The 115,343-nt window shown below is 68.3% G+C and carries 90 protein-coding genes, 1 tRNA gene and 8 pseudogenes (2 of these 99 running past the window's edge); 43 read left to right on the top strand and 56 right to left on the bottom strand.

The genetic code is table 11. The annotated features are described in order from the left end of the window. Both NC4_RS18045 and NC4_RS18040 read left to right on the top strand, forming a co-directional pair. On the top strand, window positions 1–226 hold the final stretch of the coding sequence (locus tag NC4_RS18045; RefSeq protein WP_067539503.1) for a saccharopine dehydrogenase NADP-binding domain-containing protein. The gene continues 776 nt to the left of window position 1, outside the view; only the last 226 of its 1,002 coding nucleotides appear in the window; the start codon falls outside the window, past its left edge; it ends in the stop codon at window positions 224–226. A gap of 11 nt (window positions 227–237) precedes the next feature. Next, entirely contained in the window at window positions 238–1,089 is an 852-nt protein-coding gene (locus NC4_RS18040) for an NAD(P)H-binding protein (RefSeq protein ID WP_067539500.1), read from the top strand. 36 nt (window positions 1,090–1,125) lie between these two features. Here the strand turns inward: NC4_RS18040 and rplL are convergent, their stop codons facing one another. From rplL to NC4_RS18020, 5 genes are all read right to left on the bottom strand, one after another. Continuing rightward, window positions 1,126–1,512 (bottom strand): 50S ribosomal protein L7/L12, encoded by a 387-nt coding sequence (rplL, locus tag NC4_RS18035; protein ID WP_067539497.1) that lies wholly within the window; start codon window positions 1,510–1,512, stop codon window positions 1,126–1,128. 39 nt (window positions 1,513–1,551) lie between these two features. Beyond that, on the bottom strand, window positions 1,552–1,719 hold the full coding sequence (locus tag NC4_RS40290; RefSeq protein WP_157554848.1) for a hypothetical protein: 168 nt from the start codon (window positions 1,717–1,719) through the stop codon (window positions 1,552–1,554). Between the two features lie 105 nt (window positions 1,720–1,824). After that, window positions 1,825–3,228 carry a lipase family protein gene (locus tag NC4_RS18030; RefSeq protein ID WP_245721752.1) on the bottom strand — a complete coding sequence of 468 codons (1,404 nt, stop codon included), beginning with the start codon at window positions 3,226–3,228 and terminating at the stop codon, window positions 1,825–1,827. A 275-nt stretch (window positions 3,229–3,503) separates the two neighbouring features. Then, window positions 3,504–4,241 (bottom strand): IclR family transcriptional regulator, encoded by a 738-nt coding sequence (locus NC4_RS18025; protein ID WP_439957522.1) that lies wholly within the window; start codon window positions 4,239–4,241, stop codon window positions 3,504–3,506. After that, the gene (locus NC4_RS18020; protein ID WP_067539491.1) at window positions 4,238–5,746 is read right to left on the bottom strand and encodes an APC family permease; all 1,509 of its coding nucleotides are present in this window, start codon (window positions 5,744–5,746) and stop codon (window positions 4,238–4,240) included. Before NC4_RS18020 ends, NC4_RS18025 begins: the two co-directional genes overlap by 4 nt. 249 nt (window positions 5,747–5,995) lie before the next feature. Between NC4_RS18020 and NC4_RS18015 the strand changes: the two genes are divergently transcribed. The 4 genes from NC4_RS18015 to NC4_RS18000 all read left to right on the top strand — a co-directional run bounded on the left by NC4_RS18015 (window position 5,996) and on the right by NC4_RS18000 (window position 9,893). Further along, window positions 5,996–7,567: a flavin monoamine oxidase family protein gene (locus NC4_RS18015; protein WP_067539488.1), complete on the top strand. Its 1,572-nt coding sequence runs from the start codon at window positions 5,996–5,998 to the stop codon at window positions 7,565–7,567. A gap of 23 nt (window positions 7,568–7,590) precedes the next feature. After that, a complete protein-coding gene (locus tag NC4_RS18010; RefSeq protein WP_067539486.1) occupies window positions 7,591–8,247 on the top strand; it encodes a Rid family hydrolase in 657 nt (218 codons plus the stop codon). A 69-nt stretch (window positions 8,248–8,316) separates the two neighbouring features. Then, window positions 8,317–8,850 carry a copper resistance CopC family protein gene (locus NC4_RS18005; RefSeq protein ID WP_067539483.1) on the top strand — a complete coding sequence of 178 codons (534 nt, stop codon included), beginning with the start codon at window positions 8,317–8,319 and terminating at the stop codon, window positions 8,848–8,850. Window positions 8,851–8,966: 116 nt separating this feature from the next. Beyond that, a complete protein-coding gene (locus NC4_RS18000) occupies window positions 8,967–9,893 on the top strand; it encodes an NADP-dependent oxidoreductase (RefSeq protein WP_067539481.1) in 927 nt (308 codons plus the stop codon). A 47-nt stretch (window positions 9,894–9,940) separates the two neighbouring features. Here the strand turns inward: NC4_RS18000 and NC4_RS17995 are convergent. From NC4_RS17995 to NC4_RS17980, 4 genes and pseudogenes are all read right to left on the bottom strand, one after another. Beyond that, window positions 9,941–11,260 (bottom strand): annotated as a pseudogene (locus NC4_RS17995) (MFS transporter). A gap of 123 nt (window positions 11,261–11,383) precedes the next feature. Beyond that, window positions 11,384–13,000 (bottom strand): AMP-binding protein, encoded by a 1,617-nt coding sequence (locus NC4_RS17990; protein WP_067539478.1) that lies wholly within the window; start codon window positions 12,998–13,000, stop codon window positions 11,384–11,386. A 94-nt stretch (window positions 13,001–13,094) separates the two neighbouring features. Beyond that, window positions 13,095–13,715 carry a hypothetical protein gene (locus tag NC4_RS17985; protein WP_067539475.1) on the bottom strand — a complete coding sequence of 207 codons (621 nt, stop codon included), beginning with the start codon at window positions 13,713–13,715 and terminating at the stop codon, window positions 13,095–13,097. Window positions 13,716–13,778: 63 nt separating this feature from the next. Further along, window positions 13,779–14,351: a hypothetical protein gene (locus tag NC4_RS17980; protein ID WP_067539472.1), complete on the bottom strand. Its 573-nt coding sequence runs from the start codon at window positions 14,349–14,351 to the stop codon at window positions 13,779–13,781. 9 nt (window positions 14,352–14,360) lie between these two features. Between NC4_RS17980 and NC4_RS17975 the strand changes: the two genes are divergently transcribed. Next, complete coding sequence (locus NC4_RS17975) at window positions 14,361–14,768, top strand: TIGR03668 family PPOX class F420-dependent oxidoreductase (protein WP_067539469.1); 408 nt, start codon at window positions 14,361–14,363, stop codon at window positions 14,766–14,768. A gap of 1 nt (window position 14,769) precedes the next feature. On the opposite strand, the gene NC4_RS17970 is transcribed toward NC4_RS17975, so the two are convergent. Together NC4_RS17970 and NC4_RS17965 are read right to left on the bottom strand one after the other, a co-directional pair. Continuing rightward, window positions 14,770–15,504: a DJ-1/PfpI family protein gene (locus NC4_RS17970; protein ID WP_067539466.1), complete on the bottom strand. Its 735-nt coding sequence runs from the start codon at window positions 15,502–15,504 to the stop codon at window positions 14,770–14,772. Then, window positions 15,501–16,475 (bottom strand): GlxA family transcriptional regulator, encoded by a 975-nt coding sequence (locus tag NC4_RS17965; RefSeq protein ID WP_067539464.1) that lies wholly within the window; start codon window positions 16,473–16,475, stop codon window positions 15,501–15,503. The genes NC4_RS17970 and NC4_RS17965 overlap by 4 nt, the downstream gene beginning before the upstream one ends. A 153-nt stretch (window positions 16,476–16,628) precedes the next feature. Here NC4_RS17965 and NC4_RS17960 point away from each other — a divergent pair, with 153 nt between their 5' ends. From NC4_RS17960 to rpoB, 3 genes are all read left to right on the top strand, one after another. Continuing rightward, window positions 16,629–18,236 carry an FAD-dependent oxidoreductase gene (locus NC4_RS17960; RefSeq protein ID WP_067539461.1) on the top strand — a complete coding sequence of 536 codons (1,608 nt, stop codon included), beginning with the start codon at window positions 16,629–16,631 and terminating at the stop codon, window positions 18,234–18,236. Next, window positions 18,233–18,973: an enoyl-CoA hydratase-related protein gene (locus NC4_RS17955; RefSeq protein ID WP_067539458.1), complete on the top strand. Its 741-nt coding sequence runs from the start codon at window positions 18,233–18,235 to the stop codon at window positions 18,971–18,973. The genes NC4_RS17960 and NC4_RS17955 overlap by 4 nt, the downstream gene beginning before the upstream one ends. A gap of 213 nt (window positions 18,974–19,186) precedes the next feature. Further along, complete coding sequence (gene rpoB / locus NC4_RS17950; RefSeq protein WP_067539455.1) at window positions 19,187–22,525, top strand: DNA-directed RNA polymerase subunit beta; 3,339 nt, start codon at window positions 19,187–19,189, stop codon at window positions 22,523–22,525. A gap of 10 nt (window positions 22,526–22,535) precedes the next feature. Here rpoB and NC4_RS17945 read toward each other — a convergent pair whose 3' ends face one another. Both NC4_RS17945 and NC4_RS17940 read right to left on the bottom strand, forming a co-directional pair. Then, window positions 22,536–23,204 carry an L-2-amino-thiazoline-4-carboxylic acid hydrolase gene (locus tag NC4_RS17945; RefSeq protein WP_067539921.1) on the bottom strand — a complete coding sequence of 223 codons (669 nt, stop codon included), beginning with the start codon at window positions 23,202–23,204 and terminating at the stop codon, window positions 22,536–22,538. 171 nt (window positions 23,205–23,375) lie between these two features. Continuing rightward, on the bottom strand, window positions 23,376–24,650 hold the full coding sequence (locus NC4_RS17940; RefSeq protein WP_067539450.1) for an RNA-guided endonuclease InsQ/TnpB family protein: 1,275 nt from the start codon (window positions 24,648–24,650) through the stop codon (window positions 23,376–23,378). 741 nt (window positions 24,651–25,391) lie between these two features. Between NC4_RS17940 and NC4_RS40285 the strand changes: the two genes are divergently transcribed. Both NC4_RS40285 and NC4_RS44695 read left to right on the top strand, forming a co-directional pair. Next, window positions 25,392–25,694 carry a hypothetical protein gene (locus NC4_RS40285; RefSeq protein ID WP_157554842.1) on the top strand — a complete coding sequence of 101 codons (303 nt, stop codon included), beginning with the start codon at window positions 25,392–25,394 and terminating at the stop codon, window positions 25,692–25,694. Window positions 25,695–25,698: 4 nt separating this feature from the next. Continuing rightward, window positions 25,699–26,112 carry a CocE/NonD family hydrolase C-terminal non-catalytic domain-containing protein gene (locus NC4_RS44695; protein WP_169814823.1) on the top strand — a complete coding sequence of 138 codons (414 nt, stop codon included), beginning with the start codon at window positions 25,699–25,701 and terminating at the stop codon, window positions 26,110–26,112. On the opposite strand, the gene NC4_RS17930 is transcribed toward NC4_RS44695, so the two are convergent. The 4 genes from NC4_RS17930 to NC4_RS17915 form a co-directional block, all read right to left on the bottom strand. Then, a complete protein-coding gene (locus NC4_RS17930; protein ID WP_067539444.1) occupies window positions 26,094–27,071 on the bottom strand; it encodes an ABC transporter substrate-binding protein in 978 nt (325 codons plus the stop codon). The two genes, NC4_RS44695 and NC4_RS17930, sit on opposite strands and share 19 nt — an antisense overlap. Window positions 27,072–27,182: 111 nt before the next feature. Beyond that, window positions 27,183–28,130, bottom strand: a complete 948-nt coding sequence (locus tag NC4_RS17925; RefSeq protein WP_218021208.1) for an ABC transporter permease — start codon at window positions 28,128–28,130, stop codon at window positions 27,183–27,185. 109 nt (window positions 28,131–28,239) lie between these two features. Continuing rightward, the gene (locus tag NC4_RS17920) at window positions 28,240–29,001 is read right to left on the bottom strand and encodes an ATP-binding cassette domain-containing protein (protein WP_067539441.1); all 762 of its coding nucleotides are present in this window, start codon (window positions 28,999–29,001) and stop codon (window positions 28,240–28,242) included. 129 nt (window positions 29,002–29,130) lie between these two features. Then, window positions 29,131–30,312 carry an acetyl-CoA C-acyltransferase gene (locus NC4_RS17915; protein ID WP_067539437.1) on the bottom strand — a complete coding sequence of 394 codons (1,182 nt, stop codon included), beginning with the start codon at window positions 30,310–30,312 and terminating at the stop codon, window positions 29,131–29,133. A gap of 491 nt (window positions 30,313–30,803) precedes the next feature. Between NC4_RS17915 and NC4_RS17910 the strand changes: the two genes are divergently transcribed. The 7 genes and pseudogenes from NC4_RS17910 to NC4_RS17885 all read left to right on the top strand — a co-directional run bounded on the left by NC4_RS17910 (window position 30,804) and on the right by NC4_RS17885 (window position 47,483). After that, the gene (locus NC4_RS17910) at window positions 30,804–32,111 is read left to right on the top strand and encodes an MFS transporter (RefSeq protein WP_169814822.1); all 1,308 of its coding nucleotides are present in this window, start codon (window positions 30,804–30,806) and stop codon (window positions 32,109–32,111) included. Window positions 32,112–32,153: 42 nt separating this feature from the next. After that, on the top strand, window positions 32,154–34,268 hold the full coding sequence (locus NC4_RS41675; protein WP_218021207.1) for an AMP-binding protein: 2,115 nt from the start codon (window positions 32,154–32,156) through the stop codon (window positions 34,266–34,268). A gap of 12 nt (window positions 34,269–34,280) precedes the next feature. Then, window positions 34,281–34,871: pseudogene (locus NC4_RS44310) on the top strand (AMP-binding protein); the annotation flags it as partial. A gap of 69 nt (window positions 34,872–34,940) precedes the next feature. Beyond that, window positions 34,941–44,180, top strand: a complete 9,240-nt coding sequence (locus NC4_RS17900; protein ID WP_369690767.1) for a beta-ketoacyl synthase N-terminal-like domain-containing protein — start codon at window positions 34,941–34,943, stop codon at window positions 44,178–44,180. After that, window positions 44,177–45,496 (top strand): hypothetical protein, encoded by a 1,320-nt coding sequence (locus NC4_RS17895; RefSeq protein ID WP_067539428.1) that lies wholly within the window; start codon window positions 44,177–44,179, stop codon window positions 45,494–45,496. The genes NC4_RS17900 and NC4_RS17895 overlap by 4 nt, the downstream gene beginning before the upstream one ends. 30 nt (window positions 45,497–45,526) lie before the next feature. Next, on the top strand, window positions 45,527–46,303 hold the full coding sequence (locus tag NC4_RS17890; protein ID WP_067539425.1) for an alpha/beta fold hydrolase: 777 nt from the start codon (window positions 45,527–45,529) through the stop codon (window positions 46,301–46,303). Window positions 46,304–46,328: 25 nt separating this feature from the next. Then, the gene (locus tag NC4_RS17885; RefSeq protein WP_169814821.1) at window positions 46,329–47,483 is read left to right on the top strand and encodes a cation:proton antiporter; all 1,155 of its coding nucleotides are present in this window, start codon (window positions 46,329–46,331) and stop codon (window positions 47,481–47,483) included. Between the two features lie 78 nt (window positions 47,484–47,561). Here the strand turns inward: NC4_RS17885 and NC4_RS17880 are convergent, their stop codons facing one another. Together NC4_RS17880 and NC4_RS17875 are read right to left on the bottom strand one after the other, a co-directional pair. Continuing rightward, a complete protein-coding gene (locus NC4_RS17880) occupies window positions 47,562–48,908 on the bottom strand; it encodes a TerD family protein (protein ID WP_067539422.1) in 1,347 nt (448 codons plus the stop codon). Window positions 48,909–48,966: 58 nt separating this feature from the next. Then, window positions 48,967–49,668, bottom strand: a pseudogene (locus NC4_RS17875) (demethylmenaquinone methyltransferase). Between the two features lie 568 nt (window positions 49,669–50,236). Here NC4_RS17875 and NC4_RS17870 point away from each other — a divergent pair. Together NC4_RS17870 and NC4_RS41350 are read left to right on the top strand one after the other, a co-directional pair. Then, window positions 50,237–51,613, top strand: a complete 1,377-nt coding sequence (locus NC4_RS17870) for an RNA-guided endonuclease InsQ/TnpB family protein (RefSeq protein WP_245721778.1) — start codon at window positions 50,237–50,239, stop codon at window positions 51,611–51,613. 70 nt (window positions 51,614–51,683) lie between these two features. After that, window positions 51,684–53,060, top strand: coding sequence for a hypothetical protein (locus tag NC4_RS41350; protein ID WP_157554838.1), 1,377 nt, complete (start codon window positions 51,684–51,686; stop codon window positions 53,058–53,060). A 2-nt stretch (window positions 53,061–53,062) separates the two neighbouring features. On the opposite strand, the gene NC4_RS17860 is transcribed toward NC4_RS41350, so the two are convergent. Beyond that, window positions 53,063–54,436 (bottom strand): MFS transporter, encoded by a 1,374-nt coding sequence (locus NC4_RS17860; RefSeq protein WP_067539416.1) that lies wholly within the window; start codon window positions 54,434–54,436, stop codon window positions 53,063–53,065. 74 nt (window positions 54,437–54,510) lie between these two features. After that, the gene (locus tag NC4_RS42785; RefSeq protein WP_281186308.1) at window positions 54,511–54,696 is read right to left on the bottom strand and encodes a heavy-metal-associated domain-containing protein; all 186 of its coding nucleotides are present in this window, start codon (window positions 54,694–54,696) and stop codon (window positions 54,511–54,513) included. A 253-nt stretch (window positions 54,697–54,949) separates the two neighbouring features. On the opposite strand from NC4_RS42785, the pseudogene NC4_RS17850 reads away from it, so the two are divergent. Further along, window positions 54,950–56,116, top strand: a pseudogene (locus NC4_RS17850) (glycosyltransferase family 4 protein). Window positions 56,117–56,128: 12 nt separating this feature from the next. On the opposite strand, the gene NC4_RS41345 reads toward NC4_RS17850, so the two are convergent. Together NC4_RS41345 and NC4_RS39125 are read right to left on the bottom strand one after the other, a co-directional pair. Next, a complete protein-coding gene (locus NC4_RS41345) occupies window positions 56,129–57,247 on the bottom strand; it encodes a cytochrome P450 (protein ID WP_067539413.1) in 1,119 nt (372 codons plus the stop codon). Between the two features lie 97 nt (window positions 57,248–57,344). Then, window positions 57,345–58,460: pseudogene (locus tag NC4_RS39125) on the bottom strand (cytochrome P450); the annotation flags it as partial. 117 nt (window positions 58,461–58,577) lie between these two features. Between NC4_RS39125 and NC4_RS17830 the strand changes: the two are divergent. Further along, a complete protein-coding gene (locus NC4_RS17830) occupies window positions 58,578–58,850 on the top strand; it encodes a hypothetical protein (RefSeq protein WP_067539404.1) in 273 nt (90 codons plus the stop codon). A gap of 443 nt (window positions 58,851–59,293) precedes the next feature. On the opposite strand, the pseudogene NC4_RS17825 reads toward NC4_RS17830, so the two are convergent. The 3 genes and pseudogenes from NC4_RS17825 to NC4_RS17815 all read right to left on the bottom strand — a co-directional run bounded on the left by NC4_RS17825 (window position 59,294) and on the right by NC4_RS17815 (window position 62,450). Then, a pseudogene (locus NC4_RS17825) lies at window positions 59,294–60,813 on the bottom strand (tripartite tricarboxylate transporter permease). Window position 60,814: 1 nt separating this feature from the next. Next, window positions 60,815–61,390, bottom strand: coding sequence for a tripartite tricarboxylate transporter TctB family protein (locus NC4_RS17820; RefSeq protein ID WP_067539401.1), 576 nt, complete (start codon window positions 61,388–61,390; stop codon window positions 60,815–60,817). Between the two features lie 79 nt (window positions 61,391–61,469). After that, window positions 61,470–62,450: pseudogene (locus NC4_RS17815) on the bottom strand (Bug family tripartite tricarboxylate transporter substrate binding protein). A gap of 170 nt (window positions 62,451–62,620) precedes the next feature. On the opposite strand from NC4_RS17815, the gene NC4_RS17810 reads away from it, so the two are divergent. The 3 genes and pseudogenes from NC4_RS17810 to NC4_RS17800 all read left to right on the top strand — a co-directional run bounded on the left by NC4_RS17810 (window position 62,621) and on the right by NC4_RS17800 (window position 66,177). Beyond that, window positions 62,621–64,198: a sensor histidine kinase gene (locus tag NC4_RS17810; protein ID WP_218021206.1), complete on the top strand. Its 1,578-nt coding sequence runs from the start codon at window positions 62,621–62,623 to the stop codon at window positions 64,196–64,198. After that, window positions 64,195–64,866: a response regulator gene (locus NC4_RS17805; protein ID WP_067539395.1), complete on the top strand. Its 672-nt coding sequence runs from the start codon at window positions 64,195–64,197 to the stop codon at window positions 64,864–64,866. Before NC4_RS17810 ends, NC4_RS17805 begins: the two co-directional genes overlap by 4 nt. A gap of 48 nt (window positions 64,867–64,914) precedes the next feature. Next, window positions 64,915–66,177: pseudogene (locus NC4_RS17800) on the top strand (glycosyltransferase 87 family protein). On the opposite strand, the gene NC4_RS17795 reads toward NC4_RS17800, so the two are convergent. Together NC4_RS17795 and NC4_RS17790 are read right to left on the bottom strand one after the other, a co-directional pair. Then, window positions 66,122–66,925 carry a transglutaminase-like domain-containing protein gene (locus tag NC4_RS17795; RefSeq protein WP_084529293.1) on the bottom strand — a complete coding sequence of 268 codons (804 nt, stop codon included), beginning with the start codon at window positions 66,923–66,925 and terminating at the stop codon, window positions 66,122–66,124. The pseudogene NC4_RS17800 and the gene NC4_RS17795 overlap by 56 nt on opposite strands. A gap of 62 nt (window positions 66,926–66,987) precedes the next feature. Further along, on the bottom strand, window positions 66,988–69,159 hold the full coding sequence (locus NC4_RS17790; RefSeq protein WP_067539912.1) for a hypothetical protein: 2,172 nt from the start codon (window positions 69,157–69,159) through the stop codon (window positions 66,988–66,990). A gap of 203 nt (window positions 69,160–69,362) precedes the next feature. On the opposite strand from NC4_RS17790, the gene NC4_RS17785 reads away from it, so the two are divergent. Then, on the top strand, window positions 69,363–69,986 hold the full coding sequence (locus tag NC4_RS17785) for a class I SAM-dependent methyltransferase (RefSeq protein ID WP_067539393.1): 624 nt from the start codon (window positions 69,363–69,365) through the stop codon (window positions 69,984–69,986). On the opposite strand, the gene NC4_RS17780 is transcribed toward NC4_RS17785, so the two are convergent. Both NC4_RS17780 and NC4_RS17775 read right to left on the bottom strand, forming a co-directional pair. Further along, window positions 69,983–70,582 (bottom strand): phosphoribosylanthranilate isomerase, encoded by a 600-nt coding sequence (locus tag NC4_RS17780; protein WP_067539391.1) that lies wholly within the window; start codon window positions 70,580–70,582, stop codon window positions 69,983–69,985. The two genes, NC4_RS17785 and NC4_RS17780, sit on opposite strands and share 4 nt — an antisense overlap. A 49-nt stretch (window positions 70,583–70,631) precedes the next feature. Beyond that, window positions 70,632–71,684 (bottom strand): LLM class flavin-dependent oxidoreductase, encoded by a 1,053-nt coding sequence (locus NC4_RS17775; protein ID WP_084529291.1) that lies wholly within the window; start codon window positions 71,682–71,684, stop codon window positions 70,632–70,634. Between the two features lie 52 nt (window positions 71,685–71,736). On the opposite strand from NC4_RS17775, the gene NC4_RS17770 reads away from it, so the two are divergent. Beyond that, window positions 71,737–72,240 carry an SRPBCC family protein gene (locus NC4_RS17770; protein ID WP_067539388.1) on the top strand — a complete coding sequence of 168 codons (504 nt, stop codon included), beginning with the start codon at window positions 71,737–71,739 and terminating at the stop codon, window positions 72,238–72,240. Continuing rightward, window positions 72,240–72,821: a TetR/AcrR family transcriptional regulator gene (locus tag NC4_RS17765; protein WP_067539385.1), complete on the top strand. Its 582-nt coding sequence runs from the start codon at window positions 72,240–72,242 to the stop codon at window positions 72,819–72,821. The genes NC4_RS17770 and NC4_RS17765 overlap by 1 nt, the downstream gene beginning before the upstream one ends. Here the strand turns inward: NC4_RS17765 and NC4_RS17760 are convergent. The 3 genes from NC4_RS17760 to NC4_RS42770 all read right to left on the bottom strand — a co-directional run bounded on the left by NC4_RS17760 (window position 72,805) and on the right by NC4_RS42770 (window position 74,538). Continuing rightward, window positions 72,805–73,389, bottom strand: a complete 585-nt coding sequence (locus tag NC4_RS17760; protein WP_067539382.1) for a TetR/AcrR family transcriptional regulator — start codon at window positions 73,387–73,389, stop codon at window positions 72,805–72,807. The genes NC4_RS17765 and NC4_RS17760 overlap by 17 nt on opposite strands. A gap of 108 nt (window positions 73,390–73,497) precedes the next feature. After that, window positions 73,498–73,980 (bottom strand): helix-turn-helix transcriptional regulator, encoded by a 483-nt coding sequence (locus tag NC4_RS42775; protein ID WP_245721750.1) that lies wholly within the window; start codon window positions 73,978–73,980, stop codon window positions 73,498–73,500. 96 nt (window positions 73,981–74,076) lie between these two features. Further along, window positions 74,077–74,538 (bottom strand): AraC family transcriptional regulator ligand-binding domain-containing protein, encoded by a 462-nt coding sequence (locus NC4_RS42770; protein ID WP_245721749.1) that lies wholly within the window; start codon window positions 74,536–74,538, stop codon window positions 74,077–74,079. 204 nt (window positions 74,539–74,742) lie between these two features. Between NC4_RS42770 and NC4_RS17750 the strand changes: the two genes are divergently transcribed. Both NC4_RS17750 and NC4_RS17745 read left to right on the top strand, forming a co-directional pair. Next, on the top strand, window positions 74,743–75,651 hold the full coding sequence (locus NC4_RS17750) for a cutinase family protein (protein WP_067539379.1): 909 nt from the start codon (window positions 74,743–74,745) through the stop codon (window positions 75,649–75,651). A 352-nt stretch (window positions 75,652–76,003) separates the two neighbouring features. Then, the gene (locus tag NC4_RS17745; protein ID WP_245721748.1) at window positions 76,004–78,094 is read left to right on the top strand and encodes a CocE/NonD family hydrolase; all 2,091 of its coding nucleotides are present in this window, start codon (window positions 76,004–76,006) and stop codon (window positions 78,092–78,094) included. 68 nt (window positions 78,095–78,162) lie between these two features. On the opposite strand, the gene NC4_RS17740 is transcribed toward NC4_RS17745, so the two are convergent. Then, the gene (locus NC4_RS17740; protein WP_245721747.1) at window positions 78,163–78,891 is read right to left on the bottom strand and encodes a carbonic anhydrase; all 729 of its coding nucleotides are present in this window, start codon (window positions 78,889–78,891) and stop codon (window positions 78,163–78,165) included. Window positions 78,892–79,166: 275 nt separating this feature from the next. Here NC4_RS17740 and NC4_RS17735 point away from each other — a divergent pair, with 275 nt between their 5' ends. Continuing rightward, window positions 79,167–79,730: an RNA polymerase sigma factor gene (locus NC4_RS17735; RefSeq protein WP_067539373.1), complete on the top strand. Its 564-nt coding sequence runs from the start codon at window positions 79,167–79,169 to the stop codon at window positions 79,728–79,730. Between the two features lie 53 nt (window positions 79,731–79,783). After that, window positions 79,784–80,245 (top strand): peroxiredoxin family protein, encoded by a 462-nt coding sequence (locus tag NC4_RS17730; protein WP_067539370.1) that lies wholly within the window; start codon window positions 79,784–79,786, stop codon window positions 80,243–80,245. Window positions 80,246–80,250: 5 nt separating this feature from the next. Here the strand turns inward: NC4_RS17730 and NC4_RS17725 are convergent, their stop codons facing one another. Then, window positions 80,251–80,823, bottom strand: coding sequence for an AMIN-like domain-containing (lipo)protein (locus NC4_RS17725; protein ID WP_067539367.1), 573 nt, complete (start codon window positions 80,821–80,823; stop codon window positions 80,251–80,253). 134 nt (window positions 80,824–80,957) lie between these two features. On the opposite strand from NC4_RS17725, the gene NC4_RS17720 reads away from it, so the two are divergent. Together NC4_RS17720 and NC4_RS17715 are read left to right on the top strand one after the other, a co-directional pair. Continuing rightward, window positions 80,958–81,626 carry a response regulator transcription factor gene (locus NC4_RS17720; protein WP_067539364.1) on the top strand — a complete coding sequence of 223 codons (669 nt, stop codon included), beginning with the start codon at window positions 80,958–80,960 and terminating at the stop codon, window positions 81,624–81,626. Continuing rightward, the gene (locus NC4_RS17715; protein ID WP_218021205.1) at window positions 81,623–83,023 is read left to right on the top strand and encodes a sensor histidine kinase; all 1,401 of its coding nucleotides are present in this window, start codon (window positions 81,623–81,625) and stop codon (window positions 83,021–83,023) included. Before NC4_RS17720 ends, NC4_RS17715 begins: the two co-directional genes overlap by 4 nt. Here NC4_RS17715 and NC4_RS41670 read toward each other — a convergent pair. From NC4_RS41670 to NC4_RS17675, 10 genes are all read right to left on the bottom strand, one after another. Further along, window positions 82,997–83,260, bottom strand: coding sequence for a hypothetical protein (locus tag NC4_RS41670; protein WP_218021204.1), 264 nt, complete (start codon window positions 83,258–83,260; stop codon window positions 82,997–82,999). The two genes, NC4_RS17715 and NC4_RS41670, sit on opposite strands and share 27 nt — an antisense overlap. 33 nt (window positions 83,261–83,293) lie before the next feature. Continuing rightward, window positions 83,294–84,298: a cation:proton antiporter gene (locus NC4_RS17710; RefSeq protein WP_218021203.1), complete on the bottom strand. Its 1,005-nt coding sequence runs from the start codon at window positions 84,296–84,298 to the stop codon at window positions 83,294–83,296. Then, on the bottom strand, window positions 84,295–84,624 hold the full coding sequence (locus tag NC4_RS41665) for a hypothetical protein (protein WP_218021202.1): 330 nt from the start codon (window positions 84,622–84,624) through the stop codon (window positions 84,295–84,297). Before NC4_RS41665 ends, NC4_RS17710 begins: the two co-directional genes overlap by 4 nt. Before the next feature lie 192 nt (window positions 84,625–84,816). Beyond that, window positions 84,817–85,659 (bottom strand): cytochrome P450 family protein, encoded by an 843-nt coding sequence (locus NC4_RS41660; RefSeq protein ID WP_218021201.1) that lies wholly within the window; start codon window positions 85,657–85,659, stop codon window positions 84,817–84,819. Beyond that, window positions 85,659–86,744: an alpha-hydroxy acid oxidase gene (locus tag NC4_RS17700; protein ID WP_067539901.1), complete on the bottom strand. Its 1,086-nt coding sequence runs from the start codon at window positions 86,742–86,744 to the stop codon at window positions 85,659–85,661. The genes NC4_RS41660 and NC4_RS17700 overlap by 1 nt, the downstream gene beginning before the upstream one ends. Window positions 86,745–86,752: 8 nt before the next feature. Next, on the bottom strand, window positions 86,753–88,333 hold the full coding sequence (locus NC4_RS17695; RefSeq protein WP_067539899.1) for an NAD(P)-binding domain-containing protein: 1,581 nt from the start codon (window positions 88,331–88,333) through the stop codon (window positions 86,753–86,755). A gap of 130 nt (window positions 88,334–88,463) precedes the next feature. Beyond that, on the bottom strand, window positions 88,464–89,924 hold the full coding sequence (locus NC4_RS17690) for an AMP nucleosidase (protein WP_067539361.1): 1,461 nt from the start codon (window positions 89,922–89,924) through the stop codon (window positions 88,464–88,466). Window positions 89,925–89,966: 42 nt separating this feature from the next. Next, window positions 89,967–91,679, bottom strand: coding sequence for an alpha/beta fold hydrolase (locus NC4_RS17685; RefSeq protein WP_067539358.1), 1,713 nt, complete (start codon window positions 91,677–91,679; stop codon window positions 89,967–89,969). A gap of 98 nt (window positions 91,680–91,777) precedes the next feature. Then, window positions 91,778–92,335 carry a TetR/AcrR family transcriptional regulator gene (locus NC4_RS17680; RefSeq protein ID WP_067539355.1) on the bottom strand — a complete coding sequence of 186 codons (558 nt, stop codon included), beginning with the start codon at window positions 92,333–92,335 and terminating at the stop codon, window positions 91,778–91,780. A 56-nt stretch (window positions 92,336–92,391) separates the two neighbouring features. Further along, entirely contained in the window at window positions 92,392–92,955 is a 564-nt protein-coding gene (locus NC4_RS17675; RefSeq protein ID WP_067539352.1) for a TetR/AcrR family transcriptional regulator, read from the bottom strand. Between the two features lie 53 nt (window positions 92,956–93,008). Between NC4_RS17675 and NC4_RS17670 the strand changes: the two genes are divergently transcribed. Beyond that, entirely contained in the window at window positions 93,009–94,811 is a 1,803-nt protein-coding gene (locus tag NC4_RS17670) for an ABC transporter ATP-binding protein (RefSeq protein WP_067539350.1), read from the top strand. Window positions 94,812–94,954: 143 nt separating this feature from the next. On the opposite strand, the gene NC4_RS17665 is transcribed toward NC4_RS17670, so the two are convergent. Next, window positions 94,955–95,036, bottom strand: a tRNA-Leu gene (locus NC4_RS17665). 389 nt (window positions 95,037–95,425) lie between these two features. On the opposite strand from NC4_RS17665, the gene NC4_RS17660 reads away from it, so the two are divergent. Both NC4_RS17660 and acpS read left to right on the top strand, forming a co-directional pair. Next, window positions 95,426–104,833, top strand: a complete 9,408-nt coding sequence (locus NC4_RS17660) for a type I polyketide synthase (RefSeq protein ID WP_067539347.1) — start codon at window positions 95,426–95,428, stop codon at window positions 104,831–104,833. 103 nt (window positions 104,834–104,936) lie between these two features. Then, complete coding sequence (gene acpS / locus NC4_RS17655) at window positions 104,937–105,359, top strand: holo-ACP synthase AcpS (RefSeq protein ID WP_067539344.1); 423 nt, start codon at window positions 104,937–104,939, stop codon at window positions 105,357–105,359. Window positions 105,360–105,371: 12 nt separating this feature from the next. Here the strand turns inward: acpS and NC4_RS17650 are convergent, their stop codons facing one another. Next, window positions 105,372–106,007 (bottom strand): TetR/AcrR family transcriptional regulator, encoded by a 636-nt coding sequence (locus NC4_RS17650; RefSeq protein ID WP_245721776.1) that lies wholly within the window; start codon window positions 106,005–106,007, stop codon window positions 105,372–105,374. A 292-nt stretch (window positions 106,008–106,299) separates the two neighbouring features. On the opposite strand from NC4_RS17650, the gene NC4_RS17645 reads away from it, so the two are divergent. Then, window positions 106,300–107,583 carry a DUF7159 family protein gene (locus NC4_RS17645; protein ID WP_067539341.1) on the top strand — a complete coding sequence of 428 codons (1,284 nt, stop codon included), beginning with the start codon at window positions 106,300–106,302 and terminating at the stop codon, window positions 107,581–107,583. Window positions 107,584–107,653: 70 nt separating this feature from the next. On the opposite strand, the gene bcp is transcribed toward NC4_RS17645, so the two are convergent. Then, entirely contained in the window at window positions 107,654–108,127 is a 474-nt protein-coding gene (bcp, locus tag NC4_RS17640; RefSeq protein WP_067539338.1) for a thioredoxin-dependent thiol peroxidase, read from the bottom strand. Window positions 108,128–108,260: 133 nt separating this feature from the next. On the opposite strand from bcp, the gene NC4_RS17635 reads away from it, so the two are divergent. Continuing rightward, a complete protein-coding gene (locus NC4_RS17635) occupies window positions 108,261–108,485 on the top strand; it encodes a DUF3618 domain-containing protein (protein WP_067539893.1) in 225 nt (74 codons plus the stop codon). A gap of 130 nt (window positions 108,486–108,615) precedes the next feature. Here the strand turns inward: NC4_RS17635 and NC4_RS17630 are convergent, their stop codons facing one another. Together NC4_RS17630 and NC4_RS17625 are read right to left on the bottom strand one after the other, a co-directional pair. Continuing rightward, on the bottom strand, window positions 108,616–108,918 hold the full coding sequence (locus tag NC4_RS17630) for an excalibur calcium-binding domain-containing protein (RefSeq protein WP_067539335.1): 303 nt from the start codon (window positions 108,916–108,918) through the stop codon (window positions 108,616–108,618). A gap of 161 nt (window positions 108,919–109,079) precedes the next feature. Continuing rightward, window positions 109,080–110,048 (bottom strand): pirin family protein, encoded by a 969-nt coding sequence (locus NC4_RS17625; RefSeq protein WP_067539332.1) that lies wholly within the window; start codon window positions 110,046–110,048, stop codon window positions 109,080–109,082. Between the two features lie 78 nt (window positions 110,049–110,126). Between NC4_RS17625 and NC4_RS17620 the strand changes: the two genes are divergently transcribed. After that, window positions 110,127–110,591, top strand: coding sequence for a MarR family winged helix-turn-helix transcriptional regulator (locus tag NC4_RS17620; RefSeq protein WP_067539885.1), 465 nt, complete (start codon window positions 110,127–110,129; stop codon window positions 110,589–110,591). A gap of 10 nt (window positions 110,592–110,601) precedes the next feature. On the opposite strand, the gene NC4_RS17615 is transcribed toward NC4_RS17620, so the two are convergent. The 3 genes from NC4_RS17615 to NC4_RS41065 form a co-directional block, all read right to left on the bottom strand. After that, window positions 110,602–111,663, bottom strand: coding sequence for a crotonase/enoyl-CoA hydratase family protein (locus NC4_RS17615; RefSeq protein WP_067539329.1), 1,062 nt, complete (start codon window positions 111,661–111,663; stop codon window positions 110,602–110,604). A 60-nt stretch (window positions 111,664–111,723) separates the two neighbouring features. Beyond that, window positions 111,724–112,038: a hypothetical protein gene (locus tag NC4_RS17610; protein WP_067539326.1), complete on the bottom strand. Its 315-nt coding sequence runs from the start codon at window positions 112,036–112,038 to the stop codon at window positions 111,724–111,726. A 76-nt stretch (window positions 112,039–112,114) separates the two neighbouring features. Next, the gene (locus NC4_RS41065; RefSeq protein WP_067539323.1) at window positions 112,115–112,675 is read right to left on the bottom strand and encodes a TetR/AcrR family transcriptional regulator; all 561 of its coding nucleotides are present in this window, start codon (window positions 112,673–112,675) and stop codon (window positions 112,115–112,117) included. 66 nt (window positions 112,676–112,741) lie between these two features. Between NC4_RS41065 and NC4_RS17600 the strand changes: the two genes are divergently transcribed. Both NC4_RS17600 and NC4_RS17595 read left to right on the top strand, forming a co-directional pair. Further along, window positions 112,742–113,215 carry a DUF3995 domain-containing protein gene (locus tag NC4_RS17600; protein ID WP_067539320.1) on the top strand — a complete coding sequence of 158 codons (474 nt, stop codon included), beginning with the start codon at window positions 112,742–112,744 and terminating at the stop codon, window positions 113,213–113,215. A gap of 60 nt (window positions 113,216–113,275) precedes the next feature. Then, complete coding sequence (locus NC4_RS17595) at window positions 113,276–114,127, top strand: GNAT family N-acetyltransferase (RefSeq protein ID WP_067539317.1); 852 nt, start codon at window positions 113,276–113,278, stop codon at window positions 114,125–114,127. 32 nt (window positions 114,128–114,159) lie between these two features. On the opposite strand, the gene NC4_RS17590 is transcribed toward NC4_RS17595, so the two are convergent. The 3 genes from NC4_RS17590 to NC4_RS43990 all read right to left on the bottom strand — a co-directional run. Next, complete coding sequence (locus NC4_RS17590; RefSeq protein ID WP_157554834.1) at window positions 114,160–114,654, bottom strand: hypothetical protein; 495 nt, start codon at window positions 114,652–114,654, stop codon at window positions 114,160–114,162. A 71-nt stretch (window positions 114,655–114,725) separates the two neighbouring features. Beyond that, window positions 114,726–115,073 carry a diguanylate cyclase domain-containing protein gene (locus NC4_RS43995; RefSeq protein ID WP_281186305.1) on the bottom strand — a complete coding sequence of 116 codons (348 nt, stop codon included), beginning with the start codon at window positions 115,071–115,073 and terminating at the stop codon, window positions 114,726–114,728. Continuing rightward, window positions 115,006–115,343 carry the 3' end of a diguanylate cyclase domain-containing protein gene (locus tag NC4_RS43990; RefSeq protein WP_281186304.1) on the bottom strand. It continues 478 nt past the right edge of the window, so the window shows 338 of its 816 coding nt (coding positions 479–816); the start codon falls outside the window, past its right edge; it ends in the stop codon at window positions 115,006–115,008. Before NC4_RS43990 ends, NC4_RS43995 begins: the two co-directional genes overlap by 68 nt.

Here is a 115,343-nt window from a genome sequence, read left to right as displayed (position 1 = left end):
CATTGCGGCACAGATTATCGGCGCGCGTCCGGCGGCCGGGCACCTGCGCGGCCGGGATCTGTGGCGGGCCGCCGCGCTGGCCTCGGTGGAGGCCTCGGTCCGGCTCACCGAGGGCGCCGCCAAGAGCGGGGTCGCGAGTCCCGCCGAGACCTTCGACGTGACCGAGTCCCTGACCGCCTTGGCCGGTCAGGGCGTATTCGAGCTCGACCTCCCGAAACGACAGTGAGGAGAACGGCCATGGAACCGATCCTCGTCACGGGCGCGGGCGGCGGCGGCCAAGGCGCCACCGGGCGCGGCGTCGCGGAAACGCTGGTGCGCGACGGGCTTCCGGTGCGCGCGTTCGTCCATCACGACGATGGGCGCGCCGCCGAATTGAAGGATCTCGGCGCCGAGGTCGTGGTGGGTGATCTGCGCGAGATCAGTGCGGTGCGGCCCGCCGTGCGGGGTGTGCGGCGCGCGTACTTCACCTATCCGGTGACAGCCGGAATGCTGGACGCGGCGGCCGTTTTCGCCGCCGCGGCCCGGGAGGCCGGTCTCGAGAGGGTGGTCGCGACCTCGCAGCTGGGTTCGGATCCGGCGGCGGGCACACCGCATATGCGCAGGCACTGGGTCGCCGAACAGGCGCTCGATCGCGCCGGAATCGGCGCGGTGCATCTGCGTGCGGCCGTGTTCTTCGAGAATCTGCGCGTCGCCATCGGTGACAGCGGCGAATTGGCCTTGCCGCTGGGCTCCCCGGATACGGTGCTGCCCTTGATCGCGGGCGCGGATGTCGCCGGGGTGGGGGCCGGGGTGCTGCGCGCCGAGGGCCCGGTCGATCCGGTGCTCTGGCTCGCGGGGGAGGTCATGACGGTCGGGCAGGCGGCCGAAATCCTCGGTGTCCCTTATGTCGATCTCCATCCGGAGGAGTACTCCCGCATGGCCATGCCGAGCTATCGCGACGAGGTCACCGTCGAGCACCTCACCCATCTGTGGACCATGTTCGCCGCCATCGGATCCGGGCACGAACTGTTCCGCGTCACCGAAACCATCGAGCAGTTCACCGGCCGCCCGCCGCGTACCCTGCGCGAGTTCGCCGCGGGGACCGCCTAGTTCGCGCGGTCCCCGGGATCACCGCGGTGCCTGAGATCACCGCAGCGCCGCGCGAGCCCCGGCGGCCTCGAGTTTGGCCTTGGCGTTCTCGGCGGCGCTGCGGTCCACCCGTTCCAGGACGGCCTTCGGCGCGGATTCCACGAGATCCTTGGCCTCCTTGAGGCCCAGGCCGGGAATGACCTCGCGCATGGCCTTGATGACCTGAATCTTCTTGTCCCCGAAGGATTCCAAGATCAGGTCGAATTCGCTCTGCTCCTCGGCCGCGTCCACCGCGGGCGCGGTATCGGTCGCGGCCACGGTGGCCACCGGCGCGGCGGCGCTCACCCCGAATTCGTCCTCGAACGCCCTGAGGAACTCCGAGAGCTCCAGCAGCGTCATCCCTTTGAAAACATCGAGCAACTCGTCGATGGACATCTTGGCCATAACATTCCCCTGCAACCGCGACCAGGCACTACGTCCAGATTACGCGGCTTCCTCGGTGCTCTCGGGACCCTTGCGCAGATCCTCGAGATGGCGGCGGTGCATGGCGCAGCGATGCACCGGGCCCGGGGTGATGTAGGCCGGGTCCAGCCGTTGTACGAAGGTGAGGTGGTCGCGACGCCAGCAGTCGATGCAGACCGGCTCGTCCATGTCATCCTCCTGGGAAAGCCGACGAAATGCTTGTGCCCCTAGGATTCCCGTTCACCGGTCGTCCAATGCCGCCGTATTCATCTGCTCATCTGATTGTTACAGAGCTCAGCAGTTTCCGGTCGCGGGCGCCCCGCGCAATCGCTGGTCCAGCCAGTCCATGGTGGCGGTGTAGGAGTTGAGGTAGGCGAGCAGATGCTCGCCGCCGACAATGTTTTTGGTCGCCGCGACGCCGAGCGCGCATTGTTCCCGATGCAGCCGTTCCGCGCCCGCCACCGGAATCCAGGGATCGTGCAGTCCGTGGTATACGAACAGCGGTATCGCGGATTTCCGGCCGCTGAGGCTCAGCCGATCGAAAATATCCGCGGCGATCGTCCTGTCGAGCGGTTTGTCGATATTGGCCACGGTCTCGAACGTAACGGGAACCATGCCCAGCCCGCCGAAACTGCCACTGCATATTTCCTTGACCGGCGAGGTCGCCGCCCACTCCGCCAGATGATTCATCAGGCCGAGTATTTCCGGATGTTCCCGGGCGATCGCGAGGGCGATGGTGAGCAGGAAACCGGAGGCGTACGAGCCGTCGAAAGCCCGCGCGAAAGCCTGGTAATCCGTGGTCAATCCACCGAGACTCGCGCCCGCCAGATAGGGCGTCAGCTCGGGCGCGTATTCCTCGGCGAGCACGGCCCCGGCATAGGAGGCAATGGCGCCCCCGGAATATCCGGTCGAGGCGAACCGGCTCTCCCCGAACCGCTCCGGCGCGAAATTCCGCACGGCCCGGATGGAATCCAGCATGGTGTGCCCGGCGACGGTCGGCTCCGCATAGGACATCAGCGGCCCCTCGTGATCGGGAATGACCACCGCATAGCCTTGCTCGGCCGCCCACAGCGTCGGCGACGGCAGGAAATCCTGTCCGGTCGGCACCTCCAGCCCGTGCGCCAGCACATATCCGGTCGTGCACTTCCGGCTCAGCGCATTGATGGCCGTGGCGTTCAGCAGCACCGGCTGACCGCCCGCACCTGTCCAGGGCTTGGCGGGCAGCAGCAGCGTCGCGGTCCCGATGGACGGTGCGCCGGAGGAATTGGTCGTGCGGAATTTCAGCAATGTGGCCCGCTGAATTACCGTTCCCGTCGTCACCAGCAGCATGGGCAGCGCCGTCGCGGTCACATCGCGCGTTTCCAGAATGTCGCCCGGCGCATATCGATCGAGATCGGCGGGCCACACGTCGAACAATGGATCACCGGTGGGCGCCGACTGCACCGCATGCCACAGCGGCATCAAATCCGCCGGTACGTTCTCCGGCGCCGGGAGCGCCACCCGCGGCAGCGTCTGCGTCGGTTTCGGAATTGTCGCGTCGATCCACTGCTGCAGCGGATTGGGTCCCTGCGGCAACCCGGCGGGCGGCGCGAGAGAAATGGGCGGAACCGGCGGCGGCTCGGCCAGCGCGGTCGTCTGCCCCATTGTCAGCGAAAAACCGACCACCACCGTGGTCGCAGCAGTCGTCAGATATTTCACGAAACGGAAGCTACAACCACAAACCGGGCAAACCGGGGATTTGGGACGATATTCATCCATGAACTTGCGGTGAACCCCCGTCCGCGCCGAAAGAGTTCCCGGCGGCACGGATTGTCAGCTTCGCAGGCTTCGATCGTCATGGTGTCCAGGTATTTGCTCACCTAGTGTTTCTGGCTGTCGGCCCGGACTCGCCCCCCGGAGGTCGGCAAGGTGGATGCCCCCGTCCGATCGTCCGCCCCGACTCGGACGGGGTGCACCGCCGCCCGCCGCCGCGATCACACCCGCAGCCGGGCGGCGAAGGATTGCAGCAGGTCGATCAGGTCGCGGTCGTGGATCGTAATGTGCCCGGTGCGGCCGATGGCGGCCAAAGCGCCGGTGATCGCGCCGTTCTCGCCGCGTACCGCCACCGCGACCGCGCTGCGGCCGATCCGGCATTCATCGATTTCGGTTGCGATGTTTGTGGAGCCGACGCGGCGCAGTTCGGCGGCCAGCCGGGCGGGCGCGGTGATGGTGAAGGCGGTGATCCGGCGCGGCCGCCCGGGCGTCAGTTCCGGGTGTCCGGCAATGAGGAGCTTGCCGATGGCCGAGGCGTGCGGATGCGCGGTCAGAATGTTCTCACCGCTGAGTTCGTGATCGGGATCCTTGTCTATCAGCCGGATTCGGCTGCCGGTGAACGACGCGAGGTGAATGCCGTAGCGCAGCTGGGCGCGCAGCTCGGCCAGGATGTGGCGGCTGTCGGCGGCCGGATCCGATGCGGTCGCGGCCGCGGCGAGCTCGCGGGTGCGGCGGCCGAGGGCGAAACCGGAGAGGTCCTCCACCCGCACCAGATAGCCGTCGGCCACCAGGAGATTCAGCAGCCGGTAGGCCGTGGCGGGCGGCACGCCGGTATGCGCCGCGATGGCCTTCGCGGTGGCGCCGGGACCGAGCTGGGCCACCGCTTCCAGTAATGCCAGGGCCTTCTGCACGGCGCGCGGCTCGTGGCCGGTCGGTCCGCCGCGCACGATGGTGGTCACGGCTCGTCGGGGCCGCGGCGGTTCGCGCCGACCAGGGCGATACTGCCGCGGGCATTGACCGCGAACATCCCGGCGCCGGGCAGCACATCGGCCGACTCGGGACTGTCGAAAACCCCGATGGCGCGCAGGCTTCGGGGGTGGAACACCCGCAGGTAGCGATGCCAGGCGGCACCGGCGGCCAGCACGCAGGCCACCGTGGCGGCCGCGGCGTAGGTGCCGTCGCGCGCCTGCGTGATCATCAGGCACGCGAGCGTGGCGGTCAGCGCGGCGGCGCCGAGCCAGCCCGCGTACCAATCGATTCGGGTCGTCTCGCGAATGCGCCGCAGGAAGCGCACCGTCGCCACCGCGACGAGAATGTAGGCCGTGACGAGGGCGGTCCGCACAGCCGTAGCGGCCGCGGCGGGAATACCGTCCGCCGCCACATAGATCAGGCCGCCGGTCGTGGTGATGCCGACAATGACGGCCAGCGCCATGTGCGGGGTGCGCAGGCGCGCGCCGATGCGGGTGAACACGCCCGGCAGCACGCCCTCCAGGCTCATCGAATACACCAGGCGCGAGGCGGCATTCGACGACGCCATGGACGAGGCCAGCCAGGAGCAGGTGAGACCGATATTCAGCAGGATCACCACGACCGGGCTCACCCCGCCCGCGGCGCCGTGCAGATACGCGCTGAACAGCACATCGGCCCGGCCGGTGCAGGCCGCCCAGCCCGCGAAGATGAACAGCGTGCCGCACAGCAGCGGGGTGAGCAGGACGGTACGGGTGACCGTTACCAGCGGCCGCCGCGTCTCGGGTGCGAAGAAGGTGGCGCTCTCGAATCCGGCCAGCCCGAACAGCGCTCGCATGGCCACGAACAGCACCCCGGGTCCGGCCGGGGCGGTCGGCGGTACCGGCGGGGCGACCCCGGCCGAACCGGCGATCAGCAGACCCACGATGAAGAGGAGCGAACACGCCTCGACCGCCAGGATCGCCACCGCCGCGAAGCGCACGCCCCTGACCAGGGCGCTCGCAATGGCCAGCGCGACGGCGACATAGACCGCCGCGACGCCCCAGCCGCGCAGCTGGAGGCCGGATTGCGCGGCCAGCACGAGCACTGCCTGCCCGCCGTGATACATGGTGATCGCCCCGCTGCCCAGGTATTTCACCAGCAGGCCCACACCGCACGTGACCGCCGCCCGGGTGCCCAGGCCCTGAAAAGTGAAGGTGTACAGGCCGCCCGAGGCGGCCAGCCGCCGGGTGAACTGCGCGATGCAGTGCGCCATCAGCATGATCACCGCGGTCGCCGCCACAATGGTGACCAGTCCGGGCAGCCAGGTCTCGTGGGTGAACATGGTGACCGGCAGTAGCACCATGGAGGCCGCGGGCGCGGTGGTGGCGACCGACTGGCCGAGCAATTCGAGGGGGGACAATTGCCTGCGGCCCAGGGCGCGCAGGGGGGATACCGCCGGTCGCTCGGGCTCCCCGGCCGTGAACGACCGGGCGACGGCGTCGGCCAGAGCGCCCATCAACACACCTCCACCAGACATCGGGTGCGGGCGACCCTATCCAGGACGCGTTTCCGGTGCGTTTCGGTCGCGCGACGGCCGTTTGTCACCGAGTGAGAACTCCGCGCGGCCCGTCCCACTCGCCGACCGTCGAAACGTTTCCCGTCCGTATCCGAATCGAATCGGAGCGATTCGAGACTTTCCGCAAGAACGCATTTCGCGGATCGACAGCGGATGGAGCTCGAATTATCAGTCACCAGAAGATCTTTCATGCGCGGTCTGGGCGCCACCGGCGGCGTCGGACTGGCCTACGGCGCGATGTCGGCCATCGGGCTGGCGCCCGCGACCGCGGATACGCCGCGTTTCCGCTCACCGGCCATGGGTGATCTGATCGGCAAGGCCGCCAAGAATTCCTCGGTGGTCGTGCTCGGTGGCGGCCCGGCCGGTTTGTGCGCGGCCTACGAATTGCGCAAGGCGGGCTATACCGTCACCGTGCTCGAGGCCCGGCAGCGGCCGGGCGGGCGGGTGTGGTCGGTGCGCGGCGGGACGACCGAGACCGATCTCAATGGCGAAACCCAATCCTGTACCTTCGCCGAAGGGCATTACTTCAATCTGGGCGCGACCCAGATTCCGCAGGGGCACATCACGCTCGACTATTGCCGGGAATTGGGCGTGGAAATCCAGCCTTTCGGCAATCAGAATGCCAATACGCTGGTCAACTACCGCAGCGAGACGGAAATCTCGGGACAGTCGGTGCAATACCGGGCCGCCAAGGCCGATGTGTACGGGTACATGTCGGAGCTGCTGCAGAAGGCGGCCTCGCGCGGCGCGCTCGACGATGTGCTCACCTCGGCCGACAAGGACGCGCTGGCGACCTTCCTGCGCGATTTCGGTGATCTGTCCAGCGATGGCCGGTATCTCGGATCCTCGCGCCGCGGTTACGATTCCGAACCCGGCGCGGGCCTGAACTTCGGTTCCGAGCGCAAGCCCTACGGTATGTCGGATGTGATTCGCAGCGGTATCGGCCGCAACTTCAGCTTCGAGTTCGGCTACGACCAGGCCATGATGATGATGACCCCGGTCGGCGGCATGGACCGCATCTATTACGCCTTCCAGCGCGAGATCGGTACGGACCGTATTCGATTCGGGGCCGAGGTGACGTCCATGACGAACACCGGAAGCGGCGTCCGGGTCGAATACCGGCAGGATGGCGACCGGAAGGCCATCGACGCCGACTACTGCATCTGCACGCTGCCCCCGAACCTGGTCGGGCGGCTCGGCAACAATCTGCCCGCCGATGTGCTGCTGGCCCTGAAGGCCGCGATCCCGGTGTCCTCGGGCAAGCTCGGCATCGAATACTCCCGCCGCTGGTGGGAACTCGAGGATCGCATCTACGGCGGCGCCACCAATACCGACAAGGACATCGCCCAGATCATGTTCCCCTACGACCATTTCAATGCCGATCGCGGCGTGGTGGTCGGCTATTACAACACCGGGCTACGCCATCTGGCCTTCGAATCCCTAACGCACCGGCAGCGTTTGGCCAAGGCGGTGGACGAGGGCGCGGCCATTCACGGCGACAAGTACCGAGGCGATATCGCCTCCTCCTTCTCCGGCAGCTGGCGGCGCACCAAATACTCCGAGGGCGCCTGGGTCGGCTGGTCCGGCAGCGATGCGCACGGCGGCGAGGCCACACCGGAGTACACCAAACTGCTGGCCCCGGTCGACCGCGTCTACTTCGCGGGCGACCACCTGTCCAATGCCATTGCCTGGCAGCACGGCGCCTTCACCTCGGCGCGCGATGTGGTGACCGCTCTGCACACCCGAATCGCCGCCAGCTGAACGACTTTCGACTAGGAGACCCCATGCAACGACCGCTCACCGTGACCGCCGCGACCCTGGCGGCCGCCATTGCCCTCACCGCCTGTTCCGCCGATTCCACGGACGCCGAACCCGCCGATCCCGGCGCGGTCAGCAAGTCGATTCTCGAAGCGGGCCAGGCGAACCCGATGATCGCCCAGGGCGTGGTCATCCGCACCGACGCCGCCATCTACAAGACCAGCGGTATCGGCCCCGCCGCGACCAACAAGGCGGCCAAGGAGGGCACGCCCGAATCCTTCATCGATACCGCCCAATTCGCGAACGGCGTGCTGCCCGCCGGTGTCACCATCACCGAGGCGCAGGGCCTGGCGGTCCTCACCCGCATCAAGGAGAACCTCGAAGCCCAGGGCCTGTCCCCGGAGAACGTCACGACCATGCGTGTCTTCCTCGACAATGCCCCCGGCTCCGACCGCGCCGACTACGCGGGCTGGAACCGCGCCTACCGCCAGTTCTTCGCCAATACCAACCTCGAAACCGGTGATACCGAACTGGTTCCGCTGGGCACCGCCGCCCCCGCCGCTCCGCTGCTGCGCAATCCGGCGCGGCCCACCCGGTTCGCCCTGGAGGTCGCGGGCCTGCCCGTGGCGGGCTGGCTCGTCGAGGTGGAGGTGGAGGTGGACGCGGTCTACCCGGCCGAATAGGTCCTCGCCACCCGCCCGTTGACTAGGATGCGGACCACCGTCCGACGATCCCGGGTGAGGAGCTCTACCATGGTGAAAGCGCAGGTGGTGGCGTTGTTTTCGACACTGGCCCTGTTCTGGGGCGCCGGTGTCGCGATGGCGCACACCGAACTCACCGAGGCCGACCCGGCTTCCGGCGCGGTCCTCGGGACCGCGCCGGAGCGGGTGACCCTGACCTTCAGCCAGTCCGTGGACGGCTCCGGCGCCACGCTCACCATCACCGGCCCGGCGGGTGACGCCTGGGCCGCCGCGCCCGCCGAAGTCAGCGGCGCACAGCTCAAGGTGCCGCTGCGCAGCGGTATGCCGCCCGGCCAATACACCGTCAGTTATCTGGTGCGCTCTGAAGACGGTCATTCGATCCACGGCCTCTACGGCTTCACTCTCGCGGGCCCGCCGCCGACCGCACCCCCGACCGCGACCACCCCGGCCCCCGCCACCACCCCGACCGCGCCGCCGCAGGACGTCATCGACGAGAAGGACTACACCTTGCTGTGGTTCGGCGGCGTGGCGGCCGTACTCGCTGTGGCAATGGTCGCGGGAGTGGTCTTCATCAACAAGCGCTGACCGGGGCATACGCCCTTGCGCAGCTGTGGTTTACGCGCGGATAGTTGACGCGAGGAATAACTGGGAGTACTTGTTTGTCGTAGCAATAGTCCGCACGGCAAATAAAGGAGACTCTCATGTACGCGATCACCCAGGACACCTTCGGCGGCCCCGAAGTGCTGTACCGCACCGAGATCGAGCGCCCGCGTCCCGCCGCCGGGGAGGTGCTGGTGCGCGTGCGCGCGGCCGGTGTGAACCCGGTCGACGCGGCGGTCCGTGGCGGGCATTTTCCGCTGTTCCCCGAACCGCCCTTCGCCCTGGGCTGGGATGTGGCAGGCGTCGTCGAAGCGCTCGGCGACGGCGTGACCCGCTTCGAGGTGGGCGCGGAAGTGCTCGGCCTGACACTGTTCCCGAAAGCCGCTGGGGCGTATGCCGAATACCTGGTGGCTCCCTCCGACGAGCTGGTGGCCAAGCCCGCCGCCCTCCCCATGTCCGCGGCGGGCGCGCTCCCCTTGGCCGGTCTCACCGCCTGGGAGGGCCTGGTCACCATTGCCGCTGTCGAACCGGGCCAGCGCGTCCTGATCCACGCCGCCGCCGGAGGCGTCGGCCACCTGGCCGTCCAAATCGCCAAGTCCCGCGGCGCCCACGTCATCGCCACCGCCCGCACCGCCAACCACGCCTTCCTCACCGACCTCGGCGCCGACGAGCTGATCGACTACACCACAACCGATTTCACCACCGCTACCGATCCGGTCGACGTGGTCCTCGACCTGGTCGGCGGCGACTACGCCCTACGCTCCACCCAACTCCTGAAGCCCGGCGCCCTCCTGGTGACCACCGTCGGCCACAACCCCGGCATCACCCCCGAACAAGCCGCCCAGCAAGGCATCCGCTTCGAAACGGTCATGGTCCACCCCTCCGCGACCGACCTGGCCGAACTGGTGGCCCTCACCGAATCCGGCGCCCTCCGCGTCCACGTCGACCGCGAATTCCCCCTCGCCGACGCCGCCGAGGCCCACGCCACCACCGGAAACGCCAAGGGCAAAACGGTTCTCGTCCCGTGATGCCGATGGCCGGGGCGGCGGTCCGCCCCGGCGTGTGCGGTGGGATCTCAGAGAGCCTTGTCCTTGGTTTCGGTCAGTCCCCAGGTGCAGGCGACGCTGAGGGCGGCGAGGGCGGCGAGGAGGATGCCGATGGAGATGCTGCCGAAGGCTTCGGTCAGGGGGGCGGCGATGAGTGGCGGGATGGCGCCGCCTACGACGCCGCCGAGGTTGTAGCCGAGACCGGCTCCGGTGTAGCGGTAGCGGGTTTGGAAGGTTTCGGGGAGCAGGGCGCCGCAAGGGCCGTACTCGATGCCGAAGATGGTGAGGGTGACGATGACGCCTATGGCGAAGGCCAGGTGGGTGCCGGTGTCCAGGAGGGGGAACAGGGCCAGGGCCCAGAAGATGGCTACGGTGCAGGCGGCCAACAGGACTCGGCGGCGGCCCAGGCGGTCGGAGTAGAGCGCGGAGGTGACGGTGGCTATGCCGAAGGCGATGGCCGCCGCAATGCCGACGGTGAGGACGAACGGGCGGGTGAAGCCCAGGGTTTTGGTGCCGTAGCTGGTGAGGTAGGCGGTGCCCATGTAGAAGAAGGAGAACTGGGTGGCCAGTGCGCCGCCGGTGAGCAGGATCTCGCGGGGCTGGTGCCGGACGGCGTCGAGGAAGGGCAGACGGCCGGTGGCGGGACCGGCCGCGGCGCGGGCGGTTTGGTTCGCCCGGAAGACGGGGGTCTCCTCGATGGCGAGGCGCACGTAGAGGCCGAGGGCGACCAGCACGATGGAGAACAGGAACGGAATGCGCCAACCTCAGGTGAGGAAGGTCTGATTGGTATCGCCCAGCACCGCGCCGGTGATCAGGAAGGTGCTGCTGGACAACAGGAATGCGAAGGCCGGGCCGACCTGCGGGAACATGGCGTAGCGGCCGCGCTTGCCGGGCGGGGCGTATTCGGCGGTGAGCAGGGTGGCGCCCGCCCATTCGCCGCCGACGGCGAAGCCCTGACCGAAGCGCAGCAGCACCAACAGGATCGGCGCGAGCACGCCGATGCTGTCGGCACTGGGCAGCAGGCCGATGAGCAGGGTGCACACGCCCATCAGCAGCAGCGTGGACACCAGGGTCGCCTTGCGGCCGACGCGATCGCCGTAGTGCCCGAACAGCACCGCGCCGACCGGCCGGGCGATGAACGCCACCGCGAAGGTCGTGAACGAGGCGACGGTGCCCGCCGTGGACCCCAGCGCCGGGAAGAACACCTTCGGAAAGACCAGGGCCGCCGCGGTGCCGTAGATGAAGAAGTCGTAGAACTCGATGGTGGTGCCGATACAGCTGGCAATCGCCACTTTTCGCACGCTGGTTCCGGACGCCGGGGTCGCCGTCGTCGTGGGTGAGACTTTCACTGCTGTTCCTCTTTCTGCCCGGCGCGGGCCGTTCGGGTCCCGCTGGGTGAGAGAAACGTAGTGATCCACGTCACTGTAGAACTACCCCCGGAATGGGGGTGGGGCGGCCCCGCCGACTCCGGCTCAGCGCTGCCGCAACAGGAACCGCTGCACCTTGCCGCTGGGCGTCTTGGGCAGGGCGTCCACGAAGTGCACGGTGCGCGGATAGGCGTGCGCGGCGAACTTGGTCTTCACCAGCCGCTGTAGTTCCGCCTCCAGTTCCGGACCGCCCCGGAAACCATTGGCCAGCACCACGAATGCCTCGAGCACCTCGCCGCGCAGGTCGTCCGGCATGCCGACCACGGCGGCCTCCAGCACGGCCTCGTGCAACACCAGCACGCTCTCGACATCGAACGGGCCGATGCGATAACCGGCCATGATGATCACATCGTCGTCGCGGGCCGAGAAGTAGAAGAAGCCATCCGCGTCGACCGTCCCGGCGTCGCCGGTCAGATACCAGCGACCGTCGGCGGTATAGCGGGACGCGGTCTGCTCGGGCGCGTCCACATAGCCGGTGAACCAGATCGCCGGACTGGTGCGGGTATCCACGACCACCCGGCCCTGCTCACCGGGAGCCAGTACGCGATCGGAGTTCTCGTCGATGACGGCCAGGGTCGTACCGGGCAGCGGCTTGCCCATCGAGCCCGGCCGCACCTCGGCGCGCAATGCGTCGTGCCAGGAATTGGCGATCAGCATGCCGTGCTCGGTCTGCCCGTAGTGGTCGCGCACCGCGATGCCCAGCGCCCGCTCGGACCAGGCCGGGATATCCGGGGTCAGCGGCTCTCCGGCCGAGGATGCGCGCCGCAATCGCACACCGGCCCAAGCGCTTTCGTCATCGGCCCGGAGCGCGCGGTAGACGGTCGGGGCGGCGGCCAGATTCGTCACGCCGAACTTCTCGAGCACCTGCCGGGTGAGCGGTGCGGAGAACCCGGAATGCAGCAGCAGACTGCGCGTTCCGCTCGCCAGCGGCGACAGGATGGCGTAATACAACCCGTACGCCCACCCGGGATCGGCGATATTCCAGTAAACGTCGTCGGCGCGCACATCGAGCGCGAAACGCTGATAGCCGACCAGGCCCGCCAGCGCCCGCACCGGCACCGGAACCCCCTTGGGCGTCCCCGTGGTTCCGCTCGTGTACAGCTGCACGAGAATGCCGTCCGCACCCACCGCCACGGCCGCGCCGCGCGGATCGTCCGCGGGGTACCGGGCCAGCAGTGCGTCCAGCGACAGCTCGCCCGCCCCGCCCGCGACGATCACCCGCCATATCGGATCGGCGGGCACATCCTCGCCCGGATTCAGCTTGGATTGCTGATCGGCATCGGCCACAACGACTTTCGCGCCGCTCGCGGTGAGCCGGAAGGCAATGGCCGCCGGTGCGAAGGCGGTGAACAGCGGTACATGCACCGCCCCGCGCCGCCAGATCCCGAGCAAGACCGTCAGCAGATCCGCCGACTTGCCCATGAGGGTCGCGACCCGATCGCCCGGCTCGATCCCGAGATCCGCCAGCGCCGCCGCGAACCGGCCGGACCGCTCACGCAATTCGCCGTAGGTGATATCGGCCGCGCTCAGATCGCTCTCCACAATGGTGAACGCGATATCCCCGGCGGGATGCCGGTCGCACAGCAACTCCGCGGCACACGCCGTGGGGGAGCCATACTCCGCGAGCAGGTCGCGAACGACGGTGTTCGGATCGATAGTCATGAATGCTCTCCTGGCCCGGCGGGCGTCCGCCGCCGCGGTCGCACTCCACGATCCCCATCGACTCCGGGCCACGGTACCCCCGAAGTTGTGTACATCAGCCGGAGGACCGGTCCCTGCCGGGGACGGCCATGGCGTAGACGCCCGCCGCCAGCTGGGTGCGGACGCCATTCGCCGCGACGCGGTACAGGGTGTGCGCGTGCTTGTCGCTGGGCTCGGCGAGTTCGACGACCGCGCGGTTCACCGTCTCGGCGCGGTCGACGACCGGCCCGTCCACCGGGGACCACTGATCATCGGCGTACTGCCAGCGGTAACTGCGCTCGTTGCCGGTCGGCTCGTCGCGTTCGCGCTGCGCGACGACCAGGGTCGGTCCGGAGTCGCTGTCCCAGCGGACTTTTCGGGGCGTGGTGCAGTTCTCGGTGACGGGATAGGTGGTGCGCAGGGTCCCGGGGCGGAGATCCACCGCCGTCACGGCGGCCCGGTAGCAGCCGTAGGGATGGACGTAACCGTACGGCTCGGCGTCGGCGATCACCACGGCGGCGGCGCCGTCCGGGGAGAAGGCCGCGCCGTGCACGAGGCTGTCCACCTCGGGCAGCTCACCGAAGGTCTGGGCGGCGCCGTCCGATCCCAGCAGGGACACCTCGCTGCGGAAGGAATGGGTCAGGAAGCTGAATTCGGTGCGAGTCCGCAGCAGCAGATCCCCGTCGGCGGCCAGCAATTGGTCGGTGAAGAAGGATCCGTCCTTCGCGATCGGCGCGGGCAGGACGCGCCATTCGGTTGGTTACGGTTGTGCCGCAACCAGATTCATCCGATTGATGATTCCGCCGGTGGTGAGCCATGCGATGGTGCTGTCGGAAATAGTGACGAAGCCACGGCAGTCGCATTGGATGCGAATGGGCTGGTCGGGCTGCGCCACGGGCACGGCTGTCAGCACGCCGGGACTGTCGGGGTCGGTGTATTCCCGGGCGGCAATGTATTTCGCATCCACGGTGAACCGGATCTCGGATCGGGTGTCGGTTCGCACCGGGGTCCGCGAGCGAACCCCGGTGCCGTCCGCGATCACCAGTTCCTCGGAAGTCGTGTACGCGAACAACTCCCGCCCCTCGGACGGCGAAGGCTCGGGCACGGTCACACACCCCGCGAGGCCGAGCAGTAGGGCGGACAGCACCGCGACCGCCGACCAGCGCTTCGGGTGGACGAGTGCGCCCGAGCGCTGCGGCGCGGCAGGCGCGGGCCGGTGACGACGCGGCATGGTTTCCCCCTGAGATCCCCCGATGACGGGCACGTTCACGATGCCGACGTGCTGTGCCCGCAAGGAGAGATCGCCCGGGGCCCCGGAAAGTGCAACGATCATGGAATGCGAATGACGTCGCGGCGGGCGCGGGAGCTGTTCGCCGCCGAGCGGGTAGCGCGCTTGGCGACCGTATCCGGCGACGGTTCGCCGCATCTCGTGCCCATCGTGTTCGCCGTGCTCGGCGACATCGTCTACACCGCCGTCGACGCCAAGCCGAAGACGATCACAGCCCTACGGCGACTGGCGAATATCGCGGCCAATCCGGGCGTTGCCGTCCTGGCCGATCACTACACCGAGGACTGGACACACCTGTGGTGGGTCCGCGCCGACGGCCGAGCCCGCATCGCCGACGGCGAGGAGGCGCGCGGGGCCCTGCGCGAATTGTCCACGCGCTATCCGATCTACCTCGAGCAGCCGCCGCCCGGTCCGGTGCTCGCCGTCGATGTCACGCGCTGGTCGGGCTGGAGCGCGAGCTGAGCTACCCCCGCGTGGCGCCGACGCGGTCGCGGACCCGATTCAAGGTCACCCGCCACAGCGCGATGCCCACGTCGATGGGCAGTCGCGGGGAGGCGGCGCGTTTGGTCAGCTCCAGCCGGGTCTTGCGCAGCAGATCGGCGGGCGCCTTGTCCGGATGGCCGGTGTCGTAGGGCGGGTACGGATCGTATTCGATGGTCAACTGGGTCATCTGCGCGACCTCGTCCCCCGCGATCTGCCCGACCAGCCAGAGCCCGAGATCGATCCCGGCCGAGACCCCGGCGGCGGTGACGATCTTGCCGCTGCGCACGATCCGGTCGTGCGGCCGCGACTGCGCGCCGAAGGCGGCCAGCGCCGGTTGCGCGGCCCAGTGCGTGGTGGCCGGATGCCCGCGCAGGATATCGGCCGCCGCCAGTATCAGCGCGCCGCTGCACACCGAGGTGGTCCACTGCGTGGTCTCGTGCACGGCCCGCAGCCAGCCGATGAGCTCCTTGTCGGCCATGGCCGCGGCGGTCGCGCCCTCCGAGCCCGGCACCAGCACCAGATCCGGTGCGGGCGCCTCGGCGAAGGTGTGCGTGGCGCCGAGCACCAGCACCCCGCTGTCGGAGACGATCGGGCCGACTTCATTGGATACGAACCGCAATTCGCTGTCGGGCAGACCGCGCAGCACCTCGTAGGGGCCGATGGCGTCGAGCACCGTCATACCCGGATACAGCACGATGGCGACCTGAAAGGTCATGGGGCATTCTCTCTTTCGGATACGGTGAACCGGGCGCGATACTCGCCCGGCGATACACCCAGGTGGCGGTGGAAGATTCGATAGAGGGTCTCGGGACTGCCCAGGCCGACGGCGGCCGCGACCCGGTCCAGCGGCTGATCGGTGGTCTCCAGCAGCCGCCGCGCCGCGCCCATGCGCACCCGCTCGACATAGCGCGCCGGGGTGGTGCCGAGTTCGGTGGCGAACACCCGGGAGAAATGCCGCCTGCTCATCCCGGACCGCTCGGCCAGCGCGGCCAGCGACAGATCGGCGTCGAGATTCTCCTCCAGCCAAATCTGTAGTGCGCGCAGCGAATTCCGCTTGGGCGGCAGCGCGGCGACGGGTGCGCTGAACTGGCTCTGCCCGCCCGGCCGGTGCAGGTACACCACCAGCCAGCGCGCCACCTCCCGCGCTAACTCCGGCCCGTGATCGGCGGCCACCATGGCCAGCGCCAGATCGATTCCGGCGGTGACCCCCGCCGAGGTCCACACCGGCCCGTCCCGCACATAGATTCGGTCCGGCTCGGTCCGCACCCCGGGGAAGGCCCCGGCCAGCATCTCCCCGCCCGCCCAGTGCGTGGTGGCCCGCCGCCCGTCCAGCAGTCCGGCGCGGGCCAGCAGGAACGCGCCCGAGCACACCGACCCGACCCGCTCGGCGAGCCCGGCCAGCCGCTGGATCCCCGTGACAAGCTCGGTGTCCGTGCTGGCCGTCCACGCAGTCAGGCCCCCGGCGACCAGCACCATGTGCACCGGCTCCGTCCAGTCCGCAAGCGCATGTTCCGCGGTGACCGCAATGCCGGAGGCCGAGCGCACCGGCCCGGCCCGCGTCGCCGCCAGCTCCACGCGATACCCGGGTTGTGCGCCCAGGTGGGTGGCCGAGCTGAGCACATCGGCGGGTCCGGCGGCATCCAGCAACTGGAAACCGTCGAACACCACCATCAGCACGACCCGCATCTCCCCAGCCTGCGACCCACGCGGGGATGGCGTCAATGCCACGACTATGGCAATTCGGGCCATCGAGCGAGACTGGATGACCTGACCGGAGATGTCGCCGGCACGGCCGACGGAGTCAATGGCGGCGGCTCCGATCGCAGATAGGGTCCGGTCATGGTCGAGGGTCCCGCATGCGATTTCGACTGGCTGATCATCGGTTCCGGGTTCGGGGGCAGCGTGTCGGCGCTGCGGTTGACGGAGAAGGGGTATCGCGTCGGGGTGCTCGAGGCCGGGCTGCGATTCGCGGATTCCGATTTCGCCCAGCGGGCGTCGCAGGCCGCGCGGTACTACTTCCTGCCCGCGCTCGGCATGCAGGGGATCTTCAAGCCGACCTTGTTCAAGGATCTGTTCTTGGTGACGGGTGCGGGCATGGGCGGGGGATCGCTGGGTTATGCGAATACGCTCTACCGCGCGCGGCCGGAGTTCGCGACCCACCCGCAGTGGTCGCGGCTGGGGGACTGGGATGCGGAATTGGCGCCGCATTTCGATACCGCCGAACGGATGCTCGGGGTCGTCGACTACGACCGGGACACCGCGGCGGACGAACTGCTGCGGGAGTACGCGACCGAGCACGGCTTCGGGCACACCTATCGCAAGACGCCGGTGGGCGTATTCCTGGGCGAGCCCGGAAAGACCGTCCCGGAACCGTATTTCGGGGGATCGGGCCCCGCCCGCACCGGCCGCGTGCGCTGTGGCAGCTGTCTGCTCGGGTGCCGCTACGGTGCGAAGAACACCCTGGTGAAGAACTACCTGTGGTTCGCCGAAAAGCAAGGCGCGCAGATACTTCCGGGTCGGACCGTGGTCGATGTGCGGCCGCTCGGCGCCGCGGACGGCGGTGACGGGTATGCCGTCACCAGCGAGCGCACCGGCGCGTGGGTGCGCCGCGACCGGCGGACGGTCACCGCGCGCGGTGTGGTCGTCGCCGCGGGCGCGCTCGGCACCAACCGATTATTGCTGCGCTGCAAGCTGTCCGGAGCGCTGCCGCGCCTGTCCGATCGGCTCGGCACGCTGGTGCGCACCAATAGCGAAGCCATCCTCGGCGTGCTGGCCCCGGACGACACCCACGATTTCAGCGCGGCGGTCGCGCTCACCTCGGGCATCTATCCGGGCCCGGACATCCATATCCAGCCGGTCACCTACGGCGGCCATGCCGATATCCAGTCGCTGCTCTACACCCTGGCCAATCCGCGCGGCACCCGCCGCACCCGGCCGCTGTACTTCCTGCGCACCGCCTTCCGGCACCCCCGCCGGTTCGTGAGATCCCTGCGCATCCGCGGCACCTCGCGCCGCACCATCATGCTGACCACCATGAAAACCGTGGAAAGCGCCATGCGCCTACGGGTCCGGTTCCGGCTGCCCACCGGATTCCCGGTGCTCACCACCGAACAGGATCGCGCCCATCCGAATCCGGATTTCCTCCCCGAGGCCTACCGTGCGGCCGACTGGATCGCGGACCGGCTCGGCGGCACCACCATGGCCGCCGTCCCCGAGGCCGTCTTCGCCATTCCCACCACCGCCCACCTGCTGGGCGGCGCGGTCATCGGCGAAACACCGGAGACCGGCGTCATTGACTCCCGGCACCGGGTTTTCGGCTACCGCAACCTCTTGGTCTGCGACGGTGCGGCGGTGCCCGCTAATGTCGGCAACAACCCGAGCCTCACCATTACCGCGATGGCGGAACGAGCCATGACCTTCGTCGAAGCGAGGAACGCAGCCCCATGACCGTCGACATCGAACGCCACGACCGCGTGCTGCTCATCCGGATGAACCGGCCGCACAAGCGCAATGCCGTCGGCGCGGAGATGACGGCGGCCTTGGACGCCGCGTTCAACGAGTTCGACGACGATCCGGAACTGTGGGTCGCGGTCCTCACCGGTACGGACGATATGTTCAGCGCCGGAACGGATCTCAGCGAGGGACTGTCGAAAAGCACGGTGCGAGGCGGCGAATACGGCCTCATCCGGCGGCCACGCGAGAAGCCGCTCATCGCCGCCGTCGAGGGCCGGGCGCTGGGCGGCGGTATGGAACTCGTGCTCGCCTGCGATCTCGTCATCGCCGCCCGGGGCGCGTCCTTCGCCCTGTCCGAGGTCAAGCGCGGTGTCATCGCCACCTGTGGCGGCCTGTTCCGGGCGCACCGCGCCCTGCCGGTGAACGTGGCCCGCCAGCTGTTGCTCACCGGCGAGGCGCTGCCCGCCGAACGGGCCTATCAACTCGGCTTCGTTAACGAGCTCACCGAGGACGGCGGCGCGGTCGCGGCCGCGCTGGCCATGGCCCGGCAGATCGTCGCCAACGCGCCGCTGTCGGTCCGCGAAAGCCTGCGCGCCGTCGAGCGCGTGCTCTGTGCCGATGATGAGGGGGCCACCGCGGACGCCCTGGCCGCCCTACAGGATTCGAAGGATCTCGCGGAGGGCATCACGGCCTTCTTCGAGCGCCGCCCGCCCCGGTGGCAGGCCCGCTGAATCGGCCGATTCGCGAAATCGGCTTGACGAATGGCACTTTCAGATGCCATTATTAAAGGGGAAAGGCACTGAGGATTTCGTGCCTTCTTTCTTTCTGCCCTCGACATTGGTCGAGTTCGGGTGTAATTTGGACTTCGCGTCGAGCGCCCGCTGTCCGAACCTCGAAATAAGAATTGACTGTGGGACGTGGCGTGGCGCGGTGCGTAAGGGGAAATGCAGCCGACAGACAAAGGACGCATCTTGGCAGTCTCGAGTCAGACCAAGCGGGTCTCGTTCGCCAAACTCCGTGAGCCACTGGAGGTTCCGGACCTACTGGGAGTGCAGACCGAATCGTTCGAGTGGCTGATCACCAGCGGGTTGGCGGAAGCACTGGAGGAGATCAGTCCGATCGAGGACTTCGCGGGGACGATGTCGCTGACACTGTCCGAACCGCGATTCGAGGAGGTCAAGGCCTCGGTCGAGGAATGCAAAGACAAGGACATGACCTACGCGGCGCCGTTGTTCGTCACCGCGGAGTTCATGAACAACAACACGGGGGAGATCAAGAGCCAGACGGTCTTCATGGGCGATTTCCCGATGATGACCGACAAGGGCACCGAGAAGGATCTGCACGGGGTGCGGGTCATTCCGTCGCGCGGGGCCTGGCTGGAATTCGATATCGACAAGCGCGACAGCATCGGCGTGCGCATCGATCGCAAACGCCGGCAACCGGTCGCGGTGCTGCTCAAGGCGCTCGGCTGGAGCGCCGAGCGGATCACCGAGCGATTCGGATTCTCCGGGATCATGATGACCACCCTCACCAAGGACGGCACCCCCGGCACCGATGAGGCGCTGCTCGATATCCATCGCAAGTTGCGCCCGGGCGAGCCGCCCACCAAGGAGTCCGCGCAGGCCCTGCTGGAGAACCTGTTCTTCAAGGAGAAGCGCTACGACCTCGCGGAGGTCGGGCGCTACCAGATCAACAAGAAGTTCGGCCTGCACACCGGCGCGGCCGACGGTCCGCGGGTGCTCACCGAGGACGATCTCGCCACCATCATCGAATACCTGCTGCGGCTGCACGCGGGTGAGGCCGTGATGACCGCGCCCGGCGGCATCGAGGTGCCGGTCGAGGTGGACGATATCGATCACTTCGGCAATCGCCGTCTGCGCACCGTCGGCGAACTCATCCAGAACCAGATGCGGGTGGGGATCTCGCGCATGGAGCGGGTGGTCCGCGAGCGCATGACGACCCAGGACGTCGAGGCCATTACGCCGCAGTCGCTCATGAACATCCGCCCGGTGGTGGCGGGCCTCAAGGAGTTCTTCGGGACCTCGCAGCTGTCACAGTTCCTGGATCAGCGCAATCCCATTGCGAGCCTGACCCACAAGCGCCGCCTGTCGGCGCTCGGGCCGGGCGGCCTGAGCCGGGAACGCGCCAGCCTCGAGGTCCGCGATGTGCAACACAGCCACTACGGCCGCATGTGCCCGATCGAGACGCCCGAGGGTCCGAGCATCGGGCTCATGGGATATCTGTCGGTCTACGCGCGGGTCAACCCGTTCGGATTCATCGAGACGCCGTATCGGAAGGTGATCGACGGCACGGTCACCGACGAGGTCGAGTACCTGTCCGCCGATCGGGAAGACCTGCACGTAGTGGCGCAGGCGAACGAGCCGCTGGATGCCGCGGGCCGCTTCGTCGCCTCGCGAATCACGGTGCGCCGCAAGAACTCCGAGGTGGAGATCGTGGACTCCGCCTTGGTCGACTATATGGACGTGTCGCCGCGCCAGATGGTGTCGGTGGCGACGGCCATGATCCCGTTCCTCGAGCACGACGACGCCAACCGAGCCCTCATGGGCGCGAATATGCAGAAACAGGCGGTGCCGCTGATCCGTTCGGAGTCGCCGCTGGTCGGCACCGGTATGGAGGCGCGCGCGGCGGCCGACTCCGGTGAAGTCGTGCTCAATGAGAAACCCGGTGTGGTCGAAGAGGTTTCGGCCGACTTCATCACCGTCATGCACGACGACGGCACCCGGAAGTCCTATCGCCTGCGCAAGTTCGAGCGGTCGAACCAGGGCACCTGCGCCAATCAGCGTCCGATCGTGGACGAGGGCGTGCGCGTGGAGGCCGGGCAGGTCCTGGCCGACGGTCCGTGCACCGAGAACGGCGAGATGGCCCTCGGTAAGAACCTGCTGGTCGCCATCATGCCGTGGGAGGTCTACAACTACGAGGACGCGATCATCCTGTCGCAGCGCCTGGTGGAGGAGGACGTACTGACGTCGATCCACATCGAGGAGCACGAAGTCGACGCGCGTGACACCAAGCTCGGTGCGGAGGAGATCACCCGGGATATCCCGAACGTCTCCGACGAGGTCCTCGCGGATCTGGACGAGCGCGGCATCGTGCGCATCGGCGCGGAAGTGCGTGACGGCGACATCCTGGTTGGCAAGGTCACCCCGAAGGGTGAGACCGAGCTGACCCCCGAGGAGCGCTTGCTGCGCGCCATTTTCGGTGAGAAGGCCCGCGAGGTCCGCGATACGTCGATGAAGGTGCCCCACGGTGAGTCCGGCAAGGTCATCGGCGTGCGCGTGTTCTCGCGCGACGACGATGACGATCTGCCGCCGGGCGTGAACGAGCTTGTGCGCGTCTATGTCGCGCAGAAGCGCAAGATCCAGGACGGCGACAAGCTCGCCGGGCGGCACGGCAACAAGGGCGTCATCGGCAAGATCCTCCCCGTCGAGGACATGCCGTTCCTGCCGGACGGCACCCCGGTCGACATCATCCTGAACACCCACGGTGTGCCGCGTCGTATGAATATCGGCCAGATTCTGGAGACCCATCTCGGCTGGATCGGCAAGACCGGCTGGAATATTCGGGTCGCCGACGGCACGCGCCCGGACTGGGCGCAGCGGCTGCCCGCGGAGCTGATGTCGGCCGAACCGGATACGAATGTCGCGACGCCGGTCTTCGACGGCGCCCGCGAGGAGGAACTCGCGGGCCTGCTCGGGTCGACCCTGCCCAACCGTGACGGTGAGGTCATGGTCGGGTCGGACGGCAAGGCGACCCTGTTCGACGGCCGCACCGGCGAACCGTTCCCGTATCCCATCGCGGTCGGCTACATGTACATCCTGAAGCTGCACCACCTGGTCGACGATAAGATCCACGCGCGTTCGACCGGCCCGTACTCCATGATCACGCAGCAGCCGCTGGGTGGTAAGGCGCAGTTCGGTGGTCAGCGCTTCGGTGAAATGGAATGTTGGGCCATGCAGGCCTATGGCGCGGCGTACACCCTGCAGGAGCTGCTCACCATCAAGTCCGACGACATTATCGGCCGCGTGAAGGTGTACGAGGCAATCGTCAAGGGCGAGAACGTCCCCGAGCCCGGCGTACCGGAGTCCTTCAAGGTACTGCTGAAGGAACTCCAGTCGCTGTGCCTCAATGTCGAGGTCCTCTCGGCCGGTTCCGCCTTCGAACTACAGCAGGGCGATGACGACGAACTGGACCGCGCCGCGGCCAATCTCGGAATCACGCTGTCCCGCAACGAATCCGCCTCGGTCAGCGATCTGCCGAGCTGATCGACCGCGCCTATCGGGTGCGGTCGAAGTGGAACGGGCAGTGCGATCCGCCGCGCCCGATGGTGGTGGCGCGGTCGAATCGGAAACCATGGGAATCCGGTTCGATCGCGCCGATCCAGTTGGCGTCGAAATCGCACATGATCGGTGTCAGTTCCGCCGCCGAATTCGCCTCCAGCACTTCGTGATAGAAGTATCGGACAATATCGACGTGGTAGCCGCTGTCGTCGTCGACCGGCCGCTCGAAGGTGAAACCCGCACCGAAGGCGTGGGTTTCGCGCGACTTGGACACCGCCACCATGGCGGCGAACGGATCCGGGGCCGCATCCAGCATGAAACGGGTGCCGGTCCGCACGGCCTCGCCGAGCGGTTCGACGAACGCCGCCCGCAGCAGCGCGATCGACTCGTCGCGGCCGAGTCGCGGTCGCAACAGCCGGTACGCGACCACCAGGGCGAGGGTAATGCGGAGGTTTGCCGCGGCCGCCGCGTCCACATTGCGGTGCGCCTCGGCGGCGGTGGATTCCGGTAGGCGGGTGCGCATTTCGGGTATCAGGTTGTCGATGCCGCGAGCATCGAGCGCGGCTTCGAGGTGGGCGAAGAAACCGTCGACGACGGCGGTCGCATCGCGCTCGGGATCCGGGATGTAGGCATCGCCGGAGAGATCGTAATGGTCGGTGGGCACGAGCTGTCCTTTCGAGAACAAGAACGTCAGCACGCTCCACCAACCAACCTGGCGCTGAGTCGACAGTTGTATCGACTCATGCAGGATGCCACCGGGAGCCGGTTTCCGGCAAGCGATGGTCAGGTTGGGATGTTCGCCGGGGAGACGGGCGACCCGACCCGACTCCAGCCGTCAGCAACCGCTCTTTTGACGTGCTCGCCGCCCTGGAGGGCGGAGATTCTCTACCGTGCTCATTTCGGCACCTCGATGGCTTCCTGCTTCACCGGCCGGTGCCGGAATAACTCCCGGTCTTACCTGGCCTCCACAGGCGTTTAGTCTCTCCGTCCGTCCGGCGGCGAGGATGTTGTTGGCGGCGTCGATATCTCGGTCGTGCACCGCCCCGCACCCGCAAGCCCATTCCCGCACCCGCAGCGGTTTCGCCGCACCCACCACACCGCACGCCGAGCATGTGCGCGTCGATGGGAACCATCGATCGACCTTCCCGAAAGCGCGGCCATACAGTCGAGCCTTGTACTCCAACATGTTCACGAACGCCGACCAGCCCGCGTCGTGCACGCTCTTGGCCAGCCGGGTGCGAACGAGACCGTTCACCGCTAGATTCTCGACGTAGACCGCTTGGTTCTCGCGGATCAACCGTGTCGAGAGCTGGTGGTGGAACTCCCGTCGCGCGTCGGCGACCTTCGCGTGCTGGCGGGCGACCCGTACTCGGGCCTTGCCGCGGTTACTGCTGCCTTTCTCCTTCCGCGACAGCGACTTCTGAAGTCGCCTCAGCTTCGCCTCCGCGCGCCGCAGAAACTTCGGTGAGTCTATCTTGCGACCGTCGGCCAGCACCGCGAAGTGCTCGAGACCGAGATCGATTCCCGTTTCATCACCTGCTGTCGGCAGCGGGTCGGCAGTCACGTCGATCACGAACGACGCAAAGTATCTGCCGGCCGCGTCCTTGATGATAGTGACGCTCGACGGCGCGGCGGGCAGATCACGCGACCAGCGGACCCGAATATCCCCGATCTTCGACAGGCGCAGTCTTCCGGTCTCGGTGATCGAGAACGGCGCGTTCTTGGTGAATCTGATCGCCTGCCGGTTGTCCTTGCGTGACCGGTGCCGGGGCGGACCGAGCTTGGGCCCCTTCCGTTTCCCGGACAGCGAAGCGAAGAAATTGCGGAAGGCAACATTCGCGTCAGCGAGCGCCTGCTGCAGCACGGCCGCCGACACCTCACTCAACCAGGCACGCTCGGGAGTCTTCTTCGCCGCTGTAATCACCTGTCGGGACAGTTCCCCGTCGGTGGGGTACGGCAAGCCGAGCTGGTGTGCATCCTGGCGAATACGCAGCGCGTCGTTGTAAACCACTCGGGCACACCCGAACGCACGAGCCAACGCCAACCGTTGGCACGGCGTCGGATCGATCCGGTACGAGTACCGCAACTGCACAGCATCAACCTTACCCATGGGCTCCCGGAGGCCGAAGTAGTTTCCGCCCAGGTTTTTGCCGCCACTTGCACGCCAAGCGCACGTTCGATCACGGTCTGCTAGAGGAGCGTGAACCGTGAAAGATAAAGCCGCGGTGGTGAACCAGGCTCGGCGTCTCCGACTATCGGCGCAACGGCCTACCGCCTCCACGGCACTTGGTGGCGGCTGAGCTTCGTCAACGCCACCACGTGGCAATCGGGATCTACAAGCTGTCGTGCAGGGGCGGTTCGACGCACAATGGCTGGCCGATCCGGTGACCTTGCTGCCGCAGCTTGCGGATGTGCTACCGTCCGTCGCCGACCTGTCCACGCTGCCCCTGGCGACGGTCGATCTAGCCAGATACAGTGAATCGTATCGGGGACGCCAATCCGATACGAGCCGGATCATGCTGCCCACTTGCTAATCGGCGGCTGGCACGATGTCGACTGCAGCCAACTGCGTATCTAGGACGGCCGTCTGGTGTGCTGCCGGGGCATTGGTAGCTGGTCAAGGGCACTGGCTACCATTGCGCCGCCATCAAGGATTTCGGCTCGCCAGGCGCGCCGCCCGTGACCCGGTGCTGCGGCCGGACTGGATCGGCAAGTGGCTCAGGGGAACCGACATTGGCATCAAACTCCTTCGGCCCGGTCACCCCGTTCCAGCAGAGCCGTGGCTGGACAGCCACGGCAGCTGCCTATCCCCGATGCGCTTGCCAATACCGGTATCCGACGGTCAATTCCAGTGGCAAAGCTGCCCGTGCGCTGTTCGGCGGCAGTCTCGCCGCAAACGCAGTGGCTGCGCCCGACGGGCTCACCGTGGCCCGGACCGCGCAGCGTGTGCTCGCGCCGGGCCGCCGCGGGCACGGCCGGTCTGACTGCAACGGTGTTCGGTGCGACTTGTGAACTGGATTCGCGCTTCGCTGAAGCCAAAGCGCTGACCTTAAGCGGCGCACCGGCCATCGCGCCGACGGTGCTGTCCAACCCGATCAACGTGCGTCTGAATACCGTTCTGGACGCGACCACGGAGTCTGGGCTGTTTCGGTGAACGATTGTGCCCCGAAGGCACTTCAACGCTCATCTCCAGCTGTCAACTCACCGCCGCGCTGCGGGCCGTGGATCCGGCGCGCAATACCTGCACCAGCACAAGCGACTTCATCCAGGTGTACCACCCGCTTGACGTCAGTGCTCGTGATCCGCAGATCCCCGGACAGCCGACCACGTTCGGAATCGGTCTACAGTCCACCGATGCAGCCATCGCGCTGGGCCACCGCCTGCGCATCGATAGCTACCTGTCAGTGCGCGCAGTGCCCGGCCCGTTGGGATCGCTGCTCGCGATATTGGATTACGCGCACGGCAGGGCAAGCTCGACCCGGCCGAGCCCTGCTTCGCCACGCTTTCGTTTCGGGGTGAGTCGGATCTCTGACCCGCCAGGGTGCGTGCCCCGTCAACAACTACTTTTGTAGAAGTACTGCTCGTTGCTGCTCAGGTTCTCCTGGGTGATGGCGATCATATTGGTTTCGATGGTGCGGGTGACCGGCTTGCCCTCCAGCGCGGCCACGGCCTGATCGACGCCCTGCTTGCCGATATCGCCCGGATTCTGGGCGATGAGCGCCTGCACCGTGCCGTCCTTCAGGTCCTGGACCTGCTTGGGGCTGGCGTCGAAGCCGACCACCTTCACCTGGCCGAGTTTGCCCGCATTGCGCAGGCCGGTGGCCGCGCCCTCGGCCGAGCTCAGGTTGGTGGCGAAGATACCGACCAGGTCCGGGTGCGCCGCGAGGGTGGCGGTGACGATCGAGGCGGCCTGGGCGGCCTCGTTATTGTTGTACTGCACGCCGAGCGAGGTCAGGCCGGGATGATTGCGCTTCAGCTCGTCCTCGAAGCCCTGGGCGCGCTGATCGGTGGTGGAGGTGCCCGCCTTGGTATTGATCACCAGGACGGAACCGTTGCCGCCCACCAGTTTCGACAGCGTCTGCGCCGCCAGTTCGCCGCCCGCGACATTGTCCGAGGCAATGGAGGACAGCGCGATGGACTTGTCCTCGAGCGCGGTATCGACCTCGATCACCTTGATGCCGCTGTTCTTGGCCTGCTCGATCGGGCTGGCCATGGCGGAGGCGTGCGTGGGCGCGATGAGGATCGCGCCGGGCTTGGTGGCAATGACGCCGGTGACGATCGGCGTCTGCAGGGAGGCGTCGAATTGGGTGGGCGCCTGCGTATCCAGGGTGTATCCGAGCTGCTCGGCCCGGGCCTGCGCGCCGCACTGCATGGAGATGTAGAAGGGTTCATTGGCCACGCCGGGAATGAGCACCAGCTGCTTGGCGTCGCCGCCGCCGGAATTGCTCACCGACCCACCGCATCCCGCCACCAGCGCCGCCACCGTCACCATGACCCCGGCCACCACGGCCGCTCGTCCACCGGTCCTCATCGTCAGGCCCTCTTTCCGAAATGCGTTGTGTTATTTCCGGTCTCGCGACCTCCGGCGGATCTGGTCGAACCACACGGCCGCCACGAGCACGACGCTCACCGCGATCGGCTGTCAGAACACCGGCACGCCCACGATGACGAAGCCCTTGCGCAGCACCGACGGGATGAACACCCCGATCACGGTGCCCAGCGCCGATCCCGCCCCGCCGAACAGGCTGGTGCCGCCGATCACGACACCGGCGATGGCGTCCAGATTGTCGGTGGTGTGCCCGGCGATGGTGGTGGTGCCGAAATACGCCAAGTTCATGAAAACCGCCAGGCCCGAAAGCAATCCGTCCATCAGGTAGACCAGGACGAGATGGCGGGTGACGCCGATACCGGCCCGCCGGGCCGCCTCGGCGCTGGAGCCGATCGCATAGGTGTAGCGGCCGAAACGGGTGGTGTGCAGCAGCCAGGCGCCGATCAAGGTCACCGCCGCGGCCACCAGCACCAGAATCGGGACGCCGCTCAGCACGGTGCCGAAACCCAGTGAGTTGCGCAGCTTTTCGGGCACTGTGCGGGTATCGACGCCGTCCGTGATGAGCTGCGCCGCGCCCAGGGCCGCACCGAACGAGCCGAGCGTGACGATCAAGGGCGGAATCTTGGCCTTGGCCACCAGGAATCCATTGACGAGCCCCCACAGTGCGCCGCCCGCAAGGGATATCACCAGCCCGAGGGCGATGAGACCCCACCCGGCATCGGTGGCCTCCCCGCCCGGGCTGAGCCGTTCCATGGTCTTGGCGGCCACCACCCCGGAGAAGATGAGCACCATGCCCACCGACAGATCGATACCCGCGGTGATGATCACGAATGTCATCCCGATCGACAGCACCAGCAGCACCGAGGTCTCGATCAGCAGGGTCTGCAAGGTGAACCGGGTCGGAAAGGCATTCGGACGCAGAATGCTGAACGCGAGATACAGCACCACCAGCACGATCCCGATCCACAGCGTGCTCGCCCCCGCGAGCCGCTGCCACCGGGTCGGCGCGGGCAACTCGGCAATATCGTTATCGGCACTCACGGCCACGCTGCCTCCCTCATGCTGTGCCTATTCGCGGCATGAGCGGAGCCCTGCGTGGTTACGCTGCGCAAGCGCAGGGAGGTGGAGCGGCGCCTCCGGGCTTGACCGCTCATGCCGGATCATCCTCGGTGGTCAGCGCGCCGGTCATGGCGCCGACCAGCTGCTCCAAGGTGGCGTCGGCGGTGAAGCGCGCCACCCGCCGACCGAGTCGCAGCACCTCGATGCGATCGGCGACGGCCAGCACCTCGGGCATATTGTGGCTGATCAGCACGACCGCGACGCCCTGATCGCGCACGCGCCGGACGACATCCAGCACGCGTTCGCGCTGCACCACGCCGAGGGCGGCGGTCGGCTCGTCCATGAAGACGACCTTGCTCGCCCACATGACCGCCCGCGCCACGGCCACCGTCTGGCGCTGTCCGCCCCACAGCGCCCCGATCGGCACATCGGCCCGCGGCAGCATCACGCCGAGCCGCTGGAAGTGTTCGGCCGCTAGGGTTCTCATGGCGCTGCGGTCCAGCATCCCGAACCGGCCCGGCAGTCCCTTCCGGAACAATTCGCGCCCGAGGAAGAGATTGGCGGCCGGATCGAGATCGGGCGCGACCGCCAGATCCTGGTACACCGTCTCCACCCCGAGCCGCCGCGCCGCCGTCGGCGAGGCCATGCGCACCGGCTTGCCGTCCAGCAGAATCCGGCCGCCATCGGGTTGTTCGGCGCCGGACAAGCATTTCACCAGCGTGGACTTGCCCGCGCCATTGTCCCCGATGAGCGCGACCACTTCACCGGCATGGACCCGGAAGTTGGTTCCGCGCAGTGCTTCCACGCCGCCGTACCGCTTGACCAGCCCCTCGGCTTCCAGGACGGCAGGCATCGGCGATCACCCCGGCTACTGTGCTCGAGCGGACGTCCGGTCCGCTCGCCGATCGTACGATCGATCATGCTCTCCCGGGGCCGATACCGCGAAAGATCGCGCAGCGGTGCTGATCCGGCGGCCGGGCGGTCAGGCCACTTCGACGATCAAGGCATCGCCTTGTCCACCGCCACCGCACAGTGCGGCCGCACCCAGACCACCACCCCGGCGGTGCAGCGCGTTGATGAGCGTGACCATAATGCGAGCGCCGGTGCAGCCCAGCGGATGTCCCAGCGCGATGGCGCCACCGTTGACGTTCACCAGGTCCTCGTTCAGTCCGAGATCGTCGACCGCGGCCATGGGCACGGAGGCGAACGCCTCGTTCAATTCGTAGAGGTCGAGTCCGGACGGGTCGACGCCGATCTTCGCCGCGGCCTTGCGAATCGCAGTGGACGGCTGGGGGAGCAGTGACAGCGGCCCGGCGGTGGTGCCCCACGCCTTGATGGTCGCGAGCACCGGCAGCTCCAACTCCGCCGCCTTCGCGCGCGACATCAGCACCAGGGCGGCCGCGCCGTCGGAGGTCTGTGAGGCGCTGCCCGCAGTGATCGTCCCGTCGGGGGCGAAAGCCGGTCGCAGTCCGGCGAGTCTCTCCACCGTGGTGTCCGGGCGAATGCCCTCGTCCCGGTCGAAGACCACCGGATCGCCCTTGCGCTGCGGGACCTCGAGGCCGACGACCTCATCGGCGAAGGCGCCGTTCTTCCATGCGGCGGCGGCGCGTTCGTGCGAGCGGGCCGACCATTCGTCCTGCCGTGCGCGGCTGTAGTGATGCGACCGCGCCCGGTACTCCTCGGTGGCCAGGCCCATCAGCTTGTGGTCGAACGGACAGGTCAACCCGTCGAAAAGCATTGTGTCCTTGAGGTTTCCGTCACCCTGCCGATACCCGAAGCGTGCCTTGTCCAGGACATAGGCCGCATTCGTCATCGACTCCATGCCGCCCGCGACCACAATGTCGAACTCGCCCAGCGCAATCAGCGAGGCGGCCCGCGCTATGGCGGTGGTACCGGACAGGCACACCTTGTTCATGGTCTCGGCGGGCACGCTCAGCGGTATGCCCGCGCCGACCGCGGCCTGGCGGGCGGTGATCTGCCCGGCGCCCGCCTGCAGCGTGTGTCCCATGACCGTGTACTCGACGCGATCACCCGGCAGCCCGGCGCGGTCGAGGGCTCCGGCAATGGCCTTGCTCCCGAGCTCGGTGGCTGCGAAGGGGGCCAGGCCCCCGCCGAACTTGCCGATGGGAATGCGGGCGTATCCGACTACGACGGCCTCGTTCATGCGATCGGACAATACCGTCCGCTTCTTTTTTTCTGTACCGCTCACAAGTAATAAAACCGACCAGTCGCTAATTTCATATTCATAATGATAGAGATGGAGCGTTAACATTTCAGAGCGCCCGACTATCGGTGTGGGAATCCCACACAGTCGTGACCTGGGTTATGTGGCCCGTAATCATTCGATCACCCTTGCGAAAGGGTGTTGGATCACATACGCTTTCCGTTAGTTTGAGGCATCGGGCATGACCACTCGTAGTCCCCGAGTACAATGCATCCGCTCCGTACAACGGACCGGGCGCTATTCAACTGCGCAAGAGGCACAATGGTGCCGAATTCCGGATCCGGCGATAATTCCGGATCCAATACAGTAATGCCCGATTCCGCTTTCCGGCCGGAGCGGGTTGCATGGCTGACGCCGGACTAGAGCGAAAGCGTGTAATCGGCGAAATCGTTCCGGCGCGCGTCCTGGCGATGTGCAGCGGAATTACTTTCATGGCTTTTCTCGACTTCACCGTCGTCAATCTCGCATTTCCGGATATTCTGCAGGATTTCGAGAACACGCCGCTGGATACCCTGACCTGGGTCGTGAGTGGATACGCGGTCATGTTCGCCGCGCTGCTGGCCCCGGCCGGCCGGATCGCCGACAGTGTCGGCGGCCGGACCGTCCTGCTCTGGTCGCTGGGCCTGTTCACGCTCGCCTCCCTCGTCTGCGGCCTCGCGCCGACCATCGGGCTGCTCATCGCCGGGCGATTCCTCCAGGGCGCGGCGGCGGGCGGAATGATCCCGGCGGCCCTCGGCCTGATCCTGGCCACCACCCCGCGCGAACGCATACCGCGCGCGGTGGCGATCTGGTCCGCGGCGGAGGGCTTCTCGGCGGTCCTCGGTCCCGCGATCGGCGGCCTGCTGGTGCGCGTACTCGATTGGCGGTGGGTCTTCTTCGTCAATCTGCCCGTCGGCATCGCGCTGCTGGCCGGTGGCCTGGCCGTCTTGCCGGGGCACGTGCGGGTGGCAGGGGCGCGCTGGCCGGACCCGATCGGCAGCATCGCGCTCGGCGTGGGTATCGCGGGCATTGTCAGCGCGCTCACCGAGGGCGGGCAGTGGGGCTGGCTGGATATCCGGACCATCGGCCTGGGCCTGGCCGGACTACTGCTGGTCGGCGTCACGGTGCTGCGTTCCCGTGCACACGTCAGTCCGGCCGTCGATCTCGCGGTGTGGCGCAGCCGCACCTATAGGATCGCCTGCCTCGGGCTGGCCCTGTTCAGCGCGAACATGTTCGCGTGGAATCTGCCGGCGCCGCTGTTCGCCACCACCATCTGGGACTGGACGATCCTGGAGACGGGCGCGGCCCTGTGCATCGGCGCCGTCGCCTCCATGGCCGGTTCGCTGTCCGCCGGACGCCTGCGCACGCCGGGAACGCAGGTCCGGGTCGCCATTGCGGCGGCGCTGCTCTTCGCGGCGAGCAATGCCATCTGGGCGTCGAATCTGTTCGGATCCACACCGAATTTCTGGACCGGTTGGTTGCCCGCGGCGCTGCTCGGCGGATTCGGATTGGGTCTCGGATTCACCTGCCTGTCCACGCTCGCCGCCGGTGCGGTCGAACCGCTGAAATTCGCGGCCGGGCTCGGCATGGCGGTGGCGGCACGCCAGATCGGCGGGGCCGTCGGCGTCGCAGGCTTCGCGGCGATCATGCTGTCGAGCGCGGAACCGGGAAACCTTTCCTCATTCCATTACGTATTCATAGCCGCATTGTCGGTGAACATCTTGTGCGCGCTCGTCGTGGCCGCATTGATGCGCAAATAGCTACATAGATTTGACCTCGCGTAAGAAAACGGAAGTAATCCGATGTCTACTACAGCTGTGCTTTTGATCGGTTCCGGTAGCGTGCTGGCGCGCTGCGGTGAAGTCCTCTTGGCGAAAGGCCACCGTATCAGAGCGGTGATTACCGATGACGCCACCGCGCACGCATGGGCCGTCAAGGTGGGTATTCCGGACCATGAAATAGGCGAGGCCGTGCGGCTCGCGCCGGAGTGGGAATGCGATCTGCTGCTGAGTATCGGCAACTATTCGATAGTTCCGGATGTGTTGCTGGCCTGTGCGAAGCGCATGAGCGTCAATTACCATTACGGCCCGCTGCCGGAGTATTCCGGGCTGTACGCGCCCTCCTGGGCCATTGCCGACGGTGTCCGCGACTATGCCATCACCTGGCATCGCATCGGCGGCAAGGTCGACAGCGGTGACATCCTGCGGCGGGTGCCGGTGCCCATGGATACCGACGAGACGGCGCTCTCGCTCGGCCTGAAGTGCGACGAAGCCGCCGTCGCCAGCCTGGCCGAGCTGATCGACGAGATCGTCGAGGGCCGGGAAACGGCCACGCCCCAGGATCTTTCGGCGCGCCGGTACTTCTCCCGGCACACCCAGTTCCCCGCCGAGGGACTCATCGATTGGGAGCGCCCCGCCGAGGAGATAGCCGCCATGGTGCGCGCCGCGGATTACGGTCCGTTCAGCGGCCCCCTGGTGTGGCCCAAGGTCATGATCGACGGCCGTTTCGTGGCCGTGCGGGAAGCGCACGCCGGGCCCGCCGCCGATGCCGTCGCACCGGGTGCGGTCCTCACCTGTGACGAGGCATCGGGTGTGCGGATCGGCACCGCCGCCGGGGTCGCGCATCTGACCCGGATCAGCACCCTGGACGGCGAACCGATCGATATCGACACTCTCGCAACGTCTTACGGACTCGCTCCCGGGATGACCCTGGCCGCGCCGGACGAGTCCGCCGCCGCCGCGATCACCGCCGCGGGCAAGGCGGCGTCCAAGGCCGGGGAGTATTGGCGCGCGCGCCTGACCGCGGGTGATCCCCATCGCCTGCACTATCCCGCCCCGGAGGCCGGGTCCCGGGTCGCGACCGGGCCGGTCACCGTGCGCTGCCGCGTGGAAATCGCTGACGAGGAACAGATTTCCGCGACGGCGTACCTCGCCGGTGCATGGTGCGCCTTCCTGAGCCGCGCCACCGGCAACCCGGATATTCGCATCGGGACGGCCGCGCCGCGCGACGGCCTCGAGGCCGCCTATCGTGACCTGTTCACCGCCTGGCTGCCACTGCCCGCGCATCTCGACGCGGCGATGTCGGTCGCGGAGAATCTGCGCACCGTCGGCGCGGAGTACATCGCCGGGCAGGAGCGGCCCTGGGTGCGCCGGGACCTCTTCGGTCGCGACGAGGCGCTCCGCCGCCACGGCGGGGAAGCGCTGCCCGACGTGGTGATCTCCAGTGGCGGAGCGGCTTTCGCCACCGCCGAGGCGCGGCCGGTGCTGGAGCTGGCGGTGCTCGAGGACGGCGAGACCGTCGAGTTCCACTACGACACCGCACGTCTCGCGCGGTCGGACGTCGAGCGCCTGGCCGGGCAGTTCGGTGACTGGTGTGATCGGCTGCCCTCGCTCGCCGATACCCCGCTGGGCGCCGCCCAGGTCGTCTCGGCGCACGAACGCCGCACTCTGATAGAGGAATTCAACGCCACCGTCGACGATGCCGTGCTGGGGCACAGCCTGCCGCGGCTCTACGCGGAGGCCGCGACGGCCCACGCGGGCAATGCCGCCCTGATCTGCGCGGGCGTCGAAGTGACGTACGCGGACCTGGACGCCGACGCCAATCGGATCGCGCATGCGCTGGTGGACAAGGGGATCGGGCGCGGTGATCTGGTCGGCGTGGCCCTGGACCGCTCCATCGACCTGGTGGCGGTGCTGCTCGCCGTCCTGAAAACGGGTGCGGCCTATGTGCCGATCGATCCGAACTTCCCGGCGCGGCGCATTCGCCAGATGATCGAGGACGCCGATCCGAAGCTCATCATCACCCCGGCCCTCGCCCCGGACGGCCTGTCCGATCGGGATGCGCTGTGCCTGAGCGTCGATGCCGCTCGCGACAGCTCCGACGAGACCGGCGGCCTCGACCGGGACGTGTACGCCTAGGATCTCGCGTACGTCATCTACACCTCCGGATCGACCGGCAGGCCCAAGGGCGTGGAGATCACGCACGGCGCGCTGTGCAATTTCCTGGCCTCGATGCGGCGGCGGCCCGGCTGCGCGGACTCCGACCGGCTGCTGGCGGTCACCACCGTCTTCTTCGATATCGCCGTCCTGGAACTGTTCGCCCCGCTGCTCTGCGGCGCGACCACGGTCATCGCCCAGGCGCACGAAACCATCGATGCCGCGGCCCTGCTCGCCCTGGTGCGCCGGTACGCCGTCACCATGATGCAGGGCACCCCGGCCACCTGGCAGCTGCTGCTGGATTCCGGCTGGCGCGGTGAACCCCGCCTGGCCAAGATCCTGTGCGGCGGTGAGGCGCTGCCGCGCCGCCTGGCCGATCGCCTGCTCGCCTGCGGCGGCGAGGTGTGGAACATGTACGGCCTCACCGAGACCACCGTCTGGTCGAGCAGCTGGCGGGTCGGCGCGGACACCGAGGTGCTGATCGGCGATCCGATCGCCAATACCCAGCTCTATGTCCTGGGCGCGGATCTGACGCCGGTGCCGCTCGGCTTCCCGGGTGAGCTGTGCATCGGCGGCGCGGGGGTCGCGCGCGGCTATCGCGGTGACGCAGAGGAGACGCGAAAACGGTTCGTGGACAACCACTTCCATCCCTTAATGCTCTACCGGACCGGCGATGTGGCCCGATTCCTCGCGCCCGGACAGCTGAGCGTCCTCGGCCGCGACGACAGCCAGGTCAAACTGCGCGGCTACCGCATCGAACCCGGGGAGATCGAGGCCGCCGTCACGGGGCACGAGGAGATCTCCCGGGCCGTGGTGGTGGCGCGCAATGAACAGCTGGTCGCCTACTGTGTGCGCGACACCGTCCCCGCGGCCGATTCCGGGCGGGTACCGGGCGAGGCCGTCGCCGAGTGGGCGGGCGCCTGGGATCGCGCCTACGCCACCGCGGCGGAGGACGCCACCTTCAATCCGGCGGGCTGGCACAACAGCTATGACGGCGCGCCGTTCTCCAATAGCGAGATGCGGGATTGGCAGATGAGCTCGGTGCGCCGGATTCTGTCCCACGCGCCGGAGCATGTCTTCGAAATCGGTTCCGGCAGTGGGCTGATGCTCTTCGCCATCGCACCGCACTGTCGCTCGTATCACGCCGTGGACGCCTCGGAGCGAGCGGTGGAGATGACCCGCGCGCATCTGTCCTCGCTGCCACACGTGATGTGTGAACAGCGCCCGGCCCACCGGCTGCCGGAGGTGGCCGCCGGATCCTTCGACACCGTCATCGTGAACTCGGTGGCCCAGTACTTCCCCTCCGCCGACTACCTCACCTCGGTGCTCGAATGGGCCAGCGAGGCGGTCGGCACCGGCCGCGTATTCCTCGGGGACATCAGGGATCTGTCGCTGCTCGAGGTCTTCCACGCCGATGTGATCGACTTCCGCGCCGACGGCCGGATCGATCCCGCGGACCTGGCCCGGCGGGCCGCCCGCGCCGCGCGCTCGGAGCGCGAGCTGGCGCTGGCGCCCGGGTACTTCGCGAATCTGCCGAGCTTGTTCCCGCGCATCACCCGCGTCGATATCGCACTGCGCGAGGGCCGCTACGTCAACGAGATGACCCGCTACCGCTTCGATGTCACCCTGCACATCGGGGACGGTCCCGCCGCCGGTGCCCAGGTCACCGAAAACGATTGGCGCGCCGAGCAACTCGACACCGCCGTGCTGCCGGAACTGCTCGCCGCGGCCGGTGGACAGGCACTGCGCCTGAACGGCATCCTCAATGCCCGGCTGCGGGAGGTGCACGGCCGGGTGGCGGCGGCCCTGGGCGAACCGGCCGTCACGTCCTGGATCGATCCGCGCGATCTCGCCGCGCTCGCCACCGGGTCCGGCCTGGAGATGGCCGTGCTGCCCAGCCGCTACGGCGGCAAGTGGAGCATGGACGCCGTCTTCTGGCATCCGGGCGCTACACCGGATCTCGGCTACCACGCCGCCGCGCCGATGGATCGCGCGGCGCTGGACGGCTACGCGAATGTGCCCGCCGTCGGCGAACCGGCCAAGCTCGCCCTCGGTCGCGTGCTGCGCCCCTGGCTGGCCGCGCGCCTGCCCGCCTATATGGTGCCCGCGTTCTTCGTCGAACTGGACGACTTCCCGCTGACGCCCAATGGCAAGATCGACCGAAAGGCCCTGCCGGATCCGGTATCCGGGATCGAGGTCACGGCCAAGCCCGCCACCGAACTCGAGCGCGACATTCTGGCCATCTGGTCCGAGGTGCTCGGGCACGACCGCATCGGCATTACGCAGAACTTCTTCGAGATCGGCGGTGACTCCCTGCGCGCGGTGCGCGTGCAGGCGGAGCTGGAGCGGCTGCTCGGGCGGCGGGTGTCCTCGGCGAAACTGTTCGAGCACTTCACCGTCAAAGCCCTGGCCGCCGATCTGGCGGGCGCGGGAAAGTCGGGCCCGCAACGTATTACGGCCTCCCGCCGGGCCGCCTACGACGAGGACATCGCCATTGTCGCCATGGCGTGCCGCCTGCCCGGCGAGGTGACCACGCCGGAGGAGTACTGGGAACTGCTCGAACGCGGCGGCGACGGCATTGTGGAGGTGCTGCCGGACCGCTGGGACGCCGACGCGCTCTACGACGCCGACCCGGAGGCGAAGGGCAAATCATATTGCCGCGCGGGTGGTTTCGTCTCGCCCATCGACCTGTTCGACGCCCCGTTCTTCGGCATCTCACCGCGCGAGGCGCGCTCGCTGGACCCCATGCAGCGCATGGTGCTGGAAACCTGCTGGGAGGCGTTCGAGCGCGCGGGCTACACCCTGGAAAAATTGCGCGGCAGCCAGACCGGCGCCTTCATCGGCGTCGGCAAGAGCTCGGCCTATCACGAATACGGCCTGACCCTCGCCGGTGGCCTGACCGATCTGGACGGTTACGTGGGGCCGGGTTCGGCGGGCGGCACCATGTCCGGTCGCGTCTCCTACGTCTTCGGTCTCGAAGGCCCGACGCTGACCCTGGACACGGCCTGCTCCTCGTCCCTGGTGACGACCCATCTCGCGTGTAATGCCCTGCGGCAGGGCGAATGCGACCTCGCCGTCTCGGCGGGCGTGAGCCTCATGCTCTCGCCCGAACTGCACGTGGAATTCAGCCGCCTGCGCGGTATGTCACCCGACGGCCGCTGCCGGTCCTTCTCCGCCGATACCGAGGGCACCGGCTGGAGCGAGGGCTCCGCCGCGGTGGTGCTCAAGCGACTGTCCGACGCCCAGCGCGACGGCGACCCCATTCTGGCCGTGCTGCGCGGCACCGCCGTCAATCACGACGGCCACGCCGCCAGCCTGACCACGCCCAGCGGCCCGGCCCAGCAGCGGGTCATTCGCGCGGCCCTGGCCGCCTCCGATCTGCAACCGGGCGATATCGACTATGTCGAGGCGCACGGCACCGGCACCAAACTGGGCGATCCCATCGAAGGCACCGCGCTGGCAGCGGTTTTCGGCGGCAGTCACACCGACGAGGATCCGCTGTGGGTCGGCTCGGCCAAGTCCAATCTGGGCCACACCCAGGCCGCCGCCGGTCTGGCCGGGGTGATGAAGGTCGTGCTGGCCATGCACAACGACACGCTGCCCCGCACCTTGCACGTCACCGCGCCCACCCCCGCGGTGGACTGGGACGACGCCAATATGGCGCTGGTCCGGGAGAACCGGTCCTGGAAGCCCAACGGCCGCCCGCGCCGCGCCGGGGTCAGCTCCTTCGGCATCGGCGGCACCAATGCGCATGTGATCGTGGAGGAACCGCCGCGGCGGCTGATGTCCGAGTCGATAGCGGCCCCGCTGCCGGAGACGGTGCCGTTCCTGGTGTCCGGCTATACCGATACCGCCCTGCGGCAGCAGGCCGAGACGCTGCACCGGCATCTGGGCATGAAGATCCAGGACCATCTCGTCGATGTGGCGCGCTCGCTGGCGACCACCCGCACCCATTTCCGGCGGCGGCTGGTGCTGCCCGTCCGGGACCGCGGGGAACTGCTGGACAAGTTGGCCTCCTTCGCCCGCACGGGTGAGGCCCCGGCCGGTGCGGTGCGCACCGGGGAACATGCCGAAGAGCCGCGGCTCGCCATGCTTTTCACCGGCCAAGGCAGCCAGCTGCCGGGTATGGGCAAGGACGTGGCCGCGGTCTATCCGGTGTTCCGGCAGGCTCTCGACGAGATCGCGGCACAGTTCACCGACCTGGAAAGGCCGCTGCTGGAGGTGATGTGGGCCGAGCCCGGCAGTGCCGAGGCGGCCCTGCTGCACCGCACCGACTTCACCCAGCCCGCCCTGTTCGCGCTCGAAGTGGCGCTGGCGCGGCTGTGGCGGAGCTGGGGCGTGCGGCCGGAGCTGGTGCTCGGGCACAGCATCGGCGAGCTCGCCGCCGCCCATCTCGCCGGGATTTTCGAGCTGGGCGACGCCTGCCGACTGGTGGCGGCGCGCGGCCGCCTGATGCAGGCGCTGCCCGGCGGGGGCGCCATGACCTCCCTCGAGGCCGACCCCGACGAAACCGCCGACGCGATAGCGACTTTGGGGCTGTCCGGGAAGGTCGATATCGCGGGTCTCAATACCCCGGCCCAGACCGTGGTGTCCGGCGATGCCGCCGCCGTCGAGCGGATGGCGGCGCACTTCACCGCCGCGGGCCGTAAGACCAAGGGGCTGACGGTGTCCCACGCCTTCCATTCGCACCATATGGACGCCATGCTGGCGGCCTTCCGGGCGGTGGCCGAGACCGTGCGGTTCAACCCGCCGGAGCTGACCATTGTCAGCAGCCTGACCGGGGAGCTCGCCGAACCGGGCGAACTGGAACGACCCGAGTACTGGATTCGCCAGGCCCGCAGGGCCGTTCGCTTCAGTGACGGCATCCGCACCCTGCATCGGCAGGGCGTGAGCACCTATCTGGAGCTGGGCCCGCAGCCGGTGCTGTCCGGTATGGACGCGGCCTGCCTCGCCGAGGAGAAATCGGTCGGCTGGGTGCCCTCGCTGCTGGCCGGGAAGGACGGCGCGGCCACCGTGCAGCGCAGCCTCGCCGAACTGCATGTGCGGGATGTGCCGATCGACTGGAACGGCTACTTCGAGCCCTTCGGCGGCGTGCGGGTGGCCCTGCCCACCTACGCCTTCCAGCGTGAGCGCTTCTGGTTCGAACCGCCGGTGCAGCGCGCGGTCGGCGCGGGCCTGAATGACACCGGCCATGCCCTGCTGGGTGGCGGCGTCACCATCGCGGGCACCGAGATATCGGTGTTTACCACGGTCGTGGCGGCGGATGAACCGGTGTGGGTGCGCGAGCATCAGGTCATGGGCGCGGTGCTCATGCCGGGCACCGCGTTCTTCGAGGCCATGCGCGCCGCCGGGCACGCGGTCGCGGTGGGGGAGTGGGATGTCGCCGATGTCGTGCTCTTCGCGCCGCTGGTGCTGAGCGCCGGGGTGCCGGTGCGCTTGCAGGTCACCGTGGGCGCGGCGGCGGGCGGCGGCCGTCCGGTGCAGGTCTACAGTGCGCCGGAGGACGGTGACGGCGACTGGCAGTTGCATGCGGAAGGCGTGCTGGTCCAGCCGGATACCGGCACGCACGCCACCGTCGCGGTGCCCCCGCGTGGCACGGAGCGCATCGATGTCTCGGCCGTGTACGCCGATCTGGCCGATCTCGGTTACGGCTACGGACCGACCTTCCAGTGCATCGACGAGGCCTGGCACGTCGGCGGGGAGGTCTGGGCCCGGGCGGTGCTCCCGGAGAACGCGCAGTCCGCGGCCCCGGGCTACGGTCTGCATCCGGCGCTGTTGGACTCGGCCATGCATTCGCTGCTGCTGACCCAGCGGTTGCGGCAGCAGACCTGTGACGACCTGTTCGTGCCCTTCGAGGTGGAACGGCTGTCGCTGCGCGAGCCCGGCCTGGGCGAAATTTGGGTCCGGGTGGCCGCATTCGAGCTGGGCGACGGCGAATTCTGGGCCTCGCTCGATATCTACGACACCGCCGGGGTGAGTGTCGGCAGACTGCATCGGCTGCATGCCCGGCGCGTGGACCGGGCGGTACTGCGGCGGCTGGCCGCGACCGGGGTGGACCGCTTCCAGTTCGATGTCGGCTGGCGTCCGGTCGACACCGACACCGTCGGGCTGGGCGGTTCGTGGGGCATGCTGTGCCCCGCCGGTGAGGTGTCCTGGTCGCGCGAGGTGAAGACGGCCTTGTCGCGGGCCGGTATTCAGGTCATCAAGGTCCGGGACCTGGAAGGCGCCGAGGATCTCGACGGCCTGTTCTGCCTGTGGGATTCGGATGCGGACGTGCTGACGCAGGCCCACGAGTTCACCGCCGCCGCCCTCGCTCAGGTGCAGGCCGCCGCCGAGTCCGGGTTCGCACCGCCGCTGGTGTGGATCACCCGGCGCGCGGTCGGCTCCGGCGGCGACGACGCGACCGCCGGGCTGGGCGCGGGACCGCTGTGGGGCCTCATGCGCACCGCTCGCAACGAGCATCCGGAGTTGCAGTTGCGCCTCATCGATCTCGGTATCGAGGACTCCGACCGGACCTCGCTCCCGCCCGCTCTCATGCTGGCGGCCGAACCGGAATGCGCGCTGCGGGACGGGCAGGTGCTGGTGCCGAAGTTGCGGCGCGCCGGTGCATCCCGGGATCCACAGATTCCGGCCGAGGGTGCGTGGCAGCTGGAGATCGCCGCCAAGGGCCGCCTGGACGAGCCGCTGACGGTCCGAGCCATTCAGCCCAAGGCACTGGCCGCCAATGAGATTCGCGCCGAGGTCAAGGCCGCGGGCGTCAATTTCCTGGATGTGCTCAATGCCCTCGGCATGGTCGAGATTCCGGCCTTCGGTCTCGAATTCGCCGGTGTGGTAACCGAAGTCGGCGCGGATGTCCAGGATCTGCACGTGGGCGACCCGGTCCTGGGCCTGGCCCGGGGCAGCTTCGGCTCCGAGGTGAGCACCGACGCCCGCCTGGTGGTGCGCAAGCCGGAGGGGCTCGGCTTCGACGAGGCCGCGACCATTCCCATGACCTTCCTGACGGCGTGGTACGGGCTGCACGAACTCGGCGCGCTGCGGCCGGGGGAGCGGGTCCTGGTGCACGCCGCCGCCGGTGGCGTCGGCATGGCGGCCGTGCAATTGGCGCGACTGCACGGGGCCGAGGTCTACGGCACCGCCAGCGAGCCGAAGTGGGATGCGCTGCGGGACATGGGCCTGGACGACGCCCACATCGCCTCCTCGCGCGATCTGGGCTTCGTCGATCACTTCGGAAAGACGCTGCCGGGCAATGCCTTCGATGTCGTATTGAATTCGCTGGCCACGGAATTCATCGACGCCGGTCTGGGCATGCTCGGCGACGGCGGCCGCTTCCTGGAAATGGGCAAGATCGATATCCGCGATCAGTCCTGGATCGATGAGCACCACCCGGGCGTGACCTATACCGTCTACAACATGCCCGAGGCCGGTCCCGACCGCACCCGGCGCATGCTGACCGCCATTGCCGAACTGTTCGCGGCGGGCAAGCTGAAGCCGCTGCCGCTGCGCACCTTCCCCATGACCGATACCTCCGAGGCGCTGCGCTTCATGGCCCAGGCCCGGCATGTGGGCAAGGTGGTGCTGCTGCCGGTCGAGCAGCGGCAGTTCGTGCGCACCGATGGCGCGGTGCTGATCACCGGCGGTCTCGGTGATCTCGGCCGCCGCGTGGCGGGCTGGCTCGCATCCGCGCACGGCGTCCGCGATCTGGTGCTGACCTCGCGGCGCGGCCTGGACACCCCCGGCGTGGACGCCATCCTGGACGAACTGGCCGATCTCGGCGCGAAAGCGACCGTGATCGCCTGTGATTCGGCGGATCCGGACGGATTGAAAGCCGTCCTGACCCTGTTCGGCGAGCACCGGCCGCTGCGCGGTGTGGTCCACGCGTCCGGCGTGCTGGACGACGGCGCGCTGTCGGCGCTGACGCCGGAACGCCTGGACACGGTGTGCGCGCCCAAGCTCGACGGCGCCTGGCATCTGCACGCGCTCACCCGGGATCTGGATCTGGACCTGTTCCTGATGTTCTCCTCCATCGCGAGCATCATGGGCGCGCCGGGCCAGGGCAATTACGCCGCCGCCAACGCCTTCCTCGACGCGCTCGCGCACCTGCGCCGGGCGCAGGGCCTGCCCGCCACCTCGGTGGCCTTCGGGCCCTGGGAGGGCAGCGGTATGGCGGCCGGGCTGAGCGAGACAGATCGCATCCGGTTCGCGCAACTGGGCCTGGATCGGCTCGCGCCCGACGAAGGGTTGGAACTGCTCGAAACGGCGGTGCGGGGCGGGCGCGCGCTCACCATGGCCGCCGCCTTCGATCTGAATCGGTTGCAGCGCTACTACGAGGAGCGCGGCGGCATTCCGCCCTTGCTGCGCACGCTGCTGAGCGGCGGCTCCACCGGCCGGGCTCGGGGCGCGGGCGGTGCGGATCTGCGCAAACTGCTGAGTGAGGCCGCGCCGGAAGAGCATTCGGCCGTGGTGCTCGGGCTGGTGCGCGAAGAGATCGACAAGACACTGGGTTTCGCCGCACCCGAGGACGTGGATGTCGATCTGCCGTTGCAGGACATCGGCATCGACTCGCTGACCGCGGTGCTCATGCGCAATCAGCTGGCGGATCTGACCGGTCTGGCGCTACCCGCCAAGATCGCGTTCGATCATCCGAACCTGAAGGCGCTCAGCCAGTTCCTGCTGGCCAAACTGCTCGAAGCCGGGGCCTCCGTTCCGGTCGAGGCGGCAGCGGCGGAACCGGTCCCGGAGGCTCCGGGATGGGATATGACGGCGGTCCGCAGGGGCTTCCTCGATCCGGACCTGCGGTTCGGCGATACGGCCGCGATCGCGGCCCGGCCGGACGCGGTCTTCGTCACCGGCGCAACCGGTTTCGTCGGGGCCTTCGTGCTGCACGAACTGCTCGCCGCGGATCGCATCGCCTACTGCCTGGTTCGCGCCGACGACGCCGAAGTGGCCCTGAAGCGCCTCGTCACCACCCTCGAGGATTACGGGCTGTGGCGGCCGGAGTTCGCACCGCTGCTCAATCCGGTGGTCGGCGACCTGACCCAGCCGCTGTTCGGGCTGAGCGCGGAGCACTTCGATCACCTGGCGGACCGGGTGGACGCGATCTGCCACTCCGGTGCGCTGGTGGACTGGATGCGGCCGTTGGAGGATTACCTGGGCCCCAATGTGATCGGCGCGCACGAGGCCCTGCGCTTGGCCGCGCGCGGGCGCGCCAAGACGGTGCACGTCATCTCCACCTTCGCCACACTGCCCAAGTACCTCGGCTACGAGGTCGGCGAGGACGATCGCGAATTCGGCTATCTCACCTCCAAGTTCATGGCCGAGCAACTGGCGGCCGCGGCCCGCTGGCGCGGGGCGCGCGCCTCGGTGCACCGGCTGCCGTTCGTCAGCGCCGCGGCGAGCAGCGGCCACTTCCGGCTCGACCGAGGCGATTTCCTGCACAACCTCATTGCGGGCGGTATCGAGATGGGCAGCTTCCCGGCCCTGGACACCGATCTGGCGGCCGTGCTGCCGGTCGACTACCTGGGCCGGACCATTGCCGAAGTGGTGCTGAACGATCCCGGGACCGGCCGGGACTACGACTACGTCAATGCGCACGCGCCGAGTTTCGGCGGCTTCTTCGAGCTGCTCGGCACGGTCCTCGGCGGGACGGAGATCGTGCCGTTCGCCGACTGGCGGGATCGGGCACTGGCCCACGCCGCCGCGCATTCGGCGAGTCCGCTGGCCCGGATCGCGGCCGTGGTGGACGGCCTCACCGCCGATGAGGCGGCCGGGATGCTCGCCGGAATGCCCGTGGGCGAGCACGTCTTCGGAGCCGATCGGCATCCGGCGCCGCCGATCGACGAGCAGTACGTCCGGCGCTACGCGCACCGGATCGGATCGACAGGAGAGCAGTCATGAGTGAAACGCTGGATCAGGATCGGGCCGCGGCCGCGGCCATGACCGGCACCTATCAGAAGAGCGGTACCTTCCTGCACTCGTCCGCCGCCGCCCACGCCGAGAAACTCGTGCCGGTGCTGGACAAATACCCGGTGGACGCCGCCGAGGTGGCATTGCGGCTGCCGTCGCACCGCGCGCTCAACCCGTGCGTGTTCTATCCCGAGAACACCCCGACCGTGGTCGAGCAGATGAACCTCGACGACGATCTCGCCGACAACCTGGCGCGGCCACTGCGGTGCCAGGCCGTCATTCAGGAGAGCTACGCGCAGGCCTCCATCGGCAACTACTTCCCGTTGTCGACCATGTTCGAGAACTGCGTGCTGTTCATCCCCTCGGCCAAGCGCTTCTACGACCTCAACCAGGACATCGTCTACAAGCACTTCCCCGAGGTCGAGACCGCGGTGGTGAACGCCTTCGTGGTCACCGCCGACAAGCGCTCCTACGGTACGCACGCCGCCAGCGGTATCGCGCTGCAGATTCCGTCGCTGGTGAAGAAGCAGCTCGGATTCCCCACCGAATACCGCAGCTTCCACACCGCGCTGACCCCGACGCCGCTGGACCGGCAGCCGTTCGTGATCTTCGAGGAGGCCGAACAGGAGGCGCCCAACCTCCAGTACGTTTACGAGAAGATGCTCGAATACGGTTTGGACAGCGAGGAGAAGGCCGCGGTCGACAAGGACCTCTATCTGTTCCTGGAAGGCAAGCTGTCGGAGATCGATCTGCCCACGGTGCGCGATTTCCTCATGGCCAAGTACTGGTCCAAGCGGTACGCCGACACCCCGTCACCGGGCTACTACTGCGACTCCCGCATCGGGGACGCGCTGGTGTTCGACAACTACCGCGCACACGGCGACGGCACCCTGCCGAGCTCGCCCAAGGACCGGCTGACCATCGACTTCCGCTGCTTCAACAAGGTGCACTACCCGGCGGGCATGACCAGCGGTCTCGATTTCATCGTGGATCCCGCCGAACGCAATCACCAGATCGAGCGGAAACGCGCCTCGCTCGAATTCCTGTTGGCCACATTGGGCTACGAGGATATCGACGAGTTCCTGCGACTGGTCTTCGGCAGCAGGCACAACGACCACATTAACCCTTTCGGGCTGATGACCGATCTTCAGTTCGGGGTCTACAACAAGTCCGAATATCACCTGCTGGACCAGAACCTCGACGACCACTACGAGCGGGTCGAGCGCCTGTACGAGCGGATCGAGAAGGAGGGGGAATATGTCCTGCCGGCTCGCGCGAAGCAGTATCTCGATGCACTCTCGAACTGAACGACGTTCTCACACAGAAGGATTGGTCGTATGACCCGTGTAGTCGAAACCAGTCGGCTGGTACGCGAATGGTTCCGGATCGCCAAGCTGCCGCACGATCCGGCCACCAAGGCCTTCCTGAGCCGCTGCCAATCGCACACCGTCAAAGTGGACGGCAAGGCGTACAAGTACTACCAGGCGGGCAGCGGGCCGACCGTGCTGCACGTGCACGGCGTGCGCAGCAATCTGGGCAGCATGACCGCCATTGCCGAGGACCTGCTGGAGCAGAACTACCGGGTGGTGCTGTTCGACGCGCCCGCGCACGGCGAGGCGCTCGGGGACAGCACCGATCCCGTCGAGGTGCGCGAGGCGATTCTCGGTATCGCGGGGCAGTTCCCGGAGCTGCACGCGGTGGTCGGGCATTCGCTCGGGTCGCTGTGGTCGTTGAACGCGTGGCGTGAGGGGCTGCGCGCCAAGGCCTTCGTCTCCATCTCCGCGCCCGCGACCATGCGCTTCCTGGTCGACAAGATGGCCGATTTCATGCCCATCGAGCGCGATCAGCTCGACGAGCTGGCGGCGGCCATCGAGGAGCGGCTGGGCGCGGATGTGTGGACCGTGTTCTCGCCCTCGGAGAACGCCGCAATGGTCGATGTGCCATCGCTGGTCATCCACGGTGCGCAGGACGATTACGTGCCGCCGTCGAACGGTGAGGCGCTGCACGCGAGTTGGCCCGGAGCGACGCTCGAGCTGATCGAGGGCGCCGATCACTTCGACATTGTCGGATCATCGAAGGTACGCAAGCTCATCTCCACCTTCCTCCAGGCGTGAATCCAGCTGTTCGGTAGACGATCTCGTGACGAGTAACAGCACCACGGCGTTCTTTCTCAGCCTCGCCGTCGTCCTCGCGGCGGCGCGCGTGATCGGGATCCTCTGCCGCCGCATCCATCAGCCGCCGGTGGTCGGGGAGATCCTGGCCGGGGTCGCGCTCGGCGCGATCCCGTTCGTGCGGGAGGAATTCCCCGGCCAGCAGCAGGCCCTGCTGGCCGCGGTGGCGGCGGTCGGGCTGGCGGCGTTCATGTTCGTCATGGGCTTCGAACTCGACTTCGCCGAGCTGTGGCGGCGGCGCGGGCGGCCGATCACCATCGCGCTGGGCTCGGTGGGGATTCCGCTCATCGCGGGCGCGCTGCTGGCGCTGCCGCTGGCGGGCCGCCACGGGCCCGGATCGTCGGCGGTCTTCGTGGCCTTCGTCGCCGTCGCCATGTCGGTGACCGCGCTGCCGGTGCTGGCGCGCATTCTGGCCGATACCGGATTGGACGGAACCGACTCGGGCAGACTGGCTTTCGCCGTCGCCGCGGTGGGCGACGCCGCCGCCTGGATCGCGCTGGCGGCCGTCGCCGCGGGCGCCGGGGCGGCGGCGGGCTCGCACGGCTGGCGCATGGCGTTCCTGCTGGTGTATCTGGTGGTGCTGGTCTTCGTGATCCGGCCGCTGCTGCGGCGCATGATGGCCGCTCCCGACGGCGAGACCCGGTCCTGGCACGATGCGAGCGCCACCCTGCCCGTGATCGCGCTGCTGCTGGCCATGTCCTGCGCCGCCACCGAATGGATGGGGCTGCATTTCGCCTTCGGCGCCTTCGCGTTCGGCGTCGCCTTCCCCCGCGCCGGGCTGGTGCGCGAACCGCAGGCGGTCACCGGGCAATTCAGCGCCGTGGCGGATCTGCTCATGCCGATCTACTTCGTGCTGGCGGGCTACAGCGTGGTGCTGCAGAGCATCGACGGCACGGCGGCGCTGATCCTCATCGCGGTGCTGTTCGTGGCCATCGCGTCCAAGACGGGCGGCGGGTATCTCGGCGCGCGCCTCGCCGGAATCGATCACGGGGAGGCGCGCACGATCGCCATCCTGTGCTCAATACCCGCGGCCTCACCGAGGTCGTCATCCTCACCGTCGGACTGCAACTCGAGATCATCGACGAGACGTTCTACGCCCTCATGCTGGTCATGGCGCTGGTGACGACGGCCGCCACCGGACCGCTGCTGTCGGTGTTCCGGCCCAGCCGGGACAGCCCGGCCGTTCCGGCGCCGCCCACGGTCATCGGGCAGTGACGAAGCCGAGCAGCTGCGGGGCCGCCTCGCCCGGATGTTTGGCGTGGAAGCCCTCGCCGATGGCCTGCATCTTCCAATCCCCGCCCACCCGGAATATTTTCGCCATGGCCATGGCGGTGAAGGGCATGCCGCCGGTCAGCGAGTAGCGGGCCAGCTCACTGCCGGTGGTCTCGTCGACCAGGCGGCAGTAGGCATTGCTGACCTGCTGGAAGGTGTGCCCCTGATAGGAGGTCACCAGGAACAGCAGGGTGGTGATGTGGCGCGGCACCCGGGTGAGGTCGACCAGGATCACCTCGTCGTCGCCCTCGCCCTCACCGGTGAGATTGTCACCCTGATGGCGGATGGAGCCGTCCTTGGAGGTGAGCTGGTTGTAGTACGCGGCATCCACGAGCTGATTGTCGGCGAACATGGCCACCCAGGCGTCGAGATCGATATTGATCGAGCGGCTGCCGAACAGGCCGCTGCGCTTCACCGGATCCCAGCCCAGCCCCATCCGGATGCGGGTGAGCGCGACCCCGCCCTCCTTGCGGAGCGTGACCTTCTGCCCCTTGGTCAACTCGACCCGGCGGCCCTTGGCGAGACTGACCTCGCCCGCGGGCGGTGGTGGCGCATAACCGGATTGCGGCGATGCCGGTGGCGGATACCCGGAGGGCGGCGGCGGGGTGACCGGTGGCGGATATCCGGAGGATGGTGGCGCGGAGACCGGTGGCGGATACGCCGAGGAGGGTGGCGGATACCCGGTCGTGGGCGGCGGGTATCCGGTGGGGGGCGGCGGTGGCGCGTAGCGGGTCGTGGATGGCTCCGGAACCGGCTGCGGCGGCGCCTGCTGCGCGGGCTGCGGCGCGTCGTCGACGCTCACCCCGTGATCGGCGAATCCGCCCGCGTAGCCCTGGCCGACCGCGCGCACCTTCCAGGTGTTCTGCCGCCGGTAGAGCTCGAGCGCGATCACGATGGACTCGCTGCTCAGCCCATCGATCCGGTACTCGTACAACCGATTTCCGCTCGCATCGGAGACGGTCGCGACCGGTGCGGGGAGCCGCCCGAAGGTGCCGCGCGCATCGTCGAGGGTGATCACCGCCCGGATCTGCGCGATATCGGCGGGCACCTGATTCAGGGAGACCGCGAGACTGGCGGGCTCGCCCGCCCGCATCCGCTGCAATCGCACCCCGGGCCCCGTGGGTTGGTTGTAGAAGACGAAATCCGCGTCCGAGCGCACCGTGCCCCGCTCGGTCACCAGCAGTGCCGACAGATCCGCCCCCGCGGCGACCTGCACCGACACCACCAGTTCGGTGCCGCCCAGCGGCCCGTTCTGCCCCTTCACCAGTGTCGACACGACTCGCCCCTCCGCCGCCGGTGTTGTCCACCACCACTTTACGAGACGCGGCGCGCGCTCAGGCGGGGTTGACCGCGCGATGCATGGCCGCCACGCCGAAAGTCAGGTTCCGCCACTGCACCCGCGCCCAGCCCGCCTCCGCGATCAGTCCGGCGAGCGCGGCCTGTTCGGGTCACGCCAGGGTGGATTCGGCCAGATAGGTATAGGAGTCGGGATTGGAGCTGACGCGCGCCAGCGTCGGCAGCCCGACCTTCAGATGGATCCGGTGACCCAGCCGCAGCACCGGATTGGGCGGATGGCTCACCTCGCACACCAGCAGGCGGCCGCCCGGCCTTGTCACGCGGCGCATCTCGCGCAGCGCCGCGACCGTATCGGCGACATTGCGCAGCCCGAAGGAAATGGTGGCCACATCGAAAACCCCGTCCGCGAACGGAAGCCGGAGCGCGTCACCCGCCACGAAGCGAATGCGCTCGGTCCCGCGCTGCCGCTCGGTGCCCACCCGCAGCATGCCGAGCGAGAAATCGCAGGCGACGGTCTGCGCCCCGGCCGCCGCGAAGGCCGCCGAGGAGGTGCCCGTGCCCGCCGCCAGATCCAGGACCCGCTCACCCGGCCGCGCTCCCACGGCCGCCACCACCCGCCGCCGCCAATACCGGTCCTGTCCGGCGGTCATGAGCGTATTGAGGAAGTCGTATCGCGTTGCCGTGCGGTCGAATATGGCCGCCACCTCGGCGGGCTGCTTGTCCAGGTCGGCTCGGGTCATCTCGCGGTCCTCCTTATTAGAGGGGATACTCTAATAGGGCTCAGGGTAGTCGCGGTCCCTCGCCGTGGCGGAATTTGGGCACTGTGACGGTGTGCACCCGCGGTTCTTCGTGCTATTTCCTCTGGTAGGCAAGGAAGTTCGCTGGCAGCGTGCGGGACATGAACAAGGTTGTTCGCCAGGCCGCAGTGTTGTCGGCGGTGCTTGCCATGACGTGTGCGGGGGTCGCCACCGCTGATGCGGGCCGGTAAGCGCGGAAGGTGGGGTGCTGTCCAACCGCAACGGAATCATCACCACATACATGATTTTCGAGCTGTCGGTGCCCGAGAGCGCACCTGTGGATCCGCCGAGTTGCGACCGAATCGGCGTGCCGTGGTGTGCTATCGCCCGGCCGACGGACCTGCGTACGCTCGCGCTATGCCGAACGCGTGGTCATCCAGCAGCGGGATTGCACGGTGGCGCGGTCGCCCTGCTGAACTTTGTGGCATCAGTGACAATTCGATCGGCGCGTCGACCTTCGTGCCCACGAAATACGTTCTCGGGCAAAGCTGTTGCGCCCTACTGTCGCCATGTGCAGCTTCGGTACAGATACCGACTTGATCCAAGTCCTGGTCAGCGGACAGCGCTGGCCAAGGCGTTCGGATGCGCGCGAGTGGTGTTCAACGACGCACTGCGCACAAGGCAGGACGCTCGGGCGGCAGGGTTGCCGTATCCGACCGACGCTGAGTTGTCCAAGCTGCTCACTGAGTCGAAGAAAACCCCGGAGCGCGCTTGGCTGAGCGACGTGTCGGCGGCGGTACTCCAGCAGGCGCTGGCTGACTTGAATACCGCCTACCGCAACTTCTTCGGGTCTATCACCGGCAAACGAAAAGGTGCGAAGGTCGCTCCGCCCCGTTACCGGTCCCGTAAGGACAACCGGCAATCCATCCGCTTCACCCGTAACACACGCTTCGCAGTGACCGGAGGCGGGAAGCTGCGACTCCCGAAGATCGGCGATGTTCCGGTTCGGTGGTCGCGGCCACTGCCCGCCGAGCCGTCCTCGGTCACGATCATCAAGGACGCAGCTGACCGGTACTTCGCTAGCTTTGTGGTTCAAGTAGAGGACCGGCCGTTGCCTGAGCTGGACGCGGAGGTGGGGATCGATCTGGGGTTGACCACTTTCGCGGTCATGTCGAACGGCGATCGGATCGAGTCGCCAAAGTTCTTCCACCGCGCCGAACGTCGATTGCGCAAGGCGCAGAAAGCCTTGTCGAGCAAGCAGAAAGGATCGAAAAACCGTGCCAAGGCCAGAGTGAGAGTTGCCAAGGCACACGCGAAAGTCCTTGACGCCCACATGGATTGGGCGCACAAGCACACCACGGCGATCATCCGCGACAACCAAGCGGTGTACGTCGAGGACTTATGTGTCAAAGGATTGGCGAGCGCTCGGCTCGCCAAAAGTGTGCGCGACGCGAGCTGGGGACTGTTCTTGCAGCTGCTGGGCGAGAAGGCCCGCCGGTACGGGAGGCATTTTGCGAGGGTAGATCGGTTCTTTCCTTCGTCGCAGATCTGTCATGCCTGTGGAGAGCGGGACGGCCCAAAGCCGTTGTCGGTGCGGGTCTGGACATGCCCCGGCTGTGGTGCGGTGATGGACCGGGACGCCAATGCCGCTCAAAACATCCTCGCCGCCGGACGGGCGGAGAGGCTAAACGCCTCGTGGAGGCCAGATAAGACCGAACCTGGTTCGGCACCGGCCGATGAAGCGGGAACCCACCGAGGGGTCCGAAGCGTGGACCCGGCAGGAATCGCCGCTCTTAAGGGCAGTGAGGACGTCAAAACCACATCGACACCATCGGCGCGGCGCGCACGCAGAACGACGGGCGGCCCGACCACAGCGGCTGGGAGCTGGCGCTGTTCCTCCGCAGCCTCGGCTGAGCGGCCGCGCGATGCGTTGCCGGAAAGTCGCTGAGATGTATTCGTGCTGGTGGGTGACCTAGCTATCGATTGCCGATTTGTCCGGAGTGGGCCATTGTGGTGGGGTGCGGCGACTGCGGGAAGCGCTCGAAGCTGTAGCGATATGTCTGGCGGCCGTGCTCGCCGGACTGACCGTCATGGTGCCGATCGACCCCACCCGGGACTCCTCGCAGGACACTGCCCCCTGGGTCGACCTGGCGGTCTTCAATGTCCCGAGGGCGACGACGGCCGCGGCGTTCGTGGCCGTGCTGGCCGCCGTCTTCGCGGTCATGATGAGCATTGCCGCGGCGTGGATCACCGCCTCGCTGGTCGCGCTGGCGCTGCTGGTCGATCAGGTGCTGTGGAGCAATGAGATCGGCTCGCAGTCCGCGCTCACCTACGTCGACTCGCTGTGGGCCGGGGTGCTCATGGGCCTGTTCGGCACGCTGTCCTGGTCGCGCCGATCGACCGCGAGCGCCTTCCTGTTCGGCGCCATGACCGGCATTCTGGTCGGCGACTTCACGCCCTCGCCGAGCGCGGGCGAGACGCCCTCGCTGCTGGACCGATTCCTGCTCGATTCGCCGCATACCGCGTCCATGGCCGTGCTGGCGGTGCTGAACGGGGCGTGCGCGATCGCGAACCGGCATCGCCCGGTCCGGGTGCGCAGGCTGGTGGACGTGGTGCCGCTGCGCCCCATCCTGGCGGCGGGCCTGGTCTTCCCGACCATCCTGCTCACCTCGGAATGGTTCGCGGAGGACGGCTACGACATACGGGTGCTGTGCGTCGGCGTGGTGCTCATCGTGCTGGCCACCACCGCCGGGGCGTTCGTCCTGCCCGGCCGGGACGGCATGCTGTTGCTGCTCATGGTCGCCTTCGCCGCGGCGGGCAGCACACCCATCACGGTGCCGCGGCCGGACTGGGCCGTCGTCCTCTTCATCGGGGCCATCGCGCTCGGCCTGCTGGTCGGGTATCGGCGCGGGCTGCCGCTGGTGGCGTCCGCGGTGACGGCGGCGCTGGCCGTGGCGTCGATCCTCACGGTGGTCACCGGCGCGCACGGTGCGCTCATCGCCGTGCTCGGCGGTACCGCGGTGGCGTTCGTCGGCGGCTATTGTCTCGGCGCCATGACCCCGCTGTTCCCCAGTATTCCGCCGCTGGCCATCGCGGCCCTGTTCGTGCCCTCGTGCGCGGTTGCCCTGTGGGGCAGGGATTTCGAGCGCGTGGCCTACTCGCCGAACTGGTACCGGCCCATCGAACCGGATATGGCGGTCGCGCCCGGGGTCGTCGCGCTCGCCGTCACCGTCGGCTGTGCGAGCGGGATCGCCCTGCTGTACCGCGTGCGCCCGGCCACCAAGGAGGCGGTGCGCAACAGCTGGGCCCGCATGCACGAGGCGGGCGATCCGCGGTCCGGAACGCCGCTGGTGCGGCCCGTCCCACCGGGACGGGCCGCACCGACCGGCCACTGACCTCAGGCGGCGAGGACCGGCTGCCGGGCCGCGTGCGCGGGCCAGCGCGGGTGCTCGGCATCGATCACGTACACGTGGGTGTGCCGGAACAGTCCCTCGCCCACGGGTTCGGCGTCGGTCAGCCGGGCCGGATCGATGGTGCCCGCCGCGTGCAGGTGGGTGATCTCGGCCGGATCGGCGTTCGGCCACATCCGCACCGCCACCGTGACTCCGGCCGCCGCGAGCGCCGCCAGGGTCACCCAGGTCGCGGTGAAACCCGCTGCGGTGGTGAGCCATCCGGCGATCGGATAGGTCAGCAGCCAGGCCAGGTGCGACAGCGAGAACTGCGCGGCGAACAGTGCGGGGAGGTCGGCTGCCTGCGACGAGCGCCGCAGCACCTGACCGGTCGGGGTGAGGATGGCGGCGGTGCCCGCGCCGATCACCGACCACACCGCGATGGCGGCGGCCCAGCGCCATTCGCCCGCCGTCGCGGTCGAGAGCGCGATGCCCGAGCCGAGCCCGGTGAGCAGCGTGGCCGCGCCGGTCAGCATGACCGGCCGGGCGCCGACGCGATCCAGCACGCGGGGCAGTGTCAGCGAGACCAGCATGGTGCCGAAACCATTGGCGGCCAGGAGCATCGCCACACCCGACTGGGTGCCGCCGAGGGTGTCGCGCACATAGTTGACGGTATTCACCATGATCACCGACCCGGCCGCCGCGACCACCAGGTTCAGGCCGAGCAGTCCGCGCAGGCGCGGGGTGGCGGCGAAGATCCGCATACCGAGGGTGATGCGCTCGCGGAAGCCGCCCGCGGTCTTGGCGGTCGCGTCCGGGATACGGGTGGCGAGCACCAGCGCGGCCGAGACGACGAATCCGATGGCGGTGCCGACGAACAGCCAGTGGAAGCTGATCAGGGTCAGCGCGGCCGCGGCCAGCATGGGGCTGAGCAGGGTTTCCATGGTCGCCGCCAGCTGTGCGGCCGAGAGCGCGCGGGTGTAATCGCGTTCATCGGGCAGGATGTCGGGAATCACGGCCTGATAGGTTGGGGTGAAGGCGGCCGAGGCGGTCTGCAATACCGCGATCAGCACGTAGATCTGCCAGATCTGGTCGATGAAGGGCAGCGCCAGCACGACCGCGGCGCGAATCGCATTGAGGCTCACCAGGAAAAGGCGGCGCGGGAAGCGGTCGGCGTAGGCGCCCACGATCGGGGCGACCGTGACGTAGACCAGCATCTTGATGGTGAGGGCGGTGCCCAGTACCGCGGCGGCGTCCGCGCCCGCGAGTTCGTAGGCGAGCAATCCCAGTGCGACGGTGGTCAATCCGGTGCCGAACAGGGCCGACACCTGGGCGGTGAACAGTCGCGTGTAGTCGCGGTGGGTGAACAGGGAGGTGATCATGAGGTTTGTCCCGGAGCTAGTGGTCGGACGAGTCTTCGCGCCCGCCGGTCGCTGTCGACCGGCGGGCGTCGACTTCAGTCGGCGAGCTGGTAACCGGCCGTATTCACCGCGGCGGCGATCGACTCCCGGTCCACGGGGCTCTCGCTGTCGAATGAGACACGGCCACTGACGAAGTCGACATCGACACCGGTGATACCGGGCAGCTTGCCGACCTCCTTGCTGACGGAGTTGGCGCAGCAGCCGCAGGTCATGCCGGTCACGGAGACGGTCGTGGTGCTCCTGGAGGTCCCTTTCTCGAGGTCGCCGGGCGACGACAGAAGGAACAATACCCACCTAGGGTATCGAGCGCAAGATCGGATTCCGGGCTGTGCTGCCCCCTTGACGCGCTGACCGGCCATCTGTAGTGCGGCCGTGACAATTGTCTGGCGTGTGGTCTTGATAACTCTGGTCGCTGCTGCAATGGTGGATGGGGTTTTGTATTTCTTTCGCCCCTCAACGACGAGGAGATTAGCGATGAGTTCCGCTTTTTCGTGTTCCACAGCCAAGGGCCGTCCACTACATATCGTTATGGTCGCCCCGCCCTATTTCGACATTCCGACCGCCGGTTATGGCGGTATCGAGGCCATTGTCGCCGAACTGACCGATGAATTGGTGAACAGAGGGCACCGTGTCACGCTCCTGGCTTCCGGCAAATCGGGCACTCAGGCAGATTTCGTGCAAATCTGGCAGGATCCGCTGAGTGAACGGCTCGGCCAGCCGTTTCCCTAGGTACTGCATGCCATGCGGGTGCAGAAGGTGATCGCGGAATTGGCCGGAAACAATTCCGTGGATATCATCCACGACCGCACCTTCACCGGTCCGATCAATGCTCCTTTTTATCGGCAGCTGGGAATTCCCACCGTGGTCACCGCGCACGGCCCGGTCGACGACGCCGATATGCTCGACTACTACCGATCGCTGGACGAGTGTGTGCAGCTCGTGGCCATCAGCGACCGGCAACGGGAATTGACTCTCGATTTCAACTGGATCGGTCGCGTGCACAATGCGCTGCGCCCCGAGGAATGGCCGTTTCGCCCGAAAAAAGAGGACTATGCGCTGTTTCTCGGGCGCTACGCGCCCTACAAGGGCCCGCATCTGGCTCTCGAAGCCGCGCACGAGGCCGGGATCCGGCTGGTGCTGGCCGCCAAGCTGAACGAGCCGCCGGAGAAGGCGTACTTCGAGGAGCGGATCCGTCCGCTGCTCACCGATACCGACTCGGTCTACGGCGAGGCCGATGCGGTGGCCAAGCGGGAACTGCTGGCCTCGGCCCGCTGCCTGCTCTTCCCGATCCGGTGGGAGGAGCCCTTCGGCATTGTCATGATCGAGGCCATGGTGTGCGGCACGCCGGTGGTGGCGCTGCGCGGCGGTGCGGTGGCGGAAGTGCTCGAAGACGGCGTCACCGGCATCATCTGCGATGATCCGGTCGAACTGCCCGCGGCCATTGCCCGCGCGGGCGAACTCAATCCGTACGCGTGCCGCGAACGCGTCGAGCGGCTCTTCGGCGTCGACAAGCTGGGCGCGGGCTACGAGAGCGTCTACTACCGGGCGCTGGAAACCGTCGCGCAACCGCTCTCGCTGCCGATTCTGCTGCCGGGCAGGGTGATTCGGCGGGGCGCGAACCCGGTCATGAGCCGGGTCTAGCCTCCGCGCGCGTCACTCGGAGCCGCCGGTCGGGCTCGCTTCGGCGCGACCGGCGGCCTCGAACAGCGCGCCGAGGATGGTGGAGACGGGGGTCGCGCGGTCGAAGGCGTAGCCGAGTTCGCGGGCGTGGCCGTCGAAGAGGTACCAGGTGGAAGAGGTGAGCAGGCGGGCGATGGTCTCCGGCTCGGGGCGCTCGGCGACGGAATCCGCTGGGCGGCTGAGGTATTGGGTGACAATGCCCTCGACGAGGCCGACCAGCCCGTACGCCAGGGGGCGGAAGGGCGCGACGTCGATGCCGAGCATCCGGGTCCAGGATGTGAAGCGCTGCCACAGGGTGTCGGCGATGTGCTGGCGGAAGGTGGCGACGGTATCGGTGGCCGCCTCCGCGCCGGGGAGCGGCCCGAGCTGGACGAAGCGGTACAGATGCGGATGCTCGGTGGCGTAGCGCACCACCGTGCGCATGATGTCGAGCACGATCTGCTCGACGGTCTTGACCGGATCCAGCACCAGGCTCTCCTCGAATTCCTCGAGGTAGCGGTGGAGGATGAACTCGCGGACATGGGCGTCGAGGTGCTCGCGGTTCTCGAACTGGCGGTAGATGACCGAGCGCGCCAGTCCGGCCCGGTCCGCGATCTGCGCGGTGGAGATCTCCGCGCCGGGCGGCTGTTCCTCGAGGAGCGCGACCGCGGCCTCCAGGATGGTGGTCCGGCGCGCCGAATTGTGTTCGTGCCAGCGCTGACCGCCCGATCGTCGGCGATGCGGTCGCAGGTCGATGGGCGGTCTCACGGTAACCGACGATACGGCCGCACCGGCGGCATGCGGATCCGGCAGGAAGTGCGGGCGCATGGGCAGCGGGCCGTCCGGGCCGCCCGTGAAGGAGATCTGGCGGCGCACCCGCTCGGGCGATACCGCGTCGAAGAGCAGGTGCTGTGCGAAGGTCGCGACCACCAGGGTGGCCTCCATGCTCGCGAAACCCGATGCGACGCACATGCGTTTGCCCGCACCGAACGGGATGGCGGCCCGCCTCTGTTCGCGTTCCAGGTTTTCCGGCAGGAAGCGGCTCGGATCGAATTCCTCGGGCCGCTCCCACACCCCGTGATGGTGGTGCAGGCCGTGCAGGATGACGGCCACGGTGGTGCAGGCCGTGCAGGATGACGGCCACGGTGGTGCCCGGCTCGATGCGATAGCCGCCCAGCTCGTCCGGGCCCTTGGCGGTGCAGGCCAGGCCGATCACCGGCGGCAGCAGGCGGATGGTCTCGGAGACGACCGCCTGCGTCCACGGCAGCCGTTCCACATCCGCCGCGGTGGCCGGTCGCGCGCCGAGCACCGATGCCACCTCCTGCCGCAGCCGCTCGCGGGCCTCGGGATGCTCCGACAGCAGCTGCCACACCCAGCTCAAAGCCGTTGCGGTGGTTTCCATTCCGGCGCCGATGAAGGTCATCAGCTCGTCGTGGATCTCCTGAACGCTGTAGCGGTAGCCGGTTTCCGGATCGGCGGCGTCCATGAGCAGGGCCAGCAGATTGTCCTTGCGATCGATGCGGCCGCTGCGATGGTCGGCGATGAGCCCGTCCACCACCCGCTCGGCATGGCGCAGATCGCGCATGGCCCGCGGTTCGATGACCCAGCCCGCCAGCCGCATGATGCGCATGGGCAAGCGGGAATTGACGGGATCGGTCCGCCCGCGCCGTCGCAGCACCCAGGTCGAGACATTGTGCAGCGGATGGCTGAGATTGGTCATGAACCCGCGCCCGAAGAATCGCAGCAGTCGCTCCAGCACCACCTCCGACATGGGCCCGGTGATATCGGTACCGAACATGGTGCGCGAGGTGATATCCAGTGTGAGCCGGTTCATCTCGGCCCCCACATCGACGATCTCCCCCTCGGCAGCCAGCCCGCGAATGCGCTCCACGGCATCGTTCGCGGCCGCCACCATGACCGGCGCGAACCCGTCCACATTGCGCTTGGCGAAGATCGGCTGCACCAGCCGCCGATTGCGCTGCCACTGTTCCTCGTTGAGGTCGGTGACCAGCCCCCGCCCGAACGCCACCGCGAGCATGTCGTACTCGGGACTCTTCATGTAGTTGTTCTGGTTGGTGACCAGCACCTGCCGCACCAGCTTCGGACTCCGCACAACGACGAAGCGCGCGAACGGCACCCGCGCCACCAGCACGTCATCGGCCCCCGGCAGCCCCGCCGCATAATCCACCACCGTGTGATCCCGCACCCGCGGAAACACCTTCAGCGCCAGCCGCCACGACTCCCACCACCCGATGCGCGTGTTGTGCCACCGCAGCGGAGTAGGCGCCCACCTGGGCGGATGCAGCGAACCCGAGGAATCGGCCATGATCTGGCTCCCTTGCTGACCTAATCGTCATGAGACAAGCTGTCCCATTCAAAATAGTGAGACACCGTGACTCGGTCAATGGCTCGCGCCGAGTATTCTGCGCTAGCGTCGCCGGGTATGGATGCGGCCCGACGTGTGCTCCTCATCGCCTATGACGACGCCCAGATTCTGGATATCGCCTGTCCGAGCGGCGCTTTCGATATGGCGAACCGGTTCGGCACGGACCCGCGATACCGCATCGAACTGGTGTCGCCCGGCGGACGGCCGGTGCTGACCTCCGCGAGCCTCGCCATGGCTACCGGACGCCCCGAGGCGGTCACGGCCACACCCGGCGCACAGTCCCCTCGCATTCTGATTGAGTGCAGAATGAGGGCATATCGGTATCATTGAGTGCATGGCACGCGCAGATTGCGGCAATCGCGCTTGCGGTCGGGGGCACCGTCGTCACGCAGAACGTTAAAGACTTCATCGGCCGCGGCGTCCGGGTGTTCGACCCATCTACCGGGACAACCCACTGATCCTGTCCCGGGTCTCCGGGCGCGCGGGTGATCGCGGAATTCTCGCCGGTATCGGGAATCAGCTTCTGCTGCAATGGATTCGGGATATCGACGCGACGACCACGTGGACGACTTCCGTCTGCACCGGATCACTGATTCTCGCCGCCGCGGGCGTTTCGGCGGGCCTCGATATGGCCCTCTACCTGGCGGCCCGGCTCAGCGACGAGAACACCGCCCGCGCCGTGCAATTGGCGGTGGAGTAAGACCCGCAGCCGCCGTTCGATTCCGGCAATGCCGCGACTGCGAGCCCGGACCTGCGGGACCGGGCGCTGGCCGTCATCCGCGAGTCCCAGGTGTGACGGGCTGCCGTGCCGTGCGGCGGGCGCGCAGTAGGCGGGCGATGAGCGGCCATACCAGGATTGCGGCGATCACGGCGTAGACGGTGATCGAGAACCAGGTGTTGATCAGGCCGCTGAGGTCGCCGTTGCTGATCTGGAGGGCGCGGCGCATTTGGCCTTCGGCGTTCGGGCCGAGGATGGCGCCGATTATGGCGGGGAGGAGCGGAAGTCCGTAGCGGCGCATGAGGAATCCGATCAGGCCGATGATCAGCAGCAGGATCAGATCGGTGACGTCGCCACTCACCGCGTAGGCGCCGACGCTGGCGAAGAACAGGATTCCGGCATACAGGTACGGGCGCGGGATGAGCAGCAGCTTCGCCCACAGCGGGGCGAGCGGCAGGTTGAGGGCCAGTAGCAGGGTGGTGCCTATGAAGAGGCTGGCGATGAGGGTCCACACCAGCTCCGATTCCCGTTGGAAGAGCAGGGGTCCGGGCTGGATGCCGTACTGCTGGAAGGCCGCCAGCATGACCGCGGCCGTGGCGGTGGTGGGCAGGCCCAGGGGCAGCATGGTGGTCAGGGTGCCCGCCGCCGAGGCGCTGGCCGTGGACTCGGGTCCGGCGACGCCCTCGATGGCGCCCTTGCCGAATTCCTCGCGGTGCTTGGACAGCCGCTTCTCGGTGGCATAGGACAGGAAGGTCGGGATCTCCGCACCGCCCGCGGGGACCGCGCCGAAGGGGAAGCCGATGAAGGGGCCGCGCAGCCACGGCTTCCAGGAGCGCTGGAAGTCGTTCCTGCTCAACAGGGCTCGGCCCACCGGGATGGCGGTGCCGGGATTCCGGCGCAGATGCGCGGCCACCCAGAGCGCCTCGCCGACGGCGAAGAGCCCCACCGCCACGATGATCACGTCGATGCCGTCGGCCAGATGCAGGGAGCCGAAGGTGAGCCGCTGCTGCCCGGTAATGGGATCGAGGCCGATCAGCCCGATCATCAAACCGATTCCGAGCGAGGCGAAGCCGCGCACCCGCGAACTGCCCAGCACCGAGGTGACGGCGATGAACGCCAGCAGCATGATGGCGAAATAGTCCGGCGCGCCGATCTTCACGGCGACCTTCGCCACCGCGGGCGCCAGCAGCACCAGCAGCAGGGTGCCGCAGATGCCGCCCACGAAGTGCCCGATGGCGGCGGTGGCCAAAGCCTGTGCGCCAGGCCCTTCTGCGCCATGGGGTGTCCCTCGATGGCGGTGACCACCGAGGCGGTCTCGCCCGGCGTGTTCAACAGGATCGAGGTGGTCGATCCGCCGAACATGCCGCCGTAGTAGATCCCCGCGAACATGATGAACGCACTGGTCGGCTCTACGCTGTAGGTAATGGGCAGCAGCAGCGCCACCGCCATGGCGGGCCCGATGCCCGGCAACACCCCGATGGCGGTGCCGAGCAGCACGCCGACGGCCGCCAGCAGCAGATGGGTGGGGGTCAGCGCGGTGCCGAACCCCTGCAGTAGATCCCCGAGAACGTCCAAGTCAGAACACCCCCTCCAGCGGACCGCCCGGCAGCGCCACGCCGAGCAGATCCACGAATACGACATAGGTCACGAGCGAAAGCGTCACCGCGACAAGCGGATCCCGCACGAAATGCCTGCTGCCGAGCGCATAGGCGGCCCCCCAGAACAGCAGCAGACCCGAGATCGGAAAACCGACCAGATCGATGAGCATGATGTTGGCGACGAAGACGCCGATGAGCAGCAGCACCGTGCGCCACTCCAACGGCGTATCCAGATCGATGTCCTCGCCCGCCTCGGCCTCGCCGCTGCCGCCGCGCACCACATCGATGGCCAGCGCGACCGCCACCACCAGCAGCAGCAGGCCCACCAGCACCGGGACCGCCTTGGGCCCGACCGGACCGCGCTGGGTGAAATCGGTCGACATGGTCAGCGCGTCGAACAGCACCAGCCCGCCCGCCCCGGCCAGCAGGGCGGCCACGACGAGCTCGGAACGCTCCTTCAGCCAGGCGAATCCGGTGGGCGCGGGTGTTTTCGGCGGCGCGGATCCCGCCGGTGCGGCCCCGTCGATCCCCGCGGGATCGACGGGCTCGGTCATACCTCCACCTCGCTGGCGCTCGGCTCCGGCATGACCGAGCCGAGCTCGGCTATGCCTATTGATCGCTCGCTGCGCTCGCTCATGCCAGCCCCAATTCCGTCAGCACCGAGCCGACCTGATCGGTCTGATTCTGAATGAAGGTCCCGAAATCCGTTCCGGCGACGAAGGCGTCGTCCCAGCCATTGGTGGCGAGCGCGTCCTTCCACTCCTGGGAGTCGTGCATGCGGCTGTAGGCGTCGATCAGGGATTTGCGGTCGGCGTCGCTGATGCCGGGCGGGGCCACCACGCCGCGTCAGTTGGTGAACTCGACATTGATACCCGCCTCTTTCAGCGTCGGCGCGTTCACATCGGTGATCCGCTTGGGCCCGGTCACCGCCAGCACCCGGAGCTCACCGGCCTGGATCTGATCGAGGTATTCGCCGACGCCCGAGACGCCGAAGGCGATCTTGTCGCCGAGAATGGAGGCCAGTAGTTCGCCGCCGCCGTCGAAGGGCACGTAGTTGACCGACTTCGGCTCGATGCCAACGGCTTTCGCCACCAGCATGGGCGCGAGATGGTCCGGCCCGCCGGGCGAGGAGCCGCCGCCGACCGGGACCGCGCCCGGATTGGCCTTCCAGTCCGCGATGAGCTGTTTGATATCGGTGTATTTGGAGTTCTTCGACACCACGATGATGTCGGGCTCCTCGATCAGCTTGGCGATCGGCGTGGTGTCGGTCAGTTTCGACGGGGACTTGTTGGTGTAGACGCTGCCGACCACACCCAGGCCCATCTGCATGACGAGCTTGCCATTGCCGTTCTCGCCGACCAGGCGCCCCAGGCCGACGGTGCCGCCCGCCCCGGGCAGATTGAAAACCTCGACCGAGCGCGCGATTCCGGCATCCTCCATGGCCTTGGCGGAGGTGCGGGCGGTGATGTCGTATCCGCCGCCGGGGGAGTTGGGCACCATGATCCGGACGCCGGTCAGTTTGTCGCCGCCACCGGATCCGGTTCCGTTGCACGCGGTCAGCGCAATGGCCGCGAGGGCTGCGACCACACCGGTCAGCAACTTGGAAGTTCTCACTGTGGATCCTCATCTCGCATTATCGAGTTGGGTCGAATTGTGAGCCGGGCCACTCGCGCTGTCTGCTTTGCGTCCGCATTGTTCGTTTTGTTCATAGTGTTCGCGGCGAAAACGACCCGGGCATACCGGTCGGGCGGCCAGACTGGCGGCAGGCGACGGCGCCGGGAGGTATGAGAGACGTGGGCAAGAAGGGCTCGCTGGCACGACAGCTGCTGGCCCTGCAACTGACGATCGTCGTGGTGCTGCTCGCGGCCGTGGCCGCGGTGGCGGTGGCCCAGGTGGAGGATACTTTCAGCGCCACCGAATCCCGGCGCATGCTCGGCATCGCCGAGGACGTGGCCGCCAATCCCAGCCTGCGGGTCATGATCGCCGATCCGAAACAGCATCTGCGGCTGGCGCCCTTCGCCACCTCGGCGCAGGTGGCCTCGGGTGCGGAGGTGGTGGCCATCGCCCGCATCGACGGCACGGTGCTCACCTCCCAGCGGCCCTCCGAGATCGGCGCGCCGCTGGCGCTGGCCGATTCCACGGTCACCGAGGGCCGGGCCTGGGTCGGCGAGATCGACGGCGCGGTGGTGGCGCACGTGCCCGTCATCGGACAGACCAGTCACGAACTGGTCGGCTATGTCGCGGCGCGCAAACAGCTTCCGGGCTTCTGGACCATTCTCACCGAATCGTTCCCGCGCCTGCTGGGGCTGCTGGGCCTGGCCTGCGCGCTCGGTATCGCGGGCTCGCTGTCGGTCACCTGGTGGGTGAAGCGGCAGACGCTCGGCCTGGAACCGGCCGAGATCGCCGGGCTGGTCGAACATTGCGAGGCCATGCTGCACGGCATTCACGAGGGCGTGGTGGGTCTGGATCAGCAGCAGCGGATCACGCTGGTCAACGATCAGGCGCGGGCGCTGCTCTCGCTCGGGGACGTGGTCGGATCCAGCGTGCACGACCTCGGGCTCAACGACCGCATTCTGGACGTCTTCACCGGGCGGGCCGAGGGCACCGATCTGATCGGTCTGCGCCGCGGCCGGGTGCTGATCATGAACCGCACCCCGATCCGCTGGGATCAGCGCACCCTCGGCGCGGTGATCACGCTGCGCGACCGCACCGAACTCATGCAACTGCGAGATCAATTGACCGAGAACCGGAATACCACCGATACGCTGCGCGCCCAGGCGCACGAGTTCAGCAATAGGCTGCACACCATCGCCGGTCTCATCGAACTGGGCGAATACGACGAGGTGCGGCGCTTCGTGGAACTGGTGAGCGCCGGACGCGATCAATGGCAGGCCGAGGTGACCGGGCGGATCGGGGATCCGGCGGTGGCGGCGCTGCTCATCGCCAAGGCCAGCCGCGCCGCCGAACAGGGTGTGGGACTGCGGCTTGCCGCCGCCACCGCGCTACCCGAGGTGGACGACGCGCTCTCCGCCGATCTGGTGACGGTGCTCGGCAATCTGGTCGACAATGCCCTCGACGCCCTGCACGGTCCGGCCGGGTGGATCGAGGTGGAGCTGCGCCGGGTGGGCGCGGAGGTCCGGGTCGTGGTGCGCGATTCGGGTCCCGGCATCGCACCCGATATCGCCGAGGAGGTGTTCCGCCACGGCTTCACCACCAAGGCCGCCGAACAGGGCCTGCGCGGCCTCGGCCTGGCCATCATCCGCCAGACCTGTGTCCGCCGCGGCGGTTCGGTCTCGGTGCACAATGCCGAGGGCGCGGTCTTCACCGCCACCCTCCCGCTGACCCCGGTCGCACGGCGATGATCCGGGTGCTGGTCGTCGACGACGATTTCATGGTCGCCAAGGTGCACAGCGGATATGTCGCCAGGACACCGGGTTTCGAGGTCGCGGGCGTCGCACACACCGGCGCCGACGCGCTACGCCTGATCGCCGACCTCCGCCCCGACCTGGTCCTGCTCGACATCTACCTGCCCGACCTGGACGGCCTGTCGGTGCTGCGCGGCATTCGCGAAACCTCCGAGGCCACCGATGTCATCGTCATCAGCGCCGCCGACAATGTCGACACCATTCGCGCCGCCGTCCGCGGCGGCGTCCTGCACTACCTCATCAAGCCCTTCACCTACAGCGCCCTGCACGATCAGCTCCGCCACTTCGCCGCCCTGCACACCAAACTGGCCACCCTCGACCGCGCCGCCCAATCCGATATCGACCAGGTCTTCGGCGCCCGCCCGCGCGCCACCGTGGCCCTCCCCAAGGGCCTCACCACCCACACCGCCGACCTCGTCGCCCGAGTCCTGCGCGCCGCCCCCACCGACCTCTCCGCCCAGGAATGCGCCGATGCCTCCGCCCTCTCCCGCGCCAGCGCCCGCCGCTACCTCGAGCACTTCGTCGACACCGACCGCGCCGCGGTCACCCTCCGCTACGGCGGCACCGGCCGCCCCGAACGCCGCTACCGCTGGACCGGCCCCTGACCGCATAGCGTCGGTGGCGGGCGGGGCGGGCCGGTATAGTCGCCGCGGATGAGTTGTTCCACTGCTGTTGCTGTGCCGAAGTCGCTGGATCGCCGGTTCGGGCGTGTGATGTGGCTCGTTCCGGCGTTGTGTGCGGGTCTTGCCGCGTGGTCCCTGATGGCGCCCCTCTGGCAGTTCAAGGAGATCTCCGGCGGGTTCATCGACCTGCAGGTGTATCGGCTCGGGATCGAGACGCTGCGCGACGGCGGCGATATGTACGGGCATCTGCCGCAGACGACCATCGGGATCGGGCTGCCGTTCATCTATCCGCCGTTCGCGGCGCTGGCGCTGGCGCCGTTCGCGCTGCTGCCGTGGAATGTGGCCTCGGTCGCGTTCTTCGTGGCCTCGGTGGCCGCGCTGGCGCTGTCGCTGTATCTGGTCGCGCGGCGGGTGTGGCCGGGGGAGGATCGGCGGCGGCTCGCGCTGTGAGTGACGGCCACGGCCACGCCCCTGGCGCTGCTGCTGGAACCTGCTCGCTCGACCCTGGACTTCGGCCAGGTGAACCTGCTGCTCATGGCCCTGGTGGTGGCCGACTGCCTGACCGAGAAGCCCAAGTGGCGGCGCGGCATGCTGGTCGGCATCGCCGCCGCCATCAAGCTGACGCCCGCGGCCTTCGTGCTCTACTTCCTCATTCGCCGCGATTACAAGGCCGCCGCGACCGCCGCCGTCACCGGCGCCGCCGCGACCGCGCTCAGCTTCCTGGTGCTGCCCACGACCTCGATCAAGTACTGGTTCGGCGGTATGGGCAATGTGGAGGGCCTGAGCGGTTCGGCCTTCCACACCAACCAGTCCATCCAGGCCGTGCTGGCCCGATTCGAGATTCACAAGCCGCTGTTCACCGTGCTGTGGCTGGCGTTCGGGGCGGCGCTGCTGGCGCTGGTGGTGGTCGCCATGCGCCGCGCGGCCGACTTCCCGCCGCTGGCGCTGGCCATCAATGCCGTGTTCATGCTGCTGGTGTCGCCGATCTCGTGGTCGCACCACTGGATCTGGATCGCGCCCGCCCTGCTGGCCATGCTCGGCTACGCCACCCTGCAACCGTGGCGGCGCGCGGTGGGCTGGTACGCGGCCACGGCCGTGACCACCGCCGTCTTCGTCTACGGCCCGCAGAATTGGTTGCCGGGCGACGAGAACCGCGAAGCCTCCTGGACGCCCTGGCAGCACGTCATCGGCAACACCTACATCTGGCTCAGTGTGCTGCTGGTGGTGCTCTTCCTGGTCAGCAGATCCACGCTGGCTGCCGCAGATCGTCGAACGGAAGCGGCCCGTCGATAGTGGCGTTCACCGACAGGGCGTTGAGGGTGATATCGCCGCCGTGGTTGCCGAGGAAGGCGATATCGGAGGCGTCGCGACCGGTGGCGATGCGGACGAGGCTCATGCGCGGGGCCAGACCGGCGGGGTCGAACGCCTGCCAGCCGCCATTGGTGTAGACCTCGGCGACCGAATGGAAATCCATCGGCATGCAGCCGGGCGCGTATACCGAGACCACGCGCGCGGGCATCCCGACCGCGCGCAGCAGCGCCACCACCAGATGTGAGAAGTCACGGCAGACGCCGACGCCCGACAGCAGGGTCTCCACCGCGCCGTCGACCGGATCGCTGCTCCCCGGGACATAGCGGATCCTGCGCCCGACCCAGGACGAGACCCGGGCCGCCATCTCCGGATCTCCAATGCCGCACCCGAACTCGGCCCCGGCGAATCCGAGCAGTTTGTCGGATTCGACGAACCGGCTGGGCCGCAGATACACCGCGAGGTCGTAGTCGGAAGCCTGCTCGGCCAGCGCGGCCCCCAGCACCGTCGCACGGTATTCCACCCGCAGATGGCCCGCACCGGAATCGAATCTGTGCAACCTGGTGCCGTGCGGCCCGAGAATCTCGCTGGGCACGCACTCACGCCCGTCGAGTGTGAGCCGCAGGGATTCGATCAGATCCACCCCGGCCTGCCTGGCGACAGCGATCTGCAGTTCGAGTGCGGTGGGGGCATGGACCTGGACGTCGAGATGAGCGGAGACATCACGCTTCACCCCTCCATGTTCGCAGATGGACCGAGCCGGGAAATCAGCTCGCGCAGGTTCTTCCGCCGCCTTCAGGACCCGACGTCCGATAATTCGGGCTCCGGTTCGCCGGTCGCGGGCGCCTCGGCCGACTCCGGATCCGGCCGCCGTCGCGATCGCATGTGGAGCCACTGCAGGATTCCCAGGCCGATCACGCCCGCCGCCGCGGTGGCGATGCCGATCTTCCAGCCCGGCGGCCGCCAGGTCAGCACGAGCTCGGCATCCTGGGTCCCGGCGGGGATCCGAACCGCGACGAAGGACTTGGCGACTGTGGTGATCGGAACGGGATTGCCGTTCAGGGTGACTCGATAGCCCGGCCAGCCGAGCCGGGAGAACGCGATGCGGCCGCCTTCGGTCGAGGACACCCGCACCCGGCTGGTGGTATCGGTCTCGGAGATCGAGGTCGCGGTGACATTCTCGGTATCGGAAATCCGGCCGTTGCTGCCCGAGATCGGCCCGTCCGCCCGCTCCAGCACCGCGATGAACCGTTCGTGGCCCGGATAGTCGACCCACTTCCATCCGCTGGGCGCGGGCTGGTTCGGCGCCTCGGGGAACAGCGCCCGTTGCAGCACAACCCGATCCAGCTTCATCAGGTCGACCAGGGGCCGCCCGGTCGCCGCTTCCGGCGCGAACATGCGGCGGTAGGCGTCGGGGCAGACGCTGCCGTCCCAGCGCATGCACAGCAGCTCGCCGAAGTAGTAGTGCCCGCTCGGGGTGTAGCCGTTGACGTAGCGCAGCCCGACCGCTCGCGCGTAGTTGCCGAAGACCAGCGACCCGTACGCGCCCTCGACGCTCTTGTCCTGCGGCTGCACCAGGGCGCGGTCACCGAGTTGGATTGTGGTTCCGGAGAAATCGGGGAAGGCCGCCTGCGCATCGGAGCGTTTCGCGGGCAGATTCCAGGTCATGGGCGTGGGCTGTGCCGCCTCGACCTGGTAGAAGGCAATCGGGAACATGGCGGCGACGGTCAGCAGGGCCGCCGCCGCGCCACCCCTGGTGCGCCCGAGCCACATTGCCGCGGTCACCAGTGCGCCGAGTACGAGGGCGGCGATCACATGACTGATGACCGCGTGCGGATCGGCGGAGAACGAGCGCACCCACAGCGCCAGGATGAGCACACCCGCCGCGATGCCGCGCGCCTTCGGATTCGACACCGTGCCGAACCGCCCGAGCAGCACGCACACCAGCACCAGCAGGCCGATGGCCAGCATGGGCAGCACGCGCACCGGCCAGCGCAGCGGACCGATCGTCCCCGGTCCGGCCGTCCACATGAGCACGATGATCGAGAAGATGGCGACCGCGCTCAGCTCCCGCCACGCCGCCCGCGCCCGGCGCCAATCGATGAAGGCCAGCGCCGGAATCAGGAACCAGGCGATATAGGTGACCGGCATGGGCTGCACATAGCCCCACCACGAGGTGAACGCCGGTCGCGAACTCGGCAGGCTGGCATTGACCGATTCCGACCAAGGCACCGTGAGGAATTGGTCGTTGACAATGCTCAAGACGCCGCGCCAGGTCACCTTGGCCGAGAGCATGGACGGCAGGAATGTCAGCAGTCCCGCGAGCCCCGCGCAGCCCGCCACCGCCGCCAGCCACGCCACCGGTTGCCACTTGCGCTGATGGATGAGCTCGCCCGCCGCCACCGCCGCGAGCATGAGGATCGCCTCGACCGCGGGAAAGATGTACTGCGTCGTAATCGTCAGGTACAGAAAGACGAATACCGGAATCGGACCGCCCTGCCCGCGTGCGTAGCGCACCGACGACGCCCACGCGTGCACCATCCACGCCGTGCCGGTGAGCGCCGTCATCCAGCTGGCCTCGTCGAAGAACAGGAAGAATCCGGAGAGCGGCAAGGCGATTCCCGCCACCGCCGACCAGACGGGCCGCCCGCCGTAGGCGAGGCAGATCCGGTACACGCCCCGGGCGGCAATGATCGAGAAGATCAGCTTCACGACGGTCGCGTACAGCGCGGCATTGTCCACCGACGGCGCGATCAGATCGATCAGCAGCTGCGGCGGATTGAACAGTCCCGCATCGTCCATGGTGTTGTTGCCCGCCATCCACTGCTCGGGCACCATCACCGGGAAGGTGCCCTCGCGCAGCTGCCGACCCAGATCCACCCACAGGGCGGTGTACTGGGATTCGGTGTCGTCGGTGAAGAAGTGCCGGGCATTGGCGAGCAGGACCGCGGCATAACCGAGCACCACGCCGAGCGCGGTGATCACTCCCCAGCGGTAGACGTCTCGCCTGGAAATCGCATCCTGCTCGGGGTCGCGCACCGCACTGTCCTTCACGAGTTCCCAACCGTACCGGGTGGCACGCTGTTCGGCATCGGACTAGAGTTCCCGGTGATCGGGACCCCCTCTGTCCCGCAAGGGGTTCCGGCAATCGCCAAGCGAGCAGGAACTTCGTGAGCACCAGCTTCATCTACCGGCACGAGACAATCTACAACCTTCTGATGCGCGGTCTGTACCGCCGCAACTACGACGACCGGTTCCGCGCCGTCGCGGCCCTCATCCCGGACGGCGCCGAGGTGCTCGACCTGTGCTGCGGCCCCGCCACCCTCTACACCCGACACCTGCGCCGGAAAGCCGTGAGCTACACCGGATTGGACCTCAACGAGCGTTTCGTCGCCCGCCTCGCCGCGGTCGGCGCGCACGGCCGGGTATGGAACATGCGCTCCGAAACCCCGCTGCCGACTGCCGATTACGTGGTCATGCAGGCCAGCCTCTACCACTTCCTGCCCGATCCGGAGCCCGTGCTCGATCGCATGCTGGCCGCCGCCCGCGTCCGGGTGATTCTCGCCGAACCGGTCCGGAATCTGACCGGCAGCCGCAATCCGTTCCTGGCCTATCTCGGCAGCCGGATCACCGATGCGGGCGAGGGCGCGCAGCCGCGCCGCTTCACCGAGGACACCCTGGACGCCTTGTTCACCCGCTACCGCGATCGGGTCGGCGGCGCGGATCTCATTGCGGGCGGGCGCGAGAAGCTCTATGTCCTCGAGGCCGCGGTCCGCACGCCTGACCGCGACTAGTCTCCGGCCGCGCGCGCCGCGGCGACGAACTGCCGCATGAGGTCGTGATCCTTGACGCCCCGGCTGGATTCCACGCCGCTGGACACATCCACGCCCCACGGCCGGGCGGCGGCAATGGCCTCGGCGACATTCGCCGGGGCCAGACCGCCCGCGAGCAGCCACTGTCCGGTCGGCCGGGCGGCCGCCAGCGCGGTCAGATCCCAGCGGGACCCCGATCCGGCCACGGGGGAATCGAGCAGCAGCCACTCCTCGCCGTAGGCGCCCGTGTCCACCGCCGTATCGGCGGTGAGCGAGGTCGCCCGCAGCAGTCGCAGCCCGGCCAGCTCTTCGAAGGCCGACCTTGGGTAAGAACCGTGCAACTGCAAGGCGTCCACCCCGGCCGCGCGCGCCAGCGCACCCGCTTCGGCGGCCGGAATACCGTGCACCACACCGACGGACAGCACCCGCGGCGGCACCTCGGCGAGCAGTTCCCGGACGGCGTCGACGGAGATCTGCCGCGGGCTGGTGGTGAAGACGAATCCGACCGCGTCGGCTCCGGCCGCCACGGCGGTGGCCACATCCTCCTGGGTCCGCAGACCGCACAGCTTCACGAACACACTGGCACCCTATGCGACGGCGATCCGGCGGCCGCCGCGCCCGTCCCGATCAGGCGCGCACCAGGTCCAGCAGGCGGCGCAGGGTCTCCAACTGCTCCTCGAACGGCGTCTCCATCTTCGCCAGCAGCGTCGAAATGCCCGCCGCCCGATAGCGTTCGACGCGTTCGGCCAGGGCTTCGGGGGTGCCGACCAGATTGGTGTGGCTGCCCAGCTCGAGCGGGACGGCGCGGCGCGCCTCCTCGCGATTGCCGGACTGCCACAGCTCGGCGACGCGTTGCACCGCCGGTCCGAAGCCGAGTCGGGTGAACGCCTCGTTGTAGAAGTTGCGCCCGGCCGCGCCCATGGCGCCGATGGTGAAGGCATAGCCCTCGGCGTGCCGCCGGATCCGTTGCACCGCATCGGCGTCGTCCGCGGCGAACTCGACCGCGACGGGGGCGACCAGATCGAGATCGGCGAGGGTGCGACCGGCCGATTCCGCGCCCTCGCGCAGCGGGTCGAGGAAGACGCTCGCCGCTTCGGGAATGAAGGCATTGCCCAGCCAGCCGTCCGCGGCGGCACCGGTGAGCCGCAGATTGGCGGGCCCCATGGCGGCGACGTAGACCGGCACCTCGCGCGGCGCGATGAGGGGCCGCAGCGCGCGACCGGCACTGTCGGGCAGCGGCAGCGTGTAGACCTCGCCGTCGTAATGCAATGGTTCGCCCCGGCTGACCAGGCGCAGGATCTCGATGGTCTCCCGCGTGGTGCGCACCGGTTTCCGGAAGCGCACCCCGTGCCAGCCCTCCATCACCCGCGGACCCGACACCCCGATTCCGAGGTGGAAGCGGCCGCCGGACAGCTCCTGAAAGCTCAGCGCCGAGGTGGCCAGTAGGGCGGGGGATCGGGAGCCGAGCTGAACGACGAAGGTGCCCAACCCGATCGTGCTGGTCTTGGCCGCCAGAAAAGCCAGCCCCGTCAAGGCGTCGTACCCCCACACCTCCGGCACCCACAGCGAGGCGACGCCGAGCTTCTCCGCCTCCACCGCGAAGTCCGCGGCCCCCGGCAAGCGGGGTTCGATGACGACGCCGACTCTCAGCGGTTTCCGGCTGGGCTCCGATGCGATCATGGATTATGTTATACCCCATAGAAACATTGACCGGAACCCGAAAGGCCGCACCGTGCGCTACCGCGATCAACCGACCGTCGAAGTATCCGAACGGGTTTCGTGCACGCCCGCCCAGGCGTGGGCGCTGGTCACCGATATCACGCTGCCCTCCCGCGTCTCGGAGGAGTTGGAGACCGCCGAATGGCTCGGTGGCGCGGATCGGGTCGCGGTGGGCGCACGTTTCCGCGGGACGAACCGGCACAGCGCGCTGGGCGCCTGGTCCACCGAATGCGAAGTCACCGAGGTGGAACCGGAACGGCGCTGGGTCTGGCAGGTGCACGGGCCGATGGGTATCAGTGCCACCTGGGGTTTCGAGGTCGATCCGGCCAGTTCCGGAGTGATCCTGCGGCAGTGGGGCCGCATGGGTCCGGGCCCGTCGGGCCTGAACGCGGCCATTGCCGCCATGCCGGAGAAGGAGGCGCGCATCGTCGCCAACCGGCTCGCCGAATGGGAACGCAACATGCGCGCGAATCTGGCCGCGGTCAAGACCGCGCTCGAACCGCAGGCGGACCGGTAATGGTCTCGCGCGGTGAGACCAAGCGGAAGATGCTGCTGGGCGGGGTGGAACTGCTCCGCGAGCGCGGCACGGCCGGGGTGACCATCGACGCCGTCCTCGCCCGCACCGGCGCCCCGCGCGGTTCGGTCTACCACCACTTTCCCGGCGGCCGCCGTCAATTGCTGAGCGAGACCCTGGAACTGGCCGCCGACGCGATTGCCGCGATCATCGAGGAAGCCGCCGCGACCGGCCCGGCCCACACCCTCCGCCGCTTTGTCGGCTTCTGGCGTAACCTGCTGCAGGCCAGCGATTTCCAGGCGATCTGCCCGGCCGTCGCGGTGGCCGTGAGCGGCACCGACGACGACCGCGCCCTGCACCCGGAGGTGGCCGCCATCTTCGGCCGCTGGCGCGCGGCGCTCACCGCGTCACTGACCGCCACCGGCGTCCCGGAGGCCCGCGCGGGAAGTCTCGCCACCCTGACCATTTCCTCGGTCGAGGGCGCGATCGTGCTGTGCCGCGCCACCCGTTCGCTGCGACCCCTGGACGAGATCGCCGCCGAACTCGAGCCCGTGCTCACCGCCGCGGCTACGGCTGCGCGGTGAGCAGCGGGATGAGGATGTCGTCGACGAGGTGGGTGAAGAACTCTTCGTCGAGAGGCTGATCGCGAATGACCGTGCGGTAGAAGACGACCGCGGGGATGATCTCGACAATGGCCTGCCAGCGATCGGTGTCGGGTATTTCGCCGCGGTCGCGGGCGCGCGCGGCAATGGTGGCGAAGGAGGCCAGCGACGGCTTGTCGGCGACCTCGGTCAGGGCGTCGCGGATGGCGGGCTCGCGCGTGGTGGCCGTGACCAGTCCGGTGAGAATGCGATGGCGCAGCGGATTGCCCTGCTGGAATCCGCCCATGGCCAGCAGATCACCGCGCAGGGTCCCGGTATCGGGCGGGTCGCCGAAGTGCAGTAGGTCGCGAATGGCGTCGATCACCAAGGCGGACTTGGACTTCCACCGCCGGTACACGCTCGTCTTCCCGGCGCCCGCCCGCGCGGCGACCGCGTCCATGGTCAGCTTGTCGTAGCCGGATTCGGCCAGCAGATGCTGGGCCGCCACGAGGAGCTGGCGGTCGAGATCGGTATCGCGAGGACGGCCTGCCGATCGGGTGCCGTCGCCCACGGTGCGCTCCCATCTGCTTGCGGTCAGAGTTCCGTGCCCGAGCCGTATCGTAATGGCCGCGCTCACGCCCGACGCACAACCTGGCCGCCCGAGCGGGCGGATGCCGGGCTAGTGACCGCGCGGCACCGGAATCGGGGGCCGTTGCGCGCGGGCGGCGGTTCGGATCCGTTGCGGCGTGGTGCCGAACCAGCGCCGCACCACCCGGGTGAGCGCGGACTGCTCGCGCAGGCCGACCAGGGCGGTAATGCGGGACATGGGTAGATCGGTGTCGCGCAGCAGTCGGTGGGTGACTTCGCGACGGGCGTCGTCGAGTATCTCGCTGAAGGTGGTGCCCTCCGCCGCCAGCGCGCGCTGCAGGCTGCGCTCGTGCATGGCGAGCAGACGGGCGACGGCGGCGATATCGGGTTTGGCGGTGAGCATTCGCTCGACGGCGACCCGGACCCGCGTGCTCACGGTGCGTTGCGGTTGCGAGAAATTCCGTTCGAGATAGTCCAGGGCAATGGTGCGCAGCAGCTCGTTGCTCCCGGCCACGGAGCGTGACGGCAGCTCCGCGGGCACCCGGAATATGGTGGTCTCGGCATCGAATTGCACTGTGGCGCCGCAATATTCGGCATAGCGCGCGGGTGGGGCGACCGGCGCGTGCGGGAGCCGCACCGACCGCAGCCCGTAATTGCCGCCGAGCGCCTGCTACAGGGTGCGGTGAATGGTGCCCGCCGCCAGGTCGATGCCCTGGCTGAAGCCGCCGATCTCGCCCGGATCGCCGTAGTGCAGGGCGATCACGCCCGGCTGCTGTTCCGGGTCCGCGACGAAGGCGATCGAGAGCCCGGCGTGATGGGTGAACAGGAAGCGCGCGGCGAAGGAGACGGCATCGCCGATCGAGCGGGCATTGGCCATGGCCACGGCCAGGGGTCCGAGGACGGCGTGATCCTGGCGGGTGGCCAAGCGCAGCCCGAAGTCGGGGCAGTGCAATTCGGCGGCCGCGGCCTCGAGCACCCAGCCGATGGCGTCGCCGGGAATGAGGGCGTCGTCATTGGCGATCGCCTCGGTGGTGATGGCGAAGCGGTCGAGCAGGGACGGTCCGTCGCCGCCCAGCTCACCGACCAGTGCGCAGAAACCCCGCAGGCTCGCGGCCCGGGCCATGATCGCCATGTCTGACACCTCCGTCGGCTCGCTCCAATTACGAGCCTAGTTAGTATCGTAATCCCGTTTCGGCAATAGCGGCAAGCAATCAGCAAATACACGGCCCCGACCGGGGCTGTCGTCCAATGGCAAAACATTGTCGGGGCGGATCAAGGTGTTCGCGCCCGAATGCCGTGAGGATCGGGCGCAGATCACCAGCGATGGGCGGGAAGTATGTGGCGCACGACTATCGCGGCCGTGGCGGCCGTGTTCTCCGGCCTGATCGCGGTCCCGTCGGCGCAGGCCGATCCCGGAGCCGGATGTCCGGCGCTGGCCGTCGTCGTGGTTCCGGGCACCTGGGAGTCCGCCGCCGATGGGCAGTCCGATGCCGGGGGCAGTCTGCTCTCGGCGGCGGTCGACGGTCTGCCGGGGGCCGTGCGGGTCGACTATGTGCCCTATGCCGCAACGGCTTTCCCGTGGGAGTCCGAGGTCTACGGCGCGTCCGTGCGCGAGGCGCGCAATGCCGCGCGGCAACTGGTGGCGGATACGGCCGGGCAATGCCCGGACGCCCTTTTCGCCTTGCTCGGCTACAGCCAGGGCGCCCAGGCCGCCGGTGATCTCGAGGCCGAAATCGGTTCCGGCACAGGGATTGTCGAGCCGAATCGGGTGGCGGCCGTCACGCTGGTCGCCGATCCCCGCCGCGCACCCGCCGATATTCTCATCGGACCGGGGGTGGTGGGCGAGGGCATCATGGGACCGCGCCCGGCCGGATTCGGCCTGCTGTCCGGGGCGACCCGCACCTTCTGCATTGCGGGCGACATCTACTGCGCCACCGAATCGACCGACTATCTGGCGCGGATCGGCGGGCTCATCGCCAATAACTCGGCCCCGTCGCCGAACTCCCTGAACGCCACCCTGCGCGATATCGGCGCGCTGGCCGGTGAGCTGGCCGCGGGCGGGGCGGACATCCTGCAACAGCAGGTCGGCGAGCAGGCGCTGCAGGCGCGTGCGGCCGAGATCGACGCCTTCCTGAAATCCGGTGTGCACCAGTCGTACTCCAGCTATGTGGTCGGATCGGACGGCGAGACCACGACCGACTGGCTGCGGGGGTGGCTGCGTGCGCTCGCTCGGGGCGAGCGGTAGTCATTCGGTTACCGGTGAGTAAGAACTGTAATCCCGCCCAGAATCGGTTTTCAAGATTGTGATGTCTCACTATCGAACTTTGGTGCGTTCGGTCAGTCGCCGCCGCGGCAGCCCGCCGCGACCCACCCGGTATCGATGGGCCCCAATTCCCTTGGTGGGCAGTTCTGCGAAAAATATTGTCGCCTAAAGATAAACCCGCAAATGGGCCCGCCGAAATCGCGGGAAAACGGTTAGCTGGTGATCAGTCGCTATCTTGCCGCCCCGTTGTGGTGGGCGTTACAGTCGCTACTCGCCGGTAGCAAACACTTCGGCAATGTGCCTGGGCGCAAACGGCATTCGCATGATCGAAGGAATGGATGAGATGAAACTACGGGCGCGAACGCAGCGGTTCGCCCGTCGCGCGGCGGTCCTCGCCGCGCTCGCCGTCACCGTCACCTTGCTGACTCCCATCGCGGACGCGGAGACATCCGGTGAGTTCACCGGAATCGACGGCGGCGGGTATGCGGCAGCCTGGACGGCGGCGGTCGACGGCCCGCAACCCTACGGCGAAATCTACAACGACCTCGCGATTCCGGTCACCATGAGCGACGGCACCGTCCTCAAGCTCGATGTCGCCCGGCCCGGCAATGGCGGCCGGGCGGCCGACGCCGCATTGCCGACCATCGTGCAGTTCGAGACCTACAGCAAGGTCGCGGTCAATCTGGCCTCCGCGCTCTTGCAGATTCCCGGCGTCGACGAGGTGCTGCTGCCGTTCATCGCCTCCATCGGCGCGCCGCCGGGGTCGGGACTGGAGAACCTCACCGCGCTGAGCCAGCAGCTCGACAGCGGTGTGCTGCAAGCCGCGGCGCACAACTTCGACCTGGTCAAGGGCGGCTACAACCTGGTGCACGTCGATATTCGCGGCACCGGCACCTCCGAGGGTAAATGGCAGATGTTCGGCGACAAGGAGCGTCAGGACGCGGCGGAGGTGATCGACTGGATTACCAGCCAGCCGTGGAGCGATGGCAGCGTCGGCCTGACCGGCACCTCCGCCACGGGCATTGCCGCCCTGCGCGCCGCCGACACCGGGAATCCGGCCGTCAAGGCGGTTTGGAGCTATGTGCCCAGTGGCGATCTGATCGACGATATCGTCGCACCCGGCGGTGGCGTCGGCTTCGGCTTCGCCGCGTTCTGGCCGATGGCGGTCAATATGGCCAAGTTCGCTCCCGATGTGGAGGCGATCATCGCGGGCAGGTTCGATCCGGCGCAGCAGTTGAAATGGTTGCAGGACAGGCTCGCCGATCCGCTCACCATGATGGACGTGATCGCCAATGCCTACACGGCCATGAACACCGGGCAGCTCACCCCGAATACGCGCGCGCTGATCGGCGCGGATTCGGATCTGCGAAATGGCTTGAAGTCCAATACCGATCGCATCACCGCGCCGTCGTTCATCGTCAGCGCCTGGTGGGACCTCTTCGGCAGCACGCCGACCGAGACCTACAACGACATGCCGACCGCACCGGAGCAGAAGAAGCTCATCGTCGGGGAGGGCTATCACGTCGGTGCGGGCATAGCGGGTTTCGGTGATCCGGGTATGCCGCCGCGACTGGACGCCTTGCAGCGCGCCTGGTTCGAAAAGTGGCTCAAGGGGATCGACAACGGCATCGACAAGTACAGTCCGCTGACGCTGAAAGAGCAGGGCGGGCAATGGATCTCCTCCGATGCCTACCCGACCCAGCCCGAGGACACCTATCAGCGCATGTACCTGAACGACTTGCGTTCGGGCACCGCGAATTCGGTGTACGACGGCGGTCTGTCGGCGACGCCCAAGGAGGGCGCGGTCAATGATCTGACCGTGGCCCCCGGCATTCTCAGCCTGTGCTCGCGCGATACCGCCCGCATCTGGGCGGGCGTGCCGTCGATCATCATGGCGTGCAGCGAGGATTCGCGGATCTGGGAGATGAACGGGCTCACCTTCACCAGTAGCCCGGTCACCGAGCCGACGGTGATCTCCGGCGCCATCAATGCGCACCTGAACACCGTGCTCGACAATCCGGACGGCTTCTGGGTCGTGACCGTCAACGATGTCTCGCCCGACGGCCGTTCCCGCGAGCTCAGCTCGGGCCAGCTGGTGACCTCGATCCGGCAGATCGACGAATCCCAGAGCACGAGGTCGGCCAATGGCGATTACATCCGGCCCGAGTACTACATGGACATCGATCGCCGCGAAACGGTCCTGCCCGGCCAGCCGGTGGTCCTCGATATCGCCATCGGCGCGACCCAGGCGGTCCTGCAACCCGGCCATCGCCTGCGCGTCGACGTCTACGCCAGCGACTTCCCGAAGGCGCTGCCGCCCACCCTGGTGCTGCTCGACAGCAGGCTGGCTCCCCAGCACCTGCGGTTGGATCCGAACGAGCCCAGTTGGGTGAACATCCCGCTGAGCGCCGTCATTCCGGACTAGTCGCAGAGCCGGAATTCATTGCCGCGCAGGGCATCCGCCCTGTGCGGCAATGCCGTTTCCGGGCGGCGCTATCGGTTGGACACGATGACGGTGCGACCGTTGAGCGGCTGGACGGGCCGGTTCGAGTGCGGGAACACGGCCCGATAGCGGTCGACCACCGCGGCGGACACCGCAACCGGAGCGCGCAGCACCGTCCACGCAACGCCTTCGCTGCACGGCGGCGTGGTCAGCGATCCCTGGTAGCGGAAGTGGCTGGTATCGGCGGGCACGAAGGCGCGCAGATCGATCGGCCCGGTCGTCACTTTCGCGCCCGGCCGCCCCGGAATATCGGCCAGCACGGGATCGAAGACCGACGCCCCCGCCCCCTGCTGCAGCAGAATCCCGAGCACCGCCGCCGCCCCGGTCTCACTCTTGTGCACCAGATGCAACTCCATCACCGACCCCACCCCATCCACGGTGTGCTCACCCGGTAGGTGGAAATGGAACTGCGCCAGCCGGAACGACTGGTTCCCGATGGCAAGGCGATGATCCCCGGAGACCGGGCTGCCCTGAATCGTATGCCCGGTATTCACCAATTCCACCGCCGAGACCGGCCCGTACTCGATGCCGATATCACCCCCGGGCGCGAGCCGCGCCTGCGCGGAAAGATCGATCGGCGACTGCTCCCGCCCGGCCTGACACACCAGGTACGCGCGGTCCAGATCGGCCCAGTGCCCAGGCCCTTCGGCATCGTAATCCCAATGCGGCACATCCTCCGCGGGATATCGCCCCGCCGGGACGCACCCCGATATCGCCACCAGCGCCACCCCCTGCAAGAGCTGCCGCCGACCGAACCGTCTGGTTTGTGTTGAGTGCAACGAATGTCCAATTGTCACAAGGTATTTCGCGCTCCGACCCAACCCAGGCTAGACCCGTGCCCCGGCTCCGAACCACGGCCCCGGAGGGCGATCTGTGTCACACTCGCTCGTCACCGCGCCCGGCGTGGGGAATGGTGAATCCTTTTCGCGTACCGGCCCCTCTTATAGGGGTGACAGTAGGTATGAGGCGGAATGACGGGAGCGGGGGCAGGGCGATGGCGCAGAGCTGGGCGAGTGAGCAGTTGATCGAGGCTGCTCAGCAGGGGGACCTGGAGGCCATCTCCGCGGTGGTGTCCTGCGCTCATCCGCATGTGCGGCGGTTCGCCGAGCAGTTGTGCGCGTCGTCGCAGGATGCGGAGGATGCCGCGCAGGAGGCGCTGATCGTGCTGTATCGCAAGATCGGCACCCTGCGCGCGTCGGCAGCATTGGCGTCCTGGATGTTCCGGATCGTGCGCAATGAATGTCTGCGGCGTAGCCGCGGATTCGTGGCGCGCTATGTGGATCTCGAACCCGAGTGGGTGAGTTCGGCCGAGGACGAGGCACTGCGGCACCTGGACGGCGAGGCGGTCGCCCTGGCGATCCAGTCGCTGCCTGAGGTGCAGCGCAGAGTCCTCATCATGCGGGACGTTCTCGGCCACCCGGGCCGCAGCGTGGCGGGCTCGCCCGGAATGAGCACCGCCGCCATGAAATCGAACCTGCACCGGGCCCGCACCACGCTCCGCGCCAACCTGCGTCACGGACCCGGGTCCGTCGACGGTCCCGCCGGTCCGGCGGACTGATCCGGCCGGGTCTCCGCCACCCCAACCGTTTCCTTCGAAAGGGATGATTCGTCATGCTCGAAACCGGTTCGCTCGCACCCGATATGGTGCTCGAGGACACGACCGGCAAGCGGGTGCGCCTGGCCGACTTCCGCGGCGCGCACCCGGTCCTGGTGTACTTCACCAGATCGATCACCTGCGCGGTCTGCAACCGCCACATCCGCGATCTCGTCGCCCGCGCCGACGAATTCGCCGCCGCCGATGTCCGCGTCCTCATCGCGGTTCCCGAGGACCGCGCGGCGGCGACACCGTGGAAGGCCAAGCACCGCATTCCCTTCCCGGTTCTGACCGCCCGCGACGACACCCCACACGAAATGGTCGGCCTCACCCGGAAACTGTTCGGCGCCATGCAACAGTCGGGCAGCATCCTCGTCGACGCCCAGGGCAGGATCCGGCACGGGCACGCCGCCACCATGCCCACCGGCGCCTACGACCGCAAGGGCATTACCGCCGCCATAGCGTCTCTGCCGTCCTGACCGGCCTATGCGGAAATATCGATGACCAGGCGGGTCGGGTTGGACAGGGCGGTGACGGTGAACCCGACCCGGGGGCCGTTGACCCCGATGAACTCCTGATGGACGCCCTCGAAGACTCCCGCGGGAACAATATCGGCAATCGCGGGCACGGTGGGATCGGAAGGGCCGCCGGTGAAGACGGGAATGCTGCCGTCCGGAATTCCGGCGCCCAGGATTCGCACTTCCAGGATGGATTGCCCGTGAATGCGCAGTGCGTCGCCGCTGCCGTCCTGCAGGGCCCGATCCACCCAGGCCACATCCCAGCCGGGACGCCCGGGACCCGCCAGATCGAAGACGACGCGGGTGAAACCCGGATGCCCTCCGGTGCGCGCGGCGGTGACGACCACGGCCGAATTATCGGACGGCAGAATGAATTTCGGGCTGTTTTCGCCGGACTGATACACCGGCATACCGCGGATATCCGCGGGCGCGGCGGGGCTCGTGCCGGTGGTCGTGATGGTCTCGGGTTCGGAAATCATGGAGCAGCCGGTCAGTACCGCGGTGGTCGCGGTGACAGCGATGGCGTATCTGGTGCGCATGGGTTCGACGGTAGGAGCGCGATCTCCAGCAAGCCGACAGCAGACGGTCAAGGTATGTCCAAGAAGTGTGCGGGGAAGCCCTTGCGAGCACCGGTAACCATTACCTCCCTTGGCTGTTTGGCATTATCGGGGGGGTGCGTGTACTGCTCGTTGAAGACGATCAACCGATTGCCGACTCATTGCGACGTGGGCTCGCCCGGTACGGCTTCGAGGTGACCTGGGTGCGCACCGGCGCCGCGGCGCTGGCGGCCGCGCCGGTCGATATCGTGCTGCTCGATCTGGGACTGCCGGATATGGACGGGCTCGATGTCTGCGCGGAACTGCGGGCGCGGGGCGAGGTGCCGATCATTGTGATCAGTGCCCGCGCCGACGAGTTCGACCGGGTGGTCGGGCTGGAACTCGGTGCCGACGACTATGTTTCGAAGCCGTTCGGGGTGCGTGAGGTGATCGCCAGGATGCGCGCGGTGCTGCGGCGCGCGCGGGCGGCCGATCCCGCCGGTGATCCACAGCCGGAGATCCTGTCCGGCGGCCGCCTGGTGCTCGACCGCCGGGCCCGGCGGTTCCTGCTGGACGGCGACGAAGTGGCGCTGGCGCCAAAGGAATACGACCTGCTCGCCTTCCTGGCCGAAGCGCCGGAGGCCGCCCTGACCCGGGAACAGATCATGGAGGCCGTCTGGGACCAGAACTGGTTCGGGACCACCAAGACCCTCGATGTCCACATCGGCGCGCTGCGCCGCAAGCTCGGCGCCGCCCTGGTGCTGGAAACCGTTCGGGGCGTGGGGTTTCGGATGGTCGTCGAGTGAGCCCCCGGGCCGGGCGACCGGCATCGCTGAACCGGCGCCTGGTGGTCAGCTACGTGCTGCTGGTCGCCCTCGCGATCGCCGCGTTCACGGTGCCGGTGGCCTATGTACTCACCGATCGGATGCGCGCGGATCTGGAGGCGGCGGTGCGCCGCCAGGCGGATATGGCGGCGCTTCTGCTGGCCGCCGAGGACGAGCCGTCCCGCCAGGCCCTGGCCCGGCTGGCGGAGACCTATCGACTGGAGACTCCCGGCCGGATGGATGCGCTACTGGCCGACGGCCTGCCTCCCGCTCCGCTGCCGATGCCCGTGGACGCCGGTGACCTCGCGTTCGGGGAAGCCTTGTCCGGCCGCCAATCGGTGCGGTGGACCTACGCCCAGGCCCTGGCCGCCGACGGCCTGGTGCTCGCGATACCCGTGCATACCGTGAAGGGGCAGGTGGCGGGTGCGGTGCGGATCAGTTTTCCGGCCGCGCCGCTGCGGCAGCGGCAGTTGCAGATCCTGGGATTCCGCGGCGTGATGGCGGTGGGGGTGCTGCTCGTGGCCGCGCTGCTCGGCACCGTCCTCGCCCGCGGCTTGACCCGCCCGCTGCGGCGGCTGGAACAGATGGCGGCCCGCCTGCGCGACGGCGATCTGGCCGCCCGCACGGACGAATCGGGCCCGATCGAAACACTCACGCTCGCAAGAACTCTCAATAACGCCGCGGAGACCATCGATACCCTGGTGCGGGCACAGCGCACCTTCGTCGCCGACGCCTCGCACCAACTGCGCACCCCGCTCACGGCCCTGCGCCTGTCACTGGACAATATCGCCGACGGCGTACACGACCCGGGCGTGCGCGAGGACGTGGATCAGGCCACGGCCGAGGTGGTCCGGATGAACCAGCTCGTCACCGGCCTGCTGACCCTGGCCAAGGCAGAGGCCGCGGTCGGCACCCCCGAGCCGATCCACCTTGCCGCCATCGTGACCGCGCGGCTGGACGTCTGGCACACCGTGGCCGACGACCGCGGCGTCCGTCTGCGCCGAACCGACTGCGACGAGCACCTTTTCGCACTGGCCAGCCCCGGCAACCTGGAGCAGGTCCTCGACAACATCCTGTCCAACTCCCTCGAGGTCTCCCCGGACGGCGGCACGGTGACGGTCGGCGCCCACGCGCGGGCGGGCACGGCCGTCCTCGAGATCTCCGACGAAGGTCCGGGCATGTCCGCCCCCGACCGCGCCCGCGCCTTCGACCGCTTCTGGCGCGGCCAGGGCGTCACCGGCCCCACCGGATCCGGCCTGGGCCTGTCCATCGTCAAACAACTCGTCACCGATGACAATGGCGCGGTCACCTTGCACCCCAACGCGTCCGGCGGTCTGCGCGTGCGCATCGCATTACCCCTCGGGCCTGCTGACAGCTGATCGCGGGATATCACCCGTCTCCGCCCGGGCGGGTTGGCCGATCCCGGTGCCGGAGCGGGCATCCCGGCGATCGAACCAGCTCAACAGCGGCACGGTCATCGTGGTGGTGACCAGCGCTACCAGTACGAGCGCGGCGAACAGCGAGCCGGAGACGATTCCGGCTTGCAGGCCGATATTGAGCGCGATGAGCTGCATCAGTCCCCGGGCATTCATCAGGGCCCCGACCCGCAGCGCCACGGCGCGGTCCTCGCCGCACAATCGGGCGGTACATCAGCATCCACCGAACTTGCCGACCACGGCGACGACCACCGCGGCGACGCCGAACACCAGCACGGACGGCTCGGCGAAGAGATCGAACCGGGTATGCAGACCCGAATAGGTGAAGAACATGGGCAGAAAGATCACCCGGGTCACCGAATGTGTGCTGTCCACCACCTGTTCGGCGGTCTCGCTCTGCGGCATGGCCAATCCCACACAGAATGCCCCGAATACCGCGTACAGCTCGATCACATCGGTGAACCAGGCGGCCGCGAACAGTACCGCGATGGCCAGCAGCAGGCGTGACTCGTGGCTCCACCCGGGGCGCGCCAGACTCCAGGCGAGCAGGCGCCGGATCGCCAGCAGTAGCACGGCCACGAAGACCAGCGCACCACCGACCGCGACGACAATGGGCCGGGCATGGCCCGCGGCCACGCTCAGCACCCCGGCGAGCATGATCCAGGCGGCCACATCGTCGGAGGCTCCGGCGGCCAGCGCGAGCGAGCCGTGCCGGGTGCCCGACAGCCCGCGCTCGGTAATGATCCGGGCCAGCATGGGGAATGCGGTGATCGCGAGGGCGACGGCGACGAAGGCCGCGGTCACGCCCAGCGGGACACCCTCGACATAGATGTCCACCCGGCCGTGCGCGGCGATCGTCAGGCCCAGCCCCAGCAGCGCCGGGAACAGTACGCCCGCCGCCGAGATCACCAGCGCGCTACCGGTGAGCCCGCGCCCCGCATGCCTGCGGAACTCGAACCCGGCGTGAAACATCAAGGTGGCCAACCCGATCTGCCCGACGACATAGAGCAGCGGCCGCAGCTCCGCGGGAAACAGATGATCCGACAGGCCGGGTGCGAGCAATCCGAATACCGATGGCCCGAGCAGCACCCCGGCGATCATCTCGCCGACCACCGCGGGCTGGCCGAACCGAGTCACGGCGAACGCGACGAGGCGGCAGGTCACCAGAATCACCACGGCGGCCGCGAAGAAGACCGGCGCCAGTTCGCTCGCGCTCACCGCACGCCCGCCTCACGCTCGGCGAAGTAACCGGTGCACAGCCGCAGGCGCCGGGCGTCGAAGACCATCCAGCTGCCGAGTACGAGCTGAACCACGCTGCGCGGCAACGCTTCCCAGCGATCACGCCATCGCATGAGCGTCAGCGAGAGGCCCGGCGGGCGCGATCGGGCCGAACGGGGTGTCAGCAGGCACGGTCCGCGGTTGGGCAGCGAGCGGGTGTGCTCGGCGGTGGAATCGAGACGATAGCGGGCCAGCACCTCCTGGGCGCAGATCCGCATGGTGAGGGTGGCGAAGCCCCGCGCCGGGCACGGGCGATTGGTGCTCACGCCGAATGGAATGTAATGCGGCGGTGTGGATTCCGGCGTTGCCCAACGATCGGGGTCGAACCCCCGGTGCCCGTCGGTCCGCTGATAGCGGAGGTAGTCGAACAGGAGCACCGAACCGGCCGGGATCACCGCGTGCTCCGCGTCACCGGCGATCTCGCTCGTGGTGATGCGATGGGCTACTCCGAAAAGCGGTTAATGCCACAGTGTTTCGTAGATTACCCGGTCCAGGTAGGCGTCATCGGACGGATCGGCGGCCAGCCGCTGCTGCACCTCGGGGTGCGTCGCGATGGCCAGCAGCAGATGCGCCATCGCCTCGGACATCTGCACCACGGCGGTATTGAAGAAAGTGCCCTGCAGGTAGTACACCCGCTCATCGGCCGAGAGGGTGGCGGGCAAGGGCTGCGGCGGGTCGGTGGCGAGCTGTTCGCGCAGGTAGCGGGTGAGCCGGTCACGCCGGTTCATGTGCCGCAGCCGAGCGCATTTCAGCGCGGACACCACATCCTCGGCGTGCGCTGTGATCAAGGCTCCGGCCCCGGGCGGGCAGGGCCGATGGAAGACCAGTTCGTAATACGCCTCCGCCCAGATCGGCATCACCAGATCGCGCAGGCGCACCCGGCGGCTCCGGCGTCCGCGCCCGGCCTCGTAGTCATCGAGCACCCGGCGGGTGCAGCGGCCGACCAGTTCGGCCCACTGCGCCTTGCCGAGTCCGGCCAGAATCCTGCGGGTCGTCCGGGCGACATCGTCGTAGCGCGGGCCGGGCTCCAGGTGTTCCTGGTGCACCTCGGCGCCGGGGGACAGCCAGTACCAGAACAGGTCCGACAGCGCGGCTCCCCGGCTGCGGCCGTTCGCCGCCGGATGTCCGTAGAGCCGCCGGAACACCCCGGCGGGCAGCCGATCGCTGGGCGCCGGCAGCCCGGCCTCGCCATTGACCAGGGTGAAGATTCGGACACGCAGCGCGACCACCGCCGGGGGCAGCCAGTACGGCAGGCTCACCGCCGCCGCGAACGCCGGGATCAGCAACCACCAGGCGCTCATCACGGCACCCCGCGGACCAGATCGGAGGTCATATCGCGCACGCCGACGGCCCCGCACAGGGTGAGCGCGTCATCGCGCTCCGTGCGCAGCAGTTCCAGCATGTGCCGCACCCCCGCCTCGCCCCCGCAGTCCAGCGCCCAGAGCGCGGGGCGGCCGATGCCGACCGCGGCCGCACCGAGGGCCAGCGCCTTCACCACATCGGTGCCGCGTCGCACGCCGCCGTCGAGCACGATCGGAATCCGCCCGCCGACGATACCGGCCACCTCGGGCAGCAGCTCGATCGTCGAGGGCACGGAATCGAGCTGCCGCCCAACATGATTGGACAGCACCAGCCCGTCGACGCCGTGCCGCACCGCCAGGCGCACATCCTCGGGATGCATCAGCCCCTTGAGCAGGATCGGCAGGGTGGTGATTCCGCGCAGCCAATCGATATGCGACCAAGCGATTTCCGGCGACATGACGATCCGGCGGACGTGGCCGGGTTCGCCGTCGCGCAGATCGCGCAGGTTCTCGCACGCCAGACCCGGCTGCAGATCGGTGAAGCCATTGCGCCGATTGCGCTCGCTCACACCGAGTATCGGTGAGTCCACGGTGACCACGAGCGCTTCGCAGCCCGCGTCCGTGGCGCGGCGCACCAGGATCTCGGTGAGTTCGAGGTCCGGTTGAATGTAGAGCTGGAACCACAGCGCCGCGCGCCCGCCGGTGGCGGCGCGGGCCGCGGCGGCCACCTCGTCCACGGCCACCGTGGCCGCCATGGCGACGATCGTAATGGTGTCCGCCGCCGCGGCCGCGCGCGCGGTGGCGAGTTCGCCGTCCGGATGGACAAGCTTGTGGAATGCGTTGGGCGCCAGCAGGATCGGCATGCTCGCCCGACTGCGCAACAGCGTGGTTTCCAGGTCGCGCTTACCGCCGCCGCGCAGCATCCGGGGCAGCAGCCGCAGCTTCTCGAACGCGGCTGTGTTCGCCCGTACCGTGATCTCGTCACGCGCGCCGCCCGCGATGTAATCGGCGTACACCGGGTCGAGGACGGTCCGCGCCGCGTCCTCGATATCCTTCAGGTTCAGCAGATTCCGCAGGTCGGGCATGGCGGCGCTCACTGACGCGCACCGACGGCCGGGGCGGTCACAGCGCTGCCGAAGAATTCGGCCAGCGGTGCGCGGTGGGCCCGGGGATCGTCCCACTGATTCTCCAGGTTCTCCGCCATATGGTGCACGCCGTGCAGCCGTCCGCCGCTCCAGTGCCGGATCACCGGGTGCAGATACGACGCGTCGACCGCTTGGTCCGCCGCGTTCTGGGCGGTGCGCCGCACCGAGATATCGAACGGATCCACCTTGTCGTGATCGGGACCGTACTCCAGCGTGATGGTGAAATAGTCACAGCCGTAGTCGTTTTCGCGGGCGTAGTCGACGGGCACCTCCTCCAGGTACCGGGCGGGCCCGTCCGGTGCGAGCAGCAGCAGATCCCCGATGACCCCGAATTGCTGCCACAGTGCCGAACTGCGGTTGACCCGGGCGATCACCGCCGCGGCGAGCGCGCCTGCCGATGCCTCGATCAGCCGATAGGGCCACTCCCGGCCGTGATATCGCTGGTCCAGGATGCGGCTCAGGGCGCGCACGGCGTACCGGAAACCATGGATGAACCCGCCCGTCGACTTCTTGAAGTCGCGCTGTTGCATGAGCGTTCCCGCGAAGTACATGCCCGGTACGTTCACCGACTCGTAGGCCGGGGTCAGCTCGGGAAACCGGTCGTCGATCACCAGGCGCGGCCGACAGTCCGGCGCGAAAACGGCGGTGTCGAACCGGAATCCGGTGCACACGATCACCCGGTCGTAGCGCAGCTGTTTGACCACCTCATCGGCCCGGGAGAAGCTGAAGCGCACCAGATATCCGTCGCCGTCCCGCTCGATCGACACCACATCGCCATCGAGCAGCGCGTTCTGCGATTTGAGCTGATAGGTGTCGAGGAAGTTGTTGTTCACCGCGCGCAGATGCCCGACATAGTGGCTGTTCCATGCCATGCGGACGGAACTGCGCCCCGCGACATGGATCACCGCGGCGGATTCGATCAGGTTGTCGGCCGTCTCCAGCGCCGAGTTCCCCTTTCCGATGATCAGCACCCGCTGATCGGTGAAGTCGGCGGGATCGACGGAGACGGATGCGTAGTGCTCGGCGGTCTCGATACCGGGAATGGCCGGTGTGTTCGGGCTCAGCCCGGTCGCCAGTACCAACCGCTTGGCTCGGTGCGTTCGGTCATTCCGGTCGGTGACGGTGAAACCGTCTGCCGCCCTCCCGATTCGGGCGACGCGCGTCCGGTAGCGGATGAAAAGCCCGAGCGTGTCCGCGAAGTCGGCCAGGTACCGCACGAGATCGTCGGCGTCCGGGAAATACCGTGCGCTGTACCGCGTGAACAGCAGCTCGGGCTCGGGCGACAACAGCGAGTTCCAGTCCATCCGGAGATTCAGCTCCGGATCGACGCTGCCGGTATGCGGCTTGTTGATGGAGATCAGCCGCCGGTGCCGGGGAAAGGTCTCGAAGAAACTGCCCGGCCTGCCAGCGGATTCCAGAATCTCGTAGGTGTGCCCCGCGGCGTGCAGCAGCTGTCCGAGCTGCAATCCGCCGGGGCCCGCGCCAATGACGAGGTAGTCGAGAGGTTCATCGAACGATGCGTTCCGCATGAGTTCTCTGCCCACGGAAGTGTATGTGTGGAACACCCCGTAGTACGGCACGGCAGCCTTTGCGGTTCACCGTGATCAGCCGCCTTGGCACGAAAGTCGTTCGGCCCAGGCGGGTTCGGTCACCGTACGCTCAGCGGAACGGCGGCTCGTTGAAGGTCCGTAGCTTGCGCGAATGCAGGCTGTCGTGTTCGGCGCGTAGGAGTTCCACCGCGCGAATCCCGATCTGCAGGTGCTCGGAGACGGTGCCCTCGTAGAACCGGTTGGCCTGCCCGGGCAGTTTGATCTCCCCGTGCAGCGGTTTGTCTGATACGCACAGCAGCGTGCCGTAGGGGACGCGGAACCGGTAGCCCTGGGCGGCGATCGTGGCGCTCTCCATATCCACCGCGATGGCACGGCTGAGGTTGAACCGCAGCGCCGACGCGGAATAGCGCAGTTCCCAATTGCGGTCGTCGGTCGTCGCGACGGTGCCCGTGCGCAGCCGGTGCTTGACATCCTCGCCGGGCATCCCGCTGACGGTTTTGGTGGCGTCGTAGAGCGCGCGCTGCACCTCGGCAATGGACGGGATCGGAATATCCGGCGGCAGTACCGAATCCAGCACGTGGTCATCGCGCAGGTAGGCGTGTGCGAGCACGTAGTCGCCGATCCGCTGGCTTTCACGCAACCCGCCGCAGTGCCCGATCATGAGCCAGGCGTGCGGGCGCAGGACCGCCACATGGTCGCAGATGTTCTTCGCATTGGCCGGGCCCACACCGATATTGACCAGTGTGATGCCCGGCCCCCGCGCGGACATCAGATGCCAGGCGGGCATCTGATGCCGCTTCCAGGCCAGATCCGAGACCGCCGACTCCCGATCGCGCGTCTCGGGCGTGATCAAAGCCCCGCCCGCACAGGACAATCCAACGAATTCGCTGTCCGGGTCCGCGATCTGTTCCGCCGCCCAGCGCACGAATTCGTCCACATACCGGGTGTAGTTGGTGAACAGCACGTACGGCTGGAAATGCTCGGGCGGTGTGCCGGTGTAATGCCGCAGACGCGCCAGCGAGAAATCGGTGCGCAAGGCGTCGAAATGCCCCAGTGGCAGGGGCCCTGCGGTGTCGATGAGCCCGTCCGCGATCTCGTCACCGATCACGGCCAGATCCGTGGTGGGGAAGTGGGCCGCCAGATCCGCGCTCACCGAACGGTCCAGGGCCAGGTCCGCGCCGTCGATCACATACGGAAACGGAATCTCCTGCTCCGAGCGGCCGACCTCGATCCGGACGTCGTAGTCGTCCGCGATGGCGGTCAACTGCTCGACGAGGCAGTCCCGGAGCAGCGCGGGCCGCGTGATCGTGGTCCGATACGTCCCCGGCCGGGTCAGCCGCCCCCACGCCCGCGATCGATGCCGCGGCGCGGACACTCCGCCCCAGCTGATCCGCAGTTCCGGATAGACGAACGCCCCGGCCGCCCGTGCCGCCTTGTCGGGCGTCACCCTGTGCTCGACGAAGGCCGCCACCGCCTCCCGCAGCGCGGCGACGGCCCGGTCGTAGCGAACCTCGAGCTCGTCCAGCGCCTCGTCCGGCGTGAGTGACGCGACCGTATCCCGCTCCGGCATACCGACCTTTCTGTCTGTGAGCGATATCCGCCACCCATGGTGTCAGGTGCGGATCAAAGCCTCCGACACGGCCGCGGCCACGGCGGCCGGATGGGTCAGCTGGGGGTAGTGCCCGGCGCTGTCGACAACGGTGACCGGCGCATCGGCCGGAACGGTGAGTGGATTGTCCGAAGCAGCGATCAGCTGGACGGGAACGGCCGAGCCGCGCAAGAGCTCTCGCAGTTCCGCGCGGTGGTCCTCGCGGGCCGCGGCGCGCAGGGCGGTGGCGGTACGGGTGGCGACACCGAGGCGATGCAGGTTGGCGGCGGCGCTGTCGATGGCGGGACCGTGCGGCACCGCGAGCCGTTCGGCCAGGCGTGCCGCGGGCAGGCGGCGCAGGAGCGGCGCGGCCAGCGGGGAGTGCTCCAGCATTCCGGGCCGGTCCTGTAGGAAATACGGTGACACCAGCGCGATTCCGGAGACCTTCTCCGGGTGCGCGGCCGCGTAGCGGAGCACAGGGCCGCAGCCGAGGGAATGGCCGACGAGCACCGGACGGGTGGTGATTCCGGCGAGCAGTTCGTCGAGCCACTCGGTCGAGGATCCGGGACGGGGCGCCGACCGGCCCAGACCGGGCAGGTCCATTGCCAGGCTCGACGCGGGGAGCAGTTCGCGCACCGGATTCCACGAATCGCCGTCCAGTGGAAGTCCGTGCAGGAAAACGTAATCGGGTGCGCGGCGGTCGCCCGACAGCCAGGTGCCGTCCGCGGATCCGGCGGTGGGATCGGCGTGCGCGCGTCCGAACCGGGCGGCGACCAGGTGATCCGCCCAGGCAAGCAGGGCCGACTCGGTGGGCGGCATGTGGATTCCGGCCGACCGGGCCAGGGCATCGGCGGCCCCGGTGTCGTAGCCGTCCTCGGCCAGGAAGGCGAGCCGCTCCCGGTCGGCGCCGGTCACGGCCTTGGGCAAGGTGGCGACCAAGCGGGTGGGGACGGTGAAGCGCGGCGCGGGCACATGCAGATGCGCGGCGATCGATCGGACGAGGCCGGGCAGCGTCGGGCTGTTCTGATCGAGCACGGTGTAGGACCGCCCCGCCGATTCCGGTAGCTCCGGCAGCCGCGCCAGGAATCGCACGAAGAAGTTCAGATCGACAATGGGCACAAAGGTTTCGGTGCCGCCCGGCACCGCGGGCAGGCGTCCGTTCCACAGATCCTCGACCATCTCCGCCAGCCCGATGTACTGCCCCGGGCCGATGACCGTGCTGGGATTGGCAATGGTCAGCGGCGCGCCGATGGCTGCGGCCCGCTCCCGCAGCAGCCGATCGCCCTCACCCTTCGACGCCTCGTAAGCGCCTGTGCCGTAATCGATGTCGCCCGCGATATCGGAATCCACGCGATACCCGCTGATATGCACCAGCCGCCGCAGCCCCGGCCGCGCCGCCGCCCAGTCGAGGACATGCAGCGCTCCGTCCACATTCACCCACCGAGCCTCGGCCGGGTCGAGGCCGAAGGCGAATCGGGCCGCGCAGTTGTACACTTCGCGAATATCGTCCAGTGCCGCCGCCGGATCCAGACCCAGGCCCGGAACGGCGATATCGCTGGTGAGCACGGTCAATTCGGCCTGATCGACGCCCTGCTCCGCGAGCCACGAGGTCAAGCGCTCCGCACCGCCGGGCCGCACCGCCGCCGCCACGCGGTGACCATCGCCCAGCAGCCGGGCGACCAGAGCGCGCCCGATGAACCCGGCCGCGCCGAACACAATGCTGTCGGGATGTGTCATGACCACTCCTAGTAGATCGATCTACATATTTTTAAGCCGAAGCAAACGCCGCCCAGCGGCGGCGCATTCGAAATGTGCCAGGTCCGAGATGTGTTGTGTCAGAGCAACGTGCGCAAGGTCCGCTTCGCCTGCTCCAGCGGTTCACGGCTCCGATGCGTCCGAGCGAGCAGCAGTGCCCCCTCGATGAGAGCGAGCACCGCCACCGCCAGATCACCCGGATTCTCGTGCCGCCCATCGGCTTCCAGCCGCACCCGCAGCGCTTCCGTCCACCGCCGGTACGCGGCCGAGCACGCGGCCTGCACCGCGTCATTGGTCCCCGCCACCTCCAGCGCGACGGTCGCCACCGGACATCCGCTCTGCCACCCCGACGACTCCAGCCGATCACCCAGCGCCCGCAGCACCCGCGTCACCGCAGTGCGCGCATCCTTGTCCTCAGCCGCATCGATCAGCGCCCCAACCAGTTCCGCGCCCTGCTCGATGGTCGCACTCATCAACGCGTCCTTCCCCCCGGGAAAGTGGAAGTACAACGACCCCCGCGGCGTGCCGCTCTCATTGAGCACCTGATTGAGCCCGGTGCCGTAGTAACCTCGCCGCTCGATCAGCGACAAGGTCGCGTCGATCATCCGCTGCCGAGTCTCGGTTCCCTTGCTTCCCATGACCAAAAACTAGACCGGTCTACATATTTTTGCAAATCCGGTCGCTCCCACACCGCTCAGCGGCTGATGGCCTTACGGAATGTCAGCAGGCACAGGCTCAGCGCATCGTGCCTGGCTGCCCCTTCCTTGATGTGTTCCCACCCCGAGAACAGCATCGACCAGAGCACCTGCTGAACCCAGGCCGGGTCGAGGCGGCTGTCGATGACGCCCTCGGTGCGGCCGCGGTCGATCAAGTCCAGGAATTCGCGGTCCTGCGGAGAGGGCTGTTTCCACTCGGGCCCGGACAGCAACTGCGGCTCGGTATAGGACAGCATGAAGATATCGCCGAGCTCGAAGTACTCCTGGCACAGCCGATCCAGCGCATCCAGGATCGGCCCGTCCTGGAGCCGGGCTCGCGCGTGCGCGGCGTTCACCTTCTCCATGGTGTCGGCGCTGAGGGCGGCGATGAGGTCGGAACGCTCGGGGAAATACCGGTGCATGGTGGTGCGGCCCACGCCCGCCTGGCCCGCGATCGTCGCCATGGAGGCGCCGGGCTCGCGGGTCAGTACAGTGACCGCGGCATCGAGGATGGCTCGCCGCGTACGCGCCCGCGTGCCGGACTCCGCGATGGTCTCACTCATGGGCATACGATAACTCGATTGACCGAACTGGAACATAATGTTCTAATTTGACGATGATCGTTCCAGAAACCATGCGCTGGCCTCGGCTGCGGGTGCTGTGGTCCTTCGCTCGTCCGCACCTGCGCACGATCGGGCTCGGAATGGTGCTGGCGCTGCTGGCATCGGCCATGGGCCTGGCGACGCCCATGGTCACCAAGTGGGTCCTCGACTCGCTCGGCACCTCGGCCTCGCTGCTCGGCCCGATGCTCGTCCTGCTGGGGCTGCTGTTGATCGGCGTGGTGGTGCAGGCGTGGGAGTGGATCCTGCTCGGCTCGCTGGGGGAGCGGGTGGTGCTGGAAGCGCGGGAGTCCATGGTGCGCAGGTTCTTCCGCGCCACCGTGCCCGCCGTGACCCGACGCCCGATCGGTGAGCTCGTCGCCCGGGTCACCTCCGATACGGTGCTGCTGCGCGAGGCGGCGTCCTCCAGTGTGATCGGCCTGATCAACGGCGCGATCATGCTGATCGGCACGCTGGTGCTGATGGCCGTGCTGGACTCGGTCCTGCTCGGCGTCACGATCGCCGCCGTCCTCGTCTGTGTCGTCCTGTTCGCGACCCTCATGCCGGGCATCGCCACCGCGCAGGAGCGGGCCCAGGAGCATGTCGGGCGGCTCGGCGGCCTGCTCGAGGGCGCGCTGGGCGCCATCCGGACGGTCAAGGCCAGCCGCGCCGAAACCAGCCAATCCGACCGAATCCTTTCCGACGCGCGGGAATCCACCAGGCACGGCATTCGCGCGGTGCGCCGCGATGCCATTGCCTGGAGCGTCGGAATGAGCGGCATCCAGCTCGCCATCCTGCTCATCCTGGGTATCGGCGCCTGGCGCGTGAGCGAGGGCCTCATGCAGGTCTCGACCCTGATCGCCTTCCTGCTCTACGCCTTCGGCCTACTGGACCCGATCACCATGCTGGGCCAGCACATGACCACCCTCCAATCCGGCATCGCCGCCGCGGGCCGCATCCGCGAAATGGACAGCCTGGAACTGGAGTCCGACACCGCACCCGCCCACCCGCGCGCAGCCCAGCCGAACCCGGCCGGACCTGTCCTCGAATTACGCCGCGTGACAGCGGCATTCGCCCCCGATGCGCCCCCCGCCCTGACCGACATCGACCTCGCCATCCCCCGCCGCGGCCACACCGCCATCGTCGGCCCCTCGGGCGCGGGCAAGACCACCCTGCTCTCCCTGATCCTGCGCTTCCTCGAAACCCGAACCGGCGAACTACTTCTCGACGGCCGACCCTACCGCGAACTCACCCACGACCAGATCCGCGCCCGCCTGGCCTACGTCGAACAGGACACCCCGCTGGTGCCCGGCACCATCCGCGAAAACCTCCTCCTCTCCCGCCCCGAGTCCACAGAAGAGGAACTGCGCCACGTCCTCCACGAGGTCCGCCTGACCGACAAGGTCCGAACCCTGGAACAAGGCCTGGACACCCCCTTGAGCTCGACCGCCGTCTCCGGCGGCCAACGCCAACGAATCGCCTTGGCCCGCGCCATCCTTCGCGCCCCCGACGTCCTCCTCCTCGACGAGGCAACCGCCCAACTGGACGGCCTCACCGAAGCCGCCATCCACGACTGCATCCGCTGCCGCGCCACCCACTCCGCCGTGGTCACGGTCGCCCACCGCCTCTCCACGGTCATGGACGCCGACACCATCGTCGTCCTCGAATCGGGCCGAATCCGAGCCACCGGCACCCACTCTCACCTACTCGCCACCGACGACCTCTACCGCAGCCTGGTCCAAGCCCTCCGAATCTCCGCCGACAACGACCACCTCGCCGCTGCCCTGCCCGTCACCACAGCCGGTCACCAAGGACGGTAGTACGGCGAACAAACGCCCGATGCGCGAATGCACTGTGGCGTTTGCTGGAGAGTTACGGCCGTGTGATTCGGCGGGGAGCCCGCGGCGGGGAACCGGACAAAGCGGGCGCTCGGCGGGGATTGCCGCCGAGCCTCGGGAGGTTGTGCGCGAGGGGGGACTTGAACCCCCACGTCCGTGGACACCAGAACCTAAATCTGGCGCGTCTGCCAATTTCGCCACTCGCGCTGATGGTACGACCGTCCAAACTTTACCGGGCCTGAGCGGGATCGCGAAGCACCGGGGAGGTGTGGCGTACTGGTCGGTAACCCTACCAGGGGTTATAACGATTTTATAACGGGCAATGTGAGGGGCCCTCGCATTTCCTTCACGGGTGTAACCGGCCTCGCCAGGGGGTTCAAACATGAGGGAGGGTCATGTTTCTGAATATTCTGGTACGGGCGTCTCGAAATACCCAGTAGTAGCGGTGCTAGGCGACGCCAAACATGAGGAGATCCTCATGATTTTGTGGAATCCTCGTCATCTACCAGGGCCAGTTGGCCGGAGGAACACCTGCGCACCGTGAGCGCGGCCCAGTCCTGTGGGGATGGGGACGCCAGGAGAAGGAAGTCGAAGTCTTGACGATCAACGAGAGCACCGGGACCGGAGCGAAGGCCAAGGCGGCTGGAAAGAACCGGGAACAAGGAGTCAGGTCGTCGCTGCTGGATCGGTTGCTGGGGGGCGCGCCGTACGCCCTCGCATTCGGCGGGCAGGGGGCTGCGTGGCTCACCGAACTGGAGGAGATCGGGCGCGACTCGGCGCTCGAACCCGAGCTGACGGCACTGGTCAACGAGGCCGCGCGCATGCTCGAACCCGTTGCCGCGCAGCTACTCGTGGTGCGGCCGGTCGGCTTCGACCCCATTGCCTGGATGCTGGAGGAAGAACTCGCCGATCCCGAGCAGGGGGAGGTGTCGGCGGCGCCCACAGCGCAGGTGTTGCGTTCCGCCGCGGTCTCCATGCCGGGTGTGTTCCTGACCCAGGTCGCCGCGCTGCGCGCCCTGCGGTTGCAGGGCCTCGATATCGTCGCGCAGGCTCCGGTCGCGGTCATCGGGCACTCGCAGGGCCGGATCGCCGCCACCGCCGCGCAGGCGCACGGGCAGCGCGATGCCGAACTGCTGGCGATCGCCCAGCTCGTCGGTGCCGCCGCCGGTCTGGTCGCCCGCCGCCGCGGTCTCATGCCGGTGGGCGAGCGTTCGCCCATGGTCGCCGTCTCCAATGTCGATCCGGAGCAGTTGCGGACCGTTGTCGAGCAGCTGTCCGCGGATGTCGCCCCGGACAAGGCCGCCGTGCTCTCCATTCGCAACGGCCGTCGCCGCGCCGTGCTCTCCGGCCCGGTTGCACAGCTGGACCGGGTGCGGCGGCGCTGCGCCGAGATCCACGACGTGCAGGCGCGCGAGCGCGATGCCAAGAAGCGCGGCGGCGCCATCTTCGCGCCGGTCTTCGAGGACATCCCGGTCGAGGTCGCCTTCCATCACCCCGCGCTGGCCGACACCGTCGAACTGGTGCGCGGCTGGGCCGGGCAGTGCGGCATCGACGCCGAGCTGGCCGGTTCCCTCGCCCAGGAAGTGCTGGTCGATCCGATCGACTGGGTCGCGACTGTCGACGAGACGGTTTCCGAAGGCGCGCAGTGGATTCTGGACCTCGGTCCCGGCGATCTGCTCTCCCGCCTCACCTCCGGCTCGCTGAAGGGCACCGGCGTCGGCGTGCTCGCCGCCTCCACCCGCGCGGGCCAGCGCAGCCTGTTCACCCCGGGCGCCGCCCCCGAAATCGCCCCCGCCTGGGCCGATTTCGCGCCCGAGCCGGTGCGCCTGCCCAATGGCCGCATCGTCGTCGAGACCGCCTTCACCCGCCTCACCGGCCGCTCGCCCATCCTGCTGGCGGGCATGACCCCCACCACGGTCGACGCGAAAATCGTTGCGGCCGCGGCCAATGCGGGCCACTGGGCCGAGCTGGCCGGTGGCGGTCAGGTCACCGAGCAGATCTTCGCCGATCGCGTGGAAGAACTGCGCACGCTGCTGCAGCCGGGCCGCGCCGTGCAGTTCAACTCGCTGTTCCTCGACCCGTACCTGTGGAAGCTGCAGCTGGGCGGTAAGCGCCTGGTGCAGAAGTCCCGCACCGCCGGTGCGCCCTTCGATGGCGTCATCGTCACCGCGGGCATTCCGGAACTCGACGAGGCCGTCGCCCTCATCGAGGAGCTGTCCGAGGTCGGCATCACCCATGTGGCGTTCAAGCCCGGCACCGTGGCCCAGATCCGCGCCGTGCTGCGCATTGCCGACGCCGTCCAGGATTACCCGGTCATCATGCACGTCGAGGGCGGTAAGGCCGGTGGCCACCACTCCTGGGAGGACCTCGACGACCTGCTGCTCGACACCTACGCCGAACTGCGCGGCCGCGACAATGTGATCGTCTGCGTCGGCGGCGGCATCGGCACCCCCGAGCGCGCCACCGAATACCTCACCGGCGCCTGGGCCGAGCAGCACGGCTACCCGGCCATGCCGCTGGACGGCGTGCTGGTCGGCACCGCCGCCATGGCCACCCTCGAGGCCATCACCGCCCCCGAGGTCAAGCAGCTCCTCGTGGACACCCCCGGCACCCCCGACTGGGTCGCCGCGGGCACCGCCACCGGCGGAATGGCCTCCGGCCGCAGCCAATTGGGCGCCGATATCCACGAGATCGACAATGCCGCCTCACAGACCGGCCGCCTGCTCGACGAGGTCGCCGGTGACGCCGAGGCCGTGGCCGCCCGCCGCGCCGAGATCATCGAGGCGCTCGACCGCACCGCCAAGCCGTACTTCGGCGATGTCGCCGCCATGACCTACACCGAATGGCTGGAGCGCTACGTCGAACTCGCCGTCGGCCTGGACCGCCGCAAGGATTTCGACTGCGGCGGCGACTTCGGCGACGCCATCGCCGACGCCACTCGCTCGGTGTGGCTGGACATCACCTGGCGCGACCGGTTCGCGGATATGATGCGCCGCACCGAATCCCGCCTCAACCCGGCCGACCGCGGCGCCATCGCGACCCTGTTCGCCGACGATGCCGCCTTCGAGGAGCCGGTGCGCGCCCTGTGCACGCTGAAGGAGACCTACCCGGCCGCCGACACCACCGTGCTGCACCCGGCCGATGTCCCGTTCTTCGTCTCGCTGTGCAAGACCCCGGGCAAGCCGGTCAACTTCGTGCCCGTCGTGGACGGCGATGTGCGCCGCTGGTGGCGCTCGGATTCGCTGTGGCAGGCGCATGATCCGCGCTACGGCGCCGATCAGGTGTGCGTCATCCCCGGCACCGTCTCCGTCGCGGGCATCACCCGCGTGGACGAACCGGTCGGTGAACTCCTGGACCGCTTCGAACAGGACACCGCCTACGCCCTGGTGCGCGCGGGTATCGTCCCGGCCGCCGTGGACGGCCGCCGCCGCGCCGATGTCACCTCCGGCGCCATCGACACCGTGCTCGCCGCCCCCGATGTGCAGTGGGCCGGTCGCACCACCGTCAACCCGATCCACCGCCTGGGCGACCTCGCCGAGTGGACCATGAACGGCAAGGGCGCCGTCCACCCGCCCACCGGCGCCACCCTGAGCGCCGCGGAGGGCCCCGAAACCGACCACGCCTGTGTGGAATTGACGGTGCCGCTGCGCCGCCCGACCGGTCAGGGCTCGGAGGAGGCAGCCCGCGTAACCACGCAGAGCCCCCGCTCGGGCGAGAATGTGCACAGCCGCGATGCGGTGCGCATCCGCATCACCGTGCCGGTCAGCGTCTACAACGGCGGCGCCCCGGTCATTACCGAGGACGATGCCGAGACCGCCATGTCGGCGCTGCTGGCCGTGGCCGCCGGGCAGTCGCTGCCGGAGGTCAAGACCGTCGACGGCACCAAGGTCGCGCACATCAACCTGGCCTGGACCCCGGACCTCATCGCCGATCACGCGGGCGTCACCGGCGCCGGACTCCCGGCCAACCTCAGCACCATCGGCCGCACCGTGCCGGACGTGCTCGTGGGCGCCTGCTGGCCCGCCGTGTTCGCCGTGCTCGGCGCGACCCGCACCGACTCCGGTGCGAGCGTCATCGAGGGCATGCTGGACCTGGTCCACCTCGACCACCGGATCGCCCTCGTCGGCCAACTCCCCGATGGCGCAGGCGTTCTCGCCGTCCGCGCCGAGGCCGGGGAAACCCTGGACACCGATCTGGGCCGCGTCGTCGAGGTGCGGGTGAAGATCACCGGCATGCTGGACAAGCCGGGGACCGGCATGTCCATGCCGACCATCGCCACCCTCACCGAGCGCTTCGCCATTCGCGGCCGCACCGGCGCGGGCGAGCTCACCGATCCGCCGCGTGCCGCGGGCATCCTGTCGGACAAGGCTTCCGACACCCCGCGCCGCCGTCGCCGCGATGTCACCATCACCGCGCCGCGCGCCATGGCCGCCTTCGCGCAGGTCTCCGGCGACCACAACCCCATCCACACCTCGGATTCCGCCGCAAAGCTGGCCGGACTGGGCAGCCCGATCGTGCACGGCATGTGGCTCTCGGCCGCCGCCCAGCACGCGGTGTCGGCCATCGACCTGAGTGACAAGGTGCCGCCGCGCACCCTGACCGCGTGGACCACCCGATTCCTCGGCATGGTTCGCCTCGGCGCCCAGATCGATGTGCGGCTCGAGCGAGTGGCCGTGGACCAGGGCAGCGAGATCGTCGAGGTCTCCTGCCGCATCGGCGGCGATCTGGTCATGACCGCCACCGGTCGCATCGCGCCCCCGAAGACCGTCTACGCCTTCCCGGGCCAGGGCATTCAGACCAAGGGGATGGGTCTGGACGCGCGCACCCGCTCCAAGGCCGCCAAGGAGGTCTGGGACCGCGCCGACAAGCACACCCGCGAGGCCCTCGGCTTCTCGATTCTGGCCGTGGTGCGCGACAACCCGACCTACCTCAAGGCGCGCGGCGTCGAATACCGGCACCCGCAGGGCGTCCTGCACCTGACCCAGTTCACCCAGGTCGCCATGGCCACCCTGGGCGTGGCGCAGGTCGCCGAACTGCGCGAGCAGGGCGCGTTCATCGAGGGCGCCATGCTGGCCGGGCATTCGGTCGGCGAGTACAACGCGCTCTCCGCCGTCGCGGGCGTGCTGCCCATGGCCGCCGCGCTCGAGGTGGTGTTCCAGCGCGGTTCCGCCATGCACGAGCTGGTGCCCCGGGATGCCCAGGGCCGCAGCAACTATCGGATGGCAGCCATCCGCCCGTCCCAGATCGGCGTGGCCGACGACGATGTGATCGGCTTCGTCACCGGCATCGGCGAAGCGGCCGGGGAGTTCCTGGAGGTCGTCAACCTCAACCTGCGCGGCGCACAGTACGCCATCGCGGGCACCGTGAAGGGTCTCGAGGCCCTCGAGGAGGAAATCGAGCGCCGCCGTGCCGAATTCGGCGGTAAGCGCGCCTTCGTGCTCATCCCGGGCATCGACGTCCCGTTCCACTCCACCGTGCTGCGCGCCGGTGTGCCGGAGTTCCGGTCCAAGCTCGAGGAGCTGCTGCCCTCGGACCTGCACCCGGAAATCCTCGCGGGCCGCTATATTCCGAACCTGGTGCCGCGGCCGTTCTCCCTCGACCGCGACTTCATCACCGAGATCGCCGAACTGGTGCCCTCGGAGCCCCTGGCCGAGGTGCTCGCCGACTTCGACGAGTGGGCCGCCAAGCCCACCGAGCTGTGCCGCGTGGTGCTGGTCGAGCTGCTGGCCTGGCAGTTCGCCAGCCCGGTGCGCTGGATCGAGACCCAGGACCTGCTGTTCACCGATGCCGAGCACGGCGGCGTGGGCGTCGAGCGGTTCGTCGAAATCGGTTTGGCCGCAACGCCGACCGTCGCCAATCTGGCCTCCAATACGCTGAAGCTGCCGCAGTTCGCCGATGCCACCGTCGAGGTGCTCAATATCGAGCGCGAAGCGGGCATCGTGTACTCGACCGATACCGATCCTGCTCCGGTCGAGGACGTGGAGGAGGCTCCGGCCGAGACCGCTTCCGCCGCAGCCGCTCCGGCCGCCGCCGCGCCCGCCGCGGCCCCGGCCGCCCCCGCCGGTGGCCCGCGTCCGGACGACATCGCGTTCTCCGCCGCCGACGCCACCCGCGTGCTCATCGCGCTGTGGACCAAGCTGCGGCTGGACCAGATCGGCCCCGTGGACACCATCGAGGGTCTGTGCGACGGCGTCTCCTCGCGCCGCAATCAGCTGCTGGTCGACCTCGGCGCGGAACTGTCGCTGGGCGCCATCGACGGTGCGGCCGACGCCGATATGGGCGCGCTGTCCGCCACCGTGGAACGCCTGGCCCGCACCTACAAGCCGTTCGGCTCGGTGCTCTCCGACGCCATCGGCGATCACCTGCGCAAGGTCTTCGGCCCGTCCGGCAAGCGGCCCGCCGCCATTGCCGACCGGGTCAAGAAGACCTGGGGTCTGGGCGACGGCTGGGCCAACCACGTCACCGCCGAGGTCTCGCTCGGCACCCGCGAGGGCGCCAGCGTGCGCGGCGGCGATCTGGGCGGGCTGGTCTCGGGCGGCATCAATGACGGCGCCGCCGTCGACGCCGCCATCGACGCCGCCGTGCAGGCCGTGGCCGCGCGCCGCGGAGTCGCGGTCTCCATGCCCTCCGTCGGTGGCGGCGGCGGCGCGACCGTCGACGCCGCCGCGCTGGGTGAGTTCACCGAGCAGATCACCGGGCAGAACGGCGTCCTCGCCACCACCGCCCGCATCATCCTCGAACAGCTCGGCCTGACCGAGCAGGCGTCCGCGCCCGAGGCCACCGACGAGACCCTCGTCGATCTGGTCTCCGCCGAACTCGGCACCGACTGGCCGCGCCTGGTGGCGCCCGCTTTCGACGCCAAGAAGGCCGTGCTCATCGACGACCGGTGGGCCAGCGCCCGTGAGGATCTGGCCCGGCTGTGGCTGGGCGACGACGCCGTCCTGGCGGAGTTCCCGGTCGAGGGCTACCTCGGTTCCGGCGAAGCCGTTGCCACCCAGGCCACTTGGTGGCGCGAACGCGCCAAGAGCGAAGCCCGCTCGGTGCTGGCCGGTGTCTACGGGCAGATCGCCGAGGCCGCCGTCGGCAGTGCGGAGCCCGGCGTCTGGTCCTCCGATATCGCCGTGATCACCGGCGCCAGTAAGGGTTCCATCGCGGCCGCCGCGACCGGACGCCTGCTGGCGGGCGGCGCCACGGTCATCGTCACCACCTCCAAGCTGGACGACAACCGCCTGGGCTTTTACAAGAAGCTGTACCGCGAGCATGCCCGCCACGGCGCCGCGCTGTGGGTGGTGCCCGCGAATATGGCCTCCTACAGCGATATCGACGCCCTCATCGACTGGGTCGGCAATGAACAGGTCGACAATGCCGGTGGCGCGAAGGTTCTCGTCAAGGAGGCGATGACCCCCACGCTGCTCATGCCGTTCGCCGCGCCGCGCGTGGCCGGTGACCTCGCCGACGCCGGAGCCCGCGCCGAAATGGAGATGCGGGTCCTGCTGTGGTCGGTGGAACGCCTCATCGGCGGCCTGTCCAAGCTGGGCGCCGACCACGATGTGGACGCCAAACTGCATGTGGTGCTGCCGGGTTCGCCCAACCGCGGCCTGTTCGGCGGTGACGGCGCCTACGGCGAGTCCAAGGCCGCCCTCGATGCCGTGGTCGCCAAGTGGCGCGCCGAGAAGTCTTGGGCGCAGCGGGTCACCCTGGTGCACGCGCTCATCGGCTGGGTGCGCGGCACCGGGCTCATGGGCCATAACGATCCGCTGGTCGAGGCCGTCGAGAAGGCGGGCGTGCACACCTGGTCCACCCAGGAGATGGCCGACGAGCTGCTCAAGTGGTGCACCATGCGGGCCCGCATCGTCACCGCCACCGGACCGCAGCAGATCGATCTGACCGGCGGCCTGGCGCGCGCAAAGCTGGACCTGTCCGCGCTGGCCAAGGACGCGCACGCCGCGGCCGAGGAAGCCGAGGACGAGGCCGAGACGGGCATCGACGGCGCGACCATCGCCGCCCTGCCCGCCCCGCCGACCCAGACCTCCGCGCTGCCGGTCCCCGAATGGGGTTCGGTCACCGCCGATCTCGACGATATGGTCGTCATCGTCGGCGCCGGTGAGCTCGGCCCCTACGGCTCCGCGCGCACCCGCTTCGAGATGGAGGTCTCCGACCGCCTCTCCGCCGCGGGCGTGCTGGAACTGGCATGGACCACCGGCCTGGTCACCTGGGAGAACGATCCCAAGCCCGGCTGGTACGACGCCGAAACCGGTGACTACGTCGACGAATCCGAGCTCGCCGACCGCTACCACGACACCGTGGTGGAGCGCTGCGGCGTGCGCCGCTACGGCGACGACGGCGCCATGCTCGACAACACCGCGCCGCTGCTCACCTCGGTGTTCCTCGACAAGGATCTCTCCTTCGTGGTCAACAGCGAGGCCGAGGCCTGCGCCTTCCAGGCCGCCAACCCGGAGCAGACCGTCGTCACGCCGGTCGCCGATTCGGGCGACTGGCAGGTGACGCGCAAGGCGGGCACCGAGATTCGGGTGCCGCGCAAGGCCCAGCTGTCGCGCACCGTCGGCGGTCAGATCCCCACCGGCTGGGATCCCACCAAGTGGGGCATCTCCGCCGATATGGCGAACTCCATCGACCGCGTGGCGCTGTGGAACATCGTCTGCACCGTGGACGCCTTCCTGGGTTCCGGGTTCAGCCCGGCCGAACTCATGGCGTGGGTGCACCCGGCGCTGGTCGCCAATACCCAGGGCACGGGCATGGGCGGCATGTCCTCCATGCGCTCGCTCTACATCGACAACCTGCTGGGTGAGCCGCGCGCAAACGACATCCTCCAGGAGGCGCTGCCCAACGTCGCTCTGGCGCACGTGGTTCAGTCCTACGTCGGCTCCTACGGCGGCATGATCCACCCGGTCGCCGCCTGCGCGACCGCGGCGGTCTCCGTCGAGGAGGGCGTGGACAAGATCCGGCTCGGCAAGGCTGATCTGGTGGTAGCGGGCGGCTACGACGATCTCGGCATCGAGGGCATCGTGGGCTTCGGCGATATGTCCGCCACCGCCGATTCGGCCGCCATGTCCGCCAAGGGCATCAGCGACCGCTACTTCTCCCGGGCCAACGATCGCCGTCGCGGCGGCTTCGTCGAATCCCAGGGCGGCGGCACGATTCTCCTCGCCCGCGGCAGCGTAGCGCTGGAGATGGGCCTGCCGGTGCTCGGCGTGGTCGCCTACGTCCAGTCCTTCGCCGACGGCGTGCACACCTCCATCCCGGCCCCCGGCCTGGGTGCGCTGGGCGCGGGCCGCGGCGGGCCGGAGTCCAAGTTGGCCAAGGAACTTCGCAAGCTGGGCGTGACCCCGGACGAGGTGGCCGTGATCTCCAAGCACGACACCTCCACCGCGGCAAACGATCCCAACGAGTCCGAGCTGCACGAGCGCCTCGCCACCGCCATCGGCCGCTCGGAAGGCGCTCCGCTGTTCGTGATCTCGCAGAAGACCCTCACCGGTCACGCGAAGGGCGGCGCGGCGGCCTTCCAGCTCATCGGCCTGTGCCAGGTGCTCGAACAGGGCGTCATCCCGCCGAACCGCAGCCTGGACTGCGTGGACGAGAAGATGCTGGCCTACCCGAACCTGGTGTGGGTGCGCGAGGCGCTGGAGCTGGGAGATCGCTTCCCGCTCAAGGCCGGTCTGGCCACCTCGCTCGGCTTCGGCCACGTGTCGGGCCTGCTCGCGGTGGTACACCCGCAGGCGTTCGTCGCGGCCATCGAGCCCGGCAAGCGCGAGGAGTACCAGCGCCGCGCCGAGGAGCGTCAGCTCGCCGGACGCCAGCGCCTCAGCGAGGCCATGTGCGGCGGCGCGCCGATGTACGAGCGCCCCGCCGACCGCCGCCTCGGCGGTGACGGCACCCCGGCCAAGAAGGTGCGTCAGCTCGAAGCCGACACCCTGCTCTCGCCGCAGGCCCGCCTGAACGACGGCGTCTACGTCGCCGTCCCGAAGGGACCGGCCTGCCGGTAATGCCGGACCGGCACAACTGAACTCCCGACCAGCGGAGCCTACGCAACCGTAGGCTCCGCTGGTACCTTCGTGCGTAACGCCGAGAGTTGGAGGAACCCTAAACGTGACGATCCTTGGTATCGGCCTGGATCTGGTGAGCATCTCCGAATTCGCCGAACAGCTGGAACGCACCGGCACCACCATGATCCGGGAGAGTTTCACCGCCGGTGAGCGGCGCTACTGCCAGAGCAAGGGCACCGATCCGGCGCGCAGCTATGCCGCCCGCTGGGCCGCCAAAGAGGCGGTCATCAAGGCGTGGGCGTCTTCCCGCTTCGCGCGCAGCCCGCAGGTCGGCGACAATCCGTATCCGCTCATCGAGGTCGTGAACGACGCGTGGGGGCGGCCCAGCATCAAATTGCAGGGGCTGGCAGCGGAATTCCTGCCCCGGGTGCGAGTTCACCTGTCGCTCACCCACGATGGCGATACGGCGGCCGCCATGGTGGTGCTGGAAGATCCCGGGGAACTAGCGGACCTGATCCAGGGCTGAATCAGCGCCCGGTCAGTTGGCGTCGGGTTCGAAGGTCGTGCGCTGACCGCCGGAGCGCGATTCCTTTTCGGCGATCAGCAGATACGCGACCATGAGCCGCTTGAGCTCCGCCACCGCGTCCTCGTGGCTGAGGCCGTCCTGGACGGAGAAATTCAGCATCGAATAGACCACGTGCACCAGCACCTGCGCCATAATGGAGCGGCGGCCGCGCGGCGTGAGCGGGCGCAGCATCTGCGAAACCGCTTCGGCGAACTCCTTTTCGTGGATGGCGCCGGTCGCCCGGGTGGACGGCGTGGACTGCATGGCCAGCCACACCTCGCGCCGGGACGGATCGGTCATCCACAGATCCGCGAGGTGATCGACTAGGGCGTTCATGTGCCGCAGCCAGTCCATGGACGGGATCTCGCCGTGGAACTCCGAGAGCTCCTGTGAAACCGCAACCAGGTCTTGGCGATTCAGCTCGCAGACAATGACGTACTTGTTGGCGAAGAACTGGTAGAGGGTGCCGATCGGGACTTCCGCACGGGAGGCGACCTCTTCACAGGTGAAGGACTCGAAACCCACCTCCACCAGCAGTTCCCGGGACGCGTGCAACAGGGCGTCGAACTTCCTCTTGCTCCGTTCCTGCGTCGGGCGGCGACGGGGCATGAGTTCTTGCGGATCGTCCTGCAGCTCCAACGCAGGGTCCGGTCGTCTCGTCGACCTGGCTCCCGCGCGCGCTTCCACGTTCAACAGCCTAGAGGTAGCGACACGCGGATGACACGCTGCGGTCCTTCGTGTGTCCGTCTATCTCGGTGTTTTTGTACCCATCCGACTCGGTCGCGGTGACGAACTTCCATCGCAGCTGCTTCCTGGCCGCACCCCCAGGGGCTTCATCTCATCGAGCGCGACGACGTTGGAAGGCCGATCTGTGGTTGCTTCTGCTGTTGTTCGATCCGCGGTGACCATCGGCGTCGCCACCGAGCGCGGCACCGTGCGCGCCGTGGCCCTCGCCGACGAAGGCGACAAGCTGCCCGAGCGCGTGGTGCTGCAACGGGTGGTGACGGTCACCGGTGATACCAAGGCCGACCTGGCGGCGGCGGTCGAGACCGCGCTGGAGGCCATTGCCGACGAGATGGGGACCGAACGCGACATCCTGGGCGCGGCCGTCGCCTATCGCGATGCGGCCGAGCGCCGCGCCATTGTCACCCGGCTGGCGGCCGGGCCGTGGCACGATGCCTCGCTGGTGTCGGCCAAGGCCGCGCACCTGTCGGTGGCGCGGGCCATGACCTGGGTGGACGAATTCGAGGATCTGGCCATCTGCGAGGTGGTGCCCGGATTCCAGGCGTTCTCGCTCATCGATCCCGACCGGGCCCGGGTGCTGGCCGCGGTCACCCTCACCGGCGGCGCCACCACCGACGAGGCCATGCGCGCCGCCGTCACCGCCGCCTGGGATCAGTTCGACGCCGCCGGGGTGAAGCCGGACGCCGTGGTGCTGATCGGTTCGGCCGCAAGCGAACCCGCCGTGGTGACGGCGCTCGAGGCCGAGTTCGGCGCGCCGGTCATTCCGTGCTCGGTGGCCGCCGCCGCACCGGCCATCGGCGCCGCCCTCGCCGCGCTGCCGGAGACCGAATTCGCCGGTGAGGCCGCCGAACGCATTCGCCGCGCCCGCGGCACCGCCGCCCTGTTCGCCGCCGCGAGCGTGCTGGCGGGCGGTCTGGTGACCGGCGGCGTGTACGCGGCGAGCAATAACTCCAAGGCGGTGCCGGAGCCCATCCTCACCGATTCCCGGGTCTCCGCCGATGCGCACACCGCGCCCGAGCAGCCCATCGGTGATCCGGTGGCGCCGCCCGAGAGCGGCTCGGCCGGGGAGATCGCCGAGGGCCTGCCGGGTATGGAGCCCACGCTCACCGATGCGGAGACGCCCACGGTGGAGCCGCTGCCCGAGGCCGAGCCCGAGATCGTGACCATCGATCCGGCCACTCTCAACTGGGGCCCGGATCCGGGCGTGGAACTGGTGCCGTCCAAGCCGCTGGTGAAATCACAGCCGGAGGGTGAGGCGGCGACCCATCCGGAGTCGATCATTCCCGCGCCCACTCATCCGGTCGGGTCGCCCACCGAATCCGGTCTCTTCCCGGGCGAGACCACACCGCCCCCGTTGGGCACCCCCGAATTCGCGAAGTGGTGGGACAACCACTGGCGCATGATGCTCCAGTGGGCGGCGCAGATGCTGCCGCGCGTATAGCTGGATCTCGGTCGTTCAGGGCACTGCCGAGATTCGAGTCCCGGCCCCGGAAGGGGCCGGGACTCAGCCGTCACACCGACAGTTCGCGGCGCAGCTTGGCGACGTGGCCGGTGGCGCGCACGTTGTACTGCGCGACCTCGACCTTGCCGTTCTCGTCGATCAGGAATGTGGAGCGAATGACGCCGGTGACGGTCTTGCCGTACATGGTCTTCTCGCCGAACGCGCCGTAGGCGAGCAGCACCTCCTTGTCCGGGTCGGAGAGCAGTTCGAAGGTCAGCTGCTCGTTGTCCCGGAATTTGGCCAGCTTGGCCGGTTTGTCGGGGGAGATGCCCAGGACGTCGATCCCGGCGCCGTTCAGCGCGGCCAGGCTGTCGCGGAAGTCGCAGGCCTGCTTGGTGCAGCCCGGCGTGCTCGCGGCGGGGTAGAAGTAGACGATCACCTTGCGGCCGCGATAGTCCGACAGCGAGACCTCTGTGCCGTCGGCATCGGGCAGGGTGAAGGCGGGCGCGGTATCGCCGGGACTGAGTCGGTGGTTCTCGGTCATGCCGCCACCGTAGTGGACGGGCCGGACAGTGTGTGGGCGATACACTTCGGTGCAGGTCGGCCCGTGGATGACGGCGAGCGACCTCGAGACGACAATGCCGCCCGCCGAGGCGGCTTCCAGACAGGAGTGTGACGTGGCGAGAGATACCGAGGCGATCGAACGGGAGATCGAGGCCGCGCGTAACCGGCTGGCGAGCACCCTCGACGAACTCGCGGTGCGCGCCGACCCCCAACGACTGGCCGACAACACCAAGCACGCCCTGGTCGCGAAGGTGAACGAGCCCAAGATCAAGTACAGCCTCATCGGCGCGGGCGCCCTCATCGTCCTGCTGACCCTGGTCAAGATCTTCCGCCGCTGACCAGCGGACAAAAAGAACACCCGATGTCCGTGGGACATCGGGTGTTCGTGTTGTAGGACCGGGTTGCTCCGCCGCTCCGGCGGGAACCCCGAGCCCGCCCGTAGTTCGAGGCGGCGTCCCGAGAGTTGGGTTAAACCGTGGGGCAGGCGAAGCCGTCGCCGTCCGGGTCCAGGTGGGGGCCGTAGCCCGGCTCGCCGCGGAACAGCGGGGCGCGACCGGCGGCGCGGGCCTCGTCGCAGTTCTTGAAGGATCCACCGGCGGAACCGGTCTGCGCCAGGTTGGCCGAGCCGGTGGCGCCGGAGCCGGTGTCGATGGTGGACGAGCCGGTGCCGGACGACCCGGTCGGAACATCGGCGAGGGCGATGGCGGAGGGGGCTGCGAGGGTCGTCAGTGCCGCGACGCTGGCGGTGACGAGAAGCCGGCGAACGTTCATGTATTCCTCAATGTCGGCGCAATAGGTTGGTAGCGGCCCGGTTCGGCGCGGGTGCCACCGTCGCGCGGGTACGGCAACGGTGACCGGTCCGGGTCCGGCGTCTACTGTTCTGGCGGACCGTTGCATTGTCAACCGGATGAGCTATTTATCCTGGTAAATTACTAATGTTCGTTTGGAATATGTTCCGCCGGAATATGTCCCATTCGTCCCGCTTGAAAATCCTCGATGGCTTCGATGATCTCCTGCCGGGTATTCATGACGAACGGCCCGTACTGCACGACGGGCTCCCGAATCGGCTGTCCGCCCAGCAGCAGTACTTCCATATCACCCGTGCGTGAGTCCTGTTTCGGATCGGCGGAAACTGTGAGCGAATCCCCGTTCCCCAGGATCACCAACTGCCCGGCACGGACCGGACGTCGTTCCGCCCCGACCGTCCCGCTGCCGGACACCACGTACACCATGGCCGTGAACCGTTGCGGCCACGGCGTTTCCAGCCGTCCGCCCGGGCTGATGGAGGCGTGCGCATAGGCGATCGGGGTATGTGTGGACCCCGGCCCCTCGAACCCGCCGATACTCCCGGCAATGAGCCGCACCAGCGCACCACCGTCGTGCGAACTGACCAGGGTGAGTTCCCCGGCTTTCAGATCCTGATAGCGCGGCGCGGCCATTTTCGCCGCGCGCGGCAGATTCACCCAGAGCTGGAAACCGTGCATCCGCCCGCCCCGGACGACAATGTCCTCCGACGGCACCTCGTCGTGCAGGATGCCGGACCCGGCGGTCATCCACTGGGTGTCGCCCTCGCTGATGACACCCCCGCCGCCGTGTGAATCGTGGTGCACCATGGTGCCGTCCATGACATAGGTGACGGTCTCGAATCCGCGATGCGGATGCCAGGGCGCGCCCTTGGCCTCGTGCGGTTCATAGGTGACCGGCCCCATCTCGTCGAGCAGGATGAACGGGTCGGCCGAGCGCAGGCCCAGGCTGGGGAAGGGGCGGCGGACCTGGAAGCCCGCGCCCTCCGTCTGATACTCGGCGGTGACGACATTCCGGACGGGCCGGTCGGTCATGGTGACGTCGGGGCGCGGCAGCCGCGGCAGCACCAGGATGTTGTCGACGGTGATGGCGGGCATTGGTCCTCCTCGAAGGGCGCTGGACACTCGGAACACTGTTGGTGTCTATGTCAACCAAGCGTCGTTAAGATGTATTCCATGACGCGCTGGCTGACCGATGCGGAACAGACGACCTGGCAGGCCTACATCCGGCTGCGGCAGCGCCTCGACGCCGCCATTGCGACCGGATTTGCCGAGGACGGGCTCTCCCCGTCCGATTACGAAGTGCTGGTCGCGCTCTCGGCGGCGGGCGGCACCATGCGCGCCAAGGAATTGGGCGCCGAGATCTGCTGGGACAAGAGCCGCCTGTCCAAGCATCTGACGCGCATGGCCGCGCGCGGTCTCGTCGACCGCTGCCAGGCCGCCGACGATGCGCGCGGCCGGGAGGTGCACCTCACCGACGCTGGTCGCGAGGCCCTGGAGGCCGCCGCGCCCAACCATGTCCTGCTGGTACGGCGGCTGTTCATCGACGATATGACCGATCGGGAGGCGGAGGCGCTGCGCTCACTGGGGGAGAAGGTCGTGGCGGAGGTCGAGCGGACGGATCTGCCTGGCGGGGCCTGATCCGGCGCGACTACTCCGCGGGCTTGTCCTGTGCGGCCTCGTCCTGTGCGTTTCTGTCGAACTGCGCACGCTTCCAGTCGCCGAACGGTTCGTCGCGCTCGCGCACCGCTTCGCGGAAACCGGCTGTGGCGGCGCGCATCTGGAAGGCATAGCCCTCGCGGGTGTGCCGGGAGATGCCGTCGAACACCGTGCTGATCATGCCGGAGTTCGCCACGCCCTGATGGAGCAGCGTGCTGTTGAGCGCCAGCTTCGCCATGACCAGCTGATTGATCGGCACCCGCGAAATGCGTTGCAGCAGATCCTCGGTGCGCGCGTCGAGCTCATCGGCGGGCGGGGCCTCGATGGCCAGTCCCCACTCGGCCGCCTGCGCGCCGCTGAGGCTGTCGCCGGTGAACAGCAGCCGCTTGGCGCGCTGATCGCCGACCCGGTGCGCCCACATGCCCGCCGCCGGAATACCCCAGGTGCGGGTGGGCGGATATCCGAAACGCGCATCCGCGGCGCAGATGATCTGATCGGCGAACAGGGCGATATCGGTGCCGCCCGCAATGGCGAAACCGTGCACCTTCGCCACCGTCGGCTTGTTCGCGTGCAGCAGGCTGGCGAATCCGCGGTTGAATCGCGACATCATGGCGTAGTCGACCATGGGATCCCAAGTGCCCCAAGGATTGTGATTGCGGGCCTGGACGACCGGATCGAGTATGGTGCCCTCGGCCGTCTGCGCGCCCGCGGTGGGCGCGAAGCTGTTCTCGGCGAAGATCGACAGGTCGTAGCTGCCGCAGAAGCCCTTACCGCGCCCGCTCACCACCATGACGTGCACGCGCGGATCCAGATCGGCCCGCTCGACCGCCGCCGCCAGCTCGATCGGCGTATCCGAGGTAATGGCATTGCCGTGCTCGGGGCGGTTGAAGGTAATCCGGGCGATCCGGCCGGTCACCTCGTAGGTCAGTGTGCGACCGGTGAATTCGTTCTCCGGCTCCGGCCGCCCGGCGAACAGCGAGTCGTCCCCGCCGGTCAGGTCATCGCGCCAGGCGGCGGGCCGGGTCCCGGCGTGGTTCTCGTAATCGGGTGACACTCAAGCAGTGAACCCCGGTTCATTTCTTGCTGTCAAGAGCCGGATCCCGCGCGTCGCGCGCTACTCCCAGGGTTTGACCGGCGGTTTCACCCACAGGATCTTCTCGTCGAGATGGTCGCGCCTGGCCGCGGGATGCTCGGGATTGCGCGCGGCCCAGGCGTCCTTCTCGGTCAGCAGCCGCGCGACGACCTGCCAGGTCTCATCGGTGCTGGGCGGATTGGTCTCGGCCGCCCGCGCCAGTTTTCGGCGCTGCGGCATCGGCAGCTCCAGCAGTTCCGGGCCGGTGATCCCGCGCACCCAGAGGTAGGCCGCCAATCGTCGGGCCTTCTCCTCACGGCTGCGGCTCGCGTGATCGGAGTGTGCGTAGTCGGCCACATCGCAACCCCGCAGGTCAAAGTGGTTCGCTCTCGTGCCAGATCCTACCGCAGCGGGCCGACACGACCGGCCTGGCCTACCGGTCCGGCCGGGTCAGCAGGTCGATGGCGGTGCGCTGATAGCCCATCAGATCGCGGCGCGAGGGCGGTGCGCCGGATTGGGCCCGGGTGAGCTCGACCCAGCCGAGGTAGGCGCCGTAGGCCAGGCGGGCGCGGTGGCGGGACTGGGTGGGGGAGAGCCCCATATCGCGAAAACAGCGCTCCAGGAACGTGAGTCGCTTGCGCTGCACCCGATCGAGATAGGGCCGCACCACCGGATCGCTGCCCGCGGACACCAGCGCCAAGTCGACCGGTCGCACCGGATCCTCGTCGTCCATGGCCACCACGAGCAGCTTGCGCAGCCGCTCGGTCGGATCCTCGAGGGTTTCGAGCTGCTCGATGAGCACATCGGTCATCTCGTGTTCCCAAAACTCGAGGGTCGCGGTGAGCAGCGCCTCCCGATTCGAGAAATGCCAGTAGAAGCTCCCTTTCGTGGCCCCGACCCGGGTGGCAAGCGGCTCGACCGCCACGGCCTTGGTCCCGTTCTCGGCGATCGCCAGCAGGGCCGCCTGTATCCAGTTCTCTCTCGACAGTGCCACGAACCATACGCTACCGTATGGGCAGCGACCATACGGTAGCGTATGGCGAGAGACTCGGAGATTCCAATGACGACAATTCGCAAGACGCTGTGGTCCGATCTCGCCCACCGCCGCCGCTCCTGGCGGCCCGATCCCCGCTCCGCCCGCCTGGCGGGCTGGACCAGCGCCGCCGCCCTGGCCGGTATCGCGGGCATTCACGCCGCCTGGGCACAGGGCTGGCGCTGGCCCGGCCACGACGACGTCACCCTCGCCCAGCGCGTCGTCGGCCCCAACTCCGAACTCCCTTCGGCGGGACTGACTTACGTGGTCGCGGGTCTGCTCGTGGCCGCCGCGGGCGCGGTGGCCACCGCCACCGTCGACGCCCACCGGCTACCCCGCCTGGCCGCCTGGGCCGTGGCGGGCGTGCTGGCCGCCCGCGGTCTCGGGGGCCTCGGCTCCGTCGCCGCGGCCGGACTCGGCGAGACCTACTGGCAGCTGGAGCTCGCCCTCTACTCGTCGCTGTGCCTCGCATTGGCGGCGGGTGCGGGCATCGCCGCCTAATCCTCGTTCGCGCGCGGCGAATCGGTGGGATAGCGGTCCGATTGCGGCTACCGTGAACGTATGCCGGACACCGGAATCGGACCCGCGGATCTTGTCATTGCCCGGGCCACGCCCGCCGAATGGGCGACCGTCAGGGAATGGGCCGCCGCGGAGGGCTGGAATCCGGGGGAGCGGGATGCCGCCGCCTTCTTCGCCCAGGATCCGGAGGGGTTCTTCCTGGGGTATGTGGACGGTGCGCCCGTCTCGGCGGTCTCGGTGGTCAATTACGGCGCCGACTACGCCTTCCTGGGGTTCTATCTCGTGCGGCCGGAGCTGTGCGGGCTGGGACTGGGCATGGTGACCTGGCAGGCCGGGCTCGAACACGCCGGGCATCGCGTCGTCGGCCTGGACGGGGTGCCCGATCAGCAGGACAACTATCGGCGCAGCGGATTCGAACTCGCTTATTGCAGTGCGCGATTCATCGGCATCCCGGATCTGCCGCCGCCGGATTCGACGGTGCGGCCGCTGGCCCCCGGCGATATCCCCGCCCTGCATCGCTACGATTCCGCCTGCCTACCGGCCGATCGCCCGGAGTTCCTGACCACCTGGCTCGCTGAACCCGGGCATCGCACGGTGGTGCGCATCGTGGACGGCGCCCTGACCGGATTCGCGACCTCCCGCCCGGCCCGCGACGGGCTGCGCGTGGGTCCGCTCTTCGCCGACTCGGACGCCGATGCGCGCCAACTGCTTTCGGCGCTGGCCGGGGAAACGCCACTGGCGGTGGACGTGCCGCTCACCAATGAACCCGCGGTCCGTCTCATGCGGGCGGCCGGGTTGTCCCCGAGCTTCGAAACCGCCCGCATGTACACCGGCCCGACCCGATCCCATTGCCGGGAAAAGGTTTTCGGCGTCACCACGCTTGAACTCGGCTGAGCCGCACGCCCACCGTCAGTGGATTGCCGCCATCAGCGGATTGCCAGGTTCTGCCACCACATGCTGAGTCCGTGATCCCCGTTGGAGCAGCCGAAACTCGCGCGGAAGCTCACCTCGCAGCGCGTTCCGCCGTGCTCGACAATCGGCCCCCACGGCCCCTGTCCGGTGGCCACGTCGGCGATATCCGGATTGCCGCCCGGCAGCAGATAGGCGCTCGGCGGCGCGAAGTTCGGATGTGCGGGGAAGGCGGGATTGCCGTCGTAGGCGACCTGCGACACAGCGAACGGCAGCGGGAATTCCACCGCCCCGATCGTCTGGCGCACATTCGGCGGCTGATAGGCGTAATCGGAGTTGCAGACGAAACCGCCATTGTCGTGCAGGACGCAGTTGGTGCCGCCGTAGCGGAAGTACAGCGGACCGGGATCCGCGTTCGCCGTCGCGACGGGCGTCAGAGCGAACCCGCAGCCCACCACCGCGGCCGCCGCCGCGGCGCGCCGCACAGTCCGACCGATTGTCGACCGCTCCATGGTGCTACCCCTCTCACTGTGAAACCGGATTTGACCCAATAGGGGTGACATCGTCCGCGCTTCAGAATTGGTTACCGATCAGCTAATGCACGGAGCGGTTGGTCCGCGGCCACCACCACGGTATTGCCGCCGAGGTGTTTGGCCCGGTACATGGCCGAATCGGAGCTGCGCATGAGCAGGCGATGGGTGGCCTCGGTGTAGGCGGTGCCGGGGTGGGAGGCGTCGAATACCGCGACGCCCACGCTGGCGGTGATGGGGACGGGCAGGTCGGGGATGGTCGCGACGGCCCCGCGCAGCCGCTCCCCGACGACCGCCGCGGGCTCGCGCAGACAGCCGACCACCACGAATTCCTCACCGCCGGTGCGGGCGATGAGAGTCCGCGGCTCGGTCGCCGTGCGCAGCGTCTCGGCCGTGCGCACCAGCACCTCGTCGCCGAACGGGTGCCCGTAGGTGTCGTTTGACCGATTTGAAGCGATCCAGATCGAGGGTCGCGACATAGGCGGTCCGATGACGGCAGCGGTCGATGTGCGCGAACAGATAGGAATCCAGCCCGCGCCGGTTCAGCAACCGGGTCAGCGGATCCGAGAGCGCGTCGACGCGCAGCAGCCAGTGACCGAACTGCATGAACGGCAGCATGACCCCGACGACCACGAAGATGACCAGGACCACGGCGATGCCCTCGGCGAGGC

Origin of the sequence: Nocardia crassostreae (genome assembly GCF_001613405.1) — a bacterium.
Classification (GTDB): domain Bacteria; phylum Actinomycetota; class Actinomycetes; order Mycobacteriales; family Mycobacteriaceae; genus Nocardia; species Nocardia crassostreae.
Note: the sequence above shows the minus strand (reverse complement) of the source record. Positions and strands in the feature narration are given on the sequence as shown.

Bases quoted from the DNA above. Each gene is read 5' to 3' on its own strand.
- NC4_RS18040 (WP_067539500.1), top strand. From the start codon at position 238: ATGGAACCGATCCTCGTCACGGGCGCGGGCGGCGGCGGCCAAGGCGCC.
- rplL (WP_067539497.1), bottom strand. From the start codon at position 1,512: ATGGCCAAGATGTCCATCGACGAGTTGCTCGATGTTTTCAAAGGGATG.
- NC4_RS40290 (WP_157554848.1), bottom strand. From the start codon at position 1,719: ATGGACGAGCCGGTCTGCATCGACTGCTGGCGTCGCGACCACCTCACC.
- NC4_RS18020 (WP_067539491.1), bottom strand. From the start codon at position 5,746: ATGGGCGCTCTGGCCGACGCCGTCGCCCGGTCGTTCACGGCCGGGGAG.
- NC4_RS18015 (WP_067539488.1), top strand. From the start codon at position 5,996: ATGCGCGGTCTGGGCGCCACCGGCGGCGTCGGACTGGCCTACGGCGCG.
- NC4_RS18010 (WP_067539486.1), top strand. From the start codon at position 7,591: ATGCAACGACCGCTCACCGTGACCGCCGCGACCCTGGCGGCCGCCATT.
- NC4_RS18005 (WP_067539483.1), top strand. From the start codon at position 8,317: ATGGTGAAAGCGCAGGTGGTGGCGTTGTTTTCGACACTGGCCCTGTTC.
- NC4_RS18000 (WP_067539481.1), top strand. From the start codon at position 8,967: ATGTACGCGATCACCCAGGACACCTTCGGCGGCCCCGAAGTGCTGTAC.
- NC4_RS17990 (WP_067539478.1), bottom strand. From the start codon at position 13,000: ATGACTATCGATCCGAACACCGTCGTTCGCGACCTGCTCGCGGAGTAT.
- NC4_RS17980 (WP_067539472.1), bottom strand. From the start codon at position 14,351: ATGATCGTTGCACTTTCCGGGGCCCCGGGCGATCTCTCCTTGCGGGCA.
- NC4_RS17975 (WP_067539469.1), top strand. From the start codon at position 14,361: ATGACGTCGCGGCGGGCGCGGGAGCTGTTCGCCGCCGAGCGGGTAGCG.
- NC4_RS17970 (WP_067539466.1), bottom strand. From the start codon at position 15,504: ATGACCTTTCAGGTCGCCATCGTGCTGTATCCGGGTATGACGGTGCTC.
- NC4_RS17965 (WP_067539464.1), bottom strand. From the start codon at position 16,475: ATGCGGGTCGTGCTGATGGTGGTGTTCGACGGTTTCCAGTTGCTGGAT.
- NC4_RS17960 (WP_067539461.1), top strand. From the start codon at position 16,629: ATGGTCGAGGGTCCCGCATGCGATTTCGACTGGCTGATCATCGGTTCC.
- NC4_RS17955 (WP_067539458.1), top strand. From the start codon at position 18,233: ATGACCGTCGACATCGAACGCCACGACCGCGTGCTGCTCATCCGGATG.
- rpoB (WP_067539455.1), top strand. From the start codon at position 19,187: ATGCAGCCGACAGACAAAGGACGCATCTTGGCAGTCTCGAGTCAGACC.
- NC4_RS17940 (WP_067539450.1), bottom strand. From the start codon at position 24,650: ATGGGTAAGGTTGATGCTGTGCAGTTGCGGTACTCGTACCGGATCGAT.
- NC4_RS17930 (WP_067539444.1), bottom strand. From the start codon at position 27,071: ATGAGGACCGGTGGACGAGCGGCCGTGGTGGCCGGGGTCATGGTGACG.
- NC4_RS17920 (WP_067539441.1), bottom strand. From the start codon at position 29,001: ATGCCTGCCGTCCTGGAAGCCGAGGGGCTGGTCAAGCGGTACGGCGGC.
- NC4_RS17915 (WP_067539437.1), bottom strand. From the start codon at position 30,312: ATGAACGAGGCCGTCGTAGTCGGATACGCCCGCATTCCCATCGGCAAG.
- NC4_RS17910 (WP_169814822.1), top strand. From the start codon at position 30,804: ATGGCTTTTCTCGACTTCACCGTCGTCAATCTCGCATTTCCGGATATT.
- NC4_RS41675 (WP_218021207.1), top strand. From the start codon at position 32,154: ATGTCTACTACAGCTGTGCTTTTGATCGGTTCCGGTAGCGTGCTGGCG.
- NC4_RS17900 (WP_369690767.1), top strand. From the start codon at position 34,941: ATGCTCTACCGGACCGGCGATGTGGCCCGATTCCTCGCGCCCGGACAG.
- NC4_RS17895 (WP_067539428.1), top strand. From the start codon at position 44,177: ATGAGTGAAACGCTGGATCAGGATCGGGCCGCGGCCGCGGCCATGACC.
- NC4_RS17890 (WP_067539425.1), top strand. From the start codon at position 45,527: ATGACCCGTGTAGTCGAAACCAGTCGGCTGGTACGCGAATGGTTCCGG.
- NC4_RS17860 (WP_067539416.1), bottom strand. From the start codon at position 54,436: ATGATCACCTCCCTGTTCACCCACCGCGACTACACGCGACTGTTCACC.
- NC4_RS17830 (WP_067539404.1), top strand. From the start codon at position 58,578: ATGGATGCGGCCCGACGTGTGCTCCTCATCGCCTATGACGACGCCCAG.
- NC4_RS17820 (WP_067539401.1), bottom strand. From the start codon at position 61,390: ATGACCGAGCCCGTCGATCCCGCGGGGATCGACGGGGCCGCACCGGCG.
- NC4_RS17810 (WP_218021206.1), top strand. From the start codon at position 62,621: ATGAGAGACGTGGGCAAGAAGGGCTCGCTGGCACGACAGCTGCTGGCC.
- NC4_RS17805 (WP_067539395.1), top strand. From the start codon at position 64,195: ATGATCCGGGTGCTGGTCGTCGACGACGATTTCATGGTCGCCAAGGTG.
- NC4_RS17775 (WP_084529291.1), bottom strand. From the start codon at position 71,684: ATGATCGCATCGGAGCCCAGCCGGAAACCGCTGAGAGTCGGCGTCGTC.
- NC4_RS17765 (WP_067539385.1), top strand. From the start codon at position 72,240: ATGGTCTCGCGCGGTGAGACCAAGCGGAAGATGCTGCTGGGCGGGGTG.
- NC4_RS42770 (WP_245721749.1), bottom strand. From the start codon at position 74,538: ATGGCGATCATGGCCCGGGCCGCGAGCCTGCGGGGTTTCTGCGCACTG.
- NC4_RS17750 (WP_067539379.1), top strand. From the start codon at position 74,743: ATGTGGCGCACGACTATCGCGGCCGTGGCGGCCGTGTTCTCCGGCCTG.
- NC4_RS17745 (WP_245721748.1), top strand. From the start codon at position 76,004: ATGGATGAGATGAAACTACGGGCGCGAACGCAGCGGTTCGCCCGTCGC.
- NC4_RS17735 (WP_067539373.1), top strand. From the start codon at position 79,167: ATGGCGCAGAGCTGGGCGAGTGAGCAGTTGATCGAGGCTGCTCAGCAG.
- NC4_RS17730 (WP_067539370.1), top strand. From the start codon at position 79,784: ATGCTCGAAACCGGTTCGCTCGCACCCGATATGGTGCTCGAGGACACG.
- NC4_RS17725 (WP_067539367.1), bottom strand. From the start codon at position 80,823: ATGCGCACCAGATACGCCATCGCTGTCACCGCGACCACCGCGGTACTG.
- NC4_RS41660 (WP_218021201.1), bottom strand. From the start codon at position 85,659: ATGAGCGCCTGGTGGTTGCTGATCCCGGCGTTCGCGGCGGCGGTGAGC.
- NC4_RS17700 (WP_067539901.1), bottom strand. From the start codon at position 86,744: ATGCCCGACCTGCGGAATCTGCTGAACCTGAAGGATATCGAGGACGCG.
- NC4_RS17695 (WP_067539899.1), bottom strand. From the start codon at position 88,333: ATGCGGAACGCATCGTTCGATGAACCTCTCGACTACCTCGTCATTGGC.
- NC4_RS17690 (WP_067539361.1), bottom strand. From the start codon at position 89,924: ATGCCGGAGCGGGATACGGTCGCGTCACTCACGCCGGACGAGGCGCTG.
- NC4_RS17685 (WP_067539358.1), bottom strand. From the start codon at position 91,679: ATGACACATCCCGACAGCATTGTGTTCGGCGCGGCCGGGTTCATCGGG.
- NC4_RS17680 (WP_067539355.1), bottom strand. From the start codon at position 92,335: ATGGGAAGCAAGGGAACCGAGACTCGGCAGCGGATGATCGACGCGACC.
- NC4_RS17675 (WP_067539352.1), bottom strand. From the start codon at position 92,955: ATGAGTGAGACCATCGCGGAGTCCGGCACGCGGGCGCGTACGCGGCGA.
- NC4_RS17670 (WP_067539350.1), top strand. From the start codon at position 93,009: ATGATCGTTCCAGAAACCATGCGCTGGCCTCGGCTGCGGGTGCTGTGG.
- NC4_RS17650 (WP_245721776.1), bottom strand. From the start codon at position 106,007: ATGCCCCGTCGCCGCCCGACGCAGGAACGGAGCAAGAGGAAGTTCGAC.
- bcp (WP_067539338.1), bottom strand. From the start codon at position 108,127: ATGACCGAGAACCACCGACTCAGTCCCGGCGATACCGCGCCCGCCTTC.
- NC4_RS17630 (WP_067539335.1), bottom strand. From the start codon at position 108,918: ATGAACGTTCGCCGGCTTCTCGTCACCGCCAGCGTCGCGGCACTGACG.
- NC4_RS17625 (WP_067539332.1), bottom strand. From the start codon at position 110,048: ATGCCCGCCATCACCGTCGACAACATCCTGGTGCTGCCGCGGCTGCCG.
- NC4_RS17620 (WP_067539885.1), top strand. From the start codon at position 110,127: ATGACGCGCTGGCTGACCGATGCGGAACAGACGACCTGGCAGGCCTAC.
- NC4_RS17600 (WP_067539320.1), top strand. From the start codon at position 112,742: ATGACGACAATTCGCAAGACGCTGTGGTCCGATCTCGCCCACCGCCGC.
- NC4_RS17595 (WP_067539317.1), top strand. From the start codon at position 113,276: ATGCCGGACACCGGAATCGGACCCGCGGATCTTGTCATTGCCCGGGCC.
- NC4_RS17590 (WP_157554834.1), bottom strand. From the start codon at position 114,654: ATGGAGCGGTCGACAATCGGTCGGACTGTGCGGCGCGCCGCGGCGGCG.